Raw genomic sequence first — 114,482 nt, 5'->3', positions numbered from 1 at the left:
CCTTCTTCACTGGCGTGGAAGCCATAGTCTGGGTAATGAAAACTATGCTGCCTGCGATAAGAGATAACACTGTAAATTGCCGAATAGCATTCATGGGATAGGGATTTCCTGAACCATTTTCACAATGGCCCTGAGGGTAAACTGCAGGGCTGGCCTGTCTTTTATATCCTTCAGGCTCCTGACGTCATAGGCTCCCTGATGGTCAACACTGGTTGCCAGAACGCTTTTAATTTCGCTGTTATGGCAAATGGCACTTAGTGATTCCACCGGCACCGTGCCATCCCCCGGCGTTTTTGATGAGGTGACCACGTACATTTGGGAACGATTAAAAGGCAGGGGGATCTCCCGGTAGTTGTTGGGCAGTTTCCTGTCACTCTCATGCCTATTTTTCGGGTAGGTGATAGATGTTTTAAGCCACGCAAGGGTGCCGTCGGAGGCAATTTTATGACCATAAAAGGCGTAAGTATTTGGATGATAGAGATTATCCAAACTTTCAATAAATGGTTGGACATTTTTATCAAAGAGATCGTTGTATTCAATCCAATTACTCTGACTCACCGCCTCATCCTTGTCGATAATGTCCGACTCATACAGGCGATACCAAAGGGTCTTGTTGAGGTAGATCTCCCCGAAAGGATCCCCGGCTTGCGGTAGTTTTACATCGCTGCCATCTTCGCCTGCCCCTTGTACGTTCAACCAGGGCGCTCCGGAAAGGTATTTCGCCGAGGGTAAAAGCTGAAGCGGTGCGGGAGCTCTGGCCAGCACCGGCATCAACTCTTTCGCGGTGTTGCCCAGCACGGCACCAGCCATACCTTCCTGTTTTGCGCCAACCTTCATGCGACGGTACGCCGCCGGTGAGCCGAGATCGGGGATCACCCCGTGCACTATTCCCAGAATCTTATCTTTGGCTCCGCAGACCTGAGATGCGTAGCGCGCCACCAGCCCGCCCATGGAGTGAGTAACAATAATGACTTTTTCCTGCCCGGCGGGAAAGGGCATGCCGTGGCCCCAGTGATATTTGTAGAGGTTGATCGTGCTGTCGATAAAGGCGACCAGTCCTTCCGCCGAGGTTTTATTATCCTGCAGCCAGTTGTAGCCATAAACATGAACCGGAAATAGAAAGTTCTGGAAATGGTCCAGTTCCTGCTGGGTCAGGACAGATTCACCGGTAATTTCAGCATGTTTGCTTTCAGACAGAGATTGACCGACCAGCTGACTTAGCACGCCATTTTTTGCTGACGTTGGTTTGCAATAGTTTTCAAGGGCTTGCTGCCAGTCATCCGTCAATGCCCCCTGCAGAACACTTAAAAATTTACCGTAGCTGAGGGATAACACTTCCCCCCAGCCTCGCTCCCGGCGGGTTCGAAATAATTTTCCGTCATCGGAAATCGGAGAATAGATGGTCTGGTTAATATCACCACGATCATCCACCTTTGTGGTGTCTGGATTAAGCAACTCTCTTCGTTTATCTCCACCTTTACCTGCCCATTGGGCGTATACCTTTAATTCGCTATCCCCACGCCAGATAGGGTTATCCTTAGCTTCTTTGTCCGCCATTAAATTAGTCCCCATCACTCCAGGAAGAAAGATAACGGGGATGGCTTTTACGGGCGGCTGAAGCAAGATAGCTTTAGCATTCTCTGATTTTTTCTGATTCTGTATGCCAGGCCAGTAGACTAATCCATTGTCGTCCCATTCTGGTTTTATGCAGGTAATAGAGATACTTTTCTCATTACCTGTCATATTTTCTTCAGCCATGAATTTCCTCCTTTTTCCGTTCAGGAAAATAATCTTCAGAAAGACCTTCGTGGCAATCAACATGGTGCTTTCCCCGAAGATATACTTCGAAATAATGCAACGCTTATGTTTTATCCAGCAAAGAGGCACTGAGAGAATCGATATTGACATTATTCTGCACCGCAGTTGCCCCTGAAGTGGAGGTTGCTACTTTTTGCTGTCTGCCATCCCCGCCTGTTAAACCCAGCGTCAGACCTGCCACCGGCGAGTCATCTGATAACCGCCTGACTTCAGGCGTGATAGCAAAATCAGTGTTCTCCCAGTTCTGCATTGCCTGACTAAGACTCTGCCCACCAAACTTCTGCCACACCGCCCCGCGCTCGATGATTTTGTCAGGTGCCGCGCACTCCACCGTTCCGTCCGCTATCCGGATATAACCGCCTCCGCTGGTGAGAATGATTTCCTGCTTCGCGCTGATGATGAGTTTCCCCTCACTGCTGCTGATACGGATATCTTTCAGCGCATCCAGCGTCATCTCATCGCTCTGCGCCTGTATCTCCACCTTTCCTTTACTGGCAAAAATTTTGATACCCAGCTTTTGTGCGAACAGACTTATTCTTTCCCCGGCTGCTACGGTAAACCTTTTAAGGGTACTGAAATCCGTGTGCTTACCGCTGGTGCTGATGACATTCTCTCCCGCAGACAGCTGCACGCTTTTCGGCGTGCTCTGGGCAATTCCTGCCGGCGCGGAAAGTAACAGCGCGGACTGTTTCAAATCGGTCAGCGTTTGTTGCAGCAGCGTTTTCTGGGTCTGGATATCAGCCAGCTCTGCTCTGGCTGTTTCAACAGCACTGCTCAGAGCCTCGGCCTGAGTCAGCGCCTGCTGCAGCTGACTCAGGGCAGCCCCCATCTCCAGTACCTGCCCCTGCGCTCTGGCCTGCCCGTCTGCGCTGATAAAAATCCCCTTCTGCGCCCGTATCGCGCCCCAGCTGTCGGTCCTGAGCTCAAACCCTTCGCCGCGCTGCTGTTTCTCGCTGTCGACCAGGTGCCCGAGATTCAGCTGGCTCTTGCCGCCGTATTCCGTCGACACCTTGATATGCTCTTTCCCGCGCTCGTCATCGAGGCGGATTTTATTGTTCGCAGGCGTACGCAGGACGTTACGTCTGTAGTTGCGGATGGTGACGTGATCGCCGTGCGCCGAGTCGTGCAGCACGCCGGCAATGTACGGCCGGTCCGGGTTACCGTCCTCAAAGCCAATCGCCACTTCGGTTCCTGCCAGCAGCGGCAGGTGCAGGCCATACGTATCCCCTGCGTACGGGCGGGACTGGCGCACCCAAAGGCTCTCAAATCCGGTCTCCCAGCTGTCACGGTCAAACAGCATATTGACGCGGTATCGACCATCTTTGTCGATGTGGCCGTAGGTGTCATTTTCAGTGGTACTGGTGACGCGTGCCGGCAGCGTCCCGGCCATGACCGGACGTGAGCCAGGCTCAGGACGGAAACCAAAATCGGTGTTATCAGGAATGCCGTCAAAATCAACGGCAAAGTCCTTGTCACGGCGGGCACGCGTGCGCATCGCCGTGATGACCACACCCGCGCTGAACACCTCTGCCACTTCGTACCCGCCGGTGACCTTCAGCACCTGGCCCGGAAAGAGCGTCGGGCAGCTGGTGATGCCCTGCGTCCGCGTCTGACCATTCAGGTAGCGCTCATGACGAATGCGGGCATAAAACGCCCCGGACTCCGGGGCCGGATTGCGGTCGTATGCATCACCCCGGGTAAGGTAGTTGTCTCCCCAGTGGTAGGCATCGCCACAGGTGGTGCTGTCGCCCTGCGTCGCGTCCACCTGCGTGTTCATGTCTTCCGTGGCCTGACGGTAGTTGTAGTCACGGGTGCTGACCTGCTTCTGCACCACGTTGTGGTGGCACGCCATGCCCCAGACCGAATCCACCCCCTTTGAGTGCTGGCCCGACGGCGGGACTGACGGCAGGGTCAGGCCTTTCTCATACCCCTGCTGGCTGTCGTAAAACTCCACCACGTCGATGTTCAGGCGCGTGTCGGTAGTGAAGCGAAACCAGATACCCACCTCACCCAGCAGGCGGGTGATAAAGTGCAGGTCATCCTCACCGTACTGCATCACCTGCTCACGGCGCGGATACTCTTTTGACAGCGAGAACAGAAAATCCTGGCCGCGCATGTTGTGACGCTCGCGCAGGATTTTTTCCACAATCTGCGGGACCGACATGTCCTGGTAGATGGCGTTCTGGTGCGAACGGTCGAGTAGCGCCAGGCGTGGCCGGAGCGTCAGGGCATAATGGGTTTCATCTTTTGATGTGCTGAGGCGTTCAAAGCCGGTCACTACTCCCTGAAGGGTGCGCACGGCCTGCTGCACTTTGATGCCGTAACCCTGGTCCACCGGGGCCTGCAGCGTCAGCGAGCCGGTTTTCATCAGCATCATCTCTTTGCTGATGGCATGGTCAGAGCTCGTGAATTCAATGCGGTAGCTGAACGGTTTACTCAAGGCCTCATCGCCCTCAAAGGCCAGCACGTCAGGTTCCGCCGTACAGCCTTTGACCGCCAGCAGGTGGTGGTTATGACTGAATCTGATCGGGGGATTGCTGCTCATACGTTCTCTCCCTCAGCCCGGTTAAAGTCCAGTGAGATACCTTCTTCGTCGCTCCAGCCGAGCGTCAGGGTGTGTGGTTTCTGCTTCGCGGCCATGTGGGTCAGCAGCTGCTGGCTCAGCACCGGCAGAATCTGCTGGTTGAGCAGGCTGTCGATGTTGCGTGCGCCGGTATCCGGCAGCAGGCAGGCAGCGGTGAGTGCGTCGTACAGGCTCACATCAATATGGGTGGTCAGGCCGTAGTGACGGTTCAGTCGCTTGCTGACCTGATCGAGCTTCATTTCCACGATGGTGCGCATGGCCGCTTCGGCCAGCGGTCGATAGATCACAGTCTGGAAGCGGGCCAGCAGCGCCGGCTGGAAGTGATCGCGCAGGATCGGGCGCAGCAGTTCGTGCAGGTCGCTTTCGGTGGCCTCCGGCTGCTCATCCAGCAGCTGCATCAAAAGGTCGCTGCCGAGGTTCAGGGTCATCAGGATAACGGTATTACGGAAGTCGATTTCGCGGCCTTCGCCGTCGCGCATAAAGCCGCGGTCGAACACCTGATAGAACAGATTCATCACCTCACGGTGTGCCTTTTCCACTTCGTCGAGCAGCACCACGCTGTAGGGACGCTTGCGTACCGCTTCGGTGAGGATGCCACCCTGGCCGTAGCCGACGTAGCCCGGCGGTGAGCCTTTCAGCTGCGACACCGTGTGCGGCTCCTGGTACTCGGACAGGTTAATGGTGATGAGTGACTTCTCGCCGCCGAACAGCACATCCGCCAGCGCGAGCGCAGTTTCAGTCTTACCGACGCCACTCGGGCCAACCAGCAGAAATACGCCCTGCGGACCGTCCCCGGACGTAAGGCCGGTTTTCGCCGCACGCAGACGCCGGGCGATGGCAGTCAGCGCCACATCCTGGCCAACCACGCGTTTGCCGATTTCCTTCTCCAGGCTTAGCAGTTCGGTCTGTTCGTCTTTCATCAGCGAAGAGAGTGGCACGCCTGTCCAGTCGGCAATGACGGTAGCAACGGTGCGCACGTCCACATCGATCGAGAGCAGTGGATTGCTGTGCTGCATTCCGTTCAGTTGCTGTTGCAGCGCGTGAGTTTCGCCCTGACGGGAGAGGTCCTGGCGGCTTTGCAGTAACTGCTCTGCGACTTTCAGCTCCTGACCGTGCCGGGTTTCCAGCTCATCAAGTTTGAGGATCAGTTGTACTTCTTCCTGCCCGATAAGCGTCAGACGCTCGCTGTGGCTCTGACTGCCAAAAGCAATATCTTCCAGCAGTGCCTGCTTCTCCATTTCAAGCGAGGTTATCTGCGCGCGAATGCGGGTCAGCTGCTCCGGAACGGTATCAAGGCTCATGCGCACGCGGGCGGCGGCGGTGTCGAGCAAATCGACCGCTTTGTCCGGCAGCTGGCGACCGGTCAGATAACGGCGGGAGAGCGCGACCGCAGCACGCACCGCATCATCGGTGATATGCACATTGTGGTGCTCGGCATAGCGGGATTTGAGACCGCGCAGCATCAGGCAGGCGGTCTCATCATCCGGCTCGTCGACCTTCACCATCTGAAAGCGACGCTCCAGCGCGGCATCGCGCTCGAAGTACTGTTTGTACTCGCTCCACGTGGTCGCGGCGAGGGTACGCAGTTCGCCACGCGCCAGTGCCGGTTTCAGCAGATTGGCCGCATCTGCGCCCCCCGCCTGATTACCGGCACCGATAATGGTGTGGGCTTCGTCGATAAACAGCAGAATCGGTAGCGGAGACTGCTGTACCGCGTCGATGACGTTTTTCAGACGCTGTTCGAACTCGCCTTTCACGCCCGCGCCCGCCTGCAGTAGACCCAAATCCAGGGTACGCAGAACAACCGGCCTGAGAGATTCCGGCACGTTACCTTCGGCTATACGCAGCGCCAGGCCTTCCACCAGCGCGGTTTTCCCCACGCCCGGTTCGCCCACCAGAATCGGGTTGTTCTTGCGACGGCGCGAGAGAATGTCCACCATCTGGCGGATTTCCGTATCACGGCCAAACACCGGGTCGATTTTGCCCTCTTTCGCTTTCGCAGTGACATCGAGGGTGAATTTATCCAGCGCGTTCTGCAGCGCCGGGCTAAGCTCGCCTTCTTTCAGCTCTGCACCTACCGGACGGCCGACAAATTCCATCCCGCCGCTGTGGCTCTGCGCAAGTTCCGCTTCCTGCTGCAGTTCCGGGCGTTCGTCCGACTGTGCATCGAGCAGCGGACGCAGACGTTCCAGCTGACTCTGGCCCAGAGTCAGGAGTGGCCACAGCCCGTCACAGCGCACCAGTTTCTGTTTATCTGCCAGCGCCATCAGTAGATGGACGCTGCGGATTTGTTCCTCACCGTTCAGAGAAGCAATCAGCCAGGCTTGCTGCAGTAATGTCTGAATGGCGTCAGACAACTGCGGACGGTGCCGTACTGAGCGCGGCTGCTTATCAAGCCAGGCAAGCAAATCCTGCCAGATGGCGTCCATATCCCACTCATAGCGGCGGGCCAGCACCGTCATGTCACCTTCACCCTGCTCCAGCAGTTTCAGCAGCCAGTGCTCCGGCAGGATTTCAGCATGGGCGCGAATCTGACACAGGGAAGCTGCCCCTTCCATCGCACGGGCGCAGTAAGGGTTGAGACGTCGAAGAAGGATTGCCGGGTTTTCCATATTTGCTTGCTCACTGTTGAGGACCGTTCAGGCACGCTACCGCCCCTGGCCGTTACCGAGGCCCATGAGGTCTGTTTCCGGGATGTGATGTTTTTTGCTGAGCGCCCGCACAGGCAGACGCTCAGCAAAAAGAGCGGACAGAGAAGCTCTGCCCGCTCGTGACTTATGCGGTGGCGCGTTCGTTCCAGGAGTCGGAATGAATGATGTTGCCGTCTTTGTATGTCCAGGTGATTTTTTCGTAGCGCAGTTCAATCTGCTCAAGATGATTATGCTTCTCGAAAGCCGGATTTTTGATGTCGTGCATCACCGGGTTCACTTTCACCACCTTCACGTTTTCCAGTCTGGTGTTGAAGTACTCCACTTCCTGGCCCGCGTCGTTGATCCTGTACCATTTGAATTCAGCAGACTTGAGGGTCTGCCCGGTGGTCACTGCCTTGTACAGGTAGGGGCTGGAGGAGTCGATCTCCTTGGTAAACAGGAACGGGGTGTGAATACGGGTGCCGGTCAGCTTGCCGGTGTTATTGTCGGTCGGGATGTAGAGGTTATGCTGCTGTGCCACCACTTCGATGCTGCCGTCTCGATCCTGAACGTCCACGGACCCTTTGATGTCCGCGCCGCCGTCGTCTTTCAGCCAGAGATAAACAGGAATTGCCATGAAATTACTCTCCATTGTGTAGTGATGCGTCATCATCCTGCGATGACGCCAGGGTGTGGCCCGGTATCTGACAGGCACTGGCCTGCGGTACCAGACTGATTTCGACACGGCGGTTGAGCGCACGCCCCTCCGGGGTGTCATTGGTAGCGATCGGACGGCTTGCGCCATAGCCCTGCACCGCAAAACAGCTTTCCGGTACGTCACCGGTGTCACGCATCCAGTCGCGTACCGCTGCGGCACGCTCGAGTGACAGCGTCTGATTCAGTTTTGGGTTACCGGTGTTGTCTGTATGGCCGGACACGATAATCAGCCAGCCCGGCTTCGCTTTGATGCCGACCAGTGAGTTCACCAGCATTCTGGTGGAGCCCGCTTTCAGCGCAGATTTGCCGGAATCAAACAGCGACATGCTGTCGAGACGGAAAATTTTGGGTACCGGTTCAGGTTTCGGCTGCGGTTCAGGCGGCGGCGGTGGCGGCACATACGAACGGATCGCCTCCAGAACCGGCATTCGCAAACGCTCTCCCTGATAGAGACCCAGGCTCATCCGAGCCGGTACGCCATTGCGCGTCTGGTCATCCAGCTCTGCCGCATCGTCACGCAGGACAGCCACGGCATCGACTTTGGGGTCGAAATCCTGCATCGGGATACGGTCATAGCGGGCAATATCGAAGCTCACACGCTGCAGCAGCTGGCGATTGTTCCAGCTACTGCTGAGCAGGGCAGCAACGGCGGCCAGTGTGAAAATCCCGAGCGCACAACGCCAGGCTCGCCCACGTGGCGTCAGGCCCCGTCCTTCAGGGAGCAGCGGCAGAATAAAATCCGGGAAGGGGGCAACCACCGTACTGTCCGTTCCCACCGGCTGCCAGCCCGCAACCTGCTGGATCGCAGTGTGACGGGCTAGCCATGCAGTCCAGGCAGATGTGGCCAGACTGCCGGCAAGGATCGGTCCCATTCCCCACAACACCGCAACAGGTGCGATGACCGGAACATCGGGATTCTCATCCATAAAGCGCGCAGTGACATGCTGCTGAAACCACGCCATCAGGCTGTTTATCAGCACCTGCTGCTGCATCGCTGGCGACCCACCGGTGGTGATCCATTCAGCGATTGAACCCGGCGCTGAAGACGCCCGCCAGACCCTCACGCCTTCACCCGGAATAGCCGCCTGCCAGAGCAGATCATCCGTCATCGCGCTGCCAATCTGCCCCTTCAGAACCAGTGGCACACAATGACCCGTTTTTTTACGCAACTGGCTGATTTGCCAGCGCAGGGCCAGCAGACGACGGGTCAGCGCTTCGCTGTCGGCATGTTTCTGCGGACAGACGCTGACCATCACCGATAGCTGGCGACCCCAGTCAGGCCGCAGCGACAGAACCTGTTGAGCGACCTGAACCAGATCCTGATGATCCGTCACGCGGATCCAGCATCCCTGCGTGCCAGTGAACACCGGTGACGGCTGTCGACATGTCAGCGGCAGATCGCCACAGAACAGCACCACAGGCTGACGCCAGGAAGCTTCCGGGAGGTCATCCAGACGCAGGGTAACGTCATGCTCCGCACGACGACTGGCGACCGTCCGGAACGCCAGGATACCCCCCAGAACGATAAGCAGAAGGAGCACAGAAACCAGTCGGGATACCGGCAGGAAATTCAGGCAGACCACGGCACTCAGCAGGGCGGCCCACAGTACAAGCGCGCGCTGTTGTGCAGGACTCATTTCACGGCTCCCGGTAACAGGCTCTGCAGCATCTGATCCAGCCAGTGATCCAGCCCCCACCAGAGTGCGGCTACCACCACGACGCTCAGGCCGATACGCACGGGCCACGAGTCCAGCCAGCGCCCCATCCCCCGTCCGGCACCACTTTCTGCCAGAACCGGAAGCGTATTGGGATAGCTGAACGGTGAGACCCGCTCACTCAGTGCGCTGACAAGTTTCTGACGCTCCGGATCGTTCAGAGCACGAAAGCTGCCCAGGAATCCCAGCATCATGACCCGCTGGAAGCAGGTCAGGACGGCCCGATCGGGCGATGGGTCACGCAGCACTGCGCGCATCCGATCGCACAGCGTGTCACCCGCGTCCATGGTGCCAAGGAAGTACCCCTGCAGGGGAATGCCATACCACTGCACACAGGCATCATCCTCCACACCGCGACCTTTGACCGCCTCATCAAGCAGCGCACACTGTGCCGTGAGAATATGCTGACAGCTGGCTTCATCGAGGTCGCTCGCTTTAAGTTCGCGCTGGACCCGTTCGACATCCGCAATGCAGTGCTCCCATAACATGCGCCCTTCTCCCTCCTGAAATATCGGGCCGTAACGCAGGCTAATCACCTGTAGCCAGGTATTCTGCAGGAGAGCATCAATATCGATAGATGTGGCAACACCGCGTTCAGGCTTACTCATGTTCTCAGTACCGCAAAGAGTTCAAGTTCAGGCTCGCCGAGCATGCCCGGCACGTAAAACATACAGGTACCGCTCTGAAGCATTTCAGTGGCCAGAGGATGAGAAACATCAAGGCTGAAATACTGATTTTCCAGGCGCAGCGGAATGGCGGCTGGCACATGACGCAATGGCGTCAGAGGAATACCTACCCGCGAAGAATTGACGATACTTCTGACATGATCAGGCGTGCCGACCTTACACTGGCGCGGGAACTGCTCCTGCAGTTGTGCCACCGGTATCGGTGAACGCACGGAGAGGTAGTAATCTGCCCCTTCACGCAGACGTGGGTCATGCAGACGAGCCTGCCAGACGTGAAGCCGGGGATCCTGTTCAAGCTCAATTGCCACCACCCGTGACGGCAGGCTGGCTTCCAGCAGATCACTCAGCAAATCAAACAACGGCGGGAATACGTGATTCAGTTGCTCATGCTGCCAGATCGGAATCGCGCTCACCTGATGCTCCAGCGAGAAGGTCAGCAGGCTGCCCGCCAGCCGTGCCAGTTCCGGGTACAGACGCTCCGGCGGGCTTTGCGGGTGGCGCTGAAACTGACCCAGTACCGGCTCGGCACTGTTCAGGGCATTGAGCAGCCAGAAGAGTGACACGTCGGCTACGGCAAAATCCGCCATGCGCTCGTTACTTTCCCGGCGCATCGCCATCAGGCGACTCAGACGGGCGCGGAGCTGTGTCATCAGCTGCTCCAGCTGATTCACCAGCCAGCGGCTGCCCTGCAGAGCGAGCAACGGGGGCAGCCATGCATCATCGCGTGTCCAGCGGCCCTGCGAATCCTGCTGCAGACGGGCGACCGGGCAGGTCAGGTAATCACTGTTGTTCTGATGAGCAAAACGCAGCGTCAGCGCGGGCTGCATCACCGTAATCTGACGGGTATCTTCCCCAAAGAGGTTGCGAACATCCCGCCAGCACTGACGATAACGAACCGGGCGATCGGCTACCTCATCAGGCTTAAGACAGTTGCCCCCGTTTGCCCGCATCAGCGGAAGCGCCAGAACCACCCCGACATCCCGGGATTCCCCTTCAAGCGCCAGCACCGGTGGCAGGTCATCGCCCCTATTCGTGTCGACCAGCGTGCCGTCGGGAAAGCGGATGTGCAGATGACTGGCCTGCAGGCGGCCCAGTTTTAATGCGTCAGGTTCAAAAGTTGCCTCAATCACCCCCCAGGGATGGGAGAGCCCCAGTCGGGCGATGCATTCCGCTGACCAGGCCGCATACGCGGCCTGCTGCTGGAAATGCTGGGGTGAGATCATCTGCCCCCGGCCCCATAACGGCTGTTCCGTTTTCATTGGCTTCCTGCCTTAGCTTACGATTTGGCCTTAGGCATCTGAGAAACCATATACAACCCGCTCTGGATGATTTCCGGGCTGTCTTCGAAGTCCTGACGCAGCTCTTCTTTTGACATATCCAGCAGTTCGACCTTCACGTTCTGACGGAAATCGGTTTTATCAACCAGGGATTTCACGCCGCGCCACAGGCTTTCCACTGCCTGGAATTCTTCGCTATGCATCACGGCATCAAGCTGGCGGCTGATCTGATAGTCCAGTTCTGCGATATGGTGGTCAATCAGGTTTTTGTCGAGCTTTTCGACTTTTGAGCCCGATTTTGTCAGGCATTCCAGAAACACCTGCATCCCGGCAGTCAGACGCTCATCCGCGGTCGCATCTGACATCGCCTGCGCGTCCTGCCAGATGTCCAGCGCACTCAGTTCAGACACCGGGTTCAGGTTGATTTTTTCAAACAGAGAGGCATATACCCCACCGGCAGCAGGACGTTCCAGCACGACACTCTCGCCACCCGCGGCATTCTCATTTTTTACAGACATCAGCATCTTCCTTATTAATCCGTTAAAGCATCGTGATCGTTATGGCTGTTTCGGGGCCAGGGCGGAAAGTTCGGCTCTGAGTTCTGCGCTCAATGCCGGATCGAGCAGAATCTTTTCCAGCTCTTTTCGGAATGCCTGGTTGTCCAGCAGGTTGGCTTTTAAATCGCGAAGTAAATTGCGCATGGAAAGCATGGCTTTCAGCTGGGGTATTTGCCGTGAAACCTGTTCCGGGGTGAAATCCTTCATGCTCTGGAATGTCAGCGTGATATTTTCCTCACTGCCATCACCGGCAAGTGTGTTTTTAACGGTCAGATTGACGTTTGGGGAATATTCGGAAAGCACTGAGTCAAAGTTATTTTTGTTGAGATTAACTTTCTTACGCTCAGACAGGGGTGCAGATTCCTGACCATGACTGAAGTCACCCGCCACCAGTAATTTAAGGGGGAGTTCCGTTTTCTTGCTTGCGCCCCCCGTATGCAAATCGAGTTTCAAATTAATACGTGCCTTCGGCACTTCACTCTGGAAACTATCCGACATCTCATCATCCCTCAGATTATCGCTACATGGATTTTTCAGACTAAAGCTATAGACGCACGATAATAGAATAATGATCGAGATAAGATCAAATATTAAGATCATTACGCTATTTACTAAACATATTAAGAATTTTCTGCTGAATTTTAATAGCGGTGATTGTCGCCATACCAGCGATTTGAGCCAGAAGTGAGCAATTAAATAAACATTTATGTCGCTGCAGTGAAAACGAACGAAAAATTGCTCGTAAATGGTTATGGCATTGATTTGCATCAATACAGCTACACCAAAAAGAGTCATTGACTGACTGAAGGAGCATTCTGGAACAGAAGATATAAAAGCGGAAAGAAACGTCGGACTTTATAACGCGGGCTGACAGGAGAAACTGTGGAATATTCCTAAGAAAGATGTCCAGAATGACATCGAATTTTTATTAAGACAAAGCGTGCCTGATTTAATGCAATAATTGCAGGAACCGCTGGTGAGAATAGATTTAAACCCTCCCTCACACCCAGCCAGCGCGGTGGTTTTCGCCACCAGAAGATACCGATTCACGCACTCTTTAATATGTGGCCGGAGATCATTTAAAACGTTTTTAAAACCGCCTTCAGCTCTGCGCCCGACGGCAGGCGGAGGGCGTCATGCCATAAACCTGGCGGAACCGATGGCTGAAATGCGCGGAAGAGTGAAAACCACACTGAAAGGCAATTTCAGTCAGTGTCAGATCGGGACGTGCCAGCAAAGCGTGTGCGCGTGCCATCCGACGCTGCATCACAAACTGGTGTGGCGCTGCGCCGGTGGTGTGCCGGAACATGCGGGCAAAGTGAAACTCGCTGAGCGCCGCTTCCTGTGCCAGCACCGCCAGGGTTAAAGGCTGGTCGAGATGGGTTTCAATAAAGTCCAGCACCCGCCGTAACACCGCCGGTGCCAGGCCGCCCCGCACCTGAGGCAGCTGCCACTGCACGTCGCTGTAGTGCTGCAACAGGTGGGTCAGCAGTAAGGTGGAGGCGCTGCTCAGCATCACCTGACTGGCAGGCTGCTGCCAGTCGCAGCTCAGCAGAAAGTGTCGGTAAAGCTGCGTGATACGGTCGTCAGCAGAAAAGATTTTCTCATGCAGGGTTAACTGTGCCGGGCTGCGATCCCATACCCGCTCAGCCAGTTGTCGCAGCTGCGTCTCACTGCAGTAGAGATGGACAAAGGCGAGATCGGCCCGCAGGTCCCAGGTCGACTTGGTGCCGGCAGGCATCAGACAGAAGCGATCCGGTGCCCCACCGTTGCGCCAGCCATGCGCAGTTTTGTGCCAGGTGTCATATCCCCCCGCGACATAGAGGCTCAGCGTGTGGTGATCGCTGAAGTTGGTGACACGATCGCCACTGTTAAACCAGGCGGCCAGCTGAATGCCGCTGTGAAGCTGCACCTGATCACGCAGTTGTGCTTTCTGGCGCTGCAGCATTTCAAAAGTCTGATAAACAGGCATCGGGGTCGCGTTTCAGGTTGAACAGAGTGCCAGTTTACGGACAACGCGGGACAGAAAACAGGTCACATCGGGACGACACAGAAAAATGCGCAAGATTTTGCAAACTCCGCGCAATCCGCTGTAAGACCTGGTTGCCGTACCGGTGCAGACTCCGTGTTTTAACGTGGAGATTCAGGCCATGAACCTGTTTTTATATCTTTCTGTAGTGGTGATCTGGGGCACAACCTGGATTGCGATTTATGCGCAACAGTCTGCGGGCGCCAGCGCGGTGACCGTCGCGGTTTTCTGGCGTTTTTTACTGGCCTCGGTGGTGATGCTGCTTCTGCTTAAGCTGATGAAGCGGCTGGATAAGCTGACCCTGCGCGATCATCTCTTCTGTCTGCTGCAGGGCTGCTGTGTGTTTGGCTTCAATTTTGTCTGTTTCTATTACGCTTCGGGATATATCAGCAGTGGTCTGGAGTCGGTCATCTTCTCCATGGCGGTGATCTATAACGCCATTAACAGCTGGATATTTTTCCGTCAGCGCCCTTCCGCGCGACTGCTCCCGGCTATGGTACTGGGGATGGCAGGCATTGTGGCGCTGTTCTGGCACGATCTGCGCAACACAGAGACCTCTGCGGGCCTGCTATGGGGCATTGGATTAAGTGCGCTGGGCACGCTGGGATTCTCATTCGGCAATATGATCAGTCAGCGGCATCAGCGTCTGCATCGTGACGTGCTGACCACCAACAGCTATGGCATGTTGTACGGCGCGTTAATGATGGCGCTGGTTTCACTGCTTCAGGGGGTTTCACTGCAGCCGACGTGGAACGCGCAATGGACAGGCGCGGTAAGCTATCTGGCGATTGTGGGATCGGTGATGGGGTTTGGTGCCTACTTTACGCTGGTGGGTCGCATCGGTGCCAGCCGGGCGGCCTACACGACGGTGCTGTTTCCGCTGGTCGCGCTGGCACTGTCAACCCGCTATGAGGGATATGAGTGGCACGCCAGTGCCATCCCTGGCCTTGTCATGATTTTGCTGGGCAATGTCGTGATGTTTGCCCGCTGGCCGCTCAGCGTTAGCCGGGCGACCGTCTGACAGAGATGCGGGCGTAGCGCCCGCATGGGCTGACTGTTATGCCCACGACTGCGGGAGGAGTTGCTGCGGCTGATTGATCGCTTTGCGCGCAATCCAGTAGAGCAGAACACGCTCATCGTCACTGTCACGGTCAGCCATCGACAGCAGCTTGAGTGCCAGCGTCGATTTCGTCACAGGCTGCTGTTCTGTACTGAGTTCAACCACGGCCTGACCGATGATGCAGCAGACTTCGTCTTCACTGGTAGTGGATTCATATGTCCGGTCTTTCATATTTCCTCCTGTTGAGTGAACCCCTATCCTGGCAAAAGATCCGGAAACCTGCTTACAGAAACAGCAGTGTGAAACATTATCTTACCGCTCATTACGCTTACTCATCAGGTTGCCGCTTTGGTTACCTTCAGCGCGACCTCACAGAGAGTGCACAATGCCATTCATACCCGCTGGATGGCATTTCATTCCCTGATCCGTTCCGTTCATGCGTTTGCTACGCCTGCGCGCGCGTTACTGCTTTATTCTGACCGCAGTTTCCAGATTCCCGGACGGGAGAGATAAATGATGAACCAGACGCAGCAGGCTTCATACCAGCGTTCCCGCTGGCTTACATTGTTCGGCACCGTAATCACTCAGTTCGCGCTGGGGTCAGTCTACACATGGAGTCTTTTCAACGGCCAGCTCTCCCACAAGCTGAATGCACCGATCAGTCAGGTGGCTTTTTCGTTTGGCCTGCTGAGTCTGGGGCTGGCAATTGCCTCGTCACTGGCCGGTAAATTACAGGAACGTTTTGGCGTGCGCCGCGTCACGATCGGAGCCGGTGTGCTAATGGCGGTCGGCTTCTGGCTGACCGCGCAGGCTGATAACCTGATGATGCTCTATTTCAGCGCCGGGTTGCTGGTGGGTCTGGCCGATGGGGCGGGTTACCTGATGACCCTGTCAAACTGCGTGAAGTGGTTCCCGGAACGCAAAGGGATGATCTCTGCCTGTGCCATTGGCGCATATGGCCTGGGCAGTCTGGGATTCAAGTTCATCTGCGGCGCTCTGCTGGCTTCGGTAGGTCTGGAGCAGACCTTTATGATCTGGGGCGTGCTGGCCATGTCGATGATTATCCTGGGGGCTTTGCTGATGCGCGATGCGCCTCTGCAGGAAAACAGCAGCAGCCAGCGAGGTCAGCAACAGGCGCGTGATTATACGCTGGCACAATCGGTGCGTATGCCGCAGTACTGGATGCTGGCGCTGATGTTCCTGACCGCCTGCATGAGTGGTCTCTATGTTATCGGGGTGGCTAAAGACATCGGTGAAGGCCTGGTGCATCTGACCACCCAGACTGCCGCCAGTGCCGTCACCGTGATCGCCATCGCTAACCTGAGCGGTCGTCTGGTGCTGGGCGTGCTGTCCGACCGGATGATGCGCATCCGGGTGATTTCGCTGGCGCAGATCGTGTCGCTGATCGGGATGAGCGTGCTGCTTTTCACCCGGATGAATGAGAGCACTTTCTTCCTGTCACTCGCCTGTGTGGCCTTCAGCTTTGGCGGAACCATCACGGTATTTCCTTCGCTGGTCAGTGACTTCTTCGGCCTTAATAACCTGACCAAAAACTATGGCCTGCTCTATCTCGGCTTTGGCATCGGCAGCGTACTGGGCTCACTGGTTGCCTCACTGTTTGGCGGTTTCACGGTGACATTCAGCCTGATTATGACGCTGCTGGTCATCTCCCTGTTCCTGTCACTCACTATCCGTCTGCCACAGCGTACGGTTGCGCCAGCACCGGTATTGCAGCGCCACTGATCCTGTCGGGCCGTGTTGCCACGGCCCAATCATCCTCAGCCGCGGAAACGCGGCTCTGCCACACCCGCCACGGCCACGTCCACAGCAAAGAGATCGCCCGACAGGGGATAGCGCGCCAGCTCCTCCTCCGTTCGATCTTCCCGTGAGCTGGTGATAAACAGCGTTTTAAGGTCGGCGCCGCCAAAGGCCACCATGGTTGGCCACTTCACCGGCAGCAGGATCTCATCGACGATTTCACTGCTCTGCGGGTCGATACGCACCACACGTCCGCCATCGAACTGGGCTGACCAGTAAAATCCTTCGCTATCCACCGCAGCACCATCCGGTAGTCCCCCTTTCGCATTGAAGCGCCGGAATACCGTACGCTCGCCCGGTTCCCCCTGCTCATCTAAAGGATAGCGATAGAGGGTCTCGTTCGGCGTGTCACTGTGATACATCCAGCGCCGATCGGGGGAGAAAGCCAGCCCGTTAGAGATTTTGATGTCGCGCGCTTTCACCTCCAGCGTCAGGTCGGGCGTGACGCGGCAAAGCAGGCCGCCATTTTTATCCTGCGGCTCCCACAGGCTGCCACACCAGAAATTGCCCCAGGGATCGACGCGTCCATCATTGAACCGGCTTAACGGCGCGTCACCCGGATTTTCGGCAATCTTTTTCTCAGGCCGGCCCTGTGCGTCCAGCAGCCAGACACCGTTACGCAAGGCGGCGATCAGTCCACCCTGCTCGCGCAGACCAATGCAGCCTACCTCTTCCGCCTGCGGAAAAGTCTGCAGTTCACCGCTGGCCGGGTCGAAACGGTGAATCGCCGGTGCCAGAATATCGACACTCCACAACACCTGTTCTTCCACTGACCAGAGCGGACATTCGCCCAGCTCAGCCTGTAATGCCAGAATATGTCTTACTTCATGTGCCATGTTTTTCTCCCGTTAAACTGACCTGCTAATAATGTAGTGATAAAAACGGTCATATGAGAATTATTTTCGCTTGATTTTAAGAAGATTCTCTCTGATAGTGTTTATTATTCAGCCCATTCTGATTTCTTTATTTTCAGCCGCCGCAGAAAAGACCGCGCTGAAATATTCCGTCATATCTGTTTAAATAACTCTACAAAGCCTGCATTCTCACTCCACTTTTCCGTCGTAATGTCATAGTCATTGGAAAAGAGGAGACGCTTCCGATGAAGAGATTAATTAAAGTCGCTTCGGTGGTAACGCTGATGACCTTATTAAGCGGTTGTATCATCAGCCCGAGGCACGACAACGGCTGGCACCATGGAGGTGGCGGGTATCACGGAGGCTATTACGGAGGTCATCACGGAGGGTATCATGGCGGTCACCATCGCCATTAACGGGCAAAGATGTCACACAGCATAAAATAAAAATATAAAATCGTCAGGGCGGGATAATTATCCCGCCCTTTTTTATTTAGCTTTTTATGGCGTAATTACACTGGAACCACGCTTTCTTCAGCCCCGGAATATGACTTTCCTGTGCCGGCAGCGCCTCCACTTTATCAAATCCTTTGTTGCTGCAGTAATTCGCCAGGTCAATATCCATCGCATCACGATTGACCTTCAGCGGGTCAAACCGATACTGAACGGTATTTGAGCTGGGATCTTCGTCAACACGTTCAAATGCCCCAGGTTTGCTGGAGGTACATCCACTCAGCAGAATAAGCGCCAGTGCGCCGGTAATTAATTTTTTCATTTCGTTGTCCTCACTTTGCCGCGCAGTGTATGACGCGGCCTGTCACGCATCCATAGGATTAATGCGCGAAAAATCGAAACCTTAGAAGATTTTGCCAATTAATGCGATACGATTAAACGGCTATCGCTATCGTACCAGACATGACAGGATGCAGTCAGACCCAACGAAAGACTGCACCACACCAGGAAATGCCAAAAATAAGAATCTGTTCCTCTCTTCCCTGCCCGCGCTTAGCGGGCTTTTTTTTGCCCGCTTCCGGCCATCCGTTACTGACCGGTCAGGGCAATCATTCTACGTAACAGATTAGCGGCGCGCTTGTCAGGTAATGCCAGAATGGAACTGTAGAGATCGATAGACATGGCACACAGCGATGAACGGTCTACCGCCGTGTCGGCAGGCATATTCAGCTGCTGCAGCTTTTCGCCCCACTGCTGATAGAGGCGACCGACGATGTTCTGCAGATCCGCCTGTGCCAGCGGCTTATCCAGTAGCTGATCGGGCGGAGGACTGTTCAGCAGCAGCTGTTCCATCGCATCCGCCTCCTTGCGATTCAGGGAAGGTGGCAGCGTGGTCAGCAAATTGATGCCTCCGCTCACCTGCGGATAGAGATAACGGAAGCAGAGGCCCGGATCGAGTCTGTTCAGCGCCTTCATCTCTTCGACTGAGACGCGGATATAGTTAACAACCGCCTGATCCGTTCCGCGCATCAGCCGCTGATTAATCACCTCGATCAGCCAGCCGCGCAGTTCGCCCGTCGCCTGCTCAGCCGGTTCTCCGGCCCGGATGCGGCGGGTCAGCTCCTGGGTCAGCAGCAGCCACAGCGCCGGTTCCTGCGTCTGCAGCACCCGGAAGCCCGGCATTGTTGCCAGCTGCTTCACCGCCTGCTCATGCTGGCTGGCCTGCAACCGATGCGGGGCGACCCAGCTGAACCAGACCAGATTCGCCAGTATCAGCGGCAGCAGAAAGAGAACCAGCCCCTGCCACAAACGCAGCCGGGTCGTTTTGATCAGAACAATAATGATCAGCGCCAGCAGCGCAAACGCCGCCAGCGTAATAAAAAGCAGCCCATTCATGCGGCGGGATTAATCCTTACGCACATCGATCAGCACCGGACAGTGCGCACGTTCAATGACCGACGCGCTGACGGAGCCTTTCAATAACCGGTTAAAAGAGGAGAGATGGCGACGCCCCATAATGATCATGCTGGCCTTGAGCTGCTGCGACTGGGCAACGATAGACTCTGCCGCGTCACCGGCCAGAATCATGCCTCGGGCCGTAATGCCGGCGCGCAGCAGCGGTGCCAGCGCATGGCGCACCACCAGCTCCGCAGTGTTCTGCTCATCCTGCGCGGCCACAAAATCGGCCGGATCTTCACCCGCGTCGATTTCCATCGGCTGATTGCAGGCGGAGTAGGCAGGATCTATACAGCACAGCACCACCACTTCCGCGCGATGTGCCAGCGCTTCTTCAATGGTTAAGGCGACCACTTTCTCCGCTACCGGAGAGTGATCAATGGCCATCAGCAGGGTTTTCATCAGATGCTTATCCTTCTATCGCGGCAACTTTGCCGATTTCACGTACCAGTGCCTCTTTACACTTCAGCATCTCGTCACGAAAGCGGGCTTCGTGTCGCAGAAAACGTGCAGAGGGCACCAGCAAAGAGACAGAAAAACGACCAAACAGCGTATCCAGCGCAAACGCCATGGTAGAGACGCCTTCCAGCGTTTCGCCCCGATCCACGGCAATGCCGGTTTCGCGAACCTCCCCGAGCAGCTGCAGCAGCTGCGGCAGGGTTTTCACGGTCATATCCGTTAACTCCTGCCAGTCATCGCCGACAATGGTTCGCACATCTTTGTCACACTCGAGCGCCAGCAGTGCCCGCCCCCCGGATGTGCTGTAAAGCGGCAGATTAAGCCCCATATGCGGAACGACACGAAGCTCACGCGATGCCACCACGTGATGAACAATCGCCAGCTGGCTGCCGCTGGCGCGTGCCAGTGAGACGGTTTCGTTGGTATCGGAGGAGAGTTTTTCCAGCAGCGGGCTGACCAGATCTACGACATCGGTATGGACGCTGGAGATGAGTTTCAGCAGTGCCGGCCCCAGCCGCAGTCCGCCCGCCCCGCTGCTGCGCACCAGCTCTGCGCTGTCGAGCGCGGCGACAATCCGCTGCACCGTTGAACGCGGCAGTTCGACCGCCTGCGCGATCTCGCCGAGGCTCATGCCGCCCGGCTGCTGGCCCAGCGCATTAAGAATTTTTGCCGCACGGGCGATGACCTGTATACCGCCCGTTTTTTCATCCTCGCGGCTGGAGGGGTGATGTGCCATAGCGTCGTCCTGTTTGAGCTGCCTTACTGTAACCCGATTGCCGCACTTTTTACAGCCTGTACCACATTGCAATACAGCATACCGGGATGTAATATTACCGGCTGTATCACATCGCAATACACTGCATCATAATAACGAGATCGCCTGCTATGAACGCCAGGTCCGCCGCTGTGCCGGCCCCCCACCCTTTTACGCTGCGTCTGGCGCTGGGTTTAGTCGGTGTCCTGATCGCCGCCCTGACCTCCGGACTGAACGATCGCGTCAGTGATATTGCGCTGGCCGATATTCGTGCCGCAATCGGTATCAGTGTCGATCAGGGTAGCTGGATTATTTCCGGTTATCAGGCGGCCGAAGTCGCTGCCATGATGATTGCGCCCTGGTTTGCCGTCACGCTGTCGCTGCGACGCTTTACGCTCGGCGTGTCAGCGGGATTTATGCTGACCGGCATTCTGCTGCCGCTGGTGCCTGACCCAACGCTGTTTATCAGCCTGCGCGTTCTGCAGGGACTTTTTGGTGGCGCATTACCGCCGATGCTGATGACGGTCGCCCTGCGCTTTCTGCCGCCTCCGTTTAAACTCTTTGGCCTGGCGGGCTATGCCCTGACCGCCACGTTCGGTCCCAACATGGCGGCCTCGCTCGCCGCGTTGTGGACCGATCACGTCAGCTGGATGATGGTCTTCTGGCAGGTGGTGCCCGGCATGCTGATTGCCATGCTGTTGATCAGCCGGGGAATCCCGCAGGACCCACTGCGTCCCGAACGCTTTCAGCAGATCGATCTGTTCGGCATGGTGACCGGCTGCAGTGGGGTGGCGCTGCTGGTGCTGGTGCTGACCCAGGGGGAGCGACTCGACTGGCTCAATTCGCCGCTGATTACCGGGATGCTGCTGACGGCTCTGCCGCTGCTGCTGGTCTTTCTGATTAACGAGTGGTTTCACCCGCTGCCGCTGTTTAAGCTGCAGATGCTCCGGCGGCCCAATCTGGCGCATGGCTTGCTGGGCCTGGCCTGCGTGCTGATCCTGGGACTGTCAGGTTCTGCCCTGCCCTCCGCCTATTTCGCTCAGGTCAGCGGATTTCGCACCCTGGAGTTTGCCCCGCTGGCGCTGACGGTCGGCCTGCCGCAGCTGCTGATCGCGCCGCTGATTGCCGCCCTGCTGAATATTCGCCGGGTCGACTGCCGCTGGATGCTGACAGCGGGCGTCGGCCTGCTGGTGGTTGCCTGTCTGCTGGGCACACAGATCACCAGCGACTGGGCGCGACAGAATTTCTGGCTGCTGCAGATCCTGCAGGCGTTCGGACAACCCATGATCATTCTGCCGATTCTGATGAGCGCCACCAGCGTCGTGGCGCCACCCGAAGGCCCCTTTGCCTCGGCGATGTTTAATACGGTGCGCGGCTTTTCCAGCATCGCAGCCTCCACACTGGTTGAAGTATTCCTGACTCACCGCGAGCAGTTTCACTCCAGCGTGCTGATTGACCAGGCGGCCAGCCGCAGCTGGCTGATGACCGCCCCGACTGCCGCTCAGGCCAGCAGCAGCCTGCCGCTGTTGCCTGACGGCAGCCTCAGTACCAGCGCGAATCTGAGTGGATTCGCCACCCTGGTGCGGCATCAGGCAACGGTGCTGGGCCTGAGCGACAGCTGGCTGATGCTGACAGGCTTTGCCGCCTGCCTGCTGGTGCTGACCGCCATCCTGCCAAAACGGGTCTGGCCGCCGCAGACTCTGATTCAACCCCCTTCCCGGAATAACTGAATATGCGTGCTTTTGAAATGAAAAGAACCCTGCTGCTGACTCTGCTGCTGGTGATTTTGCTGGTCATGGCCTTTGTCGTCTGGTCACTGATGAACGGCAACGATCACCGCACCAACGATGCTTACATCAATGCCGATTACACGCTGGTGGCGCCGAAAGTCTCAGGCTATATCAGCAGCGTGCAGGTACAGGATAATCAGCAGGTTAAAGCAGGCCAGCTGCTGGCCACGCTGGACGATCGTGACTATCGCGTGGCGCTGGAGAGCGCCACCGCTGACCTGCAGGTGAGCCAGGCGAAGCTGCTCAGCAGTCAGGCGCAGCTTGAACAGCAGCAGTCCGTGATCGATCAACAAAAAGCCAGCGTAGCGGCCAGTCAGGCGTCAGCACAGTATGCCGGTCAGAGCGCGGAACGCTACAACCGCCTCTACAAGAGCGGCACCGTCGCAGCCGACGATCAGCAAAAAGCGAGCTCAACTCAGCGCTCAGCCCTGGCGGCGGTTCACCAGAGTCAGGCCGCGCTGGCGTCAGCCGTTAAACAGGTGGGGGTACTCCAGGCAGCGGTGCGGTCGGCGGAAGCGGATGTGGCTGCCGCGAAGGCCAGCGTCGATCAGGCCCGGCTGAATCTCTCCTACACGCGTATTGTCGCCCCGGTGGACGGCATGGTCGGTCAGCGTGCGGTGCGGACAGGCGCCTATGTCTCCGCCGGAACCCGTCTGCTGGCGGTGGTCCCGCTGCAGCAAATCTACGTGACCGCGAACTATCTTGAGACGCAGCTCAGCGATGTGCGTCCCGGTCAGCGGGTGCAGATTCAGGTAGATGCCCTGCCTGGCAGGACGTTCACCGGCCATGTGGACAGCATTGCACCGGCAACCGGCGCAACTTTTTCCGCTATCTCTCCCGATAACGCTACCGGCAACTACACTAAAGTGGTTCAGCGTTTGCCGGTCAAAATTGTGCTGGATAGTGACCAACCCAATCTGGCCCAGTTGCGTGTCGGCATGTCTGCGATCCCGGACATCGACGTACCGTAATATTGTGAGCAATATCTCAGAACGGACCTATTTCATTTGGGCGGGATTACGCGTAAATTAGCGCTCGATCCTGTTCTGAGTTATTCAGATCGACCCGGACAAGAGAAGACCCTGCCGCTTATGGCGCTCTCTTTTCCACATCTGTTCGCGTTGCACTGGTTTGGGATCGCCATCATCGTAACCGCTCAGAGGAGTTGCTTTGTGAAATATGCCTTGATGGGAATTTCTTTTTTCGCATTACTTTGGTTCGGAACCTTCGTTCTGCTGCTGAAGTAACGGTGTGACAGTGCCGCCAGAGGGCGACGTTAACGTCGCCCTTGCTGGCTGTCAGCGTTCTTCTTCCTGCAGTTTCATGCTGCCCGGCAACACGCCGTCGGCACGAAACATCGCTTTTATCCCCCGCACCGCCTGACGTATGCGATCGCTGTTTTCAATCAGCGCAAAACGCACGTGCGTATCACCGTAGTCGCCAAATCCGATACCGGGCGAGACACAGACTTTTGCCTCCTGCAGCAGATGTTTGGCAAATTCCAGCGATCCCAGATGCGCATAGTGGTCCGGAATTTTTGCCCAGACGTACATGGACGCTTTCGGATTCTCCACCATCCAGCCCGCTTCATGCAGACCTTTCACCAGCACATCGCGACGGCGTTTGTACTGCTCGGCGATGTCGCGCACGCACTGCTGATCGCCCTCCAGCGCAGCAATCGCCGCCACCTGGAGCGGTGTGAACGTGCCGTAGTCGTGGTAGCTTTTGATACGCGCCAGTGCGGCAACCAGCTCTTTGTTGCCCACCATGAAACCAATGCGCCAGCCCGCCATGTTGTAGCTTTTCGACAGGGTAAAGAATTCCACGGCGACATCACGCGCCCCCGGCACCTGCATGATTGACGGCGCTTTCCAGCCGTCGTAGACGATGTCGGCGTAGGCCAGATCGTGGATCACCAGCACGTTGTACTGTTTCGCCAGCGCAATGACCCGTTCGAAAAAGTCGAGTTCCACACACTGGGCGGTGGGGTTGGACGGGAAGCCGAGGATCATCATTTTTGGCTTGGGATAACTCTCGCGGATGGCGCGTTCCAGCTCGTTGAAGAAGTCAACGCCCGCCACCAGCGGCACTGACCGCACCTGCGCACCCGCAATCACCGCGCCGTAGATATGAATCGGATAGCTGGGGTTCGGCACCAGCACGGTGTCGCCGTGGTCCAGCGTTGCCAGCATCAGATGCGCCAGCCCCTCTTTAGAACCGATAGTGACAATCGCCTCCGATTCCGGATCGATTTCGACCTGATAGCGATCGGCGTACCAGCGGGAAATGGCCCGGCGCAGACGCGGAATGCCGCGGGAAGTCGAGTAACCGTGGGTGTCATCACGCTGTGCCACCTGGCAGAGCTTTTCGACGATGTGCGGTGGGGTCGGACCATCGGGATTGCCCATTGAAAAGTCGATGATATCTTCGCCGCGCCGGCGCGCAGCCATCTTCAGTTCAGCGGTGATATTAAAAACGTAAGGGGGTAAACGTTCAATACGCGAGAAACGACGGGGTGTGCTGTTATCAGCCATAGTGTCCTCTGGATTACGTAAGCGCCCGGACCGTCCGAGCGACGCGGGTCACTGCGGTGACCCGTTATGAACATAACGTGGTGAGGATCATTTTGTCGAGCATGGCAGAAAATATTTTTATTGCTGCGGATTCAGTCGTCCCAGCAGCCAGTCGTTCACCCAACAGCCGTTCAGCAGATAATTATCCCGCAGCGTCCCCTCCAGCTGAAAACCGTTCTTCTCCAGAATACGGCGCGAGGCCAAGTTACCTTCTACCACCAGCGCCTTAAGTTTATGGAAATCAGCCTCCAGTAAAAACTGGCACAGGGCCGCCAGCGCCTCGCTGCCATATCCCTGACCGCAGTAGCGATGCAGCAGCATGTAGCCCACTTCTGCCTGCCGATGCGGCTCCCACTCCGGGCTGCAGCCAAACAGGCCAATCGGCTCCCCGTTATCCCGCCGCCGCGCAACCAGACAGAGCATATGAAAGCTCCCGGGCTGCCAGGGGGCCAGACGCGACGTGAAACGCTGGCGGATATCCGCCTCATCAGGGATTTCACTCACCCAGGCCATGGTGTCGCGATCTTCATGGACGGCGCGAAACAGCTGCCAGTCTTCTGGCTGTAGTCGGGTGAGGGTTAAACGGGTGGTGACAAGTTGCATCTGCTGCTCCCGGGTGATGCGGTTTACCGGCGATCGCTGGCACGCGTTAGCGCGCAACATAGCAAAACGGCCTTCCAGCGACCAGCGTTAACCGGCGGGAAATCTGTTCCCCTTTATTGCGCTCAGGCTTTCCTCTTTTAGCTGCATTCCCTTAAAAATTGACCTGCAGCAGGAATGCCCGGCACGATTCACCAGGAGGCTGGCGGTTCGCGATCACATTTTTTATCATAGGGTCACTTTCCCTTGCCGACGAGCCGCCTGTGCCCTCCCACTTCACGATGTTGCTGGCCGTTTTTGACCGCGCCGCCCTGATGCTGATCTGCCTGTTTTTCCTGACGCGCACCCGTCCATTTCGTCAGCTGCTGCAGAAAGATGAACACACCCGCGCAGAGAAGATAGCGGTCACCGCAATCTTCTCCCTGTTTGCCCTGTTCAGCACCTGGTCGGGGGTCAATGTGGATGGGTCGCTGCTGAACGTGCGGGTGATCGCCGTGATGGCGGGTGGCATTTTGTTTGGTCCCTGGGTCGGTATCGCCACCGGCATCATCGCCGGCCTGCACCGTTTTCTGATCGATATCCACGGCGTGACCTCAGTTCCCTGTCTGATTACCAGCATCATTGCCGGTATTGTGGCGGGTGGCATTAACCGGCGGGTCCTGAAAGAGCATCGCTGGCGTGCCGGTATCGTCGGCGGGATGCTGTGTGAAGCCCTGACGATGGTGCTGATTGTCTTGTGGGCGCGCCCCACATCGCTCGGCCTGGCGATAGTGTCCGAAATCGCCCTGCCGATGATCCTCGGCGCCTCCAGCATCGGCCTGATTGTGTTGCTGGTGCAGAGCGTTGAAGGGGAAAAAGAGGCGATTGCCGCGCGTCAGGCCAAGCTGGCGCTGGAGATCGCCAATAAAACGCTGCCGCTGTTTCGTCAGGTTAACAGCGACTCACTGCGCAACATCTGTGACATTATCCGGCGGGAAATCAAAGCCGATGCGGTGGCGATGACCGATAAAAAGCAGATTCTGGCCTATGTTGGCTATGGCGAACATAACTATCAGCACGGGGATGACGGTATCAGTCCTACCACCGCGCAGTCGATCGCCAGCGGTAAAATTATCATCAAAAACAATGATGAAGCCCATCGCACCAAAGACATTCACTCCATGATTGTGATTCCGCTGTGGGAAAAGGGCAAGGTCACCGGCACGCTGAAAATCTACTACCGTCGTGCGCATCGTATTACCGGCTCGCTGAAAGAGATGGCGATCGGTCTGTCACAGATTATCTCTACGCAGCTGGAGGTGTCGCGCGCCGAGCAGCTGCGCGAAATGGCCAATAAAGCGGAACTGCGCGCGCTGCAAAGCAAAATAAATCCCCATTTTCTGTTTAATGCCCTGAACGCGATCTCCTCCTCCATCCGGCTCAATCCCGATACCGCCCGCCAGCTGGTGATTAACCTGTCGCGCTATCTGCGCTACAACCTGGAGCTGAACGACGATGAGCTGATCGACATCCGCAAAGAGCTGTGGCAGGTCAAAGATTACATCGCCATAGAGCAGGCGCGGTTTGGCGACAAGCTGACGATGATTTATGACGTCGATGAAGATCTGCACTTTCTGCTGCCCAGCCTGCTGATTCAGCCGCTGGTGGAGAATGCCATTGTGCATGGTATCCAGCCCTGTAAAGGCAAAGGCGTGGTGACGCTGAGCGTGCGGGATCAGGGCGACCAGGTGCGGATTTCGGTGCGGGATACCGGCAAGGGGATCAGCGAGGAGGTGATGGCCCGGGTGGCGCGCAACGACATGCCCGGCAATAAAATCGGCCTGCTCAACGTGCATCACCGGGTGAAACTGCTGTCGGGTCAGGGATTGTGCATTGTGCGGCATGAGCCGGGCACGGAAATCTCTTTTACGCTCAGTAAAAACGGCCAGCGGCTGGCGGAGAATCTGTTATGAAAGCCATTATTGTGGAAGATGAATTCCTGGCGCAGCAGGAGCTGAGCTGGATGATCCAGCATCACAGCAAAATCGAAATTGAAGCCTGCTTTGATGATGGCCTCGACGTGCTGAAGTATCTGCAACAGCATCGGGTGGATGTGATCTTTCTCGACATCAACATTCCTTCACTGGATGGCATGCTGCTGGCGCAGAACATCCATCAGTTTGCCCACAAGCCGCTGATTGTCTTCATTACCGCCTGGAAAGAGCATGCGGTGGAGGCGTTTGAGCTGGAGGCGTTTGACTACATTCTCAAGCCCTATCAGGAATCACGGATTGTCACCATGCTGAACAAGCTTGAAGCCACGGCACAGGCGCAGCAGGCGGTCAGCCACCTCAGTGCCACACCCGCCCCGCAGACGGTCAATCTGGTCAAAGATGAGCGCATCATCGTCACGGACGTGAATGATATTTACTACGTTGAGGCACATGAGAAGCTGACGTTCGTCTACACCCGGCGTGAATCCTATGTGATGTCGATGAACATTACCGAGTTCTGTTCCCGCCTGCCGGAACAGCAGTTTTTCCGCTGCCATCGCTCTTACTGCGTCAGCCTGAATAAAATTCGCGAAATCGAACCCTGGTTTAACAATACCTATCTGCTGAAACTGCGCGATCTGGAGTTTCAGGTGCCGGTCAGCCGCAGCAAGGTCAAGCTGTTTCGACAGTTAATGCGGCTCTGACGCCGGGGAAAAGCGTGTCCGGGAAGGGAGTCGTAAAGCGGATAAGGCGTGCCTGAGCCCGCCCCGATCAAGCCGGGAACCCGCTCGTGCCCAGTCAGATGCCGTGCACGAGCGGAAGCCGGATCAGATTTCGCGACCCAGGGTCTGACGCAGATGCGCGCCCGCGCCCAGCAGGCCAGGCTGATCGTGCGTAATCATATAGACCGGAATGCTGGCCACATAGTCGCGGAAACGCCCTTTGTCTTCGAAGGCGGCGCGGAACCCGGACGCCTTAAAGAACTCCAGGAAGCGAGGCACGATGCCCCCTGCGATGTAAACGCCCCCGAAGGTACCAAGATTCAGCGCCAGATTGCCGCCAAAACGGCCCATGATGACGCAGAACATCGACAGCGCACGACGGCAGTCGGTGCAGCTGTCATCCAGCGCACGCTGGCTGACATCTTTCGGCTTCAGGTTTTCCGGCACGCGCTTGTCCACTTTAACAATCGCACGATAGAGGTTAACCAGACCGGCACCCGACAAAACGCGCTCGGCGGAAACATGGCCGAGCTCTTCGCGCAGCACTTCCAGAATCTGATCTTCTTCTTCGCTGTTGGCCGCCAGATCGACATGGCCGCCCTCGCCCGGCAGGCTTACCCAGCGCTTGTCCACATGCACCAGATGGCTGACGCCTAACCCGGTACCGGCACCATAAATCGCGATAGGTTTATCTTTTACCGGTTCAGTTCCGCCGAACTGAATCACGTTGTCAGCGGTCAACATCGGGATCGCCATTGAGACGGCCGTGAAGTCGTTAATGATTTCCAGGTGTTCAAAACCGATGTTCTCTTTGAGCTTGCGCGTCGAAAACGCCCAGTCATGGTTGGTCATTTCAACCCAGTCATCGGTAATCGGGCAGGCAATGGCAATACAGCCATCTTTAACATCCTGCTGTTGTTCATCAAGATAGTGGCGGATGACAGCTTCGAGGCTGTCGTAGTCTGATGTTGAGAATGTTTTGGCCTGGGAGATGCTGCCGCTTTCCACCTCACACAGGGCGAGGCGCGCGTTAGTCCCGCCGACATCGCCGACCAAGGCATAGGTTGTCATTCTTCTGTTGCTCCGCTTGGGGTCTTAAGAGTTGGAGGACACTATAAAATTCTGCCCATAAAACAACAACGCTCACCGGTGCGATTGGTGAGCGTCTTACTCAGGTGTGCTACAGCCTAACCGCGATAGTCAACCCTGCACAGCGGCAACTATCTGAATCTTAGCCGCCGTTGCGTTGATTCAGGCAGGCCGTGACTTTTCGTAACAGCGGCGGCAGATCGTCTTTCGGCATCACCACCTCAACCAGCGACACCCATTGAGGCCGTGAGAGCCGCGCCATCACCTCGTTTAACTGCACCGTTTCACTGATGCGCCAGCTCTGTGCCTGGCCCTGCAGGCTGAAAGCGTGCGGTAAGGCGGTCCAGTTCCACTGTGCAATATCATTATAACGTTGAGTTGCACCGTGAATCGCTCTTTCGACGGTATAACCTTCATTATTCAGCAGAAAGATAATCAGCGACTGCTGGTCACGCAGCATTGAGCCCAGTTCCTGAATGGTCAGCTGCGCCGAGCCGTCACCGATGATCAGGATAACCCGGCGATCCGGCGCGGCCGTCTGCGCGCCAAAGGCTGCCGGGAGAGTATAGCCGATTGAACCCCACAATGGCTGCACCACCAGCTGTGCCTGTGAAGGCAGTCGCAGGGCTGCTGCACCAAAGGCTGCCGTCCCCTGTTCGGCCAGAATCAGGTCGCCGGGTTGCAGGAATGACTGCATGGCCTGCCAGAACGCCTGCTGACTGATGATCGCCGCTGGCGCTTCGGGCTGCGCGACGGTGAGCGTGTCACCACTCTGCCACTGCTGCCCATATTGGGCGAACAGCGACTGGAGCTCGCTTAACGCATCGGCCATCGACAGCGGGGCAAACTGTTCCGAGCCTGCGCGGGCGCTGTGCGGCTGCAGGTCAATACATTTCTCTGGGGCGAACTGCTGCGTGAAGCCCGCGGTGATCGTATCGGTAAAACGGACGCCGACGCAGATCGCCACGTCCACCTGCTCAATCTGTTCACGCACCTGTCCGGCGCTCGCCTCACCGGCATAGGTGCCGACGTAACCCGGCTGCTGTTCATCCAGTACGCCTTTACCCATCAGCAGCGTGGCGCAGGGTATCGCACGCTGTTCACGCAGCGCGGCCAGTGCCGCCTGCTGCTGCCAGCGCAGCGCAAGGAAATCTGCCAGCAGTGACACGCGCTGCGCCGAAGCCAGCATCCGCTCCGCCGCAGCACGGAAAGCACGGCGGACGTCGGGCGAAGAGGTTTGCCGGATAATCAGCGGCCGGGCGGGCGGCGGGACTTCCGTCGCCGCGACGTCAACCGCCAGCGAGAGATAACCCGGACGACGAGCCTGCAGCGCATCGGTTATCACCCGGTCAATCTCAGCCGTGGCATTGTCCGCGGTAAGCCGGGCGGTTGCGGCGCTCACCTCCCCGGCCATGCGAATAAAATGCTGAAAATCGCCATCGCCCAGCGAATGGTGAACGCAGTCACCCTGCGACTGTGCGCCTGTCGCAGGCGCACCCACGATGTGGATGACCGGCAGATATTCAGCATAGCTGCCTGCGACGCCGTTGATTGCGCTCAGCTCGCCGACACCAAAGGTGGTCAGTAGTGCCCCTGCGCCGTTGCAGCGTGCATAACCATCTGCCGCATAGGCTGCGTTAAGTTCATTGGCGCACCCCACCCAGCTGAGAGTGGGATGGGCAATGACCCGATCAAGAAACTGGAGGTTATAGTCGCCCGGCACACCAAACAGATGCTCTATACCAATCTCCTGCAGACGGCTTAGCAGGTAATCGCCAACGGTAAATGTAGACATCGCGCATTCCTTTCAGGGAAGAGTCGGCTTAAATATCTGACAGCCGTTGAAATTAGCGAGAAAAGGGGTGGCTTTCAGCCGCCGCAATGTGCGGAAAGCGGGCGTTACGCTGGCGGAATATTCTGTAAAATTGCGAACTGGTGCGCATTGCCACTAAGTGTAACCGTATACACTGATAGACTTTTGGCACATCTTCCCGTTTTTACTCAGGAGCGCTGAATGTCCTCTTTCCCCCATCCCGACCGTTATCAGCAGATGGAATACCGGCGCAGCGGCCGCAGCGGCATTAAGCTGCCCGCCATTTCGCTGGGGCTGTGGCATAACTTTGGTGACAGCACCCGCGTCGATAACAGCCGTGAACTGCTGCGCCATGCCTTTGACCGTGGCATTACGCATTTCGACTTAGCGAATAACTATGGTCCGCCACCCGGCTCGGCAGAGGAGAACTTCGGCCGGCTTCTGCGGGAAGATTTTCGGGCGCATCGCGATGAGCTGATTATCTCCACTAAAGCGGGTTACACCATGTGGCAGGGGCCTTATGGCGACTGGGGATCGCGTAAGTATCTGGTCGCCAGTCTGGACCAGAGCCTGAAACGAATGGGACTGGAGTATGTGGATATTTTCTATCATCACCGCCCCGATCCGGACACCCCGCTGGAGGAGACAATGCGCGCGCTGGATCATGTGGTGCGTCAGGGCAAAGCGCTCTACGCCGCCCTCTCGAACTATCCGGCCGGACTCGCGGCTGACGCGATAGCGATTTTGCGCGATCTCGGCACGCCCTGTCTGATCCACCAGCCGCGCTATTCGATGTTTGAACGCACACCGGAGCAGGGACTTATTCAGACGCTGGGCGAGGCGGGCGTCGGCTGTATCGCCTTTTCCCCGCTGGCGGGTGGCGTCCTCACCGATCGCTATCTGCAGGGCATCCCGGCCGATTCACGTGTGGCCAGCGGCAGCCGCTTCCTGGATGAGAACCAGCTGACGGAGGAGAAAATGGCGCGGGTGCGCAGGCTGAATACCCTGGCGCAGCAGCGCGGGCAGAAGCTGGCGCAGATGGCGCTGGCGTGGGTGCTGCGCGATGAGCGCGTCACCTCGGTACTGATTGGTGCCAGTAAAACGGCGCAGATTGATGATGCCGTGGCGATGCTGGCCCGCCGTGAATTCAGCGACGATGAGCTGGCAGCCATTGACGCGGCCCTGATGTGATCCCTGCCCTGCCCGGTGCTGACCGGGCAGTTTCAGGGCCAGAATTGTCTCAATCCCCTTTCTCTCCCCAATTTCCTCACAATCTTCCGACACAATGATAGGGTAACAACAGCAATCCGCAGGCACAGACTGCGCCGCAACAGCATCAGACTGTTGATGAGGAGAAAAAAATGAAAAGAGCCCTGATATTTGCTGCCCTGCTGGCCCTGTTGTCGCCACTGGCACACCAGACCGCCCAGGCCTCTGGAGCCTCAATTACATTGGCCCCCGGCGTAACCCTGAACCTGGGTGACCGCGATCGCCGTGGCTACTACTGGGATGGCGGTCGCTGGCGTGAACCGCGCTGGTGGAACGATCGTTATTCTTATAATGAACGCCGCTGGTGGCGCCACGAAGAGTGGCGGCGTCATCAGCAGTGGGAGCGTGAACGTCGCTGGCATGAGCGCGACCGTAAGCGTCGCTGGGAACATCAGCATCGCCGCGATCGTGACTGGGATCATCATGACCGTCGTGGTCCGGGGCCGCATGGGTTCGGGCCTCACGGACCGGGCCCGCACGGCCACGATCGTCACTAAACAAAACGCCCGGCATAACCGGGCGTTTTTTGTCAGTCAGGCGCGTTACAGCCCCAGCGCCTCTCCCACCAGCAAATAGAGGTTCAGCGTAATCACCAGCAGCACAATCAGGCGGCCGGTGTTCTGCATCAGGCGGGAGTTAACCATATCCTCCCCCATCAGCTCGCGATTGCCGGTAAAAGCCAGCAGCGGGATCAGCGCCAGTGCAATTCCGAAACTCAGCAGCACCTGACTCATCACCAGAACCCGGGTTGGGTCCCAGCCTGCCGCGATGACAATAAACGAGGGCAGCATGGTGATGGTGCGGCGTAACCAGAGCGGAATATGGAAGCGGATAAAGCCCTGCATCACCACCTGTCCCGCCAGGGTGCCCACCACGGTCGAGGATAATCCCGCGGCGACCAGACTCAGACCGAAGACCGTCGCCGCTGCCTGACCCAGCAGCGGTTGCAGCGTCAGGTAGGCCTGATCGAGTTCCGCAATTTTACTGTGACCGCTGAAGTGAAAGGCGGCTGCCGCAGTCGCCATCATCGCCAGATTGACGAATCCGGCAATCGTCATCGCAATGGCCACGTCCAGCTTGGTCGAGGAGTAACGCTGACTTTTGCTGTCCTCACTTTTACCCTGCGTCAGGGCTGAGTGCAGATAGATAACGTGCGGCATGATGGTGGCGCCCAGCACACCGGCCGCCAGGAAGACGGCATCGGATGTCGGCAGCGCGGGCAGTGCCATCCCGGTCACCAGCTCTTTGACGTCAGGCTGAGAGAAGAAGAGTTCGACGATATAGGCCGCCGCCACAAACAGCAGCAGTCCTCCTATCACCAGCTCCAGCGGCTTTTGCCCCCGGCTCTGCAGCATCAGGATCAGGAACGTGGCGACACCGGTCAACACTGCGCCCTGCATCAGCGAGATGCCGAGCAGCAGTTTGAACCCCAGCGCGGCCCCGATAAACTCCGCCAGGTCGGTCGCCATCGCGATAATTTCCGCCTGCACCCAGTAGAACCAGACGGCGGGCCGGGGAAAACGATCGCGGATATGTTCAGCGAGGTTTTTACCCGTGGCGATACCCAGCTTGGCGGACATCAGCTGGATCAGCATGGCCATGACGTTTGCCCACACCACGACCCACAGCAGCTTATAGCCGTAAGCGGCGCCCGCCTGAATATTGGTCGCAAAGTTGCCCGGATCGATATAGCCGATAGCGGCGATAAAGGCGGGCCCCAGCAGTGCGAGTTTGACTTTTCTGACTCCGCGAGCGGCGCGCTCGGCGGTACGACTTTCAAACATATCCGGTACCCTGTCTGAACATGTGCCTGCCCCGGCAGCTTAGGGGTTGGCATGAGCAAGTGAAATTCGTTTATTGTTATCGGTGTAATAGATACTGCTATAAAGTATAGCCATTGCTATACATTACAGTAAAGGAAGTGACTGCTAAAAATGTGAGCAAGCATGTCACTTTACGCTCTGTGTAAAATATAGACAATAATTATGTGGTTATAAGAGGTAAATGATTTGTAAACAGGACGTGATCACGGAAACTTTTCTGGAAAATATAGCGATAGCGAATACTTATATTGTGGTTCAGATCTCGTTTTTAAGTAACGCGTTACATAGAATACGCAGCAAAATACAATCCTCCTCAAATTTGGAGCAACTATGTCCCATATTTTGCAGTTTATTCTGGCACTGGTGGTGGTCGGGATACTCTCCCTGCTGGTCAGTCACGATCGTAAAAGCATTCGCATCCGCTACATCATACAGCTACTTGTGATTGAAATAGTCCTCGCCTGGTTCTTCCTGAACTCAGAAGCGGGACTGGGCTTCGTTAAAGGTTTCGCAGGCTTCTTTGACCATCTGCTGAAGTATGCTGCCCAGGGAACCAACTTTGTCTTTGGCAACATGAACGACAAAGGTCTGGCCTTCTTCTTCCTGAACGTCCTCTGCCCTATCGTCTTTATCTCTGCGCTGATCGGCATTCTGCAGCATTTCCGTATCCTGCCGTGGGTGATTCGCGGTATCGGCACCGTGCTGTCGAAAGTGAACGGCATGGGAAAACTGGAATCTTTCAACGCCGTGAGTTCTCTGATTCTGGGACAGTCAGAAAACTTCATTGCCTATAAAGATATCCTCGGCAAAATGTCTAACCGCCGCATGTACACCATGGCAGCAACCGCGATGTCGACCGTCTCGATGTCTATCGTCGGTGCCTACATGACCATGCTGCAGCCAAAGTATGTGGTCGCGGCGCTGGTGCTCAACATGTTCAGCACCTTCATTGTGCTGTCGCTGATTAACCCTTATCGCGTTGAGAACGAAGAAGACCTCCAGTTGCAGGATCTGCACAAGGGTCAGAGCTTCTTTGAGATGCTGGGTGAATATATTCTGGCGGGGTTCCGCGTCGCGATTATCGTTGCGGCCATGCTGATTGGTTTTATCGCGCTGATTTCAGGCCTGAATGCGCTGTTTGACCTCATCTTCGGCGTCACCTTCCAGGGCGTGCTTGGCTTTGTCTTCTATCCGTTTGCGTGGATGATGGGCGTGCCGTCCGGTGAAGCGTTGCAGGTTGGCAGTATCATGGCGACCAAGCTGGTTTCCAATGAGTTTGTTGCCATGATGGATCTGCAGAAAATTGCGGGTCAGCTGTCGCCAAACTCAGAAGGTATCCTGTCGGTGTTCCTGGTGTCGTTTGCTAACTTCTCATCCATCGGCATCGTGGCCGGTGCGATTAAAGGGCTGAACGAAGAACAGGGCAACGTGGTCTCCCGCTTTGGCCTGAAGCTGCTGTACGGCTCTACGCTGGTCAGCGTGCTCTCCGCCGCTATCGCCGGGCTGGTGCTGGCGTTTTAAGTTTCAGAGGGCGAGCCGGTCTCGCCCTTCTCTTCTGCTTTACCCTTCTCTTCCCTGCATCGCTTTAACTTATCCCCTTCGCTCCCCTTCCGACTGCCTGCTCAGGCCTGTTCTCTTCGTTTAACCGCCGTGCAGAGGCAGCAGCATGGCGCAGAACAACCCTGATGGCGGAAAGCGTTAACGAGGGCAAAGCGGGAGAAACAGCAACAGAAAGTGAGACTCGCAGAAAAGGCGAAGAATACGTACTACAGAAAGGATGTTGACAGCGATGTGTCAGAAAATGGTGGAGATAAGCGGGATCGAACCGCTGACCTCTTGCATGCCATGCAAGCGCTCTCCCAGCTGAGCTATACCCCCACATCTGGAATCATTTTTCAGTACCAAACTTTTGGGAAGAAGTTTGGTGGAGCTAAGCGGGATCGAACCGCTGACCTCCTGCATGCCATGCAGGCGCTCTCCCAGCTGAGCTATAGCCCCGAACCGAAAAACTGTCGTGTTAAGCGACGGACGGCATAATATGAAACCGCCCCCGGGGTGTCAACGGCAAAATCACATTCTCGGTTTGATCGCTGAAAAAGGCGGCAACCTGCGAAGTTTCAGCAGCATGGCGCAGCGGAAAACCGTGACGCTGACCTCATACGGGGACAACGGCTGTTATTTACCCTGAGGTCAGGTTAATTCATGGTTAAATATGTTATAGGAATTTTCTTGTCTTCATCTTTTACGCATGCAAAACTTAGCCCGCTAATTTAGCGGATGCCGGGACCCTCTCCCGCGCGCCGCGCGTCCACCAGGCGTTTATCGTCCCATTATTCATAAAAAAACTACTGAGATACTATGTCGCTGCATACACCTAAAGAAATCGCACAACTGGCGATCCAGGCAGGCGTGGCTAAAAGCCGTGTGCCTGTCAGCATCCTTCTGATTCTCGGCTTTTTGGCGGGCGCGTTTATCGCGACCGGCTTCCTGCTGGATCTTCATGTCATTAACTCCCTGCCTGCAGACTGGGGCTCCTTTGGCGGCCTGCTCGGTGCAGCCGTTTTCCCGGTCGGGTTGATTCTGACAGTGCTGGCCGGTGGTGAGCTGCTGACCGGTAATATGATGACCCTGCCTGTCGCCTGGTTCGCCCGCCGCATCAGCTTTATGAGCGTGGCGCGCAACTGGTTCTGGGTAACCCTGGCTAACTTCCTCGGCAGCGTAGCTGTCGCCTGGTTCTTTGGCCACATCCTGGGCATGACCGAAGGCGATTATCTGAAGAAGACCGTAGCCATCGCCTCGGCAAAAGTTCACGCCGATTTCCTGCACGCCTTTATTTCCGGCATCGGCTGCAACTGGCTGGTCTGCCTGGCAGTCTGGCTGGCGTTTGCCAGTAAAGATGTGGTGGGCAAAATCTTTGGCATGTGGTTCCCGATCATGGCGTTTGTGGCCATCGGCTTCCAGCACGTCGTCGCGAACATGTTCATTATTCCGGCCGCCATTTTTGCCGGTCAGCTGAGCTGGGCGGAATACTTCCCCAACTTCGTTGCCGTCTTCGCAGGCAATGCCGTAGGGGGCGCCGTCTTCGTCGGCCTGGCCTACTTCCTTGCCTTCCGTCCTGCCGCTGAACCTGCCAGCAACCCGCAATAATCCTCTTTTGCCTTTTGTCGAGCGACAAAAGGCAATTTCTGCTTCAGTTACTTTCACGCGTTAGGTTTTGCTGTAATATGTACCGCTAATGTATTTAACAGGGATAGCATCGTGAAAAAGGAATGGCTTACTCCCGAAGAGCTGGCTGCAGAAACGGGTTACAGTCGGCAAACGGTGAATAAATGGATTAAGCGTGAGAACTGGACGACGACACCGAAGCCCGGTGTGCAAGGCGGCAAAGCGCGTCTCATCCATATTGATGAGCGTGTGAAAAGTTTTATTCAGTCTACCCGCAATCTCCACGAACCGGTGGCAACCTACGGTGCCGCAGCCAATTCGTTACCTGCGTTATTAATAAGTTCCGTCCAGCAAATGAGTCAGGAAGAGCAGGATCAGTTCACTGCGTTAATCTTACGTGAAGGGATAAAAGGCGTTCTGCAGCGACTGGGCATCAGCCAGGAGTAAAGAAACCGGAAGCGTGATGCTTCCGGCTGTGTGAATTAAGCCTGCGCTTCCCGCTCACTGATAAAGGCCAGAGCCTGCTCAATGCGCGCCACGCTGCGGCTGCGGCCAATCGCCTCCACGGTGACATCCAGACCCGGAGACTGACCAGCACCGGTCACCGCAACACGCAGCGGCATGCCGACTTTGCCCATCCCGACTTCCAGCTCATCTGCCGTACTCTGAATAGCCTGATGCACGTTTTCAGCGTTCCACTCAGCGATTGCGGCCAGCTTATCGCGCACCACTTCCAGCGGCTGACGCGCCACCGGACGAAGATGTTTCTTCGCGGCATCCGCATCAAATTCGGCAAAGTCTTCATAGAAGTAGCGGCACGATTCCGCCATCTCTTTCAGCGTCTTGCAGCGTTCGCCCAGCAGGCCAACCAGCTTCGCCAGTTCCGGGCCGGTGCGGGTATCAATGTTCTGCTGTTCAATATGCCACTGCAGATGGGTCGCCACATATTCAGGCGGCAGCGCGTTAATGTAGTGATGGTTCAGCCACTGCAGTTTCTCGGTGTTGAACGCACTGGCAGACTTGCTGACCGCATCCAGGGTAAACAGCTCGGTCATTTCAGCTACGCTGAAAATTTCCTGATCGCCGTGTGACCAGCCAAGACGCACCAGGTAGTTCAGCAGCGCTTCCGGCAGGTAGCCATCATCACGATACTGCATAACCCCTACCGCACCGTGACGTTTAGAGAGTTTTTTACCGTCATCGCCCAGGATCATCGAAACGTGCGCATAGACCGGAACCTGTGCACCAATCGCTTTAAGGATGTTGATCTGGCGTGGCGTGTTGTTGATGTGATCTTCACCGCGAATAACGTGGGTGATACCCATATCCCAGTCATCCACGACGACGCAGAAGTTGTAAGTTGGCGACCCGTCGGTGCGACGGATGATCAAGTCATCCAGCTCCTGGTTGCTGAACTCAATCGGGCCACGGATCTGGTCGTCAAAGATGACCGAGCCTTCCTGCGGATTGCGGAAGCGCACGACGCAGGGCTCATCATCGGCATGATGTTCATGGCTGTCACGGCAGCGGCCGTCATAACGCGGCTTTTCATTATTGGCCATCTGCGCTTCACGCAGCGCTTCCAGACGCTCTTTAGAGCAGTAGCATTTATAGGCGGTGCCCGCTTCCAGCATTTCATCAATGACCGCGTTGTAGCGATCAAAACGTTTAGTCTGGTAGTAAGGGCCTTCATTCCAGTCGAGGCTCAGCCAGTTCATCCCATCCATGATGGCTTCAATGGCTTCCGGCGTGGAGCGCTCCAGATCGGTGTCTTCGATGCGCAGCACAAACTCGCCCTGGTTGTGACGGGCAAAAAGCCAGGAGTAAAGTGCGGTACGAGCGCCACCGACATGTAAGTAGCCGGTCGGGCTGGGCGCGAAGCGTGTTTTGATTTTCATTGAGCATTGCCTTAGATGCGCGGGTTCGTTGTCTGGATGACAAAAAACAGGTTAGACGCGAAAAACAGTGGGCACATTCTAGCATCTGCCCATGAATCCTCAATGGATGCCGGCCGGTTGCCGGCCGCGAAAAGGCGCTTTTCTGCCAGTAAAACCAGCATATTGGCTAAAAGCGCGACAGGATGTTTAAAAATAAACCGAACGAACATTTATGTTTTAAAAAGCGTTGACTCAAAATCAACTATCCCTATAATGCGACTCCACACAGCGGGGGTGATTAGCTCAGTTGGTAGAGCATCTCCCTTACAAGGAGGGGGTCGGCGGTTCGAACCCGTCATCACCCACCACTCTTAACAGGGTGCCCGCAGTGAACAGGTATGAAGATATGGGTGATTAGCTCAGTTGGTAGAGCATCTCCCTTACAAGGAGGGGGTCGGCGGTTCGAACCCGTCATCACCCACCATATCTTGCCTGTTAGCACTACTGAAGTACGAAGTGGGTGATTAGCTCAGTTGGTAGAGCATCTCCCTTACAAGGAGGGGGTCGGCGGTTCGAACCCGTCATCACCCACCACTTCGGGTCGTTAGCTCAGTTGGTAGAGCAGTTGACTTTTAATCAATTGGTCGCAGGTTCGAATCCTGCACGACCCACCAATTCAGAGAAAAGCGCCTTTCAGGCGCTTTTTTCGTTTCTGCCGCACAGTCATTCCCGTGCAGGATGAGAACCTGCTGCAGGTTCGACTGAATCGCCAGGCGCTTTTTTCGTTTCTGCCCCCCTTCACTTATTCTGGCTGCCTGAGTACCACGTTTATTTTACTGCGCCAGGCTCAGCCTGAATGACGACTCCCCTCAGAAAGGGGCTTTCAGAAGAAGAATCTGCTTTTTTACTCCCCTGCTCTTTTTGACACTTCAGTTATTCCTGCCTGCGCCGATAACCTTATAGACGAACTACAGGGAGAAAATGATGTCCTCAATAGCCGGAGTTTTAAAAGTTATGTCAGGTGGCGGTGACAGCGGCGGCGGCAGTATCGCCTCGCAGATCGCCGCACTGAATAAACAGATTCAGAGCGTGATGAAAAAAGTCAAAGAGCTGGCCGACAACCACGATCTTGACGAAGACCAGAAATCTAAAATAGCGCAGATGTACCAGTCGCAGATCACCATGCTGGAAGCGCAGATTGCTCAGCTGCAAAAGAAACAGGCTGAGCAGGCCGAAAAGGCGCAGCAGAAAAGCGACAGCGTTAACCCGGTCAGTGAAAGCAAGGCGAACGGGATTAACCGCCCGACTGACAAAAATAATGTCGATGTCTATATCTAAAACGCGGGCGTAATGGCCCGCTGTTGCGCCAGCAGCGCCGCCTGCTGGCGCACCTCCTGCCAGATGGCTTCGGCGGCGGGCGTCAGCGAGCGGTTTTTGCGTTTAATGAGGGTCAGACTTCGATTGATCTCGGGATAAAGCCGCCGCACGGTGAGCGCGCGATCCGCCGGCAGAGGTAATGCCAGTGCGGGCAGAATACTGATACCAATCCCTACCTGCACCATCGGAAACAGCGTGGCAGGATGACCAATCTCCTGCACCACCTCTGCCTGAATATTCTGCTGCTGCATGGCTGCATCAATCAGTACCCGACTGCCGGATGCATAATCCTGCAACACCAGCGTGCGCCCCTCCAGCATCGACCATTCCGCCCTGTCCACCCGCGCCAGCGGATCATCATCCCGGCACAGCAGTAAGAAAGGCTCATCGAGAATGGCAATCGTGTCAAAATCGCTGTCGCGCAGCGGCCCGATTACGATGCCAAAATCGACTTCGGCGTTTCGCACACTTTGCAGCACCCACTGCTGCGCGCGGTCGTGCAGTATCACTTTAATGTCGGGGAAGTGCTGCTGGCTGGCCGCCAGACACTGAGGCATCAGATGCGCGGAAATCGTCTGGCTGGCTGCCACCCGCACGGTGCCGCTGCGCTGTTCGCCAAAACTGCGGATATCCAGCAGCGTGGTATTAATCTCCTCCAGCAGACGTTCCATGCGGGATGCCAGCTGTTTTCCTGCCTCGGTCAGCATCACCTCGCGCGTGGTGCGATCCAGCAGCCGCACGCCAGTTTCCGCCTCCAGCTCTTTAATGCTGTGACTCACCGCCGACTGGCTCAGGCCTATCGCCTGCCCCGCCTGACTGAATCCACCATAATGTGCCACCGCAATGAAAGTCCGCAATTGACGCAGGGTATAATTCATCGATTACGCTCATAGATTAATGCAATAAATCAATTTTATTTCTAAAAATGATTCCCGCACAATCGGCCTATTGAAAAATTTACCGGATTTTAACAATGGGATTTTTAAAACTTGATCCGATGATGGTTAAGCTCATCATCACCGTGCTGCTGGCCACCTTCCTGCCTGCCAGAGGGATCTACGTCGATATCTTCAGCTACCTCGCCACCGCGGCTATCGCACTGCTGTTCTTTATGCACGGTGCCAAGCTGTCGCGGGAGAAGATCATTGCGGGAAGCAGCCACTGGCAGCTGCATCTCTGGATCATGTTCAGCACCTTTGTGCTCTTTCCGGCGCTGGGCATGCTGCTGGTCTGGTGGCATCCGGTTGATGTCGGTCCGGAAATTTATACCGGCTTTATCTATCTCTGTATCCTGCCTGCCACCGTGCAGTCCGCCATCGCATTTACCTCGATGGCTGGCGGTAACGTCGCGGCCGCCGTGTGCAGCGCCTCGGCATCCAGCCTGCTGGGGGTCTTCATCTCCCCGTTGCTGGTAAATGTGGTGATGGATATCCACAGCAGCGCGCCGACTGACGGTCTGGAGCAGATCGGTAAGATTATGCTGCAACTGATGGTGCCGTTCATACTGGGCCATCTTTCACGCCGCTGGATCGGCGGCTGGGTTGAAAAGCACCGCAGCCTGATTGGCAAAACTGACCAGACCTCGATTCTGCTGGTAGTCTACAGTGCCTTCAGTGAGGCGGTAGTGAACGGCATCTGGCATCGCGTGGGCGTGATTACCCTGCTCTGGATTGTGGCGGGCTCCATTCTGCTGCTGGCCACCGTGCTGATTATCAACCTGCTGGCTTCGCGCCTGTTCCGCTTCAAACGCGCCGATGAGATTGTGGTGCTGTTTTGTGGATCGAAGAAGAGTCTGGCGAATGGAGTACCCATGGCAAATATTCTGTTCCCGGCCAGTACCGTGGGGATTATCGTGCTGCCTCTGATGATCTTCCATCAGGTTCAGCTGATGGTCTGTTCGTTCATCGCCGGACGCTACAAGAAGAGCGGTGAGAAAAAGCAGGCTTTAGAGGTGAAAACCTCCGTGATGGAGTCGCAGAAATAGTCTGCATGGCCCGCCTGTGCGGGCCACGTTATTTCCGGGTCTGAAGCGGCTTCACCAGCCCCTCCAGACCTTCGATTTTTATCGTCAGCGTGAGCTGCATCAGGTCACCCAGCTGGCCGGAGGGGAAGTCGCCACTGCGGGCAAACCACAGCAGGTAGGGTTCAGGCAGATCGATCAGCATCCGCCCTTTATATTTCCCAAACGGCATCGCCGTGTTCGCTATCGCTACCAGCTGATGCTTATCCATCTCAGGCACCCAGCAGACGGATCATTTCAGCTTCATCGATCACCTCGATGCCCAGCTCCTGCGCTTTCGCCAGCTTGGAACCCGCCGCTTCACCGGCAATCAGCAGATCCGTTTTCTTCGACACGCTGCCGCTGACTTTAGCTCCCAGCGCGATCAGCTGTGCTTTGGCATCGTCGCGGTTCATCTGCGACAGCGAACCGGTCAGCACCACGGTTTTCCCGGCAAACGGACTGTCAATCTCTTCGGCTTTCACCACCACAACAGCCGGCCAGTGAACACCGATATCGTCCGTCAGCTGGCGGATGACCTCGCGGTTGCTCTCCTCTTCCATAAAGTTGCGAACGTGCGCGGCGACGACCTTACCCACATCCGGCACGGCAATCAGTGCCTCCAGATCGGCATCCATCACCTTCTGCAGCTCACCAAAGTGGTTTGCCAGATTGGCGGCGGTGGCTTCGCCCACTTCACGGATCCCCAGCGCATAGAGGAAACGCGCCAGCGTCGTCGACTTCGCTTTTTCCAGCGCATCCACCACGTTCTGCGCCGATTTTGGCCCCATGCGATCCAGCCCGGTCAGCTTACCCGCCGTGAGACGGAAGAGATCGGCGGGGGTCGAGACATACTCTTTCTCCACCAGCTGGTCGATAATCTTATCGCCCATGCCGTCGACATCGAGCGCCCGGCGCGAGACAAAATGCTTCAGCGCCTCTTTTCGCTGCGCGCCGCAAATCAGACCGCCGGTGCAGCGCGTGACCGATTCACCTTCGACCCGTTCCACCTCAGAACCACAGACCGGGCAGTGAGCAGGAAACACCACTTCACGCGTCTCTTCAGGACGTTCAGCGGTGACCACATTCACGACCTGCGGGATCACATCGCCTGCACGGCGAATCACGACCCGGTCCCCGATGCGCAGTCCCAGCCGCGCGATTTCATCGGCGTTGTGCAGCGTGGCGTTGCTGACAATCACACCCGCTACCTGCACCGGCTCCAGGCGGGCGACAGGAGTGATAGCTCCGGTGCGGCCAACCTGGAACTCGACATCCCGCACCCAGGTCAGCTGCTCCTGCGCCGGGAATTTAAAGGCTATCGCCCAGCGCGGCGCACGCGCCACAAAGCCCAGCTGTTCCTGCTGCGCCTGTGAATCGACTTTGATGACCACGCCATCGATATCAAATCCGAGACTGGGGCGCTGTTGCTCAACGTCGTGATAAAAAGCCAGCGCCTCTTCCGCATTATGCACCAGCTTAATGCGGTCGCTGACCGGCAGCCCCCAGGCTTTGAACTGCTGCAGGCGTGCCATGTGACTGTGCGGCATCTCGCCGCCTTCCAGCAGGCCGAAACCGTAGCAGAAGAAGGTCAGCGGACGTTTTGCAGTGATGCGCGGATCAAGCTGACGCAGCGAACCTGCCGCTGCGTTGCGCGGGTTAGCAAAGACTTTGCCGTCCGTGCGGCGCGCTTCCTCATTCAGCTTTTCGAAGCCGCGCTGCGTCATAAAGACTTCGCCACGCACTTCCAGCCGCGCCGGGATGTTGTCACCTTTAAGACGCAGCGGAATAGCGCGAATGGTGCGCACGTTGGCGGTAATATTCTCGCCGGTGGTGCCGTCTCCCCGCGTTGCGGCCTGAACCAGCAGCCCGTTTTCATACATCAGGCTGACCGCTAAGCCATCGAGTTTAAGTTCACAGCAGTAGGTAATCTCTTCACTGCTTTTCAGCCGATCGCGCACCCGCTTGTTGAAGGCCATAAAGGTCGCTTCATCGAAGGCGTTATCCAGCGACAGCATCGGGACTTCATGGCGAACCTGTTCAAACACCGTTAGCGGCGCAGCGCCGACGCGCTGGGTTGGTGAGTCCGGCGTAATCAGATCGGGATGATCCGCTTCCAGCTGGCGCAGCTCACGCATCAGGCGGTCATATTCGGCATCCGGCACTTCCGGTGCATCCATGACGTGATAGAGGTATTCGTGATGACGCAACGTAGTGCGCAGTTCGGTGATGTGATCCTGGACGGATTTCATAAAGCCCCATCAGATAAAAAACCCCCGACATGCGGGGGTTTGTTTTAACAGCTCAGATAGCGGTTTGCGCCGTGGTCAGACACCGACCACATCGCGAATACGCGCCTTGTAAGTTTCCAGCTTCTGCGGCGTCATCATGCGACGTTCATCATCCAGCACTACGCCGCCAACATCATCAGCGATGCGCTGTGCCGACTGCAGCATCAGCTTGAAGTTCTGATTCGCATCGCCATAGGAAGGCACCATCATAAAGATAGAGATACCCGGCGTGCTGAAATCTGTCATCAGGTCAGGGTTAAACGAGCCAGGCTTGACCATATTGGCCAGACTGAACAGGACCGGACCACTGCCTGCCGGACTGAGATGGCGATGAAAGATGTTCATCTCACCAAACTGGAAGCCCGCCTGCAGAATCCCCTGAAGGAGAGCCTCACCATTGAGTTCGCCACCCGAGTGTGCGGCAACATGCAGAACCAGCACGGCTTCTTTCGGCTTCTCTGCCGGTGCGGCAGGTGCAGACGGCGGAACGGGAGTCGGTTTTGGCGCCTGAGTGATTTCAGGCTGCGGCTCGGGTTCAGCCTGGTACTGCGGTGCGGGCTGCACCGATTCCAGCGGGTCCAGGTCCAGCAGCGGATCGGCCTGCACAGGCGGTGCGACAAAAGCAGGCGCAGGCTGTTGCTGCTGACGAGCCGGTTCCGGACGCGGCTGAGGAGCAGGCTGCGGTGCGGGGCTGAAAAGCGGATCGCTTTCCGGTTCGGCTTGCGGAGCAGGTCGTGGCGCAGGCTGACGAACAGGCTCAGCAGGCGCGGGCTTACGCGGCGCAACCGGCTGGGATTCGCGAATATCATCGAAACGCGGTTCCTGATGGTTGCTGCGTTCAGCGCGAACACGAACTTCGCCGACGCCATCATCTTCGTCGTCGATCAGGTCCGGCTCATCATGTTCATCACGTTGTTTCAGACGTTTGTGCGGGCGATCGCGGAACACTGACGAACGCTCTTTACGGCTGGTCCACAGTCCGTGAAGAAGGAGCGCTATTATGGCGATCGCGCCAACAACGATTAATATCAGACGCAAATCCTGCATCATTGTATTCTCTGTTGTTCCAATACCTTGCCACCGCGGCAAACTTTATCCTCTAACTGTATTTGCCCTGCTACACAAGTGCAAGTCTGTGCACTATTTTCTAACAAATAAGATAGGCAACCCACGCTTTTTCGCTGTTTTTTTACCCAAACGGCACCTGGCCTGGGGAAAAAGCCAGGTTATAGTGGGCCCGCCCTATTACCTTCAGGAGAATTGCCTATATGGCCCTTGAGAAGTCCGTCTCAGATTTTAACGGCATACACTACTTCAGCCAGGGCTGGAAACTGATGCGTCTGCCTGGCATTCGTCGCTTTGTGGTCATGCCGCTGCTGATCAACATTCTGATGCTGGGTGGCGCATTCATCTGGCTTTTCTACCGTCTGGGTGACTGGATCCCGCGACTGATGGCCTCGATTCCGGACTGGCTGCAGTGGCTCAGCTATCTGTTATGGCCACTGTCGGTGATTGCGATTGTGCTGGTCTTCAGCTACTTCTTTTCCACCCTCGCTAACCTTATCGCCGCACCGTTTTGCGGCCTGCTGGCCGAGCAGCTTGAGGGACGCCTGACCGGTAAACCGCTGCCTGACAGCGGCTGGGCGGGACTGATTAAAGATGTGCCGCGCATCATGAAGCGCGAGCTGCAAAAGCTGGGCTACTACCTGCCACGTGCGGTAGGACTGCTGCTGCTCTACTTTATCCCGGGTTTCGGCCAGACGGTTGCGCCCGTACTGTGGTTCCTGTTCAGCGCCTGGATGCTCGCGATCCAGTATTGCGACTACCCCTTCGATAATCACAAAGTGCCTTTTCAGCAGATGCGTAACGCCCTGCGTCGGCATAAAACCGCCAATATGCAGTTTGGTGCACTTACCAGTCTGTTTACCATGATCCCGGTGCTGAACCTGGTCATCATGCCGGTGGCCGTCTGCGGGGCCACAGCGATGTGGGTCGATCGCTACCGGCAGCAACTGGCGCGGCAGGAAGTGCGCTGAATATATCAGCGCGCCTTATGCTCTTTTTAACAAGGCTTATTGCCGGGTGACATATAGATATGCGATTTCTTTCCTTCCGCCCCCAGGCAGAACAGGTATGCTCATAGGGTTCCCAATAATTCATACAGTTAAGGACAGGCTATGAGTAAGATCTACGAAGACAACTCTTTGACAATTGGTCATACGCCATTGGTTCGACTGAACCGCATCGGTAACGGCCGCATCCTTGCGAAAGTTGAATCCCGTAACCCGAGCTTCAGCGTAAAATGCCGTATCGGTGCCAATATGATTTGGGACGCAGAGAAACGCGGTATTCTGAAACCGGGTATTGAACTGGTTGAACCGACCAGCGGCAATACCGGGATTGCCCTCGCCTATGTGGCCGCCGCGCGCGGTTATAAACTGACCCTGACCATGCCTGAGACGATGTCCGTTGAGCGTCGTAAGCTGCTGAAAGCGCTGGGCGCGAATCTGGTCCTGACTGAAGGTGCCAAAGGCATGAAAGGGGCTATCGGCAAAGCTGAAGAGATTGTTGCAAGCGACCCGGATAAATATGTCCTGCTGCAGCAGTTCAGCAACCCGGCTAACCCGGAGATCCATGAAAAGACCACCGGCCCGGAAATCTGGGAAGATACCGACGGCGAAGTGGATGTCTTTATTGCTGGTGTCGGCACCGGCGGTACGCTGACCGGCGTGAGCCGCTACATCAAGAACACCAAAGGTAAAAAAGATCTGATCACCGTCGCGGTGGAGCCAACCGATTCGCCGGTCATTGCTCAGGCCCTGGCAGGAGCGGAGATCAAACCTGGCCCTCACAAAATTCAGGGGATCGGCGCAGGCTTTATTCCGGGCAACCTTGAGCTGAATCTGGTTGATCGGGTTGTGGCTATCACGAATGAGGAAGCGATCAGCACCGCGCGTCTGCTGATGGAGCAGGAAGGCATTCTGGCCGGTATCTCCTCCGGTGCTGCGGTCGCCGCCGCACTGAAGTTGCAGGAAGAGGAAACCTTCGCCAACAAGAATATCGTGGTGATTCTCCCCTCCTCAGGTGAACGCTATCTGAGTACCGCTTTGTTCGCCGATCTCTTTACAGAAAAAGAGCTGCAGTAGTCGGGGCAGAAAGTCTGAAAATGCCGCAAAAAGCACCCGCCCGGGTGCTTTTTTGTGGCGCAGATCTCACTTTCACCACCCGGCAGATTGATTTCAGTGACGCCGCTCTGGTATTTAGACTGCCAATTATTTCGATGCCTGAAATTAATCCGCGTTTGAAGTGGATCAAGCTGAATCGATTTACGGATTCAGTGAAACGGCGAATCACGGCATAATTAACCGGTGACGTGTAGAATCGGTTTTACGACGCAACGGAATGTCGATTTGACGCATGCGCGTCCTGGGTCAGCATGAAGCTATACCCGCGCACCGACACAGGCTAAAGTGAAGGCTCCAGGCTAGACTTTAGATCCATAACACTCATTCTGATAACGTTGGGGAAATAGAATGTTCCAGCAAGAAGTTACCATTACTGCACCAAACGGTCTGCATACTCGCCCAGCAGCGCAATTCGTTAAAGAAGCCAAAGCTTTCCAGTCAGAAATCACTGTGACCTCTAACGGTAAATCTGCCAGCGCCAAGAGCCTGTTCAAGCTGCAGACACTGGGTTTAACGCAGGGAACCGTTGTGACCCTGTCAGCAGAAGGCGAAGACGAACAGAAAGCAGTTGAGCATCTGGTCAAACTGATGGCTGAACTGGAGTAATCTCCGCTCAGCTCTCCAGCCAATCGACTCCTCTGCGCCATTGAGTGCAAACATCTTGATCGCGGACAATCTGTCCGCGTTATTGCTTTCGTAGAGTACGTGTCCCGCGACAATGGCACCGCAAAGAGTCCCATCAGCCATCGTGATTAAAAGGTAGCGTTATGATTTCAGGCATTTTAGCATCACCAGGTATCGCTTTCGGCAAAGCACTGCTGCTGAAAGAAGACGAGATCGTCATCAACCGTAAAAAAATTTCTGATGACCAGGTTGAGCAGGAAGTTCAGCGCTTCCTCGATGGTCGCGGTAAAGCGGCACAGCAACTGGAAGCGATTCGCGTCAAAGCGGGTGAAACCCTCGGTGAAGAGAAAGCTGCGATCTTCGAAGGCCACATTATGTTGCTGGAAGATGAAGAGCTGGAGCAGGAAATCATCGACCTGATCAAAAAAGATCACGCCTCTGCCGATGCTGCTGTCGACTCGGTTATCGATGGTCAGGCGAAAGCGCTGGAAGAGTTAGACGATGAGTATCTGAAAGAGCGTGCGGCTGACGTGCGCGACATCGGTAAGCGTCTGCTGCAAAACATCCTCGGTCTGCATATCGTTGACCTGAGCGCCATTCCGGATGAATCCATTCTGGTAGCAAAAGATTTAACGCCGTCAGAAACCGCACAGCTGAACCTGAAAAAAGTGCTGGGCTTTATTACCGATCTGGGTGGCCGTACCTCACATACCTCAATCATGGCGCGCTCGCTGGAGATCCCAGCCATTGTCGGCACCGGCAATGTCACCGTCACGGTTAAAAACGGCGACTTCCTGATTCTGGATGGTGTGAACAACGCGATTCACGTCAATCCTTCTGACGCCGTTCAGGAAGAGCTGAAAGCCGTACAGAACCAGTATCTGTCGGAAAAACACGAATTAGCCAAGCTGAAAGACCTGCCTGCGGTCACGCTGGATGGTCATCAGGTTGAAGTCTGCGCCAACATCGGCACCGTGCGCGACGTCGCCGGCGCAGAGCGCAACGGCGCAGAAGGCGTGGGACTTTACCGCACCGAGTTCCTGTTCATGGACCGTGATGCGCTGCCGACCGAAGAAGAGCAGTTCCAGGCGTATAAAGCCGTCGCTGAAGCCATGGGTTCACAGGCCGTTATCGTCCGTACCATGGATATCGGCGGTGACAAAGATCTGCCTTACATGAACCTGCCGAAAGAGGAAAACCCTTTCCTCGGCTGGCGCGCTATCCGTATCGCCATGGACCGCAAAGAGATTCTGCATGCGCAGCTGCGTGCTATCCTGCGCGCCTCCTCCTTCGGCAAACTGCGCATTATGTTCCCGATGATCATTTCCGTTGAAGAAGTGCGTTCGCTGAAAGCGGAACTGGAACTGCTGAAAGCGCAGCTGCGTGAAGAAGGCAAAGCGTTCGACGAGTCCATCGAAGTCGGTATTATGGTGGAAACCCCGGCGTCAGCGGTGATTGCACGTCATCTGGCGAAAGAAGTCGACTTCTTCAGTATTGGGACAAACGACCTGACGCAGTATACTCTGGCGGTCGATCGTGGTAACGATTTGATTTCGCACCTGTACAATCCAATGACGCCGTCTGTGCTTAACTTAATTAAGCAAGTCATTGATGCATCTCACGCTGAAGGTAAATGGACCGGCATGTGTGGTGAGCTGGCAGGTGATGAACGTGCTACACTACTGTTACTGGGAATGGGGCTGGACGAGTTCAGCATGAGTGCCATTTCTATCCCTGGCATCAAGAAAATCATTCGTAATACTAATTTTGAAGATGCGAAGGCATTGGCAGAGCAGGCACTGGCTCAACCGACAGCGGAAGATTTAATGAACCTGGTGAACAAGTTCATTAAAGAAAAAACGCTCTGCTAATCTGCATGATGCTGGCCCCAAATTACTGCTTAGGAGAAGATCATGGGTTTGTTTTCTAAACTTTTTGGCGAAAAAACGGATAGCGCTGGGACAATCGATATCGTAGCGCCTCTGTCAGGCGAAATTGTGAATATTGAAGACGTACCAGATGTGGTGTTTGCAGAAAAAATCGTGGGCGACGGTATCGCGATCAAACCGACTGGCAACAAAATGGTTGCGCCGGTGGATGGCACTATCGGTAAGATTTTTGAAACCAACCATGCTTTTTCAATCGAATCGGACAACGGCATTGAGCTGTTCGTGCATTTCGGTATCGATACGGTTGAACTGAAAGGTGAAGGCTTCAAACGCATCGCTGAAGAAGGCCAGAAGGTCAAAAAAGGCGACGTCGTTATCGAGTTCGATCTGCCATTGCTGGAAGAGAAAGCGAAATCAACCCTGACTCCGGTTGTTATCTCCAACATGGATGAAATCAAGGAACTGATTAAGCTCTCTGGCCAGGTCACCGTCGGCGAAACGCCGGTGATTCGCATCAGAAAATAAGGCTTTGTTCCTGCTCTGACGGCACCTTCGGGTGCCGTTTTCGTTTCTGCTCTCTGCGCTTTTCAGGAGGGCCAGTGCGGCAGCCGCAGCGTCAGTTCCAGCCCTCCTTCCGGCCGGTTCCGTGCCTCGACTTCACCCTGATGCGCCAGCACCACTTTGCGGACGATCGCCAGCCCGAGGCCATAGCCCTTTCCCATCAGCGGTGAGTTGACCCGCACAAACGGGTCAAAGATGCTGGAGAGTTTCTCTTCATCGACACCCGGCCCCTGATCGCGCACCTGAATTTCCAGCCACTGCTGCGCGGTGCGCAGTTCAACCTCGATCCGCTGGCCTGGCAGGGAAAAGCGCAGCGCGTTGCGTAACACATTCTCGGTGGCGCGCCGTATCAGTTCGGCATTGCCACGCACGGTGTAATCGGCCCGATCGTCCACCTGAAACGCCACCTGCACGCCGGGGAGCTGCGCTTCATAGCGGACATCGGTGATCACCGCCTCCAGCAGGCCGGTGAGGTCAAAGTACTGCTCATCCGGAATACTTTCATGCTCAGCCCGCGACAGCGTCAGCAGTTCACCGATCATCTTATCCAGCCGGCGCGCCTCTTCGTCGATACGATCGAGCGAACTGTGCACGTTTTCTGGCGTCTGTCTGGCCAGCCCGGTCGCCAGCTGCAGGCGCGCCAGCGGTGAACGCAGCTCGTGTGAGATATCGTGCAGCAGCTCTTCGCGCGCGTGGACCAGGGTCTCCAGCCGCTCAGCCATGGTATCGAAGGCCCGGGCGACATCAGAAATCTCATCATGCCGTTTACGCATCACCGGAAAAAGCCGCACGCTTAAATCGCCCTCTGCGACCCGGGAGAACCCTTCGCGCAGCTGACGCATGGGTCGCGTCAGATTCCAGGCGAGCAGCAGGCTGAAGAGTAATCCTACCGAACCGGCGAAAACAAACATCGGTTCAGGGATATTGAGGAATTTGCGCGGCATGCTGTTCATCATGCTCTCTTTTCGCATGCCATCGATGTCATAGCGCAGCTGATACCCTTTTCCATCGGCGCCGCGCACCCAGCGTTTACTTTCGGCGGGCCGATGCGCCTCCCCATCCGGGTTAGCCTGTGCAGGCGACGGTTGCGCCTGTGGCAGGATGTGGAAAAACTGCCGGTCACGTTCGTCCCAGCCCGACAGCATCGCGTTCAGCGCCTCAGGCCCGTTCTGCGCCAGCACCGTCGCCGCCGAGGTGAGTTGCAGATCGGCCACGCGGCGGACCGCCACCAGCTCAGGCGGCTCGTGTCGTCTACCGGAGAGCGAAAAGCCGAGCCAGATAAGCTGACTGATGATGACAAAGACGATCCAGAAGCCGATAAAGATCTTCCAGAACAGGCGTCCACGGTAGTGCCTCATCGGATGCGATAACCGATACTACGAACGGTTTCGATCGTAATGCTATCAGCGGTTAAGGCACTGAGCTTCTGACGGATGTTGCTGATATGCACATCGACGCTGCGATCATACGCCTCGCGCGGGCGACCAAGTCCCTTCTCCGACAGCTCATCTTTTGAGACCACCCTGTCCGGGGCGCGCATCAGCAGTTCCAGCAGATTAAATTCTGAGGCGGTGAGATCGAAGGCTTTCTCCTGCCATTCACTGATACGGGTGGCGGGATTGAGGGTCAGCGCCCCCCAGCGCAGCGGCTCCTGGCTATCCGGCTGCGGAGCCTGCTCTTCGAAACGCCGCAGCACCGCCCGCAGACGTGCCACCAGCTCGCGCGGATAGCAGGGCTTGGGCATATAGTCATCGGCCCCCATCTCCAGACCGATTACGCGGTCAATGTTATCGCCTTTGGCGGTCAGCATAATCACTGGTATGCGGCTGTTCTGACGCACCTGGCGCAGAACGTCAATGCCACTCATGTCGGGCAGCATGATGTCCAGGATCATCGCGGTGAACTGGCCGGAGAGCGCGCCCTGAATCCCGGCGCTGCCGGTCAGCACCAGCTGAGCATCGAAGCCTTCCGCAATCAGGTACTGGCTTAACATCGTGCCCAGCTCTACATCATCATCTACAAGCAGAATTTTCATGGTCATTTCTCCGGAGAACGGGCGCTATTTTCACCTGTGCGGCCGATCGGCGCAGCCTGATTTACGTGATCCTTACAGATTCACACTCGCTGGCACAGTAAACCGGGCAAAAAAAAGGCCTGTGGGCAGCAGACGCTTCACAGGCCAGGTTTCGCATCCGCAGCGGTTACGGGTGATAGAGACCGGTCGAGAGATAACGATCGCCGCGATCGCAGGCGATCGCCACCACCACGCTTCCCGGATTTGCCTCGGCGATGCGCAGTGCACCCGCCACCGCGCCGCCTGAACTGACGCCACAGAAGATGCCCTCACGGCGTGCCAGCGCCCGCATGGTCTCCTCCGCTTCCTTCTGCGTCATATCGATGACGTCATCCACCAGATTGGGACGGTAGATCCCCGGCAGATAGGCCAGCGGCCAGCGACGGATGCCCGGAATGCTGCTGCCCTCGCTGGGCTGTAAGCCAATGACCTGCACGCCGGTGTTGTGCTCTTTCAGGTAGCGTCCCACGCCGGTGATCGTGCCGGTGGTGCCCATACTGGAGACAAAATGGGTCATACGCTGATTCGACTGCTGCCACAGCTCCGGGCCGGTGGTCTGATAGTGGCCCAGCGGATTATCGGGATTGTTGAACTGATCCAGCACCCGGCCCTCGCCGCGTGCCGCCATCGCCTGCGCCAGATCGCGCGCTCCTTCCATTCCCTGCTCGCGCGGCACCAGTATCAGCTCTGCGCCATAGGCACGCATCGCATCCTGCCGCTCCTGACTCATGTTGTCCGGCATCAGCAGGCGCATACGGTAGCCTTTCATCGCGGCGATCATCGCCAGCGCAATGCCGGTGTTGCCACTGGTGGCTTCGATCAGCTGATCGCCGGGCGTGATATCTCCGCGCAGCTCCGCCTGATTGATCATCGACCAGGCCGCACGATCCTTGACCGAACCCGCCGGATTGTTGCCTTCCAGCTTAAGCCAGACCTCACTGCCGTTAGCGGGCGTCAGGCGCTGTAACCTGACCAGCGGGGTATTGCCGATGGTATTTTCGAGAGTCGTCACGGTACGGTTCCTGGCTTAATGCAAACAGAAGGCAAAAAAAAGGCGGGAGTCACACTCCCGCCCGGTGTTGATCAGAAAATATCAGGCGCTCTGGGCAAAGGCAACAGCGCGCAGCGGGGTATCCCCCTTATAGAGACGCGCCTGCTGCAGGCCAACAAACAGGCGTTCGCCACGAATCGGGGCGGTCTGTTCACCTTCAAATACCAGCGAAAACGGCTCGCTTTGCCAGCCAGCGGGCTGCACCACCAGCTGCCAGAAGTGTCCACGCGGACTCACTTCCAGCACCTGCACCGGTAGCGGGGTTTCCAGGCTGCTGTGGCGGGACACGTCGATTTCCCACGGACGCAGGAACAGCTCAACCGGGCCCTGATGTGCAGAGGTATACCCCAGCGGCCAGTGATGCGCGCCGACATGGAACTGCGACCCGTGGATCTCACCATCAAAGCGATTCACTTCACCCAGGAACTCCAGCACAAAGCGGGTTGCCGGATCGCGCCACACGTCATCTGGCGTGCCGACCTGCTCGATATTACCCTGGCTCATCACCACCACGCGGTCTGCCACTTCCATCGCCTCTTCCTGGTCGTGGGTCACAAACACGCTGGTAAATTTCAGCTCTTCATGCAGCTGACGCAGCCAGCGACGCAGCTCTTTACGCACCTGCGCATCGAGCGCGCCAAAAGGTTCATCCAGCAGCAGGATTTGCGGTTCTACCGCTAACGCACGCGCCAGCGCCACACGCTGTTTCTGCCCGCCCGACAGCTGAGCCGGGAAGCGGTTCGCCAGATGGGCCAGCTGCACCATCTCCAGCAGACGGGTAACACGCTGTTTGATCTCGGCCGCAGAAGGACGTTCCCGACGCGGCAGCACCGTCAGGCCAAAGGCGATGTTGTCGAACACCGTCATATGGCGGAACAGCGCATAGTGCTGGAAAACAAATCCAACCTGACGATCGCGCGCATGCAGACGACTCACATCGTTGCCATGAAAACGGATCTGGCCGCTGTTCTGATGCTCCAGCCCGGCAATAATGCGCAGCAGCGTGGTTTTACCGGAGCCGGATGGGCCAAGCAGCGCCACCATTTCACCCGAGGCAATATCCAGGGAGATATCGTTCAGCACCGAGGTGCGACCAAAGGATTTGTTGATCTTGTTAATCTCAATGCTCATGATTTCCCTCCTGTTGCAGGTGCTTGTGCTGTTGCTCCAGACGCCACTGCACAATACTTTTCAGAAACAACGTTACAATGGCCATCAGGGTCAGCAGCGCGGCAGCGGTGAAGGCGCCGACCGTATTGTAATCCTGATGCAATAATTCAACCTGAAGCGGCAGCGTATAGGTCTCACCGCGAATCGATCCCGATACCACCGAGACCGCACCAAATTCACCAATCGCACGGGCGTTGGTCAGCACGATGCCATACAGCAGCGCCCAGCGAATGTTCGGCAATGTCACACGACGGAACATCTGCCAGCCTGAAGCGCCCAGCAGCACCGCCGCTTCATCTTCGTGACTGCCCTGGCTCAGCATCACCGGCACCAGTTCGCGCACCACAAACGGACAGGTCACAAACACGGTCGCCAGCACCATGCCCGGCCAGGCGAACATAATCTGGATGTTATGCGCATCCAGCCAGCCGCCCGCCGGACCGTTGACGCCCCAGAACAGCAGATACATCAGACCGGCCACCACCGGCGACACGGCAAACGGAATATCAAACAGGGTCAGCAGCAGCTGACGCCCCGGAAAGGTAAAGCGGGTCACCAGCCAGGCGAGCAGCGTGCCGAACACCAGGTTAACCGGAACGGTGATCAGCGCCACCATCACCGTCAGCCAGATGGCGTGCAGCATATCGGGGTCAGCCAGGTTGCTCAGGGAGACCAGCAGCCCCTGATTCAGCGCCTCCCAGAAGATGGAGACCATCGGCACCAGCAGCAGCAGAATCGAGAGCAGCGCGCCGATACCAATCAGCAGCCATTTGCCCCAGTTCACCGGCTGGCGATCCGCATGATTCAGTTGTGAAACCTCAGCCATTAGTGACCTCCCAGTCGACGGCCAAAGCGGCTCTGTAAGGTGTTAATCGCAAATAACAGGATAAGCGAGGCGGCCAGGATCACCGAGGCGATGGCGCTGGCGGCCGGATAGTCAAACTCCTGCAACCGGACAAAAATCATCAGCGAGGTCACTTCCGTTTTCCAGGCGATATTACCGGCAATAAAGATCACCGCACCAAACTCACCCAGGCTGCGGGTAAAGGAGAGCGCCGTGCCCGCCAGCAGCGCCGGGGCGACTTCCGGTAACACAACCCGACGGAAGCTCTGCCACGGTGTGGCACCCAGCGTTTCAGCGGCTTCTTCATACTCCGGGCCTAACTCCTCCAGCACCGGCTGTACCGTGCGCACCACAAACGGGATGCTGGTGAAGGCCATGGCGATGGCGATGCCGATCCAGGTGTAGGAGATTTTGATATCGAAATGGGCAAACCACTGTCCATACCAGCCGTTGACCGAAAAGAGTCCGGCCAGTGTCAGGCCCGCGACGGCGGTCGGCAGCGCAAACGGCAGATCCATCAGGCCATCCAGCAGCGTGCGGCCCGGGAAGCGGTAGCGGGTCAGGATCCACGCCATCAGCATGCCGAACACCGCATTAAACAGCGAGGCGACACCGGCGGAGAGCAGCGTAACCTTGTAGGCCGCAACCAGCTGCGGGTTGGTCACCACATCCCAGTACTGCTGAAGGGTCATCTGTGACAGCTGCATGATCACGGCGCTGATGGGCAGCAGCAGAATCAGACAGGTAAAAAGCAGGCTGGTGCCCAGGCTCAGTCCAAAGCCGGGCAACACGCGTTTATGACTTGCTGCAAACATTATCCACGCCCCGCCGCTAACAATTTATCCAGCTCACCGCCGCTGGCGAAATGCGTTTTCATCACGTTGTCCCAGCCGCCAAAGGCCTCTTCAACCCGGAACAGGCTGGTCTGCGGGAAGCGATCTTTCTGCTCTGCCATCAGCTGCGGATTGTTCACGCGATAGTAGTAGTGCGTAATAATCGTCTGCGCTTCCGGTGTGTAGAGGTAGTGGAGATAGGCGCTGGCCGCATCCGCGGTGTGGTTACCGGCAACGTTTTTATCTACCCACGCCACCGGGAACTCCGCCAGAATGTTGGTTTTCGGCACGATCACCTCATACTCATCTTTGCCGTACTGGTTGCGGATATTGTTTACTTCCGACTCAAAGCTAATCAGCACGTCGCCCAGACCACGCTCAGCGAAGGTCGTGGTCGCACCACGGCCCCCGGTATCGAAAACTTCAACGTTTTTCAGAAACTGCGTCATAAAGGCACGGGTTTTAGCCTGATCGTTACCGTCCGCTTTATCAGCAGCCCCCCAGGCGGCCAGATAGGTATAGCGACCATTGCCGGACGTTTTCGGGTTAGGGAAAATCAGCTTCACATCGTTACGGGTCAAATCTGACCAGTCATGAATTTGCTTTGGGTTTCCTTTGCGCACCAGAAACGCCATGGTGGAATAGAACGGTGAACTGTTATTCGGCAGACGGCTTTTCCAGTCTGCGGCAATCAGGTTGCCTTTATCATGCAGGACCTGCACATCCGTCACCTGGTTGTAAGTGACAACATCGGCGCGCAGTCCCTGCAGGATAGCCAGCGCCTGTTTAGATGAACCGGCATGAGACATTTTGATGGTCAGCGGGTCGGCAGGATGGCTGGCATCCCACTGTTTAACAAAAGGGGCATTCAGGGCAACAAACAGCTCCCGGGACACATCGTAAGAGCTGTTAAGAAGTTCAGTGGCATTGGCTGCGCCAGCAAGGCTCAGCGACAACGCGATACCGCTCACGACTTTTTTCATCGCTTGTAATGTCATTTGGCACCCTGAAAAAATTTGATGCGGATCTCACCCGCTGAAACATCAGTTTATTTATAACTCAGGGAAAACCAGTAACGGTTTTATATATCGTTTGATGATTTCAAAGTCGAAAAAAGCATAAGACAGCGGCAGAGTTTATGCAGAAATCAGCAAAAGCCGCAGAGAGGATAACCCCCGACGAGTACCAGCCTGCGGGGGTGACAAGGCGCGTCAGCGCATGACGTTAACGCTGCCAGACGATTTTGCTGAGTTTCCAGGTTTTCAGCGTGTCGTCAGAAGGCATCAGTCCTTCCGGTCCATGCCAGTCGCCATGGTAGAGATAGGTGAGATGCTGACTGCCAGGGGCCCGGCATGCTACGTCTCGCGCATCCGTTCCGCTGGCCAGGGTGCAGTTGCTGAAGGCTTTGGTGAACTTATTGCTGAAGGCATCGCCGACTTTACTGCCGTCGCTGCTGGCAATCTTGCTGTCCATCACCTCAATGCGTTCAACCTGCGACTGCCCGTAAATCACCAGCTTCACCTTGTCGTCATCCAGCGCCTGCCAGAACGCAACCACCTGACCGTTTTCGCCACGCATGCCCTGACGCAGGGTGTAATCCCCGTTCAGGCCGGCTTTGATCGCCTCCTCTTTCATGGCCGTCGAGGCGGTCAGTCCGCCTACGCCCTGCTCCGTCGCAGTGAGCGATGAACCGAACCAGTTCCACGGCAGCGCCGAGGACCAGTGATACGTCAGCGGATTCCACCAGCTGGCCTGCTGGCTGCTGTCAGTGCCGGAACCCGAACTGGCACAGCCGCTCAGTGCAACGGCGGCGATCAGTAGCGTGGAACGAACAGCTTTCATGAGAACTCCTGTAAATACGATGCCGGAAGGCGGAACTGATTGGAGTCGCAAAGCGCCAAAAAGTTTATTTAAGATGATGTTCAGGCAGAAAGCAGTCGCGGCAGCGACGGTCAGTCTGCAGCCAGATGAGAGCCAGCAGGTCAAATAGCGTCAGCAACAGGGGCAGCGGCGAACTGAGCAGATCACCCTGCACAAACTGCAGCCCCTGCCAGATGAGATTCACTAAAAACGACAGCGACAGCACGCTGCGCCAGTGCTGCCAGAGTCGCGGCAGCCGCAGCCGGTAACCGGTCAGCAGCAGACCTGACAACGCCGGTAATCCCAGGGCAAGACCGATCCAGAACGCCTGGCGATCCGGATAGAAGAGCGCCAGCAGATCGTTACCCTGCTGCCGTGACGCCCCGGCCATCACCAGCAGTAGCCAGGTGCGCGCCTGCAGTAACAGGATCAGCCAAAAAAGAAACGGCAGCCGCAGCTGCCCTCTGGCGTCATAGTGGTCCGGCTGATAGTCAGGGGACGGTTTAGTATTCACGATCTTCGATCAGACGTTTGCCAAACAGCAGCACATCGACCGGCTCATAATCGAGCTTCTCGTAAAAGGCCACCACCTGATCGTTCTCTTCACGGATCATCAGATGCAGCTTCGGACAGCCGCGAGCGATGAGCTTCTTCTCCAGACGATTCATCAGCGCATTCGCAAAGCCGCGTCCCTGATAGTCAGGATGCACCGCCAGATAATAGGCCGCACCGCGATGACCATCGTAGCCCCCCATCAGGGTGCCGACGACCACGCCGCCGACTTCAGCAACCAGAAAGAGATCGGGGTCGTGATGCATTTTGCGTTCGATATCCAGCTCCGGATCGTTCCAGGGCCGTAACAAATCGCAACGTTCCCATAAGGTGATCACTTCTTCAAAATCTTCCTGGCGGAAGGCGCGGATTTCCATCTTCTTCACCTGCAATTAAGCACAATTTGCTGATTATCACGCATTCTCTGCCGCACGCAACCCTCGGCTGAACGGCGGCAAATAAAAAAGCGCAAATTTTCTGTTCGCGGCCTGCAATACAAAGTAATGCCCTGAAATGGTTATGTGATCGCACACAACAGAGCCTTAGGCTATAACACCGGCAGGATTTCTGTTACCGGACCCGCACATGCACCTGCTTAAACGTTTGATTCATCGCCGTCAGTTACTCCTTTCCGGTCTGGCTCTGGCCGTTTTATCGCCGCGCGCGGTTCAGGCCAGAGAGCCTTCAGCGCTTACAGGAACAGGCCGCCATGCACGCCCTGCTCCGCCAGCCAGTAACGGAAAGCGCATTGTGATGATTGATCCCGGCCACGGGGGCATCGACTCCGGCGCGGTCGGCGAGGAGGGTTCAGAAGAGAAGCACATCGTGCTGGAGATTGCCGGTAACGTGAAACGGCAGCTGCAGAGCCATCCGCGCATCGAAGTGCGTCTGACCCGCGACAGCGACCATTTTATTCCGCTCTACCAGCGGGTGGAGATTGCTCATCAGCATGGCGCGCATCTGTTCATGTCGATCCATGCCGACGGCTTTACCAGCCCCGATGCCAGTGGCGCCTCGGTATTTGCGCTCTCTAATCGCGGTGCCAGTAGTTCAATGGCGCGTTATCTCTCTCAGCGTGAGAACGATGCGGACAAACTGGGCGGCGTGAAGGCGCAGCAGCAGGATCACTATCTGCAGCAGATCCTTTTCGATCTGGTTCAGACCGACACCATCAAAAACAGCCTGACGCTGGGCAAACATGTGCTGGATCAGATTCGCCCGGTTCATCATCTGCATAGCCAGCACACGGAACAGGCTGCTTTCGCGGTCCTGAAGTCGCCCTCCATTCCTTCGGTGCTGGTTGAAACTTCCTTTATTACCAATCCGCACGAAGAGCAGCTACTGGGCACCACGGCATTTCGTCAGAAAATTGCCGCCGCCATTGCCAGCGGTATCGTCAACTATTTTGATGAGTTTGATCGCCGTAATGCCTGATGCGGAAAGTAATAATGACTCAGTGCAGAAGCTTAAATAAACGCATGTGGACCTGAGAAATGCTCCATCCGACGTAACGTTCAGGCGAAGCGAACGGCGGAATGGTCATTGTGAATTAAGTTTTAAGTAAGGCCGTATTGACGGCCTTCTGGCTGCCTCTCTGCCGGAAGTTAATCGTGGCAGAGGGTTATCGGCGGTCAGACTTATCCGCGATAAGATAAGTCAGCCCATAAATCACCAGACCAGCAACAAGCACCAGCAGCGGCCCGACAATACGCATCGCCCCTTCATTCAGCGTAGCGGTCAGAAATATGCCAATCACTATCGCCATAAGGACAAGTCCGCCTGACACCTCGGCTATCAGCTTCCGGATCAGCCTAATAGTTTTCGATAGCATTAATAAACTCCTCCGCGGCCGATGGATTTTTGCGCAGCGCTTCACCCATTTTTATAAAATTCTGCAAGGGTTCTTCAAACATGAAATAGAGCATATCGTAATCATTTAACCGCAGCTTTTGCCACAGCTGGGGGTTTTGCAACTGTAAACGACGGGAAGCTTCACAGGCTCTTGAAATTACGCCCTGAGCCACAATTCCGCCGGTCAAGGCTCCGGTCACTCCTCGCAAGGCAATACGGGAAATAAAAGATAACATTACGCCGCCGACCACTTTTGATCCCAGCCATGAAGAAAGTGCAAGTTGTGTCGTTGTACGACTGGTCGTCGAAGCGGCTCCGCCAATCAGTTTGTCATAAATTTTCTTTAAGGCGGGTTCTGGCAGATTTTTAAGCGAGTCATCAATGATGATTTTTGCAATTCTGATTATTTCATTTCTGTTTCGGAAAACATGACTTACCGCTCGCCCTACGCGAATATCATCCTGCATATTCCGGTGCTGAATGCGACGTCCTCCATCCGAGAGGTTCAGATCCTGAAAAGTGCGCTCCAGCCCCAGGTAAAAATCCGTTGGCACCGATATAACGCCAGACATTACCGAGTGAGCCAGCATGGTTGCGTTCATTCCCTTTCTCCTTTTAGGTTCAACGGTCCATATTTTTTTACTATGTTACATCTTAAAAAAATCTGGACTGTAAGGGCAAGGTTCGATGATCACACTTGCGTCGCCCGTCATAGCCTTAACATGGGGTCTGGAATCTTTGCCTTTATGCCTGCCTGGATAGCCGCACTCATGCAAGCAGGCCGATTTTGCGTATAATCGCCCTAAATTAAAACCGACGATAAGCGAAAAGATGGCTGATATTTCCCGCGTAAAAGCATTCCTGCTCGCTCTGCAGGATGAGATTTGTAAACAGCTGGCGGCTGAAGATGGCGGCGCAGCGTTCGCAGAAGATAGCTGGCAGCGTCCTGGCGGCGGCGGCGGTCAAAGCCGCGTACTGCGAAACGGTGCAGTGTTTGAACAGGCGGGCGTAAACTTTTCGCACGTGCATGGCGATAAGATGCCGGCCTCGGCTACGGCGCACCGTCCGGAACTGGCGGGCCGCAGCTTTGAAGCGATGGGCGTGTCGCTGGTGATCCACCCGAACAATCCCTATGTGCCCACCAGCCACGCCAACGTGCGCTTTTTTATCGCGGAGAAACCCGGTGCCGATCCGGTGTGGTGGTTTGGCGGCGGGTTTGATCTCACGCCGTTCTACGGCTTCGAAGAAGATGCACTGCACTGGCATCAGACTGCCGCCGACCTCTGTCAGCCTTTTGGCGACGACGTTTATCCGCGATATAAAAAGTGGTGCGACGACTATTTCTATCTGAAACACCGCGATGAGCAGCGCGGCATTGGCGGCCTGTTTTTTGACGATCTCAACACGCCCGATTTTGAGCAGAGCTTCAGCTTTATGCAGGCGGTGGGACGCGGCTTTATTGATGCCTACCGGCCGATTGTGGCACGCCGCAAAGATCATCCGTGGGGCGATCGCGAGCGCCAGTTCCAGCTCTACCGCCGCGGGCGTTATGTGGAGTTCAATCTGGTGTGGGACCGTGGCACCCTGTTTGGCCTGCAGACCGGCGGCCGCACGGAATCGATCCTGATGTCGATGCCGCCGCTGGTGCGCTGGGAATATGATTATCAGCCTGAACCAGACTCGCCTGAAGCGGCCCTCTATCGCGACTTCCTGCCGGTGAAGAACTGGCTCAATCTGCCGTCATAATCCCCCGGACCGCAACGTGGCTGCCTGCCTGCATTGCGGTTCATTACGCTGTCTCAACCGCCTGAAACCGTTCATCTTCCTGCCGCTCCCACCCGACCTGATAACCGATAAAAAGGGTTCAGTTCCGTTTGTTTCTCATTCATTAGTGCCCTGAATTTCATTGATACACTAGGCCATATTCAGGATAAGGACACCAATGATGGCTTCATTCACAGACCCCGATAAAAACCTTGAAACACTGAATTTTGCGGAGATAGCGGAACGGCTTAACATCGAAATATACAGTGGTTTCAAACCCGACCTTTCTCCCTGGCTGGGCAGAAATATTATCTTCGACGACATCATCGCAAAGAGAACGGCGACTGAAGGTCACTACGAAGATCAATGCTCCGGGAAATATTACTTTGATATTTTTAATACCATTAAGTCGGCACTGGGTGAAGTCAGCAGAATCGTTGAAGTGGGCGTCTTTATGGGAGGCAGCACCTCTGTTCTGGCTGGCTGTGCACACTATCTGGGTATTGAACTCGATTTGATCGACATCAGCCCGGACCATTTACAGTTCGCCAGAGAGCGCGCAAGAAGAGCCTATCCGGAGACCGTCGAAAGCCGGGTCAGGATGTACCATGGCACCCTTCCGGAGTATGTCAGGGATGTGCTGATGAAAGAAGAAGGCGGAAACGTCATCATTCATCATGATGGCGCGCACGATTTCGAACAGGTGATCCGTGACCTCGGCAGCCTCTTTTATATCAAAGATAAACTGCACAGCTTACTGATTCAGGATACCCATCTGCGTGGCGTTCCGGAATCTTTCAATTTTGTCGATGCCGCCGTCTATTCTATTTTCGGTCGGGATGTCACTTATGCGCCGCTGGGTACCGTCTATAACGACGGGCCGGTTTGTGAACCGAACCGCTGGCAGGGCAACTATTTTATGCCGGGTGAACCCGAAGGAATGTATATCCCGCTTACGCATAATAAATTTTACTACCCCCACCCCAAAATAACGCTGGCGCAATTTTTTGAGCGGCAATAGCGCAGCGCGGGATTCGGGCCGCCTGTACTCTCATCGCGGCCTGTTTTAAAACGCCTCTCCCGGGGAGGCTCAGACATCCCCCCTGTTTAGCATTCAGCCTGCCCCGCCACATTTCACTGTGGCAGCGCTTTTCCCGTCCCCCGTTTTTACTTTCCGATTCACCACACCGTTATCTGCTCCCGGCGTATGATGAGAGTGAGTGTCGTAACGCCGCTTTGATGCGGAGAGGGCACGGATTGCTACAGTGTTGCCTGCGTCATTTTCCCCGACTGCTATGCTTAAGGGTGGAATATGGCGCACCCCTCGGGTTACACCGCATGACGGCTCCTTCGCACCGCCTCGCAGCGCAACAATCAGAGAAACCGCATTTTCATCAGAAAGTGTCTGTTGCAATGTTATGGGTTCGCGTTCCCGCTAGCAGCACATGCCACAGACCGGCTGCGAGGCCTGAGGTGATCCCTGTTCGCTTTCATTTTTCTTTTCAAGGAGTTTAAAGATGAACCAGCTAGAAGCCCTAAAACAGTTCACCACCGTGGTGGCGGACAGTGGCGATATCGAATCGATTCGTCATTACCACCCGGAAGACGCCACCACCAACCCTTCTCTCATTCTGAAAGCATCCGGTCTCGAAGGGTACAAACACCTGATGGATGACGCGATTGAGTATGCTAAAAAACAGGGCGGCAGCAAAGAGACCCAGATCATCAACGCCAGCGACAAAGTGGCAATCAATCTCGGTATGGAAATCCTGAAAAGCATACCGGGCCGTGTTTCGACCGAAGTGGATGCGCGCCTCTCCTTCGATCGTGGCATGTGTGTGACCAAAGCAGAAAAACTGATTCGGATGTACGAAGAGCAGGGTATCGACCGCTCGCGCGTACTGATTAAGCTGGCTTCAACCTGGGAAGGTATCCGCGCTGCGGAAGAGCTGGAGAAGAATGGTATCCACTGCAACCTGACCCTGCTCTTCTCCTTCGCGCAGGCGCGTGCCTGCGCGGAAGCGGGCGTGTTCCTGATCTCCCCGTTCGTGGGTCGCATCTACGACTGGTATAACTCACGCAAGCCGATGGAACCCTACGTGGCAGATGAAGATCCGGGCGTGAAATCCGTGCGTCGCATCTACGACTACTACAAAAAGCACCGCTACAGCACCATCATCATGGGTGCCAGCTTCCGTAAAGTGGAGCAGATTGTGGCGCTGGCGGGCTGCGATCGCCTGACGCTCTCCCCTAACCTGCTGGAAGAGCTGCAGAACAGCGACGCGCCGCTGGAGCGCAAGCTGGAGCCGTCTACCGAAGGCTTCCATCAGCCATCACCGCTCTCTGAGGCGGAGTTCCGCTGGGAGCATAATCAGGATCCGATGGCGGTTGAGAAACTGTCTGATGGTATCCGCCAGTTCGCTGTTGACCAGCAGAAGCTGGAAGATGTACTGGCCGCACGTCTGTAGTCCTCATTTTAGTCGGGCGGGACTTTCCCGCCCTGATGCATAACAAGGGAGAACTTTATGTCCTCACGCAGAGAGTTGGCAAACGCGATTCGTGCACTGAGCATGGATGCGGTTCAGAAGGCAAATTCCGGCCACCCCGGTGCGCCCATGGGAATGGCCGATATCGCCGAAGTGTTGTGGCGCGACTTCCTTCAGCACAATCCGACCAATCCCGCCTGGCTTGATCGCGACCGCTTTATCCTCTCCAACGGCCACGGCTCAATGCTGCTCTACAGCCTGCTGCACCTGAGTGGCTACGACCTGCCGATTGAAGAGCTGAAAAACTTCCGTCAGCTGCACTCCAAAACGCCGGGCCACCCGGAAATCGGCTACACGCCGGGCGTAGAAACGACGACCGGCCCGCTGGGTCAGGGTCTGGCGAACGCCGTTGGTCTGGCGATTGCAGAGCGCACGCTGGCCGCGCAGTTTAACCGTCCGGATCATGAGATTGTTGACCACCATACCTATGTCTTCATGGGCGATGGCTGTCTGATGGAAGGGATTTCTCACGAAGTCTGCTCCCTGGCGGGCACCCTGGGTCTCGGCAAACTGATCGGCTTCTATGACCATAACGGTATCTCGATCGATGGTGAAACCGAAGGCTGGTTTACCGACGACACCCATAAGCGCTTCGAGTCTTACAACTGGCACGTCATCGGCGACATCGACGGCCATGACGCGGACGCCATTCGCGAGGCGATCAAAGAGGCGCAGAGCGTTACCGATAAGCCTTCGCTGATTATCTGCCGCACCATTATCGGTTTCGGTTCCCCGAACAAAGCCGGTAAAGAGGAGTCGCACGGCGCAGCGCTGGGTGAGGAAGAAGTCGCCCTGACCCGCAAGCAACTCGGCTGGAACTATCCGGCGTTTGAGATCCCGACTGAAATCTACCAGCAGTGGGACGCCAAAGCCGCCGGTGCGGAACGGGAAAAAGCCTGGGATGCAAAATTTGCGGCCTATAAAGAGGCACATCCTGAGCTGGCGAAAGAGTATGAACGCCGTATGAATGGCGAGATGCCGTCCACGTGGGAAAGCGAAGCCACCCGTTTCATTCAGGAGCTGCAGGCTAACCCGCAGAAAATTGCCAGCCGCAAAGCCTCACAAAACTCGCTGGAAGCCTACGGCAAATTACTGCCGGAGTTCCTCGGCGGTTCTGCAGACCTGGCGCCCAGTAACCTGACAATCTGGTCTGGCTCCAAATCGATTAAAGAAGATCCGGCCGGTAACTACATTCACTACGGCGTGCGTGAGTTCGGGATGACGGCGATTGGTAACGGTATCGCGCACCATGGCGGTTTCGTCCCCTACACGGCTACCTTCCTGATGTTTGTCGAATATGCGCGTAACGCAGCGCGCATGGCGGCGCTGATGAAGGCGCGACAGATTCTGGTCTACACCCATGACTCCATCGGTCTGGGTGAAGATGGCCCGACCCACCAGCCGGTTGAGCAGATCGCCAGCCTGCGTCTGACGCCCAACATGAGCGTATGGCGTCCGTGCGATCAGGTGGAAACGGCTGTGGCGTGGAAAGCGGCTATCGAACGCCATCATGGCCCGACTGCGCTGATCCTCTCCCGTCAGAATCTGCTGCAGCCGGAACGTACCCCGGAGCAGATCGAGAACATCAAACGCGGCGGCTATGTGCTGAAAGATTGCGACGGCACCCCCGAAGTGATCCTGATTGCCACCGGTTCAGAAATTGAGATCACCCTGGGTGCAGCCGATAAGCTCACTTCAGGCGGTCACAAGGTGCGGGTGGTTTCACTGCCTTCAACCGACCTGTTTGATGCGCAGGATGCTGCCTACCGCGAATCCGTTCTGCCTGTCGGCGTGAAGGCGCGCGTGGCGGTGGAAGCCGGAATCGCCGACTACTGGTTCAAGTATGTGGGTCTGGAAGGCGCGATTGTCGGTATGACCACCTTTGGTGAATCAGCGCCAGCCGGCAAGCTGTTCCCGGAGTTTGGCTTCACGGTAGAGAATATCGTCAGTCACGCTGAAGCATTACTCAAGCCGGTGTAATGCTTTTGCCCTTCCCGGCACACCGGGAAGGGCCATTTCATCACATAGCCCGAAACAGAAAAAAATCTCGTCTCCCCTCTTCACGCCCCGCACAAACTGATTACTATAGAGCCGTCATAGTTAATGCTGCCTGCGCCCTGGCTGCCCGCCTGTTCCTGCTGCTCTTCTGCCGGAATAACGCGATGTGCTGCCCGCGTCTGTCCGATGCGTGAAGGCAGATCTCCTCCGATCTCTATAGCGAAGCCATTTCCGTTGAACATGCGCACACCCTATTTACTGGCCCTGATGGTTTCACTGCTTCCATTAAAAAGCATGGCGCAGGTCGCGCCCGATCCGCTGCTCGCCTCTCAGATTGTTGACCGCTATGCGGAGCATATCTTTTATGGCAGCGGTGCAACCGGTATGGCACTGGTCGCGATTGATGGCAATCAGCGGGTCTTCGCCAGCTTTGGTGAAACCCGGCCAGGCAACAATGTGCGCCCACAAAAAGATTCGCTGATTCGTATCGCCTCGCTGAGTAAGCTGATGACCAGTGAAGTGATGGTCAAGCTGGCGGAGCGCGGACAGATTCGCCTCGACGATCCGCTGAGTAAATATGCGCCGCCGGGCACCCGCGTGCCTGCTTATAACGGACAGCCCATTCGTCTGATCAACCTCTCCACCCATACCAGCGGACTGCCGCGTGAACAGCCTGGCGGCAAGGCGCAGCGGCCGGTGTTTGTCTGGCCGACGCGCAGTGAACGCTGGACGTGGCTGTCACGGGCGAACCTCAAAGCCGCACCGGGCAGCAGTGCCGCCTACTCCAACCTGGGTTACGATCTGCTGGGCGATGCGCTGTCGCGCGCGGCGGGCACGCCCTACCCGGCCCTGTTTCAGCAGTTGATCACCCGTCCGCTGGGTATGAAAGACACCACCTTTACGCCTTCGCCTGAGCAGTGTGGTCGCCTGATGGTGGCTGAGAAAGGGGCCAGCCCCTGCAACAACACCCTGGCGGCGATTGGCAGCGGCGGCGTTTACTCCACGCCGGATGATATGGGCCGCTGGATGCAGCAGTTCCTTAACTCGTCGGTTAACCATCGCACCCCGCAGATCGATCGGCTGCAAACGCTGATCTATCGCCGCGATCAGCTGACCCGCGTGGAAGGCATGGATGTGCCAGGGAAAGCGGATGCGCTGGGGATGGGCTGGGTCTACATGGGACCAAAGAATGGTCGTCCCGGGATTATTCAGAAAACCGGCGGTGGCGGGGGTTTCATTACCTATATGGCGATGGTGCCGCAGCATAACGTGGGCGTGTTTGTCGTGGTGACGCGCTCGCCGCTGACCCGCTTTACGCCAATGAGCGACGGCGTAAACAACATGCTGGCTGAGCTGGTCGGCAACCAGACCGGCTCTCCGATGATGGTGCAGGTCATCCGCTAACGCTGCTGGACGCCACCGTCTGACTGGCTGACCCACAGGGTTGGCCAGTCATCACTGCTGTGCCAGGCATCGCAGGTCGACTCCTCCGCATATTCCGCCAGCACAAAGCGGGTGCCATCAAACTGCCAGCGTGTGGCACTGCCGCAGTCACCGAGTCCCCGCCCCTTGCCAAATGTATAAAGCTGGCCGCTGGCCGCATCATACTCGGCGTTAATCAGCTCAAGCTGGCGGTCACTCGCCCGCGGCGGGGTAAAGGGCAGCGTCAGCGTGATGCCCCGGGCCACGTAGGGCGGGCTGCGCGTCACTTCAAACGCCAGATCGATGACGTTATATGCCCCCATTTCACAACTGACCAGCAACAGCGCATGCTGATCGGTGAGAGGCGCAACGCTGACCTCACGCCGCAGCGGGTCGAGTGAGCAGGAGTCGGTATTGATGCGCCAGGTGCCGTAATCGATTAATCCGCTGGTCTCTTCGCGCGTCAGGGGCGCAGGCGGCCTCACGGCGGGAGGCAGCTGTGGCAATGCTGGCGGCGGCGGAACCTCCCAGCTGGCGCGGTCGCCACGTTTAATCCACGCGCTCATGCTGTTCACCCGCCCCTGCCTGTCATCCATCAGCAGCAGTGCAGCTTTCATACCGCGCAGGGAGATCGCGGCACTGGCATCGTAGGTGAGTTGCAGGGTTTTGGCTTCCATCACCAGATCAAGAAATTCATCAATGGCGATAGCATTGCTGGTGGCGAGATGGTGCGGTTCTGCCGTCCAGTGTTTGAGGTCCGGTTTAAGACGCCGCTGGTCGAGCAGCAGATTATCCTGCAGCGGGCCGCCAGGCAGCGCGCCGGTATAGGCACTGCCGTAGTCGATGCGGAGTAAGGGGCGATCGTTAACGCCCGCATGGCGCGAAATCGTCATCACCAGCCCTTTATCGCCGGGGATGTTGCGGGCCACGCAGAAGGCTTCGTTGTTGCAGGTGATTTGCCAGTCGTTGAATGACTTTTGCAACGGTTCCGCCTGAACACAGGTCACCCACAGAGACGTCGACAGCCACAGCGATTTCATCCAGTACGACATTAAGAAAATCGATCCCCAAAAACCCAGAGTGGAGAGGATAGCGCATCAATGGGCCAGACAGGGTTCGCATTCTGTGAACCCGTGCAAAAAGCGCAGTTAACTGCTTAAAAAGCGTGCATAACCTGGAGACAGTGTCCGCATTGCATCCCGGGCTGTCGCGCGGCGGGCCGTTCAGGGCACGATTATGGTGTCAGCCAGCCTGCGATACGGGCATGCTGCAGCAGCATAATAGTTTTACCGTCGCGAATGCGGCCATCGGCGACCATCGCCAGCGCATCCGGGAAGCGCAGCTCCAGTACATCAATCGACTCATCATCAACGCCCCCGCCCGCATTGTCACGCAGCGCGTCGTGATATTCCGCCGCGAAAAAGTGGATCAGCTCGGTCACGCCGCCCGGTGACATGTAGCAGCTATAGAGTTTTTCCACCTCACCCACGGCGTAGCCGGTCTCTTCGATGGCCTCTTTGCGGATGCAATCTTCCGGCGTGTCATCATCCAGCAACCCCGCGCAGGCTTCGATCAGCATGCCGCTGTCGTTACCGTTGACGTAGGTGGCGATGCGAAACTGGCGCGTCAGCACCACACTGTTTTTTTCACGGTTATAGAGCAGGATGGTCGCCCCGTTGCCGCGGTCGTAGACTTCACGCTTGTGGCGGATCACCTCACCCTGACGGTCGGTTATCTCATAGGTGTAGTTACGCAGCACAAACCAGTTTTCAGACAGGAGTTTATCTTTGATGATGTTGATCTTAAACGACATGCAGACTCCGCTACCGCATAAAGGGAGCCTTTCATCATAGGGGCAAGGAGGCGGGAAAACTATCCTAATTCGCGGCGCCGGTTTGCGCCCAAAAAAAAGCCAGCCCGGAGGCTGGCCTGATGACGGCAATGGCGATCAGCGGGAGGATTCATCCGCCAGCTGGGTCGGCTTTGCCTCCTCTTCATGATGATCATGCTCGGTTTCAGCGATAGCGTTAACGCGCTTACGCACGCCAAACCATCCCAGCACCAGCACCACGGCAATCAGTGGAATAGAGGCGATGGTATAGGTGCCGTTCGGGTAGTCGAACGCCATCAGCACCAGCACGCTGAACAGGAACAGCAGGGTCAGCCAGGACGTAAACGGCGCGCCCGGCAGCTTGAAGCTCACATCGTCCGCCTTACCCTCTTTGATCGCCTTACGCAGACGCAGCTGGCAGACCACGATAAAGGCCCAGGAGGAGATAATACCCAGTGAGGCGACGTTCAGGACGATCTCAAACACCTGCGACGGCACGTAGTAGTTAAGCACTACACCAATGACATAAACGCCGATGGTGACCAGAATCCCGGCATAAGGCACCTGCTGACCGTTCATCTTAGACATGAACTTCGGTGCAGAACCGCCCATCGACATGGAACGCAGAATACGTCCGGTCGAATAGAGTCCGGAGTTCAGGCTGGAGAGCGCCGCGCTCAGCACCACGATGTTCATGATGCTGCCGATGTAAGGTACGCCCAGCTTTGAGAAGAAGGTCACGAACGGACTCTGACCGGCCTGATAGGCGTTCCAAGGCAGCAGCAGCACCAGCAGGACCACCGAACCTACGTAGAACAGACCGATACGCCAGATCACGCTGTTAATGGCTTTCGGCAGCATGGTCTGCGGATCTTTACATTCGCCCGCCGCCGTTCCGACGAGTTCGATCGAGGCAAAGGCGAACACTACCCCCTGAATCAGCACCAGCGCAGGCAGTAAGCCGTGCGGGAAGATGCCGCCGTTGTCGGTAATCAGATGAAAGCCGGTGCTGTTGCCATCCAGCGGTTTGCCGGTGCCAAGGAACACCACGCCCACCACGAGGAAGACCACGATGGCCAGCACTTTCACCAGCGCGAACCAGAACTCCATTTCGGCAAACCACTTCACGCCGATCATGTTCATGGTGCCAACAATCGCCAGCGCACCCAGGGCGAAGACCCACTGCGGCACATCACCAAACGCGCCCCAGTAGTGCATGTAGAGCGCGACGGCGGTGATATCCACGATACCGGTCATGGCCCAGTTGACGAAATACATCCAGCCCGCCACGTAGGAGGCTTTCTCGCCGAGGAACTCACGGGCGTAAGAGACAAAGCTGCCGCTGCTGGGACGGTGTAACACCAGCTCACCCAGCGCACGCAGAATAAAGAAGGAGAAAATGCCACACACCAGATAGATGATGGCTAAGGCGGGGCCCGCAGCCTGCAAACGGCCACCTGCGCCCAGGAACAAACCGGTGCCGATGGCACCACCGATTGCGATCATCTGTACGTGCCGGTTACCCATAGCCTTCTGGTAGCCCGCGTCATGAGAATTGAGCCAGCGTCGTTTCGCAGCGCGCAACTCGCCTGGGGTTTTCTTTTTAGATTTCATAGCTTTCCTGTTTGTCCTGACCATCAGTCGTCGCTTCCCCCATGCAGGTGTCATGCCCTGAGTTATGGGGTATTTTCCTCTGTGCGCTTGCCTGTGAGTGAGTGCCAGGCAAGGCGGGAATTTACGGCGATGAATCCTACCCGTTATGCAGGAACGAAGCAAAATATACCGGGCGGATGCACAGGCTGATTTGTAAGAATCCGTCATGATGCACAAAAATAAAAAAACCGGCCATTTTCAGGCCGGTAAGAGCTACAGGGATGGAAACAGGAGGGTATAGCTAGCGATAAATCTCTGCGGTGCCGCTCCACAGGCTGGAGTCGCCTGGGTTATCGACGCCGATAACACGGTAGTGGCTGGCACCCATCTCTTCCGCTTTTTGCGACAGATGGCGGCTGGCATCATCCAGCGAGCCTCGCACGCCGGAGACCGAGACGCTGCCAATGCTCTGCAGGTTCTGCGCCTGGGCCTGATCGACCGGTGCAGCAGCGAAAGTGGCAAATGAGGCGGTAGTCAGTAAGGCGCCCGCCAGAACAGCATTCAGTTTTTTCATGGGATGCTCCTTAATCTGTAATCGGGGGTAAGTCAGTGACTGGAAGAATTATTAGCGCTGCAATGAAAAGCAACATCGGTGCGGTGTAAAGCTGTTTGTTTTTTAACCACAGAACCGTCGTCGATCCTGGGAACTGTCAGTTGCGGTCATTTTTTGTTCGGTCCGACACGACGGGTGCGATAAACCGCAGCAGGATCATTTGCGTCAGGGGATTGCTCTTTTATAATCCCGCACTCACCACAGGGCCATTCATGTGATTGTTAAACGTTCCGTAACTCAAAGCATCGCGCAGGCGCTCAGTGCCATTGTCCTGCTGTCGCTGCTCACAACAGGTCTGGCCCTGGTCACGCTGCTCAGCAGTCAGCGCGACGCAGAGGCGATCAATCTGGCCGGTTCACTGCGTATGCAGAGTTACCGCATGGCCTGGGATGCCAGCCGTCAGCCGCAGAATCTGCCGCAGCATCTGGCGCTCTATCAGCAGACGCTCGACTCCCCGGTGTTTCAGAAGCTGGATCGCCCCTGGGTTCCGCGTGAAGTCAGTACTCGCTATCAACGTCTGCGCGCCGCCTGGCCCGACCTGCAACAGCAGCTGCTGCAGGGCGATACCGTCACCTGGCAACATCAGATCCCGGTTTACGTCGCCGAGATCGACCGCTTTGTGCTGGGCTTACAGCGTTACACCGAGCTGAAAATGCATCTGGTGGCGGGCAGCAGCCTGGTGGGGGTGATTGCGATTGTGGCACTGGCGCTGATGACGATTCGCTTTACCCGCCTGCAGGTGGTACGGCCTCTCAATGCGCTGGTCACCGCCAGTCGCTACGTTGAGAGCGGCAATTTTGCTTTTCCGCCGCTGCAGGTCGAACAGCAGAATGAGCTGCGGGTACTGTCTCACGCCTTTAGCGGCATGGCGGCACGCCTGCACTCGCACTATAAGCTGCTGGAAAGTACGGTGCGTGAAAAGACCGAGGATTTAACCCAGGCGAACCGCACCCTCTCCCTGCTCTATGACAGCTCACAGATGCTGACGGCCAGCCCGCTGCATCCGGCCCTGTTTGAAGCCGTCCTGAGCCGCGTGCTGACGCGTGAAAAACTGACGGCTATCCGGCTCGACAGCGATCAGTTTCAGTTCTGCGCCGGTGATGAAGAGGCCGGGGGGCAGTGGCAGCGGCTGCCGGTCCGGCAGGCCGACCAGCCGATGGGCGAGCTGCGCTGGCAGACAGCCGGGGCCTCTCCCCCGGATGAGCTGATGCGCAGCCTCGCGGCGATGCTCGGACGCGCTATCTGGATCTGGCAGGCGCAGCAGCAGTATCAGCAGATGCTGCTGATCGAAGAGCGCACCACCATCGCCCGTGAACTGCATGATTCGCTGGCGCAGTCGCTCTCCTTTTTACGCATTCAGCTGACCCTGCTGCGCCGCACCGTCGATAAAGAGGATAGCGCAGCGCACACTATCATTGCCGACTTCGATCGGGCGCTGGCTGATGCTTACCGGCAGCTGCGTGAACTGCTGACCACCTTCCGCCTGACCATTGAGCAGGCAGATCTGGTCGCGGCGATGCAGGCGATGATCGCCTCGCTGCAGGAGAAGAGTGGCGCAGAGATACAGTTTCACTATCAGACCGGGCTGCTGAGTCTGGAAGCGCAGCAGCAGGTGCATGTATTGCAGATCGCCCGAGAGGCGCTGCTGAACGCGATACGTCACGCCAGCGCAGAGGTCATCCGGGTGGAGTATCAGCACAGTGAAAAAGGTGAGCACTTACTGACGATTACGGACGACGGTGTGGGCATGAACAGCACCGACGAACCCCCCGGCCACTATGGCCTGACCATTATGGCGGAACGCGCTCAGCGCCTGGGCGGCAACCTGACCATCCACGCGCAACCGCGGGGCACCCGGGTCGAACTGCGCTTTCCGCCGCAGCCTGCCCGTCCGCTGGAGTAACGGGCCGCCGCCTGGTTTACTCGCCAGAACAGACTGTCGGTTTCACTGAACCGATAAACGGAGAGACTATGCAACAACCCGCATTAACCCTGATGATTGTGGATGACCACCCGCTGATGCGTCGCGGTATTCGTCAGCTGCTGGCGCTGGAGCCGCAACTGACGGTGGTCGCCGAAGCGAATAACGGCACAGAGGCGCTGGCCGAGGCGCGCCGTCAGGAGCCCGACATCATTCTGCTCGACCTGAATATGAAAGGCATGTCCGGGCTGGACACGCTGAAGGCGCTGCGCCATGAAGGGATCAGCGCCCGCATTCTGGTGCTGACCGTTTCTGATGCCCGCAGTGACATTTTTGCGATGGTGGATGCCGGTGCCGATGGCTATCTGCTCAAGGACAGCGAACCGGAGATCCTGCTGGCGCATATTCTGCAGGCTTCGCGAGGCGAAAAAGTCTTCAGTGAAGGCGTCGCCAGCTATCTGACGAATCGCCAGCACAGCGCCGATCCGCTGCGTCAGCTCACCGATCGCGAGCGGGATGTGCTGCAGGAGGTCGCGCGCGGCCTTTCAAATAAGGAGATTGCCGCTATTCTGCACATCTCGGAAGAGACGGTAAAAGTGCATATCCGCAATCTGCTGCGCAAGCTGGATGTGCGTTCGCGCGTCGCCGCCACGGTGATGTGGCTGGAAAGCCGCAAATAGCCAACGAATTTACACTTTCTCCTCAATTTCTCCACGATTTCCCCCGCTGCCGCACGTAGAGTGAATGGCGGCGGCGAATCGTGGCAAAGCACATCCGATTTGTCTGTCAGTGCGCCCGTAGCGGGCAGGCCTGGTCGATTTTAACTGTCGTGAGGAGTGTCGGTTTAATGTCGAATTTCTTTATCGACCGCCCCATCTTTGCCTGGGTGCTGGCGATTCTGCTGTGCCTGTGCGGCACGCTGTCGATCAGGTCACTGCCCATTGAGCAGTACCCCGACCTGGCCCCGCCCAATGTTCGCATTACCGCTAACTATCCAGGCGCATCGGCCCAGACGCTGGAAAATACGGTCACCCAGGTGATCGAGCAGAACATGACCGGCATCGATAACCTGATGTACATGTCCTCCAACAGCAGCAACACCGGCCAGGCGCAAATCACCCTCACCTTTACCGCCGGAACCGATCCTGATGAAGCGCGTCAGCAGGTGCAGAACCAGTTGCAGTCTGCGCTGCGCAAATTGCCACAGGCGGTGCAGTCACAGGGCGTCACGGTGAACAAAACCGGTGACAGTAACATTCTGATGGTGGCTTTCGTCTCCACCGACGGCAGCATGGATAAGCAGGATATTGCAGACTATGTCGCCAGCAACATTCAGGACCCCCTGAGCCGCATTGATGGCGTGGGCCAGGTGGACGCCTACGGCTCGCAATACGCGATGCGCATCTGGCTCGATCCCAACAAGCTTATCGCCTATGCCCTGACCACCGGGGATGTGGTCAGCGCTATTCAGTCGCAGAACACCCAGGTTGCCGTGGGTCAGGTCGGAGGCCTGCCCTCGGTGGAGAAGCAGGCGCTGAACGCTACGGTCAATGCGCAGTCGATGCTGCAGACCCCGGAGCAGTTCCGGGCTATCACCCTGAAGAACAATCCTGACGGTTCCGTGGTGACGCTGGGCGATGTCGCCAGCGTGGCGCTGGGGGCGGAAAAGTATGATTATCTGAGCCGCTACAATGGTCAGCCCGCCTCGGGGCTGGGGGTAAAGCTCGCCTCCGGCGCCAACGAGATGAACACCGATAAGCTGGTGCGGGCGCGCATTGAGGAGCTGTCGCACTACTTCCCGCACGGGCTGGAAGCAAAAGTGGCCTATGAAACCTCGCCGTTCGTCAAAGCGTCAATTACCGATGTGGTGAAGACGCTGCTGGAGGCGATCGTGCTGGTGTTTGGCGTGATGTACCTGTTCATGCAGAATTTTCGCGCCACCCTCATTCCGACCATTGCGGTGCCGGTGGTGCTGTTTGGCACCTTCAGCGTGCTCTACGCCTGCGGATTCAGCATCAACACCCTGACCATGTTTGCCATGGTGCTGGCGATCGGGTTACTGGTGGATGATGCCATCGTGGTGGTGGAAAACGTGGAACGTATCATGCGCGAAGAGGGACTCTCGCCGCGGGCCGCCACCCGGAAATCGATGGGCCAGATTCAGGGCGCGCTGGTCGGTATCGCGCTGGTGCTGTCAGCCGTGTTTGTGCCGATGGCATTTTTTGGCGGAACCGTCGGCGCGATTTACCGTCAGTTCTCCATCACCATCGTGTCGGCGATGGTGCTGTCAGTGCTGGTGGCGATGATCCTGACACCGGCACTCTGCGCCACGCTGCTCAGGCCGGTGGCACAGGGCGAACAGCATGCGGCGCGCGGCTTTTTTGGCTGGTTCAATCGTCACTTCAACCGCAATGCTGACCGCTATGAGCGCGGGGTCGCGGCGATTCTGCGCCGCGGCGGTCGCTGGCTGCTGCTCTATCTCGGCCTTATCGGCCTGATGGCCTTTCTGTTTCTGCGCCTGCCCACCTCGTTTCTGCCGCTGGAAGATCGCGGCGTATTCCTGACGCAGGTGCAGCTGCCGGCGGGCTCGACGCTGGAACAGACCGCTCGCGTGGTCGCCAGGGTGGAGCACTACTATCTGACTCAGGAGAAAGCGAACATACTGTCGGTCTTCTCCACCATCGGTGCAGGCCCGGGCGGCAACGGACAGAACGTCGCGCGTCTGTTTGTGCGGCTGAAAAACTGGGAGGAGCGGCCCGGTGACGATCGCACCTCCTTTGCGATTATCGAGCGCGCGACCAAAGCCTTTCAGCAGATCAAAGAGGGCCGGGTGATAGCCAGCAGTCCCCCCGCGATTACCGGTATGGGCAGCAGTTCCGGCTTTGACCTGCAGTTGCAGGATCACGGTGGCATCGGTCATACCCAGCTGATGGCGATGCGTGACAGGCTGCTGGAGATGGCGGGCAACGATAAGGCGCTGTCGCGGGTGCGGCACAATGGCCTGGATGACAGCCCGCAGTTGCAGATCGATGTGGATGCGCGCAAAGCGCAGGCGCTGGGCGTGTCACTGGATACCATCAACGACACCCTGACCACCGCGTGGGGCTCCAGCTATGTCAACGATTTTCTGGATCGCGGCCGGGTGAAAAAGGTCTATGTGCAGGCCGCCGCTCCGTTCCGCATGCTACCGGACGACATTGACAAATGGTATGTCCGCAACAGCAGCGGCAAAATGGTGCCCTTCTCCGCCTTTGCCACCAGCCGCTGGGAGACCGGTTCGCCACGCCTTGAGCGTTATAACGGCTACTCATCGCTGGAGATCGTGGGCGAAGCCGCCAGTGGCGTGAGCAGCGGCGCTGCCATGGATGAGATGGAGAAGCTGGTTAACGCCCTGCCGCTGGGTGTCGGCTTCCAGTGGAGTGGCGCCTCTTATCAGGAGCGCCTCTCCGGCTCACAGGCCCCGGCGCTCTATGCCATTTCGCTGCTGGTGGTCTTTCTCTGCCTGGCCGCGCTCTATGAGAGCTGGTCGATTCCTTTCTCGGTGATGCTGGTGGTGCCGCTCGGCGTCGTCGGGGCGCTGATCGCCACCTGGCTGCGCGGGCTGGAAAATGATGTCTATTTTCAGGTGGGCCTGCTGACGGTGATCGGCCTGTCGGCGAAAAACGCCATCCTGATTGTCGAGTTTGCCAGTGAGATGAACAGTAAAGGGCGTGAGCTGGTGGAGTCTACGCTGGAGGCGTCGCGTCAGCGCCTGCGGCCCATCATCATGACGTCACTGGCCTTTATCTTTGGCGTGCTGCCTATGGCGATCAGCAGCGGAGCAGGCTCCGGCAGCCAGCATGCCGTGGGAACCGGCGTGATGGGCGGCATGATCTCCGCGACGCTGCTGGCGATCTATTTCGTGCCGCTGTTCTTTGTGCTGGTACGCCGTCGCTTCCCGCTTAAAGAGAAGCCGCATGACTGAATGCGGAGCCAATAAAAAGCGGCCCCTGAGATCAGCGGCCGCCTTATTTCTGTGTGTGGTAAGAATGTCAGCAAGCGGGAATGTCCTGCTTTAATCTCCACGTGTTACTTGTTGCGTAACATCGCTTCGATGAATTCTTTCCAGGTTCCCATTTCAGTGTCAATCATAATGCCCTCTCTTATTGTGCTGGCAATATTACGCGTTTTTTTTCGCCAGGTGAATACGTTTACACCTGTTATCACTATCGGCAGCAGCGATGAAAACATGAATATTGCGGATTTTGTAAGCTGACGCACATTTCAGCAACCTCCTAACTACGCAGGAAATATTTCGCGATTAACCCAGCGGTAGACGATTTTTTCAACATGGCGAAATTCTTAATCGCGAAATGATGAGCAGGGTAATGATTGCCCGCTGAATTGATAGCGTTTACCCGGGAGGAAATGATCCTCTGCCTGAGACTCGCTTTACGCACTATCAGCCGTCAGGGCAGATGCCGCAACGGATCACACTATGCTAAACTCGCGCTTTGGCTGCTTTTTCAACTTAACGCGCTTCATAACAATAAGGATCAGGCGATGTGCACGCAGTGGGTGATGTTCGGGATAAAAAATTGCGACACCATAAAAAAAGCCCGGCGCTTTTTAACAGATGCAGGCGTTGATTATCACTTTCACGATTACCGGGCCGACGGCCTGAGCGATGCACTGCTGCAGGAATTTATCGATGCGCTGGGCTACGAAGCCCTGCTCAACACCCGCGGCACTACCTGGCGTAAACTGCCCGAGGCTGACCGCGACGCGGTGACCGATGCCCGCAGCGCCAAAGCGCTGATGCTGGCGCATCCCGCCATGATTAAGCGTCCGCTGTTGCGCGCCCCGGATGGCAGCCTGCTCGCCGGTTTCAGCGAAGCCACCTATCAGAATGCTATTCAGGAGAAGCCATAATATGTTTTGCCCGGTCATTGAGCTGACGCAGCAGCTTATTCGTCGTCCCTCTCTCAGCCCCGATGATGCCGGATGTCAGGCTTTGCTGATCGCCCGTCTTGAAGCCATTGGCTTTCAGATTGAGACGATGAACATCGACGATACCCTGAACTTCTGGGCCACCCGTGGCGAAGGGGAAACGCTGGCGTTTGCTGGTCACACCGATGTGGTGCCGCCGGGCGATGCCAGCCGCTGGATTAACCCGCCGTTTGAACCCACCATCCGCGACGGCATGCTGTTTGGTCGCGGTGCGGCAGACATGAAAGGATCGCTGGCGGCCATGGTCGTCGCGGCCGAGCGTTTTGTGGCAGCCCGCCCCCATCACAGAGGGCGACTCGCCTTTCTGATCACCTCTGACGAAGAGGCCAGCGGTGCCAACGGCACGGTAAAAGTGGTGGAACGGCTGGTGGCGCGCCGGGAACGCCTCGACTACTGCCTGGTCGGTGAGCCTTCCAGCACCGAAGTGGTGGGTGACGTGGTGAAAAATGGCCGACGCGGCTCGATCACCGCCAACCTGATGGTACATGGCGTGCAGGGTCACGTTGCCTATCCGCATCTGGCTGACAACCCGGTTCACCGCGCGATGCCTGCCCTGAATGAGCTGGTGGCGACGGAGTGGGATCAGGGTAATGAGTTCTTCCCGGCCACCAGTATGCAGATTGCCAACGTCCAGGCGGGCACCGGCAGCAACAATGTGATCCCCGGCGAGCTGTTTGTGCAGTTCAACTTCCGCTTCAGCACCGAACTCACCGATGAGATGATCCGCCAGCGGGTCGCAGAACTGCTGGATCGTCACCAGCTGCGTTACACCATTGAGTGGAAACTTTCAGGTCAGCCCTTCCTGACCTCACGCGGAAAGCTGGTTGATGCCGTCGTGAAAGCGGTAGCGCACTATAATGAAATTAAGCCGCAGCTGCTGACGACGGGCGGCACCTCCGATGGCCGGTTTATCGCCCGGATGGGAGCGCAGGTGGTGGAACTGGGGCCGGTGAATGCCACCATTCATAAAATCAATGAGTGTGTGAAAGCTTCCGACCTGCAGATGCTAAGCCGGATGTACCAACGCATCATGGAACAACTGATCGCCTGATGGCGATGTTAAGGAGCAGCAAATGGAATTTATCAAAGATTACTGGTGGATCCTGGTGATCCTGCTGATGGTTGGCGTGCTGATGAATGTCTATAAAGATCTGAAACGGATCGACCATAAAAAATTCATGGATAACAAACCTGACCTGCCGCCCCACCGTGACTTTAACGATAAGTGGGATGACGAAGACGACTGGCCGAAGAAGAAGTAACGAAAATGCCCCTGCTCTGCAGGGGCATTTTTACATCATCGCAATGACATCATCGTCACCGGGTTTTGCCCCGCTTAATGCTTCATCGAAGTAGCGTTTTGGCACCGTGTAGCGCAGATGATTCAGCGCCAGCGTCATGCTGCGGTCATCAATAGCGTGCGCCAGATCGTCGACGATATCGAGCGTGACGTCGCCCCCGCTGGCGGTGAGTCGCTGCTCCGCCTGCTGCGCATGAAACACCGGAATCTGCTCATCATAATCACCGTGGATCAGGTGAACCGTGGTACGGGTGCTGGCTTTCTCCGGCAGGGTAATAAACCGGCCGTTGAACACTACCGCGCGGCCGGCCAGATCGGAATGGGCTTTTACCCCTTCCAGCACCATACTGCCGCCCTGGGAAAAACCGATTAACGCCGTCGCTTCCGGGCGCACACCGCTTTTTTTCTGCCAGTGACGCACAGATTCCACAAACTGTGGCATCGCCGCGTTAACCCGCTGCTGTAGCGTCATATCGTGCAGTTCAGCCTCGCTGAACCACTGACGGCCCGCAGCCGGCGAGCCAACAGAAACCACCAGCGCCTCAGGAAATGTCCGGGCAAACCAGCTGCCAATCTCACCCATAGAATCCGGGTTATCGCCTACGCCATGGTAGAGCAGAAACAGCTGAGCCGTGGTGGCAGGCTGTTGAACGATTACATATTTCAGTGTCATAGTGACCTCCGTTATTCACTCTACGCCAGCTGGCAAAGAATGATATGAGGATTATTTGAACCCGCTGGTCGAATTATTTCAACGACGGGTGCAGCGCATCCTGCCGAATGCCCAGACTTTCCAGGGCGGCTGCCGCCTGCTGACGCAGTACCGAAATCAGCGCCTTGCGTCCGCTTATGCCCGCCTGGTGTGCCAGCCCGCTTAACGCATCCGGTGTGCTTACCGCTGCAGCCAGCAGTGAGTCTGGGGCCGCACTGGCCGCCACCAGACGCTGCAACACCGGCAGGCTCGCTTCCAGTGGGCGCTGCGCCCAGGCAAAACCCGCGGCCAGCGGGATGTCCTGCGCACGCCATCCATCATCACACCTCGCCTCAAACTGCAGATCCAGCGCGATGTGCTGGCGCAGAAGCGGCCAGTCACGCGCCAGCTGGTCTGCCGCGCGACGCTGCAATGCCTCGCCGGCTGCAGAACAGGGCAGGATGGCCATCGCCGCATAACAGCCGCTGCTGGCCTCACGCTGACTGCCAATCCGTACCAGCGTAAAACCGCAGGCGCGCCAGAATGACCAGAGAGATTCAGTGTAGCCGAAGCTGACCGAGAGGTAGTCGCGATCGGCGGCGGCGCGGGCGGCGGCGGCCACGAGCTGCTGCCCCATTCCCCGACGGCGGCTCTCCGCCGCCACGGCAATCCGGCTGATGCGCAGCGAGCGCAGGGTCGCCGCCTCAGCCAGACCCGCGTGTGCGGCCAGTGACTGCGCCACCAGATTGCCGCGCGGTCGCCGGGTACCTGCCCAGACCGCCTGCGCCAGGGCGGGCTCCAGCCCGCCCTCCTCCACCAGCCAGAGCGCCCCCTGCAGACCCGGCGGCTCCCCTGCCCGCCACAGCTGCATACCCGGAGCATCCAGCAGGCGGCGCAGATCGAGCGGCGAGGTGCGGTAATGCGCGCTGGTCAGCAGACGATAGGCGGCCTCCAGCATGGGGAAATCGTGACGCGGGACCGGGTGTGGCGTCACGGCAGAAGCGGGCGTGATGGCAGCAGCATCCTCAAACAGCAGCGCCGCATTCAGCCACTGCTCCAGCGGATCGTGACGCGACCAGCGCAGCGGCTCATCCAGCGTGAAGTAGCGTGCCTGCGGCAGCCCGGCACAGAATTTAAGGATAAACCCGCGCCCGCTCCCCTCGTAGCCCTGCACGGTGGTAGTCAGCAGGACGCGGGGATAGCGGCTGACCAGCGCCTGCAGCAGCGGAGCCGGGATGGCCGCCGCTTCATCCACGATCAGCCACGACGCCGCTGGTAGGGGATCAGACGCCAGCAGAGCATCCGGGGCCATAAAATGGAAAGCCTCAGCAGCAAAGGCCGCCAGCACTTCCGTGGAGGCTCTGGCTGGGGCGGTCACCAGACACTGCCCGTTCTGCCGGGCCAGCATGCCCGCCAGCGCCGATTTGCCCCGTCCGCGGGCGGCCGTCAGGACCGCGACGCCGGAAGGCATCGTCGCCAGTTGATCGAGTATCGCCTGCTGCTGTTGCGGTGCCTGACAGTGCCAGTGCGGCCAGTCCGGTGGGGGCGGAAAACGGTCAGGCTGATGCTGACGCGCCAGCAGCACCTGCTTATCGCCGATGATCAGCTGTTGCAGATGGCGAACAAAACCGGGCGTCGCGATCGGTTCCGCAACATCTGCCCAGCGCAGGCTATCGGCGTCAGGCTGCTGCGACCACTGCCCCCAGGGCGGCACCAGCAGTAACAGCCAGCTACCGGCGCTGAGCGTCCCCGCCAGCGCAGCGAAAGCCTCGGCATGAAAGCCCTGTCGGGCGTCAAAAATGGCGTGATGAAACTCACGGCCAAGCAGCGTTCGCAGCGCTCCCGGCGGTTTATGCGGTTCGGGAGCGTCAGAGGGACCTGTAAACAGCGGTTCAGGGCCCACCTGGAGCCAGTCGCCCGGGAGCATTTCACGCCACTCTGCGGCCCGCATCACACACCAGGCCGGGTCGCCGCTGATCACCGCCAGACGACGGACACCGGCCTGCTGCATTAGCTGCGTCTGCTGTGGCAGAGACATCAGTTGCTGGCGAAGGTGTTGCACTGTCCCGGATCGCCACCATCAAATCCGCGCTTGAACCAGGTGTAGCGCTGCTCAGAGGTACCGTGGGTAAAGCTGTCCGGCACCACGCGCCCCTGACCTTTCTGCTGCAGGCGATCATCACCAATCGCCTCGGCAGCATTCAGCGCCTCCTGTAGATCGCCCGCTTCCAGGATGTTTTCCTTCTGCATGTAGTGTCCCCAGACACCGGCAAAACAGTCCGCCTGCAGTTCCATTTTGACGGAGAGCTGATTGACCTGTGTCTGGCTGGCGCCCTGCTGCATTTCACGCACTTTTGGCTCAATGCCCAGCAGCTTCTGCACGTGGTGACCCACTTCATGAGCGACCACATACCCCTGAGCAAAGTCTCCGCCCGCGCCCAGTTTCGTCTTCATCTCGTCGTAGAAGGAGAGGTCAATGTAGACGGTCTGGTCAGCAGGACAGTAAAACGGTCCCATCACGGACTGGCCGGTGCCACAGCCGGTCCGGGTTGCGCCGCGATACATCACCAGCTTCGGGGCCACATACTGCTTGTTCATCTGCTGGAACAGTTTGCCCCAGGTATCCTCAGTGGTGGCCAGAATCACCTTCGTGAATTTCGCCGCCTCATCATCATTGGCGCTGACGCTGCGCTGCTGCTGGCTGGTCGGTGCCACGTCGCCGCCGGTCAGCAGTCCGGTGAGGTCGTAACCGTAATAGCCTGCTACCGCCACCACAATCAGCAGCACGATGCCACCTTTGCCACGTGGCAGACGAATCTGGCGTCCGCCGCCGCCAAAACCGGATGACTGATCGCGACGGTCCTCTACATTGTCGCTCTCGCGACGCCCTTGCCAGCGCATGCTCTACTCCCTTTGATAATCTTCAGATGGCATGATTTTAGTTGTGCGACGAAGCAATCACCAGCTTTACGCCAAAATGAAAAAAGGAGAGCCGGGGCTCTCCTTTTTATGTTCTGCACGGTCGTCAGACTCAGTCGAGTTTAACGCCCAGTCGCTGTGCCACCGCCTCATAGGCTTCCACCACACCCCCCAGGCTCTGGCGGAAACGGTCTTTGTCCATTTTATCCAGCGTCTCTTTGTCCCACAGGCGCGCACCGTCCGGGGAAAACTCATCGCCCAGCGTCACTTCACCGTTGAACAGACCAAACTCCAGTTTGAAGTCGACCAGAATCAGACCCGCCTCGTCGAACAGCCTGCTCAGCACCTCGTTAGCTTTAAAGGTCAGCTCCTGCATCCGCGCCAGGTTCTGTTTGCTGACCCAGCCAAAGGTTTCGCAGTAGGATTCGTTGACCATCGGGTCATGCTTTGCATCATCTTTCAGGAAAAGATCAAACAGCGGCGGATTAAGCACCATGCCCTCTTCCACGCCCAGACGTTTTACCAGCGATCCTGCGGCGCGGTTACGCACCACACACTCTACCGGTACCATCTCCAGCTTCTTGACCAGCGCCTCATTATCGGACAGCAGCGCTTCCATCTGGGTCGGGATACCCGCTTCCTGCAATTTGGTCATGATGAAGTGGTTAAACTTATTGTTAACCATTCCCTTACGATCAAACTGCTCGATTCGGGCGCCATCACCTGCTGACGTATCGTTGCGGAATTCGAGTATCAGCAGATCCGGGTTATCGGTGCTGTATACGGTTTTCGCTTTACCGCGATACAACTCAGCTCGCTTTTGCATCTTGTTCACTCCAGACTTGAAATAACGGGTGTTCAGCGGCCAGCGCCGCTGCGGCGATTGCCTTGACGCAATCGTTTACTTCGCCGCGCGCTATTATGCCAAAAACAAAATAAAAAGGCCGGAGAATCTCCGGCCTGAGGCAACTTTATTTGTTCAGCGCCGCCTGGAACACGGCCACCAGCGCATCGTTCTGCGACTGGGTCAGCACATGCCCTTTCGGGTCGATGAATTGCAGACTGGTGCGGTTGTCGAGATCGCCGACCTGCACTTTGTAATCGCCGTTCGGCAATTCCGGATCTTTCGCGCCCACGGAATCCCAGTCGCTGCTGCTCAGTGATTTGTAGGTCACCTTCATGCTGCCGGTGGAGCGGGTGGTGTCAGTCACCTCCATGCCAACGCGTTTCATTGCGTCAGGCAGACGCTGCCAGGCCACGTTGTAAGGCGTTCGCAGGATCAGCATAGGCAGACCGGTATCATCGGCACCGCTCTGCACATCGATCGCGCCGTTCACCCGGCCGGATGCCGCGTTTTCACTGGCGGTATCGATCTTGTCCATGCCGGTGCTGATGTCATTCAGCATCTGCGCGGTGTAACGCTGGATCTGGGCAGGTGAAGTGATGGTTTTCCCATCCTGCTGCAGCTCCAGCAGACGCACGGTCAGCAGCTGCTGATAGCTCTGCGACTGCACGCTGATCTGATAGCGACCGCGGTACTGCTGATCTTCATCCGCACGGTTCCACTGAACCCAGTCGGTCGTCAGCTGCTGACCGGCATCATTGCGGGAGGCGATCGGGAATTTGTAGGACTGTACCACATTGACGACCTGCGACCAGACCGAGCCACGGCTGTTATCAATGATCAGCGCGCCGGTGTTGTTACTGAACTGCGCGCGGGTGCCGTTCATCAGTGCCAGCGGCTGTGCTGGCGGACGGATGTCCAGCTGCTTGCCGGTAGGGCCCTGACTGGCGGTGCGGGGCACATCATAGTCGCCACGCTGCACCGGCAGGATCATCCCGGCAGGCGCTTTCAGCTCATGCAGTTCACTGGCCTGAAGATAGGATTCGTCGCCGCTGACCTGGCGCTTATAACGCTGATCGGTTGAACAGGCCGACAACAGCATCAGGGTAGAAAGCCCCACCACTGTGGCAATTGTTGACCGCTTTACTGAGTAATTCATTCAAACTCCCTAAATTATCGCAAACCCGCTTTCACCAGCGCCTGTTCCACTTTCGGCTGGCTGGCTGCTGTCAGTGGCGTCATTGGCAGACGCAGCGTGTCGTTAGCGATTAATCCCAGCTGCTTCGCTGCCCATTTCACCGGGATAGGATTGGGTTCACAGAAAAGCGTCTGGTGCAGGTGCATCAGACGCTGATTCAGGCGGCGTGCCTCGACGAAATTGCCCTGCTGTGCGAGCTGGCAGACTTCCGCCATTTCGCGCGCAGCCACGTTCGCGGTCACCGAGATGACGCCTTTGCCGCCCAGTTGCATAAAGTCCAGTGCCGTCGCGTCATCGCCACTCACCAGAATGAAATCTTCATTAACCAGCTCTTGGATCTGACTAACCCGCGATAAGTTCCCGGTTGCCTCTTTGATTCCGATAATATTTTTGATTTCGGCCAGGCGGGCAACGGTTTCCGGCAGCATGTCACAACCGGTACGTGAGGGAACGTTATAGAGCATCTGTGGCAGGCTGGTGCTGTCAGCAATCGCTTTAAAGTGCTGGAACAGCCCTTCCTGCGTCGGGCGGTTATAGTAAGGGGTGACGGTCAGGCAACCCACCACGCCGGAATGTTCAAAACGCTTCGTCAGGGAGATGCCTTCAGCGGTGGCATTAGCCCCGGTTCCGGCAATCACCGGAATACGGCCATCGGCCAGTTCCAGGGTCAGCATCACCACATCGCCATGCTCTTCATGACTCAGGGTGGCAGACTCGCCTGTGGTGCCGACGGAAACGATCGCCGCGGTGCCGCTGGCGACGTGATAATCAATCAGTTTTTTCAGACTCGACCGGCAGACATTACCGCTGTCATCCATTGGCGTAACGAGTGCAACAATACTTCCCGTAAACATTGGCGATCCCCTCGACAAACAAGTGCTTCATGGTACGTTTTACGCTTAGGGAAAAGCAAGCAAGCCACGCCATTCCCGCGCTTGTCAGCAGTTTTTTTTATGTTTACCTTATGGTTATTAGCGAAAGCAGAGGAAAAGCCATTTTGTCGCAATCTCAGCCCCATCATCTGGTGATCACCGCCCTCGGTGTTGACCGCCCGGGTATCGTCAATACCATTACCCGACACGTCAGCAGCTGTGGTTGCAATATTGAAGACAGCCGTCTTGCCATGCTCGGGGATGAGTTCACGTTTATCATGCTGCTGTCCGGCAGCTGGAATGCGATCACGCTGATTGAATCGACGCTGCCGCTGAAAGGGGCAGAGCTGGAGCTGCTGATCGTCATGAAGCGTACCAACGCGCGGTTACGCCCGCCGATGCCTGATACCGCCTTTATCCAGGTTGAGGTCGCCGATTCACCGCACATCATCGAGCGCTTTACCGATCTCATTGATAAGCATCAGATGAACGTGGCCGAACTGGTGTCGCGCATCACCCCCGCGCAACAGGGTTTGCCGCCGACACTCTATATTCAGATGACGGCACACAGTCCGACACGCACCAGCGGCGCCACCTTTGAGCAGGCGTTCAATTCGCTGTGTCAGGAGCTGAATGCCCAGGGCACGCTGCGCCTCTATAGTGTGTCAGATGCCGACAGCAGCGAATCTGTCAGCGCGGTGCGCTAAACTTTGCAAATAAACCGGAGTTATTTCTCCACATTACTGCCACTGAAACGTGACCGGCTATGTGGTGAAATACCCCCTGATGGTAACGTTCCCTCTGGTTGTTTTTCGCTGGATGGTGTATTACCCACAGCCTGAATAAAAAAATGGAGAGATGTGATGAATCCACTGAAAGCCGGTGACACCGCACCCGCATTTAGCCTGCCCGATCAGGACGGCGAACAAGTGAATCTGACCGACTTCCAGGGACAGCGCGTTCTGGTCTACTTCTACCCGAAAGCGATGACGCCAGGTTGCACCGTGCAGGCGTGCGGTCTGCGTGACAACATGGATGAGTTGAAAAAAGCGGGTGTGGAAGTGCTGGGTATCAGCACCGACAAACCGGAAAAACTGTCACGTTTTGCGGAAAAAGAGCTGTTGAACTTTACCCTGCTCTCAGATGAAAACCATGAAGTCTGCCAGGCGTTTGGCGTCTGGGGTGAAAAAACGTTTATGGGTAAAACCTATGACGGCATTCATCGCATCAGCTTCCTGGTGGATGCAGAGGGCAAGGTTGAGAAAGTGTTTGATAACTTCAAGACCTCGAATCACCACGACATGGTGCTGGATTACGTTAAGTCCGCCTGATCTTAAGGGCGCGGTAGCCTGGGTGCCGCGCCCTTCTTCTTTCTCTTTTCCCGCCCTCCCCGCTTTCCGAACCGTTAAGATCGGACAACGATAACGCAGTTGCGCCCGGCATTCTTTGCCTCATAAAGCGCGGCATCCGCCTGTTTCAGGCTCACTTCCAGCCCGGCATCCTGCGTTCCTTTCCAGGCCGCGACGCCGATAGAGAGGGTAATCCGCCCCACATCCCTGAGCCAGGCTTCTGCAATGCCCTGCCGTACCCGCTCTGCGATGACCTGCGCTTCATCCAGCGACGTTCCTGGCAGCAGCATCAGAAACTCCTCTCCGCCGTTGCGGCACACCACATCCGAGTGACGGGCGCTGGCACGCAGCGTGCTGGCCACCTGCTGAATCACCCGATCACCGACGTCATGGCCCCAGCTGTCGTTAACGTTTTTGAAATGGTCGATATCCAGCGCCAGTACCGCGAAAGGCTGGCGCAGCGTGCGGTAATACTCCAGGACCGCGTTCAGCCCGCGGCGATTCAGCAGCTGGGTGAGCGGATCGGTCTGCGCTTCTGAGCTGAGACGGCCAATTTTATCCTGCACCAGGCCGATACCGGTGAGCAGCGCGCGCTTCACCTGTGCGGCCTCAAAATACCAGGCGCTGATACCGCCAATCTCCTTAGAGACGCCCTGCGCATCCATCCGGCTGGCTTTGCGCGCCAGCTGAAACAGCGGGCGGGCGATCAGTCGCGCCAGCACCACAGCCACCAGCAGGGTCAGCAGCGCAAACGGCACCGAGTTTTTCAGCACTTTCATTAACAGCCCGGAGAGCGGATCGAGCGTGGCATTGATGGGCTTTAGGGCCACCACCGTCCAGCCGGTGGTCGGAACGACGGCATAGCCTGCCAGCTGCGTGGATTCTCCCGCACCGGTCATCATCAGCGAGCCGTTAGTCTCCTCACCGTTGGGACTGACGATGGCAGGCAGGGTTTTGCCCACCAGCTGACGATTCTGGTGATACAGCACCTCATTATTACTGTCGAGCACATAGACCGTGGTGCCATCGCGGTAGAACTGTTCACCCAGCAGCGCATTCAGAATACTTTTCTTTTTCAGATAGATGGTGCCGCCGACGTAGCCCAGATAGTCGCCCTGTTCGCTCCAGATTGGCCACGAGACAAACACCAACAGATTGTTGGCCGGTGACAGCGTCGGTTTGCTGATTGCCGGCTGCCGCAGCGTCAGCGCTTCGCGCGAGGCATCACTGGTGAGATGCATGCCTTTCAGGGTCAGGGACTCAGGCGAGATCGCTTTGACCACGCCCTGCCCATCCACCACCACCACCGAGTTAAAACTCGTTGTCTGCTCACGCAGGCGGTTGACCTCACTGCTCAGCAACGCATCATTATTGAAGTCACGGCTGAGCTGATTGGCGCTGAAGTGCAGCTGTGACTGCGCCAGCTGGAAGAAGATTTCGCTGGTAGAGGCGAGCTTGGCGGCATAGGCGCGGTTAGCTTCAAGCGTGGAATCGATCAGCACCTGACGCTGCACCCGCCAGGTGGCGTAAAGTGTGTTGGCGAGCGTAATGACAATACTGACAATGACCAGCAGGGCGATCAGATTGCGCAAATCGGCTTTAGGCCGAAACAGCTTTAGCATGGCGTTGCCGCCCCGAAGAAGGAAGTCATGTCATGAATGCCTGATTATTTTTTTAATGAAAGCCAGCTGATAATCCGGGCTTAAGTCTACACCCTGCTGGCCTTTTTGAGCAGCATTAAGACAAATTTCAGCCGACTAAATACAAATTATCCTGGCACTGATTTAATGATCAGGGCTTCTCTGCTGACAGGGAAAAAGCACGATAGATAGTGGTCCCGAACCCCGGTAAACATGACGTTTTATCGTGGGAGGCGCGGCAATTAAGGCCAGCCTGAAGCGACAGGGTGCATCCGGTGAGAAGAAAGGAGTAAGGCCGGTCCGCCTTACAGGAAAAGCAAAGCACAGCAGATGACAGCGGCGATGACGCCGCTGTCAGGAGGATCAGAGCATCAGGAAGGCGTAACCGCTGTTTTCCAGGGTGGCGACTGTTGTGCCGCTGGAGATCGTGTGGGTAACCATCGGGTCGATCCAGTCACGCTCCAGCTGATGAAACGCCACTGACTGGTCACAGATAGTGACCTGCACACCTGCTTTTTTCAGTTCGCTGATTAATTTCAGGTTCGGGTTATCGACACCGTAGGCTTTGCTGAACTGCGCATTATTCAGGGCAGATGAAACCGCATCGCCATTAATGGATACCACAAATTTCAGCTGGTCGAGCGGCACACCCGCCGCATAATAGAGGTTGGTTACACGCGCGACGCGCTCCAGACCGAGATTCGGCTTACGAATATCCCCTTCACTGCGGTTGATCTGAAAGACGATTTTATTACTCAGGCCCGTCGTTGTGCCGGGTTTAAAGGCTGGCGTATCGACATAATGTATTTTGCCATACCCCTCAATTGCCGGTGTACTCCAGAAGTCGGCAGGCTCGGTTTTATTCTCCGCCAGTTTATCGCTGGCCTTACCAAATAAAGCGGGCAGCTGTAAAACATTGCCGCCAATAAATCCCGCGACGGCTGCCACCACCACTAAAGCTGCTGGACGCATCAGATATTCTCCCGATTAAATAAAACGTTAATTACATTGCCAGCCACGCATACCCCTGGTTTTGCAGCGTTGAGACCGTGGTTGGACTGGAAAGCGCATGCACAACGGATTTATCAATCCAGTTGTTGGGATAGTGGTGGAAGGCCACCGACTGATCGCACACGGAGACTTTGACGCCCGCCTGATTCAGCTCGTTAATCAGCTTCAGGTTGGGATTGTCGATGCCATAAAACTGTTTGAAATGGGTGTTATCCAGCATGGCGGGGGTCGCGTCACCGGTAACCGAAACCACAAACTTCAGCTGATCGGCCGGAACGCCAGAGGCGATATAAAGATTCACTACCCGCGCGACGCGCTCCAGTCCCAGATTGGGTGCGGTCATCGCGCCATCGCTGCGGGTGATCTGGAAAACGATTTTATTGCTCAGACCCGGCACCGGCTTAAAGGCGGCATCAGGCTCATAATGAATTTTGCCGTAGCCTTCAATCGCCGGTGTACTCCAGAATCCGGCGGGTTCCTGAGGCTCTGAGGCAAAATGGCGTGTGACTTTGTCATAAATAGTGCCACTCTGTGTAACAGCCGCACCCACTACGCCACCGATAATGGCGATTAACGCGTACGAAATAGCTGAACGCATAACACTTCTCTCCGGCAAATAATCTCTGGCCGATTCAGGACTGAATCAGGTCGGCTATCTATATCACAGCGCGGACGTGATTCTCTCCTGAAGGAAAGTCGGGCAGGCACGCTGCTGATGACAGCAGAAATGATTCACCGCCTGAATTAATCGAAAAATTTCATTAGCAACTAAAAACCGTCTTTTTATCACTGGCCCGCGATAAGGTCCGCCTGATTTATGGCGACAGGGGAAAGATTTAAAAAATAACAGCCAGCGTTAAATAGAAAAAAACAGATATGGCCGGAATAACGATTGAATTTATCAATGTAAAAAAAGGATTAAACCCATGCGTTTCGCTGTTTTTTTCAGATTTGGCCTGGAAAAAATCATGCCATATTCAGTTTTTTTGAGTGAATTTACATAACTTTAAAAATGAATACGGATTAACGTCAGAAGACCGACAGAAGATTCTGCTTTATTCATGCCGGACTCAATCAGCAGGGTAAATAAGCCGTTGTATAATTGCGCGCCGCCGCGGGCAATCCCCTGCCCCGGCTTATCCGTTTAACTACGGTTTAGGTTTCAAGAATGTTCAAATTTTTTCGTCATATTCGCTGATCTTGCACAAACCGCGCCGCCGGCTGGCCCCGAAAACAGCATTTCTTTCTTTTCGGGCACTGGTTAAGATAGGCGCAAACCGTCGTTATCTGCGGAAAAGGGAACCTACCCGCTGCGCACCTGTCTCTTTTCAGAGCCTCTCTACAGGATTAAGGCATGTTGAACCGGTTAAAAAAAACGCTGATCGCCGCGCTTCTGCCGACGCTCATTCTGTCCACGCTGTCACCGGCTTACGCTGATGTCAGTGATTCTCTTCCCGATATTGGCACCACGGCCGGTTCGACGCTGTCGATTAATCAGGAGCTGCAGATGGGCGACTTCTATGTCCGCCAGCTTCGCGCCAGCGCACCGCTGATCAACGATCCGCTTCTTAATCAGTACATCAATCAGCTCGGCCAGCGCCTGGTTGCGCACGCTGACTCGGTGAAAACGCCGTTCCACTTCTTTTTGATACAGAACGATGAGCTGAACGCCTTTGCCTTTTTTGGCGGCAATGTGGTGCTGCACTCCGCGCTGTTCCGCTTTACCGAGAATGAAAGCCAGCTGGCGTCGGTAATGGCGCATGAGATTTCTCACGTTACCCAGCGCCATCTGGCGCGCGCGATGGAAGATCAGAAGCGCAATGCGCCGTTGACCTGGGTCGGTGCGCTGGGCTCCATTCTGCTGGCGATGGCGAGTCCGCAGGCGGGCATGGCCGCACTGACCGGTACGCTGGCGGGCACCCAGCAGGGGATCATCAGCTTTACCCAGGGCAATGAGCAGGAGGCAGATCGCATCGGGATTCAGGTGCTGCAGCGCGCCGGATTCGATCCGCAGGCGATGCCGAACTTTTTGCAGAAGCTGGCCGATCAGAGCCGCTTCTCGTCAAAGCCACCGGAAATTCTGCTGACGCACCCCCTGCCCGACAGCCGTCTGGCGGATGCCCGAAACCGCGCCAACCAGATGCGGCCAGTAGTCGTGCAGTCGACGGAAGATTTTTATCTGGCGAAGGTCCGGGCGCTGGGCATGTACTCCACCGGGCGCAATCAGCTCACTGACGAACTGCTGAGCCAGTATGCCAGCGGCAATTCGCGTGAGCAGCTGGCCTCACAATATGGCAAAGCGATACAGTTTTTGCAGGCGAAGAGTTTTGCCGACGCGAAGCGGATTATGACCCCGCTGCTGGCGAAGCAGCCCGGTAATGTCTGGTTCCTCGACATCATGTCCGATATCGATATCGGTCTGAACCAGCCGCAGCAGGCGATTGCCCTGCTCACCGCGGCTACCGGGGCGAAAAACAGCCCGGTGGTGCAGCTCAACCTGGCGAATGCCTATGTAGAAGCGAAACAGTATGCCAGCGCCAGCCGCATTCTGAATCGCTACACCTGGGCAAACAAGGATGACCCCAACGGCTGGGATTTACTGGCGCAGGCTTCTGCTCAGCAGGGGCTGAATGATGAGGAGCTCTCGTCGCGGGCCGAGAGTCTGGCACTGAATGGTCAGCTCGATCAGGCGATTAGCGCACTGAGCAGTGCCAGCGCCCAGGTGCCGCTCGGCAGCCTGAAGCAGGCGCGCTACGATGCCCGTATCGATCAGCTGCGTCAGTTGCAGCAGCGTTTCAAACAATATCAGAAAGGCTGAGCATAACAGCCAGAAAGGGAGAGCCTGACATGGTGACGATTTACCACAACCCGCGCTGCAGCAAGAGTCGCGAAACTCTGGCCCTGCTGAACGCCCGCGGCCTGACACCGGAAGTGGTGCTCTATCTGCAGACGCCGCCTGACCGCGAGACACTGCAGAGTCTGCTGCAGAAACTGGGGATGCAGAGCGCACGCCAGCTGATGCGGACCAAAGAAGCGCTCTACAGCGAACTGGCGTTGAGTGATAAAGAGGAAAGTGCGCTGCTGGACGCGCTCGCCGCCCATCCGCAACTGCTTGAAAGGCCGATTGTGATCAAGGGCGATCGGGCGCGAATCGGACGTCCGCCGGAAGCGGTGCTCGACATTCTTTAAAGGCCGAGCGTCTCTTTAACAAAGGGAATGGTAAGTTTGCGCTGGGCGCTGATCGAGGCACGATCCAGCCGATCCAGCGTCTCAAACAGGGTGCGCATTTCACGATCCAGTCGCTTCAGCAGGAAACGTCCCACATCCTCCGGCAGCTCAAAGCCGCGTAACCCGGCGCGCAGTTGCAGCGCCTGCAGTTTATCTTCATCGGAGAGCGGCTGCAGGCGATAGATCTGCCCCCAGTCCAGGCGCGAGGCGAGATCGGGCAGCTGCAGATTCAGCTGGCGCGGTGGACGATCGCCGGTGATGAACAGCCGCGTGTTGCCGGTTTCCAGAATGCGGTTATAGAGATCGAAGATCGCCATCTCCCACTCCGGCTCGCCGGCAATGCACTCAATGTTATCGATGCAGACCAGTGACAGCTGCTCCATCCCCTCCAGCACTTCCGGTACAAACCAGGTGCGTTTGTCCAGCGGCACATACCCCACCGCTTCACTGCGTGCGGACATTTCGGCGCACGCGGCGTGCAGCAGATGACTCCGCCCGCCGCCTTCGCGTGACCAGAAGTAGAGATAGCTGCCATGTTGTTGGCTGAGAGCGCCTTTCAGCGCGGCAATCAGCGACGGGTTCTCCCCCGGCCAGAAGCTGGCGAAGGTTTCATCGTCAGGTAAATAGAGTGGCAATGACAATTGTGCCGGCGTGTTCAGAAGCACCTCAGCAAGAGAACAAGCAAAAAATCGGGGGAAGTCTACCACAGTTTTCAGAAAGAGATGAATGGGGCGTCCCTGCCCCGATCCTGTCCGTCACGATGCGATCAGGGCTCGCGGGATTCTTCGGCGTCCAGCACCACTTCTTCCGGACGCAGCAGCGAGATCACCCGGAAGATCAATGAGAGTCCGACGCCCACGATTGTCGCTAACGCCATGCCCTTCAGCTCTGCCGCGCCGATGTGCACCTTCGCGCCGCTGACGCCAATGATCAGGATCACCGAGGTCAGGATCAGGTTTTGCGCTTTGTTGTAATCGACTTTCGATTCGATCAGGACGCGGATACCCGATGCGCCGATCACGCCATACAGCAGCAGCGACACGCCGCCCATAACCGGCACCGGGATCGCCTGGATCACCGCCGCCAGTTTGCCGACGCAGGAGAGCAGGATCGCCAGAATCGCCGCACCGCCAATCACCCAGGTACTGTAGACACGGGTAATCGCCATGACGCCGATGTTTTCGCCGTAGGTGGTGTTCGGGGTGGAGCCAAAGAAGCCGGAGATCACCGTCGACAAGCCGTTGGCGAACATTGAGCGATGCAGGCCGGGGTCGCGGATGAGATCTTTCTTCACGATGTTAGCCGTGACCACCAGATGCCCGATATGTTCGGCAATCACCACCAGCGCGGCGGGGAGAATCGTCAGCATCGCCACCCACTCAAAGCGCGGCGTATAGAAGGTCGGCAGGGCAAACCAGGGGGCACTGACCACGCCGCGCCAGTCCACGATGCCCATAAACGCGGAGAGCAGATAACCCGCCACCACGCCGACCAGGATAGGGATGATCGCCAGGAAGCCGCGGAACAGCACCGAACCAAATACCGTGACGGCCAGGGTCACCAGCGAAATCAGCACCGTTTTACTGTCGGGTGCACTGCCTTCTGCCGGCAGCAGGCCCGCCATATTGGCTGCTACGCCCGCCAGCTCCAGACCGATTACGGCGACAATCGCGCCCATCGCCGCTGGCGGAAACATCACGTCCAGCCAGCCGGTTCCCGCGCGTTTAACAATCAGCGCCACGAGGCAAAAGAGCACCCCGCAGAGGATAAATCCCCCCAGCGCCACCTCATAGCCCAGCGGCAGCAACAGCAGTACCGGCGAGATAAAGGCGAAACTGGAACCGAGATAGGCGGGGATTTTGCCCTTACAGATAAAGAGGTAGATCAGCGTGCCGACGCCGTTGAACAGCAGAACCGTCGCCGGGTTGATGTGAAACAGAATCGGCACCAGCACCGTGGCACCAAACATGGCGAACAGGTGTTGCAGGCTGAGTGGAATGGTTTGCAGTAACGGCGGTCGTTCAGTGACGCCAATGGCGCGACGAGTCATCATTTATCCCCTTATGTTATCTTCCCCACGGGTGCGCGCTTCAGGCACAGCCTCAGGCACGCGGGTCAGCCCTGCGGCAAATCCGCCCCGGTCGGAGAGCTTTTTTTTGCAAAAAAAAGCCGACTCTCTGGTCGGCTATGCGATTTATTTGGTTCCGAAAATCTTGTCCCCGGCATCGCCGAGTCCGGGAATGATGTAACCCTTCTCATTCAGTCCCTGATCCACAGACGCCGTGTAGAGCTCAACGTCAGGGTGTGCCTTCTCCAGTGCAGCGATCCCTTCCGGGGCGGCAACCAGTACCAGCACTTTAATGCTGGTGCAGCCCGCTTTTTTCAGCAGGTCGATGGTGGCGATCATTGAGCCCCCGGTCGCCAGCATCGGGTCTACCACCAGCGCCAGGCGCTCTTCGATGTTAGAAACCAGCTTCTGGAAATAGGGAACCGGCTCCAGCGTCTCTTCATCACGGTAAACCCCAACCACGCTGATACGGGCGCTGGGAACGTGCTCCAGAACCCCTTCCATCATGCCAAGACCGGCACGCAGAATCGGCACCACCGTGATCTTTTTGCCTTTGATCTGATCGATTTCAACCGGGCCGTTCCAGCCCTCAATGGTGACGCGCTCCGTTTCCAGATCGGCGGTCGCTTCGTAGGTCAGCAGGCTGCCCACTTCAGACGCCAGCTCACGAAAGCGCTTTGTACTGATATCATGCTCACGCATCAGGCCCAGTTTATGTTTGACCAGCGGGTGTCTGACTTCCACGATCTTCATTGGTGTTCTCCCGGAATGAGTTGAGCTAAAAAAAAATCGCGGGATTATACCGCCTTTTCCGCTCTGCGCCACCTGTCCTTGCGCAAAGCCGCGAGTCTGGCCGGGATAAAACAAGGATTAATGAAAATTGTCCGATGCGCAATCCCGGACTCGCAAACGTTTGCCTGCACTGTTAGAATTGCCGCGCTTTATTTTAACCACCAACCGCAACTCGCGTGGGGACCTCGCAGTGACCGACAAAACCTCTCTCAGTTACAAAGACGCCGGTGTTGATATTGATGCTGGTAATGCCCTGGTTGACCGTATTAAAGGCGTAGTGAAAAAGACGCGTCGCCCGGAAGTGATGGGTGGACTGGGCGGTTTTGGTGCGCTTTGCGCGCTGCCGCAAAAATACCGTGAACCCGTGCTGGTCTCCGGCACCGATGGCGTTGGTACCAAGCTGCGTCTGGCGATGGATCTCAAACGTCACGACGCCATTGGTGTTGACCTGGTGGCGATGTGCGTTAACGACCTGGTGGTACAGGGTGCTGAGCCGCTCTTCTTCCTGGATTACTACGCGACCGGCAAACTGGACGTGGACACTGCCTCTGCGGTGATCACCGGCATCGCCGAAGGGTGTCTGCAATCAGGATGTGCGCTGGTCGGCGGTGAAACGGCCGAGATGCCAGGCATGTATCACGGCGAAGATTATGACGTGGCCGGTTTCTGCGTGGGCGTGGTGGAAAAATCAGAAATTATTGATGGCAGCAAGGTGCAGGATGGCGACGTGCTGATCGCCCTCGGCTCCAGCGGCCCGCACTCCAACGGCTATTCGCTGGTGCGCAAGATTCTGGAAGTCAGCAACACCGATCCGCTGACCGAACAGCTGGAAGGCAAACCGCTGGCTGATCATCTGCTGGAACCGACCCGCATCTACGTGAAAAATATCCTGAGCCTGATTGAACAGGTCGATGTGCATGCTATCGCACACCTGACCGGCGGCGGCTTCTGGGAAAATATTCCTCGCGTGCTGCCCGACAACACCCAGGCGGTGATTGATGAGAAGAGCTGGCAGTGGCCGGCCGTCTTCAGCTGGCTGCAGCAGGCCGGTAACGTCAGCCGTTTCGAGATGTACCGTACCTTTAACTGCGGCGTCGGGATGGTCATCGCCCTGAGCCCGGCCGACGCGGATAAAGCGATTGCGCTGATGGAAGCGGCCGGTGAGAAAGCCTGGAAGCTCGGCGTGATCAAAGCGTCAGAGGCGGAAGAGCGAGTGGTCATCAACGGATGAAAAAGCTGGTTGTACTGATCTCCGGCAACGGAAGTAATCTTCAGTCCATCCTTGACGCCTGCGCCAGCGGGCGCATTCACGGCAGCGTGGCTGCCGTGTTCAGCAACCGCGCCGCTGCCTTTGGCTTAACGCGGGCGCGTGAGGCGGGCATCCCGGCTCACGCGCTGGCCGCCAGCGATTTCACCGACCGTGACGCCTTTGACCGCCAGCTGATCGCTGAGATTGAAGCGTACTCGCCCGACCTTGTCGTCCTGGCGGGGTATATGCGTATTCTCAGCAGCGCATTCGTGGCCCATTTTCACGATCGCCTGCTGAATATTCACCCTTCCCTGCTGCCGAAATATCCGGGCCTGCATACGCATCGTCAGGCGCTGGAGAACGGTGATAGCGAGCATGGCACGTCGGTGCATTTCGTCACTGACGAGCTGGATGGCGGGCCGGTGATCCTGCAGGCAAAAGTGCCGATTTTTGCCGACGACACGGAGGCGGAGATCACGGAGCGGGTGCAGCATCAGGAGCACGCCATCTATCCGCTGGTCATCGACTGGTTTGTTGAGGGACGGCTGGCGATGCGTGACGGTAAGGCTTGGCTGGATGGCGAACCGCTGCCGCCGCAGGGCTATGCTAACGACTGATACACAGGAAGTCCCACAGACGGCTGTTAAACCTGAAGCGATGGGGGCCTGTGTCCGGAGTAAAGCATAGCGGGCCATGGAGGGCCCGCGCTCAGCCCGCCATGGAGGGCGTCTTTTGCGTCTTTACGCAGGACACAGGCCCCCTGAGCCGGTGACAGAGCGCCCCTTTCCCGTTGCGGACTCAGCCGTAACGCCCCGTAATATAATCTTCGGTCCGGCGCTGTTTCGGCGCGGTGAAGATACGGTCGGTCTCATCAAACTCCACCAGCACGCCCTGATGCATAAACGCGGTGTAATCTGACACGCGAGAGGCCTGCTGCATGTTGTGCGTCACCAGCACCAGCGTGAAATGCTGCTTCAGCGTGGTCATCAGCTCTTCAATCACCAGCGTCGAGATAGGGTCCAGCGCAGAAGTCGGCTCATCCAGCAGCAGAACCTCCGGTTCAATCGCAATAGCGCGGGCAATCACCAGCCGCTGCTGCTGTCCGGTCGAGAGCGTCAGCGCATTCTGAGACAGCTGATCTTTCACCTCGCCCCACAGCGCCGCCGCACGCAGCGCACGCTCACAGGCTTCGTTCAGCACCCGCCGGTCGCGTACCCCCTGCAGGCGCAGCCCGTAAACCACATTCTCATAGATCGACTTAGGAAACGGATTCGGCCGCTGAAACACCATCCCGACCCGACGCCGCAGCGCGGAGAGATCCTGCTCCGGTCGCAGTATCGGCAGCGAGCCCAGCAGCACCTCTCCCTCAACCCGGCAGTGATCGATCACATCATTCATGCGGTTAAAGCAGCGCAGCAGCGTCGATTTACCACAGCCTGAGGGACCAATCAGCGCGGTGATCCTGTTTTTCGGCACCTGCAGCGAAATATCCTGCAGCGCCTGGCGCTCGCCATACCACAGCGACAGATGGTTAACGGTAAGCGCCATATCCGTGTCGGACGTCATAGTCATAGCCTGTTATTGAGTCATAAGGCGATAGCGTTCACGCAGACGGTGACGCAGGGCCATCGCCAGCAGATTAAGCGACAGAATAATCAGCACCAGCAGCAGCGCGGTGGCAAACACCAGCGGCCGGTCAGCTTCAATATTCGGGCTCTGAAACGCCAGATCGTAAATCTGAAAGCCCAGATGCATAAACTTGCGATCCAGATGCAGATAAGGAAACACCGCGTCTACCGGCAGCTCCGGCACCATTTTTACCACCCCCACCAGCATCAGCGGTGCGGTTTCCCCGGCCGCCCGCGCCACCGCCAGGATCAGACCGGTCAGCATCGCGGGCACCGCCATAGGCAGCACCACATTCCACAGGGTTTCCGCCTGCGTTGCGCCCAGCGCCAGCGACCCCTGTCGCAGACTGTTGGGAATACGGGACAGCCCCTCTTCGGTCGCGACAATGACCACCGGCAGCGTCAATAACGCCAGCGTCAGTGAGGCCCACAGCAGCCCTGGCGTGCCAAACGTCGGATTGGGCAGCGCGCTGGCGAAGAAGAGCTGGTCGATCGTGCCGCCCACCAGCCAGACGAAAAATCCCAGGCCAAAGACGCCATAGACAATCGAGGGGACGCCCGCCAGATTGACTACCGCGATCCGCACCAGCCGGGTCAGCGCATGACGTCCGGCATATTCATGCAGCCAGATTGCCGCGATCACGCCCAGCGGCATCACCACCACCGACATCAGCAGCACCATCAGCACCGTGCCGAAAATGGCCGGAAACGCGCCCGATTCACTCTCGCCCTCCGCAGGGGAGTCGCTGACGAAGCGCCACAGCTGATGCAGGAAATGCAGCATTTTGCCGCCTGCCGTCATCGCATTGGGCTTCCAGCTGTCCACAATGTCGGTCAGCGGAATGGCATGTTCGGTGCCGTGTACATCCCGCAGGATCAGCAGATCGCGCTGACTCTGCTGCTGCAGAGAGGCCAGCGTCTCACTCAGCTGATTGAAACGGCGCTGCAGGGCGGCCTGATTGGCCTGAAATTCCGACTCGGTCTGCAGATCAAAGCGTCCGGCGGCCCGTCGTGCCTCCGCCTGCTCGTCTAACTGCTCCCGCTGGCTGTTGAGACGCGCCATATCGACCCGACGGATCTGGCTGGCCTGGCGTACCAGGGTCTGCACCTGCCCGAGCCGTTGATGCAGCAGCGCATCCGGGTCTCTGGCGGTTAACTCTTCATTGTCTTCACGCAGCCCGACAAACCAGCCATAGGCCTGACCGTGGCCGCGCCGCTGCAGCACCATGACATCGGCGGGCTGAGTGACCTGCGCCGCCTGACGGCTGTAAACCACGCGGAAATCGGGCGCATCCCACTCCCGGTTACCGGTCTTAATCAGATAGCGATGAACCTTCTCCCCCTGGTTGCCCTGCTCATCGGCCGGGGCGGGAAAGTGCCGCTGATGCTCCAGCGTTTCACCCAGCAGGCGCGTCTCGCCGCCCTCCGGCTGGCTGAAGCTGTAAAGGTCAACGCGCTGCGGCCAGAAGGCACGCACCCCCTGCCAGGCCAGTAAACCAATCAGCAGCGTAAAAGCGAGCAGGCAGACGGCTACCGCGCCGGCGGTTAACCACCGCCAGCGATCGTTCTGGCGCATCACCTTCATGCCTGCTCCTCCTGCTGACTGTATCGCTGGCGCAGCCGCTGACGGATCAGCTCTGCAATGGTGTTGATAACCAGCGTAAACAGCAGCAGCAGCAGAGCGCTGAGAAACAGCACCCGGTAGTGGGCACTGCCCGCCGCCGCTTCCGGCATCTCGATAGCGATATTGGCGGACAGCGCGCGCAGGCCGCTGAACAGGCCCCCTTCACTTTGCGGCGTGTTACCGGTCGCCATCAGCAGAATCATGGTTTCTCCCACGGCGCGCCCCAGACCGACCATTAGCGCGGCAAAAATACCGGCAGAGGCACCGGGCAGCACCACGCGGGTCAGCGTCTGCCACGGCGTCGCGCCCAGCGCCAGCGAGCCCTGTCCCAGCGCCGCGGGGACGCTGAAGAGCGCATCTTCCGAGAGGGTAAAGATCAGCGGCACCAGCGCAAAGCCCATCGCCAGCGCGGCCACCAGCAGATTTCGCTGTTCATAATGCGGCAGCCAGTCGCCGGCATCCGGCATAAATCGAGCGGGCAGCCACAGCGTCAGCAGCGTCACTGACAGCAGCAGCGGCAGCAGAATCAGCACTTCGCGACCGGGCTGACGCCAGCGCGGCGGTAAGCGGGCGCTGAATACCCCGCACAGCAGCAGCGCGCCCGCCAGGGTGAGCGGCAGCAGCAGCACCCCCAGCAGGGCCTGCCCGATGTGCGGTGCCAGCCAGAGTCCGGCAATCAGCCCGACCACCACACTCGGCAGCGCCCCCATCATCTCAATCGCCGGTTTCACCCAGCGTCGCAGGCCGGGGGCCATAAACCACGCGGTGTACATGGCGGCGGCCAGCGCCAGCGGCGTGGCAAACAGCAGCGCTAACCCGGCCGCTTTCAGCGTGCCCGTCACCATCGGCACCAGACTGAACTTTGCCTGATAGCCGTCGCCCGCGGCGGTCGACTGCCAGACCCAGTCCGGCGCGGGATAGTTCTCATACCAGATTTTCTGCCAGAAATTACGCCACGTGACGTCGGGCCACGGGTTATCGAGCCGCAGCATCTGCCAGTGTCCGGGCCGCTCAATCAGCAGGCTGTCGCCGCGGGGTGAAAACTGCGCCTGTACGATGCCGGGTGCCAGCTGACGCTCCAGTATCGGGCCGCTCTGCTTGCTGGCGAACAGCCGCAGCAGCCCCTGCCTGCTGAGTGTGGCGAACACGCGACGGTGCGGCTCCGTCACCAGAAGCGTCTCACCGTCGCTCTGCGCGAAGGTCTTTATGCGCTGCAGGCGCGGCCCCTGCTCGCCGGCCACAGCAAACCACTGTGTCACGCCGCTGCGATCCTGAATCAGCAGGCTTGCACCGCCCACCAGCAGGTGCAGGCTTTGCGGCGGCTGCGGCAGGGTGTGCGTTTCGCGTAATGACGCCTGTGCATCACCCAGCTGCCAGACGCGCAGCAGATTGCCTTCCGTGGTGTAGAGCAGATCGCCTGTCGGTGAAAGCGCCAGCAGATCAAGCTGATGCTGAGGCAGCGAGAGAATAGCAGCCTGACGATCGGTGCCGATCGTCAGCACCTGAAGTCCGGCCTGGGTGAGCGCCGCGATACGCCATTGATCGGCATGGCGGGTTGCCAGCGCCATCTTCGTCACCGCGCCAGCGGGTAGATGAAAGGGTTTGTCGCCCAGCGGAAAGCGCCACTGCTGGTCGGCTGTGGGCTGCAGCAGCGTCAGCGCTCCCTCAATATTGAGCAGCAGCGTCTGCCCGTCGGCACTCTGCTCAATCGCACCCGGTGGTGGCGTCAGCGCCAGTGCCGGTTCTGCAGGCTGCCCATCCAGCGGAATAAAGCGCGCCGCGCCGCGATCGCTGATACGCCAGCCGACCTTGCCCTGATTGCCCATCGCTAATGCAGGCGCACGATCCCAGAGTTGCTGGCTGGAGGCGATTTGCAGACCCGGCGCCGTAAACAGCGGCAGTACCACTCCAATCAGCCAGCAGAACAGCAGCAGCATCAGCAGCAGGATCGCCACGCCGCAGCAGGTAACCAGCCGCCGCGTCAGGCGGTCAATGGCACGACGCTTACGATCGCTGAATTGGACAGGAATGTGGTTTACGCTCATGCGGTTCCGGCAGCAGGCTGAAATAAGCCGCTATGTTGCCCGTAGCGGGTTGATAAGACAACTCCTGGCGTTGGACAACGCTGCCATACTCTCGCCATAATGTTCAGGGACACTGGATCTTCAGTCCTGCAACCGCTAAATGGAGTGAGAATGGGTCAGGTAAAGCTTTATATTGAAAAAGAATTGAGCTGGTTATCCTTTAATGAACGGGTTTTGCAGGAAGCGGCAGATAAAAGCAATCCACTGATTGAGCGGATGCGCTTTCTGGGTATCTACTCCAACAACCTCGATGAATTCTATAAAGTGCGTTTTGCCGACCTGAAACGCCGTATTCTGATTGGTGAAGAGCAGGGTTCCGCCAGTACGCCACGTCATCTGTTTAAAAAAATTCAGCAGCGGGTGATGAAGTCCGATCAGGAGTTCGATGCCCTCTATAACGAACTGCTGCTGGAGATGGCGCGCAACCAGATCTTCCTGATCAACGAACGTCAGCTGTCGCCCAATCAGCAGGCGTGGCTGCGTCACTACTTTAAGCATGAGCTGCGTCAGCACATCTCGCCGATTCTGATCACCCATGAAACCGACCTGACCGAATTTCTCAAAGATGACTACACCTACCTGGCGGTCGAGATTATCCGGGGTGACGACATCCGCTATGCGCTGCTGGAGATCCCGTCCGACAAGGTGCCGCGCTTTATCAATCTTCCGGCGGAGCCACCACGTCGCCGTAAGCCGATGATCCTGCTCGACAACATTTTACGTTACTGCCTGGATGATATTTTCAAAGGCTTTTACGACTACGACGCGCTCAACGCCTATTCCATGAAAATGACGCGTGACGCCGAGTACGATCTGGTGACGGAGATGGAGTCGAGCCTGCTGGAGCTGATGTCCTCCAGCCTGAAGCAGCGACTGACGGCAGAGCCGGTGCGTTTCGTCTATCAGCGTGATATGCCGGAGGCGATGGTTGAACTGCTGTGCCACAAGCTCTCTATCTCTAACTTCGATTCGATTCTGCCCGGCGGTCGCTATCACAACTTTAAAGATTTCATCGGCTTCCCGAACGTCGGCAAAAACAACCTGATAAATCGTCCGCTGCCGCAGATCCGCCACATCGGCTTCGACGGCTACCGCAACGGCTTTGATGCGATCCGCGACCGCGACGTGCTGCTCTATTATCCTTATCACACCTTTGAGCATGTGCTGGAGCTGCTGCGTCAGGCGTCGTTTGACCCGAGCGTGCTGGCGATCAAAATCAATATTTACCGCGTCGCCAAACACTCGCGCATCATGGATGCGATGATCCACGCCGCGTATAACGGTAAGAAGGTCACGGTGGTGGTTGAGCTGCAGGCGCGCTTCGATGAAGAAGCCAACATCTACTGGGCTAAACGCCTGACCGAAGCCGGTGTGCATGTGATTTTCTCCGCCCCTGGCCTGAAAATCCACGCCAAGCTGTTCCTGATTTCACGCCGTGAAGGGGAAGAGATTGTGCGCTATGCCCACATCGGCACCGGCAACTTTAACGAGAAGACCGCCCGGCTCTACACGGACTACTCCCTGCTGACCGCCGATGCGCGTATCACCAACGAAGTGCGTCGGGTGTTCAACTTTATTGAGAACCCCTACCGGCCCGTGACGTTTGATCACCTGATGGTGTCTCCGCAGAACTCACGCCGGATGCTGTATGAACTGATCGACACCGAAATCGCCAATGCCCAGCAGCAGAAGCCCTCCGGCATTACTCTGAAAATAAACAATCTGGTGGACAAAGGGCTGGTTGATCGGCTTTATACAGCCTCCAGCGTAGGGGTAAAAGTCAATCTGCTGGTGCGTGGCATGTGCTCACTGATCCCGGATCTGCCGGGGATCAGCGAGAACATTCGCGTCATCAGTATTGTTGACCGCTATCTGGAACACGATCGCGTCTATATTTTTGAGAATGGCGGCGATAAGAAGGTGTTCCTCTCCTCCGCTGACTGGATGACGCGTAATATTGATTACCGTATCGAGGTGGCGGTGGCGATTCTCGATCCACGCATCCGGCAACGCATACTCGACATTATTGCCATTCAGTTGAGTGATACGGTGAAAGCCCGCATCGTCGACAAAGAGCTGAGTAACCATTACGTCCAGCGAGGCAATCGCCGTAAAGTGCGCTCGCAGCTGGCCATCTATGATTACATCAAGAAACTGGAACAACCTGACTAAATCCTATGCCAATTTCTCATAAAAGTACGCCTAAACCCCAGGAGTTTGCGGCGATTGACCTGGGCTCGAACAGTTTCCATATGGTGATTGCGCGGGTCGTCGACGGTGCGATGCAGGTGCTGGGTCGCCTGAAGCAGCGCGTCCATCTGGCTGACGGGCTGGATGCTCAGCACAAACTCAGCGAAGAGGCGATGGAGCGCGGCTTAGCCTGTCTGGCGCTGTTTGCCGAGCGCCTGCAGGGGTTCAGCCCGAGCAACGTGACGATTGTCGGCACCCATACGCTGCGTGAGGCGGTAAATGCCGAAACCTTCCTGCAGCGGGCGGCTGAGGTGATCCCCTACCCGATCGAGGTGATTTCAGGTCATGAAGAGGCGCGTCTGATCTTTATGGGCGTGGAGCATACGCAGCCGGAAAAAGGCCGCAAGCTGGTGATCGACATCGGCGGCGGCTCAACTGAGCTGGTGATTGGCGAGGATTTTGAACCGCAGCTGGTTGAGAGCCGCCGCATGGGCTGCGTCAGTTTCGCCCAGCTCTATTTCCCTAAAGGGGAAATCAGCCGTGAAAACTTCCGTCGTGCCCGTTTAGCGGCCGCGCAGAAGCTGGAAACGCTCGCGTGGCAGTATCGTCTGCATGGCTGGAAATATGCGCTGGGGGCGTCCGGAACCATCAAAGCCGCCTGTGAAGTGCTGCAGGCGATGGATGAGAAAGAGAAACTGATCACCCCTGAGCGTCTCGACAAGCTCTATGACGAGGTGATGAAGCATAAATCCTTTGCGGCACTGAGCCTGCCGGGCCTCTCTGAAGAGCGCAAAAACGTCTTCGTGCCGGGACTGGCGATTCTCTGTGGCGTCTTTGATGCGCTGGCGATCCGCGAGCTGCGCCTCTCTGACGGTGCGCTGCGTGAAGGTGTGCTCTATGAGATGGAAGGCCGCTTCCGCCATCAGGATATTCGCAGCCGGACCGCACAGAGTCTGGCGAATCACTACGCCATCGACAGCGATCAGGCGCGACGCGTGCTTGACACCACCGAGCAGCTTTATGTGCAGTGGAGCGAGCAGAATCCTAAGCTGGCCAATCCGCAACTGGCTGCGCTGCTGAAGTGGGCGGCGATGCTGCATGAAGTGGGCCTGACCATTAACCATAGCGCGCTGCAGCGCCATTCCGCCTATATCCTGCAAAACACCAACCTGCCCGGTTTCAATCAGGATCAGCAGATGCTGCTGGCTGCGCTGGTCAGATTCCATCGCAAAGCGATTAAACTTGATGAGCTGCCGCGCGTCACGCTGTTCAAGAAAAAGCAGTTTATTCCGCTGATTTTCCTGCTGCGCCTGGGTACGCTGCTCAATAATCAGCGCCAGGCCACGACGCGCCCGGATGCGTTAAGCCTGAAGTGTGATGACGGCCACTGGACGCTGACCTTCCCGGCAGGCTATTTCAGTCAGAACAACCTGGTTCAGCTCGATCTCGAACGTGAGCAGGTTTACTGGAATGACGTAACGGGATGGAAACTGATCCTTAAAGAAGAAGCCTGACCTTACGGGCGCCTGGCGCCCTTTTAACTGAACTGATGACTATGACACAACCAACCACACTGCTTTCAGGCGCAAACTACTTCGCCGAAACCTATGGCCTGACTCCGCCTCACTCTGAAGTGGTTGCGGCGCTGCCCCAGCTCACCGTCGGCAAGGCGCTGGATCTTGGCTGTGGCGTGGGCCGTAACACGCTGTTTCTGAATCAGCAGGGATTTGACGTGACGGCGTGGGATCACAATCCACAAAGTCTGGCGCGCCTGCAGGAGATTGTGACGCAGGAAAACCTCAGCGGTATCCACACCGCGCAGCATGACCTGAACACGACGCGCTTTAATGGCGGCTATGACTTTGTGCTGTCGACCGTGGTGATGATGTTTCTGCAGCCGCAGACCATTCCACAGCTGATTGCGGACATGCAGGCCTGCACGGTGAAATATGGCTTTAACCTGATTGTCGCGGCGATGAACACGGACGATATGCCCTGCCCGGCTGATTTCTCTTTTGCGTTTAAATCGGGTGAACTCAGTCACTACTATCGCAACTGGCACATCGTGAAGTACAACGAGCATCCCGGCCAGCTGCACCGTAAAGATGAAAACGGCCAGCGCATCACCTGCCGCTTTGCCACGCTGCTGGCGCAGAAAGCGAGTTACTGATCATTATCTGCTGTTTTTTTCAACAGCGATTGATTTCATCGGGCGACTGTGACTAAATATTGCAATCGCCCCGATGAGGGTCACTACAGGAACCACCCCGCGTGAACAGCGCTATTTCTCCCCGAAGACGTCAGAAAACCGGCACCATGACCCGCATCGTGTTGCTGATCAGTTTTATCATTCTCTTTAGTCGCCTGATTTTCATCCTGCCTGCTGCCTTCGAACATCATCAGCAACAGAAAGCGACGCCTGGACCGGTTACAGTGACATCAGGCGATACCCGCTAACGCATAGTCCCCTTCTGAACTGAATTTAAAACGTTATCCGACCGATCGGACGCTTTTTTGCATCCCTTTTTCAGGCGAAACGCTACACTTCGTGCTGGTGCTTTCAGACTAAAGGGATCCAATGTGTCTGCCTCTCACTCTCAACGTTTAAGTGAAACCCGTCATCGCATTCTGACGCTGCTGCTCAATGAACACGATCTGGTTGATGCCCTGCTGGAGAAATCTGGCGATCGCCCGCCTGAACAGCAACGTGAAAATGCGGCCCAGCGTGAAGCGCTGGAACAGGATATTCTTCAGCTGCATGCCGCTGACCTTGCCGATATTCTCGAAGCCCTGCCGGAAGAGGAGCGCCAGGCGCTGTGGCGGCTGGTGCCAAACGAGCGGCGCGGTCACGTGCTGGTTGAAGCGTCAGAAACGGTCTGGGCCAGCCTCACGGAGGAGATGAGCGACCGCGATATCCTGCGCGCCATCCAGCCGCTGGATATCGACGATCAGGTCTGGCTGGCGCGCTATCTGCCGCGTGACCTGACCGGACGCCTGCTGGCCACCGTGGAACCTGGCCTGCGCGCCCGGATGCTCAGCATGGTGCAGTTTGACCGCGACCGCGTCGCCAGGGTGATGGATTTCAACATCCTGACGGTGCGAGAAGATGTCACGCTGGCGACGGTGCAGCGTTTCCTGCGCAAGCGCAAAAGTATGCCGGGCGGCACCGATAAGCTCTTCATCACGAATAAAGATAATCAGCTGCTGGGTGAACTGCTGCTGACCGATATCCTGCTGAATAAGCCCAAAACGCTGGTGAGCGAGGTGATGAACGCACGCCCCACCACCTTCCAGCTTAATGACAAGGCTGAAGACGCCGCCAGCGCCTTTGAACGTTATAACCTCATCTCTGCCGCCGTTACCGATGCAAAAGGCAAACTGATTGGCCGTGTGAGCATTGAAGATATCATCGACCTGGTCAACGCCGAAAACGAAAGCAATATCCGTAAGATGGGCGGTATCAGTCAGGAAGAGGATGTCTTTGCCCCGGTGCATAAGTCTGTCCGTAAACGCTGGGCCTGGCTGGCGATCAACCTCTGTACCGCCTTTGTTGCCTCACGCGTTATCGGGCTGTTTGAAGGGACCATTTCGCAAATCGTCGCCCTCGCGACACTGATGCCAATTGTGGCCGGGATCGGCGGCAATACCGGTAACCAGACGATCACCATGATTGTGCGCGCACTGGCGCTGCATCAGGTGGAGCCGGGTAACTTCTCGTTTCTTATTGTCCGTGAACTGGGCGTGGCACTGATCAACGGCCTCTTCTGGGGCGGCATCATGGGCGGCATCACCTGGCTGATGTATGACAATATGGCGCTGGGCGGTGTCATGATGCTGGCCATGGCGCTTAATCTGCTGCTGGCGGCGCTGATGGGGGTGCTGGTACCGCTGGTGATGACCAGACTGAAGCGCGATCCGGCCGTCGGCTCCAGCGTTCTGATTACCGCCATCACCGACACCGGCGGCTTCTTTATCTTCCTGGGACTGGCGACGCTGTTTCTGACCTCGCACTGACCCTCAGGCGTGCAGACCGTAGCGTTGTAGTGACCCGCTGAGATTACGCTGGCGCGTCACCTGCGCCAGTTCCCGGGTCGCCACCGGCAGCGCATAGTTACCGCGCTGGTTCAGCCACTCCAGCACATCCGCCAGGTGCCAGATGGCGGTTTTGCCGTCATGCACCGGCAGCGGAAATGGCGGGCGGTGGCTGAGCATCAGCTTGCGCATGTTCTGGCGCGACATGCCAATAAGCTCGGCTACGTCAGTCAGTCCCACAAAGTCAGGCGCCGCTTCCACCAGCGTGGCACCCGGTATCGCGTGCAGGACCGCCGCTTCTGCCTCTGCCAGTGCCTCCGTCGCGGAGCCTGACTCCCGGGTAAACTCCAGTGCGATTCGCCCCGGCATCCCCAGACCGATCAGCGCATCGTCACAGCCGGCTGCGGCCAGCACTTCCATCATCTCATCTGCCGGCGCATGCCCTTCCGGCAGGCTGAACCGTAATGTAAAACAATATTCCATATGCCTCTCCTTATGCACGTCCTCCCTATCCTCCCGCCGGATTAACAAGTTGTCAAATGACAACTGATAAAAATATTGTTGTCCGGCTGAGCATGCGCAGACTTTTTCACACAGTAAAACGGTCAGGATCTAAACTGGAAAACGTTACGCAAAAAAATGTCAGCGCGATGCTGGCAACAATCACGACTCACGACGGAGAAACTATGTTTAAAGCAGAGGATTTTGTTCAGTCGAAAACCGGTGGCCCTAAAATGCAGGTATTGCGCGTTGAAGGTGACACGCTATATTGCGCACGAGTGGATGATGCGACCAAAAAAGAGATTGAAGTGAAGGCAGAGAGCGTCAACCTCTATCACGAAGAGGGCGATTTTGGCGTGTGCTGAAACAAACCGGCCCCGTTAGCGGGGCCAGACGATCAGGGCTTATCCTGCTGCAGATTGTCGTTACCCAGCCCGCCAATAAACGGCAACCGCAGGCGGAACGGGGTAAAGTCGAGGCCCATGTTCAGACCCAGCAGATTCACTTCGAACCCCTCTTCCGCTCCCAGCGTGACGCCCGCCACACCCAGAACCGATACCTGCAGACCACGCCCGGATGGCGGCAGCCCGACCGGACGCCAAAGTGGCCGGTAATCTTTGCCCAGGGCATTGGCAGGCAAATCGAGTTTTAAGGCCGGGACTTCGCGACCAATGTGCGCCAGAAAAGTATTGCTGTTGGGCCCCGGCCACGCGTGATAGGTCGTCGGCCAGGGATAGGATTGAATAGCCGCTTCAATCTGCGGGATCATCGCTTCTGCCTCGGGTCCGCGATGGTTCACCAGCAGCCGCGGTTTTGCACCATACCAGTAGCCATCGGGAAGATTGGTATTGTGACGCACTTTATCGCCACTGCCCCAGCTGATCACTTCATAGCGATTGTAGTGCGTTTCACCGGCACGTTTGAAGATGATCCAGGGATGCACCGCGACCCGCCCTTTCCAGCCATAGGTGGGCGCGGCATAGACCTGCACGATAGCCAGATTAGCGAAGGCGCGCGGGTCGGGCGCAATACCGGCTGAATCGCGTCGCGCCGACCACCAGCCGCCCCGCTCTGCGGTTTCGCTGTGACGGGTCGCCTGGGCGATACTGGCTCCCAGAGAGAGCAGCAATACGACAACAAAAAACAGGCTGAACACTTTGAGTGAGAGCATGACAACATTCCTGGTGGCGTCAGAATCAGGAAACGCCTGGAGAGAAGGCGGTTTCCGTAAGCGGCGGCTTTGAAATATGGATAATCGGTAAAAGCGGCGAGTCAAAAGCGGGCGTCAGACAGGAAACCCGACGTGCTTTTGCTGACCAGCAGAATAGCGTAATTTGCGGCAAAGTGAACAGAAAACCACCAGGATCGGGTGCGGATGTGCTGAAAGGTTAAAACGGCGGTTCGGCGGGCAGCCAGGGCAGAAAAAAGCCCGCTGAGAAGCGGGCTTGAACATCGTCAGGGTAATCCGGCTACAGGCCGATTATTCCCACTCGATCGTCGCCGGTGGCTTACCGCTGATGTCATACACCACGCGGGAGATCCCGTTGATTTCATTGATGATGCGGTTAGAGACGCGGCCCAGGAAATCATACGGCAGATGCGCCCAGTGAGCGGTCATAAAGTCGATGGTTTCCACTGCGCGCAGTGAAACCACCCAGTCATATTTACGGCCATCGCCCATCACACCGACCGAGCGAACCGGCAGGAAGACGGTGAATGCCTGACTGACTTTGTTGTAGAGATCCGCTTTGTGCAGCTCTTCGATGAAGATAGCATCGGCACGACGCAGCAGATCGCAATACTCTTTCTTCACTTCGCCCAGCACGCGCACGCCCAGACCCGGGCCCGGGAACGGATGGCGGAACAGCATGTCGTACGGCAGGCCCAGCTCCAGACCAATCTTACGCACTTCGTCTTTGAACAGCTCTTTCAGCGGCTCAACCAGGCCCATCTTCATCTCTTTCGGCAGGCCGCCAACGTTGTGGTGCGACTTGATGACGTGCGCTTTACCGGTGGCTGACGCCGCCGATTCAATCACGTCCGGATAGATGGTGCCCTGCGCCAGCCACTTAACGTCTTCCAGCTTCAGCGCTTCTTCGTCAAACACTTCCACGAAGACGCGACCAATGGTTTTACGCTTGGCTTCAGGTTCATCAATACCCGCCAGTGCGTCCAGGAAACGCTGCTCAGCCGGGACATGGACGATGTTGAGACCAAAGTGATCGCCAAACATATCCATCACCTGCTGCGCTTCGTTCAGGCGCAGCAGACCGTTATCCACAAACACGCAGGTCAGACGGTCGCCAATGGCACGGTGCAGCAGCATCGCCGTTACCGATGAATCCACACCGCCAGACAGACCGAGGATAACTTTGTCATTTCCTACCTGCTCACGCAGACGTTCTACCGCATCTTCGATGATTTTAGCTGGCGTCCACAGGGCTTCACATTCACAAATGTCGATGATGAAGCGCTCAAGCATCCGCAGGCCCTGACGGGTATGGGTCACTTCCGGGTGGAACTGCACGCCGTAGAAACGCTTCTCTTCGTTCGCCATGATGGCAAACGGACAGGTTTCGGTGCTGGCAACGGTTACGAAGTCAGCCGGGATAGCGGTGACTTTATCGCCGTGGCTCATCCAGACATCCAGCAGCGGTTTACCGGCCGCGCTGATCGCATCTTCGATATCGCGAACCAGAGCGCTTGGCGTGGTCACTTCAACCTGCGCATAACCGAACTCACGTTCGTTTGAACCGGCAACGGCGCCGCCCAGCTGCATCGCCATGGTCTGCATACCGTAGCAGACGCCGAGGACCGGCACGCCAGCATTAAAGACATATTCCGGCGCACGCGGGCTGTTCAGTT

The 114,482-nt window shown here is 57.0% G+C and carries 104 protein-coding genes, 6 tRNA genes and 1 pseudogene (1 of these 111 only partly in view); 48 read left to right on the top strand and 63 right to left on the bottom strand.

Annotated features, from left to right (window positions below):
- Positions 1-90: 90 nt before the first annotated feature.
- From OXR04_RS20075 to OXR04_RS20030, 10 genes and pseudogenes are all read right to left on the bottom strand, one after another.
- Entirely contained in the window at positions 91-1,821 is a 1,731-nt protein-coding gene (locus tag OXR04_RS20075) for an acetyltransferase (RefSeq protein WP_346274711.1), read from the bottom strand.
- A gap of 40 nt (positions 1,822-1,861) precedes the next feature.
- On the bottom strand, positions 1,862-4,363 hold the full coding sequence (vgrG, locus tag OXR04_RS20070; protein WP_267372657.1) for a type VI secretion system Vgr family protein: 2,502 nt from the start codon (positions 4,361-4,363) through the stop codon (positions 1,862-1,864).
- A complete protein-coding gene (gene tssH, locus OXR04_RS20065; RefSeq protein WP_267372656.1) occupies positions 4,360-7,014 on the bottom strand; it encodes a type VI secretion system ATPase TssH in 2,655 nt (884 codons plus the stop codon). The genes vgrG and tssH overlap by 4 nt, the downstream gene beginning before the upstream one ends.
- 163 nt (positions 7,015-7,177) lie before the next feature.
- Positions 7,178-7,669, bottom strand: a complete 492-nt coding sequence (gene hcp / locus OXR04_RS20060) for a type VI secretion system effector Hcp (protein WP_046102419.1) — start codon at positions 7,667-7,669, stop codon at positions 7,178-7,180.
- Between the two features lie 4 nt (positions 7,670-7,673).
- Positions 7,674-9,386, bottom strand: a complete 1,713-nt coding sequence (locus OXR04_RS20055; RefSeq protein ID WP_267372655.1) for an OmpA family protein — start codon at positions 9,384-9,386, stop codon at positions 7,674-7,676.
- Entirely contained in the window at positions 9,383-10,072 is a 690-nt protein-coding gene (tssL, locus tag OXR04_RS20050; protein ID WP_267372653.1) for a type VI secretion system protein TssL, short form, read from the bottom strand. The genes OXR04_RS20055 and tssL overlap by 4 nt, the downstream gene beginning before the upstream one ends.
- Positions 10,069-11,409, bottom strand: coding sequence for a type VI secretion system baseplate subunit TssK (gene tssK, locus OXR04_RS20045; RefSeq protein WP_267372652.1), 1,341 nt, complete (start codon positions 11,407-11,409; stop codon positions 10,069-10,071). The genes tssL and tssK overlap by 4 nt, the downstream gene beginning before the upstream one ends.
- Positions 11,410-11,459: 50 nt before the next feature.
- Positions 11,460-11,951 (bottom strand): annotated as a pseudogene (locus OXR04_RS20040) (type VI secretion system contractile sheath large subunit); the annotation flags it as partial.
- A gap of 33 nt (positions 11,952-11,984) precedes the next feature.
- Complete coding sequence (gene tssB, locus OXR04_RS20035) at positions 11,985-12,482, bottom strand: type VI secretion system contractile sheath small subunit (protein WP_046102420.1); 498 nt, start codon at positions 12,480-12,482, stop codon at positions 11,985-11,987.
- A 604-nt stretch (positions 12,483-13,086) separates the two neighbouring features.
- Positions 13,087-13,956 carry an AraC family transcriptional regulator gene (locus OXR04_RS20030; RefSeq protein ID WP_267372651.1) on the bottom strand — a complete coding sequence of 290 codons (870 nt, stop codon included), beginning with the start codon at positions 13,954-13,956 and terminating at the stop codon, positions 13,087-13,089.
- Positions 13,957-14,134: 178 nt separating this feature from the next.
- Here OXR04_RS20030 and OXR04_RS20025 point away from each other — a divergent pair, with 178 nt between their 5' ends.
- Positions 14,135-15,034, top strand: a complete 900-nt coding sequence (locus OXR04_RS20025) for a DMT family transporter (RefSeq protein WP_167429636.1) — start codon at positions 14,135-14,137, stop codon at positions 15,032-15,034.
- A 36-nt stretch (positions 15,035-15,070) separates the two neighbouring features.
- On the opposite strand, the gene OXR04_RS20020 is transcribed toward OXR04_RS20025, so the two are convergent.
- Positions 15,071-15,304: a hypothetical protein gene (locus OXR04_RS20020; RefSeq protein ID WP_058958160.1), complete on the bottom strand. Its 234-nt coding sequence runs from the start codon at positions 15,302-15,304 to the stop codon at positions 15,071-15,073.
- A gap of 285 nt (positions 15,305-15,589) precedes the next feature.
- Between OXR04_RS20020 and OXR04_RS20015 the strand changes: the two genes are divergently transcribed.
- The gene (locus OXR04_RS20015) at positions 15,590-16,816 is read left to right on the top strand and encodes an OFA family MFS transporter (RefSeq protein WP_033736497.1); all 1,227 of its coding nucleotides are present in this window, start codon (positions 15,590-15,592) and stop codon (positions 16,814-16,816) included.
- A gap of 35 nt (positions 16,817-16,851) precedes the next feature.
- On the opposite strand, the gene OXR04_RS20010 is transcribed toward OXR04_RS20015, so the two are convergent.
- From OXR04_RS20010 to OXR04_RS19990, 5 genes are all read right to left on the bottom strand, one after another.
- A complete protein-coding gene (locus OXR04_RS20010; protein WP_267372649.1) occupies positions 16,852-17,727 on the bottom strand; it encodes an SMP-30/gluconolactonase/LRE family protein in 876 nt (291 codons plus the stop codon).
- A gap of 510 nt (positions 17,728-18,237) precedes the next feature.
- Positions 18,238-18,519 (bottom strand): lipoprotein, encoded by a 282-nt coding sequence (locus OXR04_RS20005; protein WP_009088892.1) that lies wholly within the window; start codon positions 18,517-18,519, stop codon positions 18,238-18,240.
- 266 nt (positions 18,520-18,785) lie between these two features.
- Complete coding sequence (locus OXR04_RS20000) at positions 18,786-19,592, bottom strand: hypothetical protein (RefSeq protein ID WP_267372648.1); 807 nt, start codon at positions 19,590-19,592, stop codon at positions 18,786-18,788.
- Between the two features lie 9 nt (positions 19,593-19,601).
- Positions 19,602-20,054 carry a universal stress protein gene (locus OXR04_RS19995; protein WP_009088890.1) on the bottom strand — a complete coding sequence of 151 codons (453 nt, stop codon included), beginning with the start codon at positions 20,052-20,054 and terminating at the stop codon, positions 19,602-19,604.
- A gap of 7 nt (positions 20,055-20,061) precedes the next feature.
- Positions 20,062-20,847, bottom strand: a complete 786-nt coding sequence (locus OXR04_RS19990) for an IclR family transcriptional regulator (RefSeq protein ID WP_009088889.1) — start codon at positions 20,845-20,847, stop codon at positions 20,062-20,064.
- A 149-nt stretch (positions 20,848-20,996) separates the two neighbouring features.
- Between OXR04_RS19990 and OXR04_RS19985 the strand changes: the two genes are divergently transcribed.
- From OXR04_RS19985 to ypdK, 3 genes are all read left to right on the top strand, one after another.
- Entirely contained in the window at positions 20,997-22,595 is a 1,599-nt protein-coding gene (locus OXR04_RS19985; RefSeq protein WP_267372646.1) for an MFS transporter, read from the top strand.
- 2 nt (positions 22,596-22,597) lie between these two features.
- Positions 22,598-23,626 carry an HlyD family secretion protein gene (locus OXR04_RS19980; protein WP_267372645.1) on the top strand — a complete coding sequence of 343 codons (1,029 nt, stop codon included), beginning with the start codon at positions 22,598-22,600 and terminating at the stop codon, positions 23,624-23,626.
- A 201-nt stretch (positions 23,627-23,827) separates the two neighbouring features.
- Positions 23,828-23,902, top strand: a complete 75-nt coding sequence (ypdK, locus tag OXR04_RS21580; protein ID WP_099257831.1) for a membrane protein YpdK — start codon at positions 23,828-23,830, stop codon at positions 23,900-23,902.
- Between the two features lie 51 nt (positions 23,903-23,953).
- Here the strand turns inward: ypdK and alaC are convergent, their stop codons facing one another.
- Positions 23,954-25,189, bottom strand: coding sequence for an alanine transaminase (gene alaC / locus OXR04_RS19970; protein ID WP_009088884.1), 1,236 nt, complete (start codon positions 25,187-25,189; stop codon positions 23,954-23,956).
- 117 nt (positions 25,190-25,306) lie between these two features.
- Positions 25,307-25,831 (bottom strand): GNAT family N-acetyltransferase, encoded by a 525-nt coding sequence (locus tag OXR04_RS19965; RefSeq protein ID WP_267372644.1) that lies wholly within the window; start codon positions 25,829-25,831, stop codon positions 25,307-25,309.
- A gap of 278 nt (positions 25,832-26,109) precedes the next feature.
- Between OXR04_RS19965 and OXR04_RS19960 the strand changes: the two genes are divergently transcribed.
- Together OXR04_RS19960 and OXR04_RS19955 are read left to right on the top strand one after the other, a co-directional pair.
- Positions 26,110-27,780, top strand: coding sequence for a sensor histidine kinase (locus OXR04_RS19960; protein WP_276047298.1), 1,671 nt, complete (start codon positions 26,110-26,112; stop codon positions 27,778-27,780).
- The gene (locus tag OXR04_RS19955) at positions 27,777-28,505 is read left to right on the top strand and encodes a LytTR family DNA-binding domain-containing protein (protein WP_009088880.1); all 729 of its coding nucleotides are present in this window, start codon (positions 27,777-27,779) and stop codon (positions 28,503-28,505) included. Before OXR04_RS19960 ends, OXR04_RS19955 begins: the two co-directional genes overlap by 4 nt.
- A 123-nt stretch (positions 28,506-28,628) precedes the next feature.
- Here the strand turns inward: OXR04_RS19955 and glk are convergent, their stop codons facing one another.
- Positions 28,629-29,594 (bottom strand): glucokinase, encoded by a 966-nt coding sequence (gene glk / locus OXR04_RS19950; protein WP_009088878.1) that lies wholly within the window; start codon positions 29,592-29,594, stop codon positions 28,629-28,631.
- Positions 29,595-29,754: 160 nt separating this feature from the next.
- Positions 29,755-31,407, bottom strand: coding sequence for an indolepyruvate decarboxylase (gene ipdC, locus OXR04_RS19945; protein ID WP_267372642.1), 1,653 nt, complete (start codon positions 31,405-31,407; stop codon positions 29,755-29,757).
- 219 nt (positions 31,408-31,626) lie between these two features.
- On the opposite strand from ipdC, the gene mgrA reads away from it, so the two are divergent.
- Both mgrA and OXR04_RS19935 read left to right on the top strand, forming a co-directional pair.
- Entirely contained in the window at positions 31,627-32,616 is a 990-nt protein-coding gene (gene mgrA / locus OXR04_RS19940; protein ID WP_150028918.1) for an L-glyceraldehyde 3-phosphate reductase, read from the top strand.
- Positions 32,617-32,786: 170 nt separating this feature from the next.
- A complete protein-coding gene (locus tag OXR04_RS19935; RefSeq protein ID WP_267372641.1) occupies positions 32,787-33,191 on the top strand; it encodes a DUF2502 domain-containing protein in 405 nt (134 codons plus the stop codon).
- 45 nt (positions 33,192-33,236) lie between these two features.
- Here the strand turns inward: OXR04_RS19935 and OXR04_RS19930 are convergent, their stop codons facing one another.
- Complete coding sequence (locus OXR04_RS19930; protein ID WP_009088870.1) at positions 33,237-34,478, bottom strand: Nramp family divalent metal transporter; 1,242 nt, start codon at positions 34,476-34,478, stop codon at positions 33,237-33,239.
- A 369-nt stretch (positions 34,479-34,847) separates the two neighbouring features.
- On the opposite strand from OXR04_RS19930, the gene OXR04_RS19925 reads away from it, so the two are divergent.
- The gene (locus tag OXR04_RS19925; protein ID WP_009088868.1) at positions 34,848-36,038 is read left to right on the top strand and encodes a NupC/NupG family nucleoside CNT transporter; all 1,191 of its coding nucleotides are present in this window, start codon (positions 34,848-34,850) and stop codon (positions 36,036-36,038) included.
- Between the two features lie 281 nt (positions 36,039-36,319).
- On the opposite strand, the gene OXR04_RS19920 is transcribed toward OXR04_RS19925, so the two are convergent.
- Positions 36,320-36,395, bottom strand: a tRNA-Ala gene (locus OXR04_RS19920).
- Between the two features lie 44 nt (positions 36,396-36,439).
- A tRNA-Ala gene (locus tag OXR04_RS19915) sits at positions 36,440-36,515 on the bottom strand.
- 360 nt (positions 36,516-36,875) lie between these two features.
- On the opposite strand from OXR04_RS19915, the gene OXR04_RS19910 reads away from it, so the two are divergent.
- Positions 36,876-37,664 (top strand): formate/nitrite transporter family protein, encoded by a 789-nt coding sequence (locus OXR04_RS19910; RefSeq protein ID WP_009088865.1) that lies wholly within the window; start codon positions 36,876-36,878, stop codon positions 37,662-37,664.
- A gap of 111 nt (positions 37,665-37,775) precedes the next feature.
- Positions 37,776-38,129 (top strand): YfeC-like transcriptional regulator, encoded by a 354-nt coding sequence (locus OXR04_RS19905; protein WP_009088863.1) that lies wholly within the window; start codon positions 37,776-37,778, stop codon positions 38,127-38,129.
- 35 nt (positions 38,130-38,164) lie between these two features.
- Here OXR04_RS19905 and gltX read toward each other — a convergent pair whose 3' ends face one another.
- Complete coding sequence (gene gltX, locus OXR04_RS19900; RefSeq protein ID WP_058958166.1) at positions 38,165-39,580, bottom strand: glutamate--tRNA ligase; 1,416 nt, start codon at positions 39,578-39,580, stop codon at positions 38,165-38,167.
- A 271-nt stretch (positions 39,581-39,851) separates the two neighbouring features.
- Here gltX and OXR04_RS19895 point away from each other — a divergent pair.
- The 5 genes from OXR04_RS19895 (at position 39,852) to OXR04_RS19875 (ending at position 40,897) form a co-directional block, all read left to right on the top strand.
- A tRNA-Val gene (locus OXR04_RS19895) sits at positions 39,852-39,927 on the top strand.
- 40 nt (positions 39,928-39,967) lie between these two features.
- A tRNA-Val gene (locus OXR04_RS19890) sits at positions 39,968-40,043 on the top strand.
- Between the two features lie 34 nt (positions 40,044-40,077).
- Positions 40,078-40,153 (top strand) — tRNA-Val (locus OXR04_RS19885).
- A gap of 4 nt (positions 40,154-40,157) precedes the next feature.
- A tRNA-Lys gene (locus tag OXR04_RS19880) sits at positions 40,158-40,233 on the top strand.
- Between the two features lie 340 nt (positions 40,234-40,573).
- Positions 40,574-40,897, top strand: coding sequence for a FlxA-like family protein (locus OXR04_RS19875; protein ID WP_009088860.1), 324 nt, complete (start codon positions 40,574-40,576; stop codon positions 40,895-40,897).
- Here OXR04_RS19875 and OXR04_RS19870 read toward each other — a convergent pair.
- Positions 40,894-41,814, bottom strand: a complete 921-nt coding sequence (locus OXR04_RS19870; protein ID WP_009088859.1) for a LysR family transcriptional regulator — start codon at positions 41,812-41,814, stop codon at positions 40,894-40,896. The genes OXR04_RS19875 and OXR04_RS19870 overlap by 4 nt on opposite strands.
- Before the next feature lie 95 nt (positions 41,815-41,909).
- Here OXR04_RS19870 and OXR04_RS19865 point away from each other — a divergent pair, with 95 nt between their 5' ends.
- Positions 41,910-42,920 carry a bile acid:sodium symporter family protein gene (locus OXR04_RS19865; RefSeq protein WP_111208557.1) on the top strand — a complete coding sequence of 337 codons (1,011 nt, stop codon included), beginning with the start codon at positions 41,910-41,912 and terminating at the stop codon, positions 42,918-42,920.
- Positions 42,921-42,948: 28 nt separating this feature from the next.
- On the opposite strand, the gene OXR04_RS19860 is transcribed toward OXR04_RS19865, so the two are convergent.
- The 3 genes from OXR04_RS19860 to zipA all read right to left on the bottom strand — a co-directional run bounded on the left by OXR04_RS19860 (position 42,949) and on the right by zipA (position 46,276).
- Complete coding sequence (locus tag OXR04_RS19860; protein WP_009088854.1) at positions 42,949-43,167, bottom strand: DUF3820 family protein; 219 nt, start codon at positions 43,165-43,167, stop codon at positions 42,949-42,951.
- A gap of 1 nt (position 43,168) precedes the next feature.
- Complete coding sequence (gene ligA, locus OXR04_RS19855; protein ID WP_009088853.1) at positions 43,169-45,187, bottom strand: NAD-dependent DNA ligase LigA; 2,019 nt, start codon at positions 45,185-45,187, stop codon at positions 43,169-43,171.
- Between the two features lie 75 nt (positions 45,188-45,262).
- Entirely contained in the window at positions 45,263-46,276 is a 1,014-nt protein-coding gene (zipA, locus tag OXR04_RS19850) for a cell division protein ZipA (RefSeq protein ID WP_267372639.1), read from the bottom strand.
- A gap of 218 nt (positions 46,277-46,494) precedes the next feature.
- Between zipA and cysZ the strand changes: the two genes are divergently transcribed.
- The 6 genes from cysZ (at position 46,495) to crr (ending at position 51,449) form a co-directional block, all read left to right on the top strand.
- Positions 46,495-47,262 carry a sulfate transporter CysZ gene (cysZ, locus tag OXR04_RS19845; RefSeq protein ID WP_046102335.1) on the top strand — a complete coding sequence of 256 codons (768 nt, stop codon included), beginning with the start codon at positions 46,495-46,497 and terminating at the stop codon, positions 47,260-47,262.
- Between the two features lie 141 nt (positions 47,263-47,403).
- Positions 47,404-48,372, top strand: a complete 969-nt coding sequence (cysK, locus tag OXR04_RS19840; protein ID WP_009088849.1) for a cysteine synthase A — start codon at positions 47,404-47,406, stop codon at positions 48,370-48,372.
- A gap of 20 nt (positions 48,373-48,392) precedes the next feature.
- Complete coding sequence (locus tag OXR04_RS19835) at positions 48,393-48,587, top strand: hypothetical protein (protein WP_111207812.1); 195 nt, start codon at positions 48,393-48,395, stop codon at positions 48,585-48,587.
- 172 nt (positions 48,588-48,759) lie between these two features.
- Positions 48,760-49,017, top strand: coding sequence for a phosphocarrier protein Hpr (ptsH, locus tag OXR04_RS19830; protein WP_003848868.1), 258 nt, complete (start codon positions 48,760-48,762; stop codon positions 49,015-49,017).
- Between the two features lie 161 nt (positions 49,018-49,178).
- A complete protein-coding gene (gene ptsI / locus OXR04_RS19825; RefSeq protein ID WP_009088845.1) occupies positions 49,179-50,906 on the top strand; it encodes a phosphoenolpyruvate-protein phosphotransferase PtsI in 1,728 nt (575 codons plus the stop codon).
- 42 nt (positions 50,907-50,948) lie between these two features.
- A complete protein-coding gene (gene crr / locus OXR04_RS19820; RefSeq protein ID WP_009088842.1) occupies positions 50,949-51,449 on the top strand; it encodes a PTS glucose transporter subunit IIA in 501 nt (166 codons plus the stop codon).
- A gap of 62 nt (positions 51,450-51,511) precedes the next feature.
- Here the strand turns inward: crr and OXR04_RS19815 are convergent, their stop codons facing one another.
- The 10 genes from OXR04_RS19815 to OXR04_RS19770 form a co-directional block, all read right to left on the bottom strand.
- Complete coding sequence (locus OXR04_RS19815; protein ID WP_267372638.1) at positions 51,512-52,843, bottom strand: ATP-binding protein; 1,332 nt, start codon at positions 52,841-52,843, stop codon at positions 51,512-51,514.
- On the bottom strand, positions 52,840-53,520 hold the full coding sequence (locus OXR04_RS19810; RefSeq protein WP_009088840.1) for a response regulator transcription factor: 681 nt from the start codon (positions 53,518-53,520) through the stop codon (positions 52,840-52,842). Before OXR04_RS19810 ends, OXR04_RS19815 begins: the two co-directional genes overlap by 4 nt.
- Positions 53,521-53,686: 166 nt before the next feature.
- The gene (gene cysM / locus OXR04_RS19805) at positions 53,687-54,571 is read right to left on the bottom strand and encodes a cysteine synthase CysM (RefSeq protein ID WP_046102338.1); all 885 of its coding nucleotides are present in this window, start codon (positions 54,569-54,571) and stop codon (positions 53,687-53,689) included.
- A gap of 81 nt (positions 54,572-54,652) precedes the next feature.
- Positions 54,653-55,741: a sulfate/thiosulfate ABC transporter ATP-binding protein CysA gene (cysA, locus tag OXR04_RS19800; protein ID WP_140029689.1), complete on the bottom strand. Its 1,089-nt coding sequence runs from the start codon at positions 55,739-55,741 to the stop codon at positions 54,653-54,655.
- Complete coding sequence (gene cysW / locus OXR04_RS19795; RefSeq protein WP_267372637.1) at positions 55,731-56,606, bottom strand: sulfate/thiosulfate ABC transporter permease CysW; 876 nt, start codon at positions 56,604-56,606, stop codon at positions 55,731-55,733. The genes cysA and cysW overlap by 11 nt, the downstream gene beginning before the upstream one ends.
- Positions 56,606-57,439: a sulfate/thiosulfate ABC transporter permease CysT gene (cysT, locus tag OXR04_RS19790; protein ID WP_009088836.1), complete on the bottom strand. Its 834-nt coding sequence runs from the start codon at positions 57,437-57,439 to the stop codon at positions 56,606-56,608. Before cysT ends, cysW begins: the two co-directional genes overlap by 1 nt.
- The gene (locus OXR04_RS19785) at positions 57,439-58,455 is read right to left on the bottom strand and encodes a sulfate ABC transporter substrate-binding protein (RefSeq protein WP_111207810.1); all 1,017 of its coding nucleotides are present in this window, start codon (positions 58,453-58,455) and stop codon (positions 57,439-57,441) included. The genes cysT and OXR04_RS19785 overlap by 1 nt, the downstream gene beginning before the upstream one ends.
- Positions 58,456-58,681: 226 nt before the next feature.
- On the bottom strand, positions 58,682-59,299 hold the full coding sequence (locus tag OXR04_RS19780; protein ID WP_267372636.1) for an RpoE-regulated lipoprotein: 618 nt from the start codon (positions 59,297-59,299) through the stop codon (positions 58,682-58,684).
- A 64-nt stretch (positions 59,300-59,363) separates the two neighbouring features.
- Positions 59,364-59,831: a DUF2919 domain-containing protein gene (locus tag OXR04_RS19775; RefSeq protein ID WP_267372635.1), complete on the bottom strand. Its 468-nt coding sequence runs from the start codon at positions 59,829-59,831 to the stop codon at positions 59,364-59,366.
- Positions 59,821-60,246, bottom strand: a complete 426-nt coding sequence (locus OXR04_RS19770) for a GNAT family acetyltransferase (protein WP_140029692.1) — start codon at positions 60,244-60,246, stop codon at positions 59,821-59,823. The genes OXR04_RS19775 and OXR04_RS19770 overlap by 11 nt, the downstream gene beginning before the upstream one ends.
- Positions 60,247-60,454: 208 nt before the next feature.
- Between OXR04_RS19770 and amiA the strand changes: the two genes are divergently transcribed.
- On the top strand, positions 60,455-61,303 hold the full coding sequence (gene amiA / locus OXR04_RS19765) for an N-acetylmuramoyl-L-alanine amidase AmiA (RefSeq protein WP_009088831.1): 849 nt from the start codon (positions 60,455-60,457) through the stop codon (positions 61,301-61,303).
- Between the two features lie 187 nt (positions 61,304-61,490).
- Here the strand turns inward: amiA and OXR04_RS19760 are convergent, their stop codons facing one another.
- Complete coding sequence (locus OXR04_RS19760) at positions 61,491-61,634, bottom strand: hypothetical protein (RefSeq protein WP_237712306.1); 144 nt, start codon at positions 61,632-61,634, stop codon at positions 61,491-61,493.
- 46 nt (positions 61,635-61,680) lie between these two features.
- Positions 61,681-62,322 carry a hypothetical protein gene (locus tag OXR04_RS19755; RefSeq protein ID WP_267372634.1) on the bottom strand — a complete coding sequence of 214 codons (642 nt, stop codon included), beginning with the start codon at positions 62,320-62,322 and terminating at the stop codon, positions 61,681-61,683.
- A gap of 229 nt (positions 62,323-62,551) precedes the next feature.
- Here OXR04_RS19755 and hemF point away from each other — a divergent pair, with 229 nt between their 5' ends.
- The 4 genes from hemF to tkt all read left to right on the top strand — a co-directional run bounded on the left by hemF (position 62,552) and on the right by tkt (position 68,010).
- A complete protein-coding gene (gene hemF, locus OXR04_RS19750; RefSeq protein ID WP_267372633.1) occupies positions 62,552-63,466 on the top strand; it encodes an oxygen-dependent coproporphyrinogen oxidase in 915 nt (304 codons plus the stop codon).
- Positions 63,467-63,665: 199 nt separating this feature from the next.
- Positions 63,666-64,505, top strand: coding sequence for a class I SAM-dependent methyltransferase (locus tag OXR04_RS19745; RefSeq protein ID WP_267395151.1), 840 nt, complete (start codon positions 63,666-63,668; stop codon positions 64,503-64,505).
- Positions 64,506-65,001: 496 nt separating this feature from the next.
- On the top strand, positions 65,002-65,952 hold the full coding sequence (gene tal / locus OXR04_RS19740) for a transaldolase (RefSeq protein ID WP_009088826.1): 951 nt from the start codon (positions 65,002-65,004) through the stop codon (positions 65,950-65,952).
- 57 nt (positions 65,953-66,009) lie between these two features.
- The gene (tkt, locus tag OXR04_RS19735; protein ID WP_267372631.1) at positions 66,010-68,010 is read left to right on the top strand and encodes a transketolase; all 2,001 of its coding nucleotides are present in this window, start codon (positions 66,010-66,012) and stop codon (positions 68,008-68,010) included.
- Positions 68,011-68,090: 80 nt separating this feature from the next.
- Here the strand turns inward: tkt and OXR04_RS19730 are convergent, their stop codons facing one another.
- Complete coding sequence (locus OXR04_RS19730) at positions 68,091-68,270, bottom strand: hypothetical protein (RefSeq protein WP_033736151.1); 180 nt, start codon at positions 68,268-68,270, stop codon at positions 68,091-68,093.
- On the opposite strand from OXR04_RS19730, the gene ampH reads away from it, so the two are divergent.
- A complete protein-coding gene (ampH, locus tag OXR04_RS19725) occupies positions 68,269-69,432 on the top strand; it encodes a D-alanyl-D-alanine-carboxypeptidase/endopeptidase AmpH (protein ID WP_046102347.1) in 1,164 nt (387 codons plus the stop codon). The genes OXR04_RS19730 and ampH overlap by 2 nt on opposite strands.
- Here ampH and OXR04_RS19720 read toward each other — a convergent pair.
- From OXR04_RS19720 to OXR04_RS19705, 4 genes are all read right to left on the bottom strand, one after another.
- Entirely contained in the window at positions 69,429-70,502 is a 1,074-nt protein-coding gene (locus OXR04_RS19720) for a DUF1176 domain-containing protein (RefSeq protein WP_033736150.1), read from the bottom strand. The genes ampH and OXR04_RS19720 overlap by 4 nt on opposite strands.
- Before the next feature lie 182 nt (positions 70,503-70,684).
- Positions 70,685-71,263 (bottom strand): GDP-mannose pyrophosphatase NudK, encoded by a 579-nt coding sequence (gene nudK, locus OXR04_RS19715; protein WP_046102349.1) that lies wholly within the window; start codon positions 71,261-71,263, stop codon positions 70,685-70,687.
- Positions 71,264-71,398: 135 nt separating this feature from the next.
- Complete coding sequence (gene ansP / locus OXR04_RS19710; protein WP_009088814.1) at positions 71,399-72,895, bottom strand: L-asparagine permease; 1,497 nt, start codon at positions 72,893-72,895, stop codon at positions 71,399-71,401.
- A gap of 280 nt (positions 72,896-73,175) precedes the next feature.
- Entirely contained in the window at positions 73,176-73,448 is a 273-nt protein-coding gene (locus OXR04_RS19705) for a YdgH/BhsA/McbA-like domain containing protein (RefSeq protein ID WP_009088813.1), read from the bottom strand.
- A gap of 253 nt (positions 73,449-73,701) precedes the next feature.
- Here OXR04_RS19705 and narQ point away from each other — a divergent pair, with 253 nt between their 5' ends.
- From narQ to OXR04_RS19675, 6 genes are all read left to right on the top strand, one after another.
- Complete coding sequence (narQ, locus tag OXR04_RS19700; RefSeq protein WP_009088812.1) at positions 73,702-75,390, top strand: nitrate/nitrite two-component system sensor histidine kinase NarQ; 1,689 nt, start codon at positions 73,702-73,704, stop codon at positions 75,388-75,390.
- A 68-nt stretch (positions 75,391-75,458) separates the two neighbouring features.
- Positions 75,459-76,088 (top strand): response regulator, encoded by a 630-nt coding sequence (locus OXR04_RS19695; protein ID WP_058957420.1) that lies wholly within the window; start codon positions 75,459-75,461, stop codon positions 76,086-76,088.
- A 167-nt stretch (positions 76,089-76,255) separates the two neighbouring features.
- The gene (gene acrD / locus OXR04_RS19690; RefSeq protein WP_267372630.1) at positions 76,256-79,372 is read left to right on the top strand and encodes a multidrug efflux RND transporter permease AcrD; all 3,117 of its coding nucleotides are present in this window, start codon (positions 76,256-76,258) and stop codon (positions 79,370-79,372) included.
- Between the two features lie 578 nt (positions 79,373-79,950).
- Positions 79,951-80,319, top strand: a complete 369-nt coding sequence (locus OXR04_RS19685) for an ArsC family reductase (protein ID WP_009088808.1) — start codon at positions 79,951-79,953, stop codon at positions 80,317-80,319.
- A gap of 1 nt (position 80,320) precedes the next feature.
- On the top strand, positions 80,321-81,448 hold the full coding sequence (gene dapE, locus OXR04_RS19680; RefSeq protein WP_267372629.1) for a succinyl-diaminopimelate desuccinylase: 1,128 nt from the start codon (positions 80,321-80,323) through the stop codon (positions 81,446-81,448).
- A 22-nt stretch (positions 81,449-81,470) separates the two neighbouring features.
- Entirely contained in the window at positions 81,471-81,659 is a 189-nt protein-coding gene (locus OXR04_RS19675) for a YpfN family protein (RefSeq protein ID WP_009088805.1), read from the top strand.
- A 30-nt stretch (positions 81,660-81,689) separates the two neighbouring features.
- Here OXR04_RS19675 and ypfH read toward each other — a convergent pair whose 3' ends face one another.
- The 6 genes from ypfH to dapA form a co-directional block, all read right to left on the bottom strand.
- Positions 81,690-82,370, bottom strand: a complete 681-nt coding sequence (gene ypfH / locus OXR04_RS19670; RefSeq protein WP_009088803.1) for an esterase — start codon at positions 82,368-82,370, stop codon at positions 81,690-81,692.
- Positions 82,371-82,443: 73 nt separating this feature from the next.
- Positions 82,444-84,426, bottom strand: a complete 1,983-nt coding sequence (locus tag OXR04_RS19665) for a GNAT family N-acetyltransferase (RefSeq protein WP_267372664.1) — start codon at positions 84,424-84,426, stop codon at positions 82,444-82,446.
- On the bottom strand, positions 84,426-85,289 hold the full coding sequence (locus OXR04_RS19660; protein WP_009088799.1) for a neutral zinc metallopeptidase: 864 nt from the start codon (positions 85,287-85,289) through the stop codon (positions 84,426-84,428). The genes OXR04_RS19665 and OXR04_RS19660 overlap by 1 nt, the downstream gene beginning before the upstream one ends.
- 130 nt (positions 85,290-85,419) lie before the next feature.
- Complete coding sequence (gene purC, locus OXR04_RS19655) at positions 85,420-86,133, bottom strand: phosphoribosylaminoimidazolesuccinocarboxamide synthase (RefSeq protein WP_267372628.1); 714 nt, start codon at positions 86,131-86,133, stop codon at positions 85,420-85,422.
- A gap of 145 nt (positions 86,134-86,278) precedes the next feature.
- Complete coding sequence (bamC, locus tag OXR04_RS19650) at positions 86,279-87,310, bottom strand: outer membrane protein assembly factor BamC (RefSeq protein ID WP_009088796.1); 1,032 nt, start codon at positions 87,308-87,310, stop codon at positions 86,279-86,281.
- Between the two features lie 14 nt (positions 87,311-87,324).
- Complete coding sequence (gene dapA, locus OXR04_RS19645; protein WP_009088794.1) at positions 87,325-88,203, bottom strand: 4-hydroxy-tetrahydrodipicolinate synthase; 879 nt, start codon at positions 88,201-88,203, stop codon at positions 87,325-87,327.
- Between the two features lie 143 nt (positions 88,204-88,346).
- Here dapA and OXR04_RS19640 point away from each other — a divergent pair, with 143 nt between their 5' ends.
- Together OXR04_RS19640 and bcp are read left to right on the top strand one after the other, a co-directional pair.
- Positions 88,347-88,928 carry a glycine cleavage system transcriptional repressor gene (locus OXR04_RS19640; RefSeq protein ID WP_267372627.1) on the top strand — a complete coding sequence of 194 codons (582 nt, stop codon included), beginning with the start codon at positions 88,347-88,349 and terminating at the stop codon, positions 88,926-88,928.
- 156 nt (positions 88,929-89,084) lie between these two features.
- Positions 89,085-89,552 carry a thioredoxin-dependent thiol peroxidase gene (gene bcp, locus OXR04_RS19635; protein WP_009088790.1) on the top strand — a complete coding sequence of 156 codons (468 nt, stop codon included), beginning with the start codon at positions 89,085-89,087 and terminating at the stop codon, positions 89,550-89,552.
- 74 nt (positions 89,553-89,626) lie between these two features.
- Here bcp and OXR04_RS19630 read toward each other — a convergent pair whose 3' ends face one another.
- The 3 genes from OXR04_RS19630 to OXR04_RS19620 all read right to left on the bottom strand — a co-directional run bounded on the left by OXR04_RS19630 (position 89,627) and on the right by OXR04_RS19620 (position 92,819).
- The gene (locus OXR04_RS19630; RefSeq protein WP_009088788.1) at positions 89,627-91,192 is read right to left on the bottom strand and encodes a sensor domain-containing diguanylate cyclase; all 1,566 of its coding nucleotides are present in this window, start codon (positions 91,190-91,192) and stop codon (positions 89,627-89,629) included.
- Between the two features lie 381 nt (positions 91,193-91,573).
- Positions 91,574-92,182 (bottom strand): DsrE family protein, encoded by a 609-nt coding sequence (locus OXR04_RS19625; RefSeq protein ID WP_009088786.1) that lies wholly within the window; start codon positions 92,180-92,182, stop codon positions 91,574-91,576.
- A 31-nt stretch (positions 92,183-92,213) separates the two neighbouring features.
- A complete protein-coding gene (locus tag OXR04_RS19620; protein WP_046102356.1) occupies positions 92,214-92,819 on the bottom strand; it encodes a DsrE family protein in 606 nt (201 codons plus the stop codon).
- A 756-nt stretch (positions 92,820-93,575) separates the two neighbouring features.
- Here OXR04_RS19620 and OXR04_RS19615 point away from each other — a divergent pair.
- The gene (locus OXR04_RS19615; RefSeq protein ID WP_267372626.1) at positions 93,576-95,039 is read left to right on the top strand and encodes a M48 family metallopeptidase; all 1,464 of its coding nucleotides are present in this window, start codon (positions 93,576-93,578) and stop codon (positions 95,037-95,039) included.
- 29 nt (positions 95,040-95,068) lie between these two features.
- The gene (gene arsC, locus OXR04_RS19610; RefSeq protein ID WP_009088779.1) at positions 95,069-95,410 is read left to right on the top strand and encodes an arsenate reductase (glutaredoxin); all 342 of its coding nucleotides are present in this window, start codon (positions 95,069-95,071) and stop codon (positions 95,408-95,410) included.
- Here arsC and hda read toward each other — a convergent pair.
- From hda to upp, 3 genes are all read right to left on the bottom strand, one after another.
- Entirely contained in the window at positions 95,407-96,108 is a 702-nt protein-coding gene (hda, locus tag OXR04_RS19605) for a DnaA inactivator Hda (protein WP_219854829.1), read from the bottom strand. The two genes, arsC and hda, sit on opposite strands and share 4 nt — an antisense overlap.
- A gap of 107 nt (positions 96,109-96,215) precedes the next feature.
- A complete protein-coding gene (gene uraA, locus OXR04_RS19600) occupies positions 96,216-97,499 on the bottom strand; it encodes a uracil permease (protein ID WP_046102358.1) in 1,284 nt (427 codons plus the stop codon).
- Positions 97,500-97,643: 144 nt separating this feature from the next.
- A complete protein-coding gene (gene upp / locus OXR04_RS19595) occupies positions 97,644-98,270 on the bottom strand; it encodes a uracil phosphoribosyltransferase (RefSeq protein WP_009088774.1) in 627 nt (208 codons plus the stop codon).
- Between the two features lie 229 nt (positions 98,271-98,499).
- Here upp and purM point away from each other — a divergent pair, with 229 nt between their 5' ends.
- Both purM and purN read left to right on the top strand, forming a co-directional pair.
- Positions 98,500-99,540: a phosphoribosylformylglycinamidine cyclo-ligase gene (gene purM / locus OXR04_RS19590; protein ID WP_009088773.1), complete on the top strand. Its 1,041-nt coding sequence runs from the start codon at positions 98,500-98,502 to the stop codon at positions 99,538-99,540.
- Positions 99,537-100,175 carry a phosphoribosylglycinamide formyltransferase gene (purN, locus tag OXR04_RS19585; protein ID WP_058957413.1) on the top strand — a complete coding sequence of 213 codons (639 nt, stop codon included), beginning with the start codon at positions 99,537-99,539 and terminating at the stop codon, positions 100,173-100,175. Before purM ends, purN begins: the two co-directional genes overlap by 4 nt.
- 181 nt (positions 100,176-100,356) lie before the next feature.
- Here the strand turns inward: purN and pstB are convergent, their stop codons facing one another.
- Genes pstB through OXR04_RS19570 form a run of 3 tightly spaced genes read right to left on the bottom strand, consistent with a single transcriptional unit; the run spans position 100,357 to position 104,855 of the window.
- A complete protein-coding gene (gene pstB, locus OXR04_RS19580) occupies positions 100,357-101,130 on the bottom strand; it encodes a phosphate ABC transporter ATP-binding protein PstB (RefSeq protein WP_181161965.1) in 774 nt (257 codons plus the stop codon).
- Between the two features lie 6 nt (positions 101,131-101,136).
- Entirely contained in the window at positions 101,137-102,771 is a 1,635-nt protein-coding gene (pstA, locus tag OXR04_RS19575) for a phosphate ABC transporter permease PstA (RefSeq protein WP_267372625.1), read from the bottom strand.
- The gene (locus OXR04_RS19570) at positions 102,768-104,855 is read right to left on the bottom strand and encodes an ABC transporter permease subunit (RefSeq protein WP_265138633.1); all 2,088 of its coding nucleotides are present in this window, start codon (positions 104,853-104,855) and stop codon (positions 102,768-102,770) included. The genes pstA and OXR04_RS19570 overlap by 4 nt, the downstream gene beginning before the upstream one ends.
- Positions 104,856-105,005: 150 nt before the next feature.
- On the opposite strand from OXR04_RS19570, the gene ppk1 reads away from it, so the two are divergent.
- The 5 genes from ppk1 (at position 105,006) to mgtE (ending at position 111,098) form a co-directional block, all read left to right on the top strand.
- Positions 105,006-107,066, top strand: coding sequence for a polyphosphate kinase 1 (gene ppk1, locus OXR04_RS19565; RefSeq protein ID WP_046102362.1), 2,061 nt, complete (start codon positions 105,006-105,008; stop codon positions 107,064-107,066).
- 5 nt (positions 107,067-107,071) lie between these two features.
- Positions 107,072-108,598 (top strand): exopolyphosphatase, encoded by a 1,527-nt coding sequence (gene ppx / locus OXR04_RS19560; RefSeq protein WP_009088767.1) that lies wholly within the window; start codon positions 107,072-107,074, stop codon positions 108,596-108,598.
- A 41-nt stretch (positions 108,599-108,639) separates the two neighbouring features.
- Positions 108,640-109,254 (top strand): tellurite resistance methyltransferase TehB, encoded by a 615-nt coding sequence (gene tehB / locus OXR04_RS19555; protein ID WP_009088764.1) that lies wholly within the window; start codon positions 108,640-108,642, stop codon positions 109,252-109,254.
- Between the two features lie 101 nt (positions 109,255-109,355).
- Complete coding sequence (locus OXR04_RS19550; protein WP_033736145.1) at positions 109,356-109,541, top strand: YfgG family protein; 186 nt, start codon at positions 109,356-109,358, stop codon at positions 109,539-109,541.
- A gap of 123 nt (positions 109,542-109,664) precedes the next feature.
- Complete coding sequence (gene mgtE, locus OXR04_RS19545) at positions 109,665-111,098, top strand: magnesium transporter (RefSeq protein WP_265138627.1); 1,434 nt, start codon at positions 109,665-109,667, stop codon at positions 111,096-111,098.
- Positions 111,099-111,101: 3 nt separating this feature from the next.
- Here mgtE and OXR04_RS19540 read toward each other — a convergent pair whose 3' ends face one another.
- Entirely contained in the window at positions 111,102-111,599 is a 498-nt protein-coding gene (locus OXR04_RS19540) for a DNA-binding protein (protein ID WP_267372624.1), read from the bottom strand.
- Between the two features lie 203 nt (positions 111,600-111,802).
- Between OXR04_RS19540 and OXR04_RS19535 the strand changes: the two genes are divergently transcribed.
- Entirely contained in the window at positions 111,803-111,982 is a 180-nt protein-coding gene (locus OXR04_RS19535; RefSeq protein ID WP_009088756.1) for a hypothetical protein, read from the top strand.
- A 32-nt stretch (positions 111,983-112,014) separates the two neighbouring features.
- Here the strand turns inward: OXR04_RS19535 and OXR04_RS19530 are convergent, their stop codons facing one another.
- Together OXR04_RS19530 and guaA are read right to left on the bottom strand one after the other, a co-directional pair.
- Positions 112,015-112,788 (bottom strand): DUF3750 domain-containing protein, encoded by a 774-nt coding sequence (locus OXR04_RS19530; RefSeq protein WP_150028945.1) that lies wholly within the window; start codon positions 112,786-112,788, stop codon positions 112,015-112,017.
- A gap of 309 nt (positions 112,789-113,097) precedes the next feature.
- Positions 113,098-114,482, bottom strand: the 3' portion of a protein-coding gene (gene guaA, locus OXR04_RS19525) for a glutamine-hydrolyzing GMP synthase (protein ID WP_009088749.1). It continues 196 nt past the right edge of the window; the window shows 1,385 of its 1,581 coding nt (coding positions 197-1,581); the start codon falls outside the window, past its right edge; its stop codon occupies positions 113,098-113,100.

This window comes from Pantoea sp. GM_Pan_3 (assembly GCF_026541045.1).
GTDB classification, from domain to species: domain Bacteria; phylum Pseudomonadota; class Gammaproteobacteria; order Enterobacterales; family Enterobacteriaceae; genus Pantoea; species Pantoea anthophila.
Note: the sequence above shows the minus strand (reverse complement) of the source record. Positions and strands in the feature narration are given on the sequence as shown.

Bases quoted from the DNA above. Each gene is read 5' to 3' on its own strand.
- OXR04_RS20075 (WP_346274711.1), bottom strand. From the start codon at position 1,821: ATGTTGATTGCCACGAAGGTCTTTCTGAAGATTATTTTCCTGAACGGA.
- vgrG (WP_267372657.1), bottom strand. From the start codon at position 4,363: ATGAGCAGCAATCCCCCGATCAGATTCAGTCATAACCACCACCTGCTG.
- tssH (WP_267372656.1), bottom strand. From the start codon at position 7,014: ATGGAAAACCCGGCAATCCTTCTTCGACGTCTCAACCCTTACTGCGCC.
- hcp (WP_046102419.1), bottom strand. From the start codon at position 7,669: ATGGCAATTCCTGTTTATCTCTGGCTGAAAGACGACGGCGGCGCGGAC.
- OXR04_RS20055 (WP_267372655.1), bottom strand. From the start codon at position 9,386: ATGAGTCCTGCACAACAGCGCGCGCTTGTACTGTGGGCCGCCCTGCTG.
- tssL (WP_267372653.1), bottom strand. From the start codon at position 10,072: ATGAGTAAGCCTGAACGCGGTGTTGCCACATCTATCGATATTGATGCT.
- tssK (WP_267372652.1), bottom strand. From the start codon at position 11,409: ATGAAAACGGAACAGCCGTTATGGGGCCGGGGGCAGATGATCTCACCC.
- tssB (WP_046102420.1), bottom strand. From the start codon at position 12,482: ATGTCGGATAGTTTCCAGAGTGAAGTGCCGAAGGCACGTATTAATTTG.
- OXR04_RS20030 (WP_267372651.1), bottom strand. From the start codon at position 13,956: ATGCCTGTTTATCAGACTTTTGAAATGCTGCAGCGCCAGAAAGCACAA.
- OXR04_RS20025 (WP_167429636.1), top strand. From the start codon at position 14,135: ATGAACCTGTTTTTATATCTTTCTGTAGTGGTGATCTGGGGCACAACC.
- OXR04_RS20020 (WP_058958160.1), bottom strand. From the start codon at position 15,304: ATGAAAGACCGGACATATGAATCCACTACCAGTGAAGACGAAGTCTGC.
- OXR04_RS20015 (WP_033736497.1), top strand. From the start codon at position 15,590: ATGAACCAGACGCAGCAGGCTTCATACCAGCGTTCCCGCTGGCTTACA.
- OXR04_RS20010 (WP_267372649.1), bottom strand. From the start codon at position 17,727: ATGGCACATGAAGTAAGACATATTCTGGCATTACAGGCTGAGCTGGGC.
- OXR04_RS20005 (WP_009088892.1), bottom strand. From the start codon at position 18,519: ATGAAAAAATTAATTACCGGCGCACTGGCGCTTATTCTGCTGAGTGGA.
- OXR04_RS20000 (WP_267372648.1), bottom strand. From the start codon at position 19,592: ATGAATGGGCTGCTTTTTATTACGCTGGCGGCGTTTGCGCTGCTGGCG.
- OXR04_RS19995 (WP_009088890.1), bottom strand. From the start codon at position 20,054: ATGAAAACCCTGCTGATGGCCATTGATCACTCTCCGGTAGCGGAGAAA.
- OXR04_RS19990 (WP_009088889.1), bottom strand. From the start codon at position 20,847: ATGGCACATCACCCCTCCAGCCGCGAGGATGAAAAAACGGGCGGTATA.
- OXR04_RS19985 (WP_267372646.1), top strand. From the start codon at position 20,997: ATGAACGCCAGGTCCGCCGCTGTGCCGGCCCCCCACCCTTTTACGCTG.
- OXR04_RS19980 (WP_267372645.1), top strand. From the start codon at position 22,598: ATGCGTGCTTTTGAAATGAAAAGAACCCTGCTGCTGACTCTGCTGCTG.
- alaC (WP_009088884.1), bottom strand. From the start codon at position 25,189: ATGGCTGATAACAGCACACCCCGTCGTTTCTCGCGTATTGAACGTTTA.
- OXR04_RS19965 (WP_267372644.1), bottom strand. From the start codon at position 25,831: ATGCAACTTGTCACCACCCGTTTAACCCTCACCCGACTACAGCCAGAA.
- OXR04_RS19960 (WP_276047298.1), top strand. From the start codon at position 26,110: ATGTTGCTGGCCGTTTTTGACCGCGCCGCCCTGATGCTGATCTGCCTG.
- OXR04_RS19955 (WP_009088880.1), top strand. From the start codon at position 27,777: ATGAAAGCCATTATTGTGGAAGATGAATTCCTGGCGCAGCAGGAGCTG.
- glk (WP_009088878.1), bottom strand. From the start codon at position 29,594: ATGACAACCTATGCCTTGGTCGGCGATGTCGGCGGGACTAACGCGCGC.
- ipdC (WP_267372642.1), bottom strand. From the start codon at position 31,407: ATGTCTACATTTACCGTTGGCGATTACCTGCTAAGCCGTCTGCAGGAG.
- mgrA (WP_150028918.1), top strand. From the start codon at position 31,627: ATGTCCTCTTTCCCCCATCCCGACCGTTATCAGCAGATGGAATACCGG.
- OXR04_RS19935 (WP_267372641.1), top strand. From the start codon at position 32,787: ATGAAAAGAGCCCTGATATTTGCTGCCCTGCTGGCCCTGTTGTCGCCA.
- OXR04_RS19930 (WP_009088870.1), bottom strand. From the start codon at position 34,478: ATGTTTGAAAGTCGTACCGCCGAGCGCGCCGCTCGCGGAGTCAGAAAA.
- OXR04_RS19925 (WP_009088868.1), top strand. From the start codon at position 34,848: ATGTCCCATATTTTGCAGTTTATTCTGGCACTGGTGGTGGTCGGGATA.
- OXR04_RS19910 (WP_009088865.1), top strand. From the start codon at position 36,876: ATGTCGCTGCATACACCTAAAGAAATCGCACAACTGGCGATCCAGGCA.
- gltX (WP_058958166.1), bottom strand. From the start codon at position 39,580: ATGAAAATCAAAACACGCTTCGCGCCCAGCCCGACCGGCTACTTACAT.
- OXR04_RS19875 (WP_009088860.1), top strand. From the start codon at position 40,574: ATGTCAGGTGGCGGTGACAGCGGCGGCGGCAGTATCGCCTCGCAGATC.
- OXR04_RS19870 (WP_009088859.1), bottom strand. From the start codon at position 41,814: ATGAATTATACCCTGCGTCAATTGCGGACTTTCATTGCGGTGGCACAT.
- OXR04_RS19865 (WP_111208557.1), top strand. From the start codon at position 41,910: ATGGGATTTTTAAAACTTGATCCGATGATGGTTAAGCTCATCATCACC.
- OXR04_RS19860 (WP_009088854.1), bottom strand. From the start codon at position 43,167: ATGGATAAGCATCAGCTGGTAGCGATAGCGAACACGGCGATGCCGTTT.
- ligA (WP_009088853.1), bottom strand. From the start codon at position 45,187: ATGAAATCCGTCCAGGATCACATCACCGAACTGCGCACTACGTTGCGT.
- zipA (WP_267372639.1), bottom strand. From the start codon at position 46,276: ATGATGCAGGATTTGCGTCTGATATTAATCGTTGTTGGCGCGATCGCC.
- cysZ (WP_046102335.1), top strand. From the start codon at position 46,495: ATGGCCCTTGAGAAGTCCGTCTCAGATTTTAACGGCATACACTACTTC.
- cysK (WP_009088849.1), top strand. From the start codon at position 47,404: ATGAGTAAGATCTACGAAGACAACTCTTTGACAATTGGTCATACGCCA.
- OXR04_RS19835 (WP_111207812.1), top strand. From the start codon at position 48,393: ATGCCGCAAAAAGCACCCGCCCGGGTGCTTTTTTGTGGCGCAGATCTC.
- ptsH (WP_003848868.1), top strand. From the start codon at position 48,760: ATGTTCCAGCAAGAAGTTACCATTACTGCACCAAACGGTCTGCATACT.
- ptsI (WP_009088845.1), top strand. From the start codon at position 49,179: ATGATTTCAGGCATTTTAGCATCACCAGGTATCGCTTTCGGCAAAGCA.
- crr (WP_009088842.1), top strand. From the start codon at position 50,949: ATGGGTTTGTTTTCTAAACTTTTTGGCGAAAAAACGGATAGCGCTGGG.
- OXR04_RS19815 (WP_267372638.1), bottom strand. From the start codon at position 52,843: ATGAGGCACTACCGTGGACGCCTGTTCTGGAAGATCTTTATCGGCTTC.
- OXR04_RS19810 (WP_009088840.1), bottom strand. From the start codon at position 53,520: ATGAAAATTCTGCTTGTAGATGATGATGTAGAGCTGGGCACGATGTTA.
- cysA (WP_140029689.1), bottom strand. From the start codon at position 55,741: ATGAGCATTGAGATTAACAAGATCAACAAATCCTTTGGTCGCACCTCG.
- cysW (WP_267372637.1), bottom strand. From the start codon at position 56,606: ATGGCTGAGGTTTCACAACTGAATCATGCGGATCGCCAGCCGGTGAAC.
- cysT (WP_009088836.1), bottom strand. From the start codon at position 57,439: ATGTTTGCAGCAAGTCATAAACGCGTGTTGCCCGGCTTTGGACTGAGC.
- OXR04_RS19785 (WP_111207810.1), bottom strand. From the start codon at position 58,455: ATGACATTACAAGCGATGAAAAAAGTCGTGAGCGGTATCGCGTTGTCG.
- OXR04_RS19780 (WP_267372636.1), bottom strand. From the start codon at position 59,299: ATGAAAGCTGTTCGTTCCACGCTACTGATCGCCGCCGTTGCACTGAGC.
- OXR04_RS19770 (WP_140029692.1), bottom strand. From the start codon at position 60,246: ATGGAAATCCGCGCCTTCCGCCAGGAAGATTTTGAAGAAGTGATCACC.
- amiA (WP_009088831.1), top strand. From the start codon at position 60,455: ATGCACCTGCTTAAACGTTTGATTCATCGCCGTCAGTTACTCCTTTCC.
- OXR04_RS19760 (WP_237712306.1), bottom strand. From the start codon at position 61,634: ATGGCGATAGTGATTGGCATATTTCTGACCGCTACGCTGAATGAAGGG.
- OXR04_RS19755 (WP_267372634.1), bottom strand. From the start codon at position 62,322: ATGAACGCAACCATGCTGGCTCACTCGGTAATGTCTGGCGTTATATCG.
- hemF (WP_267372633.1), top strand. From the start codon at position 62,552: ATGGCTGATATTTCCCGCGTAAAAGCATTCCTGCTCGCTCTGCAGGAT.
- OXR04_RS19745 (WP_267395151.1), top strand. From the start codon at position 63,666: ATGGCTTCATTCACAGACCCCGATAAAAACCTTGAAACACTGAATTTT.
- tal (WP_009088826.1), top strand. From the start codon at position 65,002: ATGAACCAGCTAGAAGCCCTAAAACAGTTCACCACCGTGGTGGCGGAC.
- tkt (WP_267372631.1), top strand. From the start codon at position 66,010: ATGTCCTCACGCAGAGAGTTGGCAAACGCGATTCGTGCACTGAGCATG.
- ampH (WP_046102347.1), top strand. From the start codon at position 68,269: ATGCGCACACCCTATTTACTGGCCCTGATGGTTTCACTGCTTCCATTA.
- OXR04_RS19730 (WP_033736151.1), bottom strand. From the start codon at position 68,270: ATGTTCAACGGAAATGGCTTCGCTATAGAGATCGGAGGAGATCTGCCT.
- OXR04_RS19720 (WP_033736150.1), bottom strand. From the start codon at position 70,502: ATGTCGTACTGGATGAAATCGCTGTGGCTGTCGACGTCTCTGTGGGTG.
- nudK (WP_046102349.1), bottom strand. From the start codon at position 71,263: ATGTCGTTTAAGATCAACATCATCAAAGATAAACTCCTGTCTGAAAAC.
- ansP (WP_009088814.1), bottom strand. From the start codon at position 72,895: ATGAAATCTAAAAAGAAAACCCCAGGCGAGTTGCGCGCTGCGAAACGA.
- OXR04_RS19705 (WP_009088813.1), bottom strand. From the start codon at position 73,448: ATGAAAAAACTGAATGCTGTTCTGGCGGGCGCCTTACTGACTACCGCC.
- OXR04_RS19695 (WP_058957420.1), top strand. From the start codon at position 75,459: ATGCAACAACCCGCATTAACCCTGATGATTGTGGATGACCACCCGCTG.
- acrD (WP_267372630.1), top strand. From the start codon at position 76,256: ATGTCGAATTTCTTTATCGACCGCCCCATCTTTGCCTGGGTGCTGGCG.
- OXR04_RS19685 (WP_009088808.1), top strand. From the start codon at position 79,951: ATGTGCACGCAGTGGGTGATGTTCGGGATAAAAAATTGCGACACCATA.
- dapE (WP_267372629.1), top strand. From the start codon at position 80,321: ATGTTTTGCCCGGTCATTGAGCTGACGCAGCAGCTTATTCGTCGTCCC.
- OXR04_RS19675 (WP_009088805.1), top strand. From the start codon at position 81,471: ATGGAATTTATCAAAGATTACTGGTGGATCCTGGTGATCCTGCTGATG.
- ypfH (WP_009088803.1), bottom strand. From the start codon at position 82,370: ATGACACTGAAATATGTAATCGTTCAACAGCCTGCCACCACGGCTCAG.
- OXR04_RS19665 (WP_267372664.1), bottom strand. From the start codon at position 84,426: ATGTCTCTGCCACAGCAGACGCAGCTAATGCAGCAGGCCGGTGTCCGT.
- OXR04_RS19660 (WP_009088799.1), bottom strand. From the start codon at position 85,289: ATGCGCTGGCAAGGGCGTCGCGAGAGCGACAATGTAGAGGACCGTCGC.
- purC (WP_267372628.1), bottom strand. From the start codon at position 86,133: ATGCAAAAGCGAGCTGAGTTGTATCGCGGTAAAGCGAAAACCGTATAC.
- bamC (WP_009088796.1), bottom strand. From the start codon at position 87,310: ATGAATTACTCAGTAAAGCGGTCAACAATTGCCACAGTGGTGGGGCTT.
- dapA (WP_009088794.1), bottom strand. From the start codon at position 88,203: ATGTTTACGGGAAGTATTGTTGCACTCGTTACGCCAATGGATGACAGC.
- bcp (WP_009088790.1), top strand. From the start codon at position 89,085: ATGAATCCACTGAAAGCCGGTGACACCGCACCCGCATTTAGCCTGCCC.
- OXR04_RS19630 (WP_009088788.1), bottom strand. From the start codon at position 91,192: ATGCTAAAGCTGTTTCGGCCTAAAGCCGATTTGCGCAATCTGATCGCC.
- OXR04_RS19625 (WP_009088786.1), bottom strand. From the start codon at position 92,182: ATGCGTCCAGCAGCTTTAGTGGTGGTGGCAGCCGTCGCGGGATTTATT.
- OXR04_RS19620 (WP_046102356.1), bottom strand. From the start codon at position 92,819: ATGCGTTCAGCTATTTCGTACGCGTTAATCGCCATTATCGGTGGCGTA.
- OXR04_RS19615 (WP_267372626.1), top strand. From the start codon at position 93,576: ATGTTGAACCGGTTAAAAAAAACGCTGATCGCCGCGCTTCTGCCGACG.
- arsC (WP_009088779.1), top strand. From the start codon at position 95,069: ATGGTGACGATTTACCACAACCCGCGCTGCAGCAAGAGTCGCGAAACT.
- uraA (WP_046102358.1), bottom strand. From the start codon at position 97,499: ATGACTCGTCGCGCCATTGGCGTCACTGAACGACCGCCGTTACTGCAA.
- upp (WP_009088774.1), bottom strand. From the start codon at position 98,270: ATGAAGATCGTGGAAGTCAGACACCCGCTGGTCAAACATAAACTGGGC.
- purN (WP_058957413.1), top strand. From the start codon at position 99,537: ATGAAAAAGCTGGTTGTACTGATCTCCGGCAACGGAAGTAATCTTCAG.
- pstB (WP_181161965.1), bottom strand. From the start codon at position 101,130: ATGACTATGACGTCCGACACGGATATGGCGCTTACCGTTAACCATCTG.
- pstA (WP_267372625.1), bottom strand. From the start codon at position 102,771: ATGAAGGTGATGCGCCAGAACGATCGCTGGCGGTGGTTAACCGCCGGC.
- OXR04_RS19570 (WP_265138633.1), bottom strand. From the start codon at position 104,855: ATGAGCGTAAACCACATTCCTGTCCAATTCAGCGATCGTAAGCGTCGT.
- ppk1 (WP_046102362.1), top strand. From the start codon at position 105,006: ATGGGTCAGGTAAAGCTTTATATTGAAAAAGAATTGAGCTGGTTATCC.
- ppx (WP_009088767.1), top strand. From the start codon at position 107,072: ATGCCAATTTCTCATAAAAGTACGCCTAAACCCCAGGAGTTTGCGGCG.
- tehB (WP_009088764.1), top strand. From the start codon at position 108,640: ATGACACAACCAACCACACTGCTTTCAGGCGCAAACTACTTCGCCGAA.
- OXR04_RS19540 (WP_267372624.1), bottom strand. From the start codon at position 111,599: ATGGAATATTGTTTTACATTACGGTTCAGCCTGCCGGAAGGGCATGCG.
- OXR04_RS19535 (WP_009088756.1), top strand. From the start codon at position 111,803: ATGTTTAAAGCAGAGGATTTTGTTCAGTCGAAAACCGGTGGCCCTAAA.
- OXR04_RS19530 (WP_150028945.1), bottom strand. From the start codon at position 112,788: ATGCTCTCACTCAAAGTGTTCAGCCTGTTTTTTGTTGTCGTATTGCTG.